The following is a 115,343-nucleotide window of genomic DNA, read 5'->3' as shown; positions in this document are numbered from 1 at the left end:
CGTTTTAGGTTCTTTGTTTTCATATTCCGTTTTTACTTTTGCAAAAGCTACTGAAAGTTCATCAAAATCTACAGGAGTAATTAAAGAATTAACAAGAAATACAGCCATAGGATTAATATCTATACTAATGGCTTTTCTATTATTCATTAAAGCTTCAATAGCTGTCACTCCACTACCACCAAAAGGATCAAGAATTAAATCTCCAGGTTGACTAAAGTTTTTAATATATTCAGCGACTACATTCCAGGCTTGTTTAGTAAAATATCCATGAACTCCAAAATGTCTTCTTGCTGCTCTTTTTTTAACTAAAATTTCTTCCAATAAAGGACGAGAATTATAATCGAAACTAACTTGAGGTTTAGCTGTAGCTATGGTAGTTTCATAATTAAAGTTTTTACCAGATTGAAAACTATTAGGTGATAAATATTGAGTTAATTTTTCCCAATGATATTCAATTTCATCCAGGCTAAAAAATAAAATAGGTATATTAGTTGCGGTGGTTTTAAATATAGAAAACTCTACACCATTACAAAGAGCAAAATAATTACTCCTAATTTCCGGGTGGGTAGCATAACTATAAACCTGTTCTATATGATCACCCTCTTTAATATTCTCATTTGGTGCTTTTGCGTCAAGTACCCAAGCAAAATTATTTTCTACCTTCAAAACATAATCAGGAACAAGATTTATAGGGCGTTTTTTACTACCTATTTTCAAAAAAGGATGTTGTAATGTTTTACTACGAATTATATTGATTTCTGTATACCCAAGTGCTTTTAAAATAGGCAGAATAATTACTTCTCTAACGCTATCTTCTTTGAAATCTGGATTTTGTTTTAGTGTCTGCAAGTTTAAATTTCCAAAAAGATTTTTCATTTTTACCCCTGATCAAATTTTTAGATTAGATGATTTTTTCAGGCTATCTTTGAAGTTTATTATGGTAGATTCCCCTATTATAACACTTTAATCAAATAAAACCAAATCATACATAAAACTTAATTATTCAACAATTAAATTCAAATAAATTCAAAGTCTGACACTAATTTTTGAACAACAAAATCCCCGACTTTTAAAAATTAAATAAAAATCAAATAAAAATCAAATAGGAGTTTTATATATAGGTTAAAAGTTTTGATAAGAGAGACATCTTCATAAACATCAGTAAGTAGGGTAACGCAAAAAAACCGACATAAGTAACGAAAAGTAAAGTTGCCCAAAACCTGTTCCCTGTTCCCTTGTCATAACGACAATTTTTAACGCCAACCTACTTAATAGTTTAATTGTAATTGCTGTTATTTTTTAGGTGTTGCTTCACCAAATTTAATGACAAGGGAAATTGATATACTCACTATCAAAATCAATGTCATACTTAAAGCTGAACCAAAACCCCAATTTTGAGTAGCACCAAGAAACTGATTATAAACTAATCTGGCCGCTGTCATGCTGGAAGCACCTCCTAATAATTCGGGGTCAATAAAATCCCCTAATGCAGTAATAAAAACTAGCAATGAACCAGCCGCAATACCGGGTAAAACTTGAGGTACAGTCACTTTCAAAAAAGTTTGGATGGAATTTGCACCTAAATCAGCAGCAGCTTCTAATAGTCTTTTATCTAATTTTTCTAAGGAAGCATACAAAATTAATACCATGTAGGGTAATAGGCTGTAACTCATACCAATTAATACAGCTAAATTACTATTGAGAATATCTAAAATTGGTAAACCAATACTGGTTAACAAACTATTTAATAATCCGCTGGGACGCAAAATAGTAATCCATGCGTAAGAACGTAATAAAGAAGAAGTCCATAAAGGTAATACAAAGGCTAATACTAACAAATTTTGCCAGCGATGTGGTACTATTACAGCAATCCAATAAGCAACGGGAAAACCTAACATTAAGGTGATAATAGTAGTACCAAAGGCAAAAAAAAGTGAGTTGAATATCACTTTTAAATAAATCGTTGCAAAAATGTGAATATAGTTACTAAAACCACTGGGATTTACTAAATCACCAGGACGAATATCTGGGACTAAGCTTAACTCAAAAATGATTAATGTTGGCAAAAGTAATAATATTAATAACCAAATACCAGATGGTGCTAGTAATGTCAAGGGAGGTAGCCAATTTTTCCAGGCTGTTTGTAAGTCTGTTTTTTTCAGGTTGTTAGTAGATTCCATTTGAGTATTAGGGTTTGGTGATTTTGGATAGGGTTATATATTTAATATTTAATATTTAAAATTGCCATTTTTCTGTATTTTGGTTTTGTGTTTTAACTGACGGATAAATCTAACCACAGAGGCACAGAGAACACGGAGGTAAGAGGTAAGGAGGTGATGTTTGACTGGATCATTAATGTTTTTAAGTAGGTGAGCGGAAAAAAACCGACATAAGTAACGAAAAGTAAAGTTGCCCAAAACCTGTTCCCTGTTAAGAGTTCCCTGTTCCCTTGTCATAACGACAATTTTTAACGCCAACCTACTTATGTTAGTAATTGAGTCCAATATCTGTCATAGATTTCTTCAAATTTTCCCAAGGGGGTAATCCGTTCACATTTTGCTAAAATTGATTCGGGAGGAAATAAATTGCTGTTCTGTTGAATTTTCTGTGGTAATTGCTCAAATGCTGCTCTATTAGGGGTAGAAATATATAGTCTTTGGGCAATTTTGGCGGCTATGTCTGGTTGTAAAATTAAGTTGATCCAAGCATAAGCACCAGCTAAATTAGGGTTGGATTTAGGAATGACAATGGTATCTGTCCATAATGAAGAACCACTACGCGGAATGACAAATTTTAGTTTGGGGTTTTCTCTAGAAATTCTCACCGCGTCCGCAGAATAACACATGGAAATTAATAGGTCTCCTGCTAGGATTTTATTTTGCCAAGCATCTGTATCAAAAGCAGCAATCGCAGGTTTGAGTAATTTTAATTTTTGATATGCTTGTTTTATTTCATTTTCATCTTGTGAATTATAGGAGTATCCTAGCATTCTCAAGGTTGCACCTATCACTTCCCGGACATCGTTGAGTAAGGTAATCCGTTTATTTAATTTATCTCGATTTTGCCACAGATATTCCCAATCTTCGGGAGGATTTGAGAGTTTTTCTGAGTTGTATAATAACCCTGTTGTTCCCCAATTGAAGGGAATACTATAACGGTTTTTGGGGTCATAAGTGGGATTATTAAATTGTGGAAATAAGTTATCTAGTCCGATTAATCGGTTATGATCTATTTCTGCTAATAATCCTTTTTCTGCCATTTTCTGTACCATAAAATCTGATGGATAGATAATACTATAAGTACCACTTCCCCCAGCTTGCAATTTCGCTAACATGACATCATTGGATTCATATACATCTGCTATTACTTTCATCCCTGTTTGTCTGGTAAAGGTTGTTAGTAATTCTTTATCTGTATATTGTGTCCAGGTGTAAATATATAGTTTATCACTTTGATTAGGGTTAATATCTTTTGAGCCTACATTGGCTAGTCTCCAACCACAACTACCTAAAGATAAGGTGGAAAAAACTGCAATTTTTTTGAGAAGTTTACGTCTGTTAATCATTGGGGGAAATTAAGTGTTGATAATTGATTCATAAGATATTATGCTAGGAATAATTGACCGCAAATCAATTAAAGTTTGTTATTTTCACTAATAGCTAAACAGTCGGCTTTTTCCCACCAAGTATAAATGGTTGTATTTCTTTCTAGTAAGTTAGTGAATGTATTCGGTTGTAAAACATTAATTTTCATACCGTTGATTAATTCAACGGTATAATTAACATGAGTACCTGAATACATGATATTAATTAACCTTCCAGCAAAGCAGTTTATGGGTATATTGGGTGGATATAGGGAAAGTTGGATTTTTTCGGGACGGACGCTAACTACTACATTTTGGGATTTTTCTAGGGGTGTTTGTTCGCAGCGATTAACAATCATCGTTAATCCGGTTTTTGTTTCAATTTTCACACATTCTGCGTCTATTTCGGCAATTTTACCACTAAATAAATTAGTATTACCGATGAAATCAGCTACAAAAACTGTTTGGGGACCTTCGTAAATTTGACTGGGAGTACCAATTTGTTCTATTCTGCCTTGATTCATCACAGCAATGCGGTTAGATAGAGATAGCGCCTCTTCTTGATCATGTGTCACCATGATAAAGGTTAATCCTAACTCTTGGTGAAGATTGGATAGTTCAACCTGCATCTGTTTACGAAGTTTTAAGTCTAATGCTCCCAAGGGTTCATCTAATAGGACCACTGCGGGACGATTAACTAAAGCCCTTGCTAATGCTACCCGTTGTTGTTGACCTCCTGAGAGTTGATGAGGAACACGCGATCGCAAGTTTTCCATTTTTACAAGTTTTAAAGCTTCAGTGACGCGACTAGTAATTTCTGATTTGGATACTTTTTTTAATCGCAGTCCAAAAGCAATATTTTCCCACACATTTAAATGATTAAATAAAGCATAACTTTGAAATACAGTATTAACAGGTCGTTGATAAGGAGGAATATCGGTCATTAATTGACCTTGAATCAATAGTTTACCAGCATCAATTCTTTCAAATCCAGCAATTAAGCGCAGTGTGGTAGTCTTTCCACAACCAGATGGACCTAAAATACTAAAAAACTCTCCTTTTTTAACATTCAAGTCTACACCCTGTACTGCGGGTTCTTGGTTAAAAAACTTAAATACGTTGCATAATTCAACATCAAGTGTCTGTGAGGATTTTAAATCCCTTTGATTTTTGATCGCAGTTTCAGCCATAATATCCAGTCCAATGTCCTCATTTCATATTTAATATTGTCAATTGTTAATTTTTCCCTATTTAACCCCAAATTTCTTTGAGTCCTATGGCTATTTTACCACCATTGCTTAGTAGTCAAAAAAATACGCGCACAGTTGGACGTGGTGTCCAATCTACATTTGTAATTTTATTCACATTATTAATGTTATCTGGTATTGGCGCTCGATTGGTCTATTTACAAATTGTACAAGGAGAGAAACATCGTCAACGCGCAGAATCTAACCGGGTGCGAATTATTCCTAAACAACCAGAAAGAGGTAATATTTTTGACAGAAATGGCAAATTATTAGCCAGCACTCGTTATCCTCGGTCTGTATATTTATGGCCTATGGCACATAGAAAATCCTCCTGGTCTGTCGTCGGTCCACGTCTAGCGCAAATTCTGGAAATTCCCCAAGCAGAGATTGAAAAAACCCTTCAAGAATCTGCTGTTAATCCTTCTTCACTGATTCGTATTGCTCGCAACTTAAATGAAGCCCAAGTTACAGCATTAAGAGAGTATGAAAATGAACTCCCAGGTGTGGAAATAAATACGGAAGCTGTTCGTTATTATCCCTATGGTAAAGAGTTAGCCCATATACTTGGATACACCAGGGAAATTACGGCTGAACAGTTGGAAAAGAAGAAAGCCCAAGGCTACCGATTAGGCGATGTCATGGGTCAAATGGGTATAGAAAAGGCTTATGAAAAATCGTTAAGAGGGGAGTGGGGAGGTCAGCAAATAGAAGTAGATGGTAGCGGTAGACCCCTCCGAGTATTGGGAACTAAACAAGCAAAATCTGGTAATGATCTACATTTAACCATAGATTTAGAGACGCAAATAGCCGCAGAAAAGGCTTTAGGTAATCGAAATGGAGCAATAGTAGCCATTGACCCTAAAAATGGTGCTATATTAGCAATGGTGTCTCATCCCAGTTTTGACCCCAACATCTTTTCTAAACAAAAACTGTCCCAAAAAGATTGGGAAAGTCTCCAAGGTTCGGAACATCCTTTAGTTAATCGTGCTATTAGCGTCTTTCCTCCCGCTAGTACCTTTAAAATTGTCACCACCACAGCGGCGCTAGAATCGGGACAATTTTCTCCAGATACAGTATTACAAACCTATGGTTCTTTAACTATTGGTGGGACTAGATTTGGTGAATGGAATCATGCTGGTTTTGGACCATTGGGTTTTGTGGGAGCGCTACAGTGGAGTAGTGATACCTTCTTTTATCAAGTTGGGAAGCGGGTTGGCGGACCAACATTGATTTCATGGACTCGTAAATATGGATTTGGTCAAAAAACTGGTTTTGAATTTACTACAGAGGAAGCTAAAGGTTTAGTTCCCGATGAAAATTGGAAACAGAAAGTATGGAAAAGAGATTGGACTGTGGGTGATACTATAAATATGTCCATTGGCCAAGGGGCTTTACAAACTACACCTTTACAAGTCGCTGTCATGTTTGCTGTACCTGCTAACGGTGGTTATCGTGTCCAACCCCATTTACTCAAGGATAATGAAGAAGCTAAAAGTTGGAGAGAATCATTAAATCTCAAACCTACAACCGTCAACGTTTTGCGTGTGGGATTAAGGAAGGTAGTTAGCGAAGGCACAGGTAAGGTATTAAATACCCCTACTCTTCCCCCGGTAGCGGGTAAAAGTGGGACTGCGGAAGCTTGGAGACGAGGAGTTAAAGAAAATCACGCTTGGTTTGGCGCTTATGCACCCGCTGATAAACCAGAAATTTTAGTGGTGGCTTTTGCTGAACATTCCGGTGGTGGTGGTGGTAGTGTAGCAGCACCTATGATTTTAGCAGTAATGGAAAAACATTTTGCTCGCAAGTCAAATAGGTAAACCACCTTGACGTTGAAAACCATAGTTTTTGGGAATTACAGCAGTTTTCGAGTCAAAGTAAGCTGTTAAGCAGCTAAATTAGACAATTCTAATATAGCTAAATCTTGTGGTGCGGGCATCTTGCCTGCCACTTGTCCAATATAATTATAGAAATTAAATGCAGTGCATCTGACTACAAAAATAATCTATGGTATGCTGATACCAAGCTGTAATTAATCTCCGTTTATCTGCGTTCATCTGCGGTTAATTATTCAGAGAAAATATGTTCTATCAGGAAATTAAAATTTACCCTCTGTGCCAGCGTGTTCCTTCTTTGCTATCTATTAAGGTAACACCTTTTCTTAATAGTTGATCACGAATTTGATCAGATTCTGCGAAATTTTTGGCTTTCCGTGCTACCTGTCTTTTTTGAATTAAATCCTCAATATCAACATCACTTATACCATGATTAACGAGATTTTCTACTTCTGGTTGGGCATTTAAACCTAAAACATCTGCTAATCTAATTAGAGTTTGCCATTTTTGCAGTAATTCATTGGCTGGTGTTTCTGTTTTTCCTTGATGTATAATAATATTTCCTTCTCGATTTAGTTCTTTGGCTAATTCAAAAATTATTGCTAAACCACCAGGGAAATTAAAATCATCATTCACTGCTGTTTTAAATCTCTCAACCTCCGCATTTTGGATTTGAGATTTGAGATTTTGGATTTGGTTAGATTCATCCCACTTTAATTTTCTACCATGTTCATAACCGAAAAGTAAACCTTCTTTGAGCGTATGCCAGCCATTGGTTGCTGCTAATATGCCATCATCAGTAAAATCTATGGGTTTGCGGTATTGTGCCATTAAGACAAATAATCTTACCGCCATTGGGTCTATGCCACGATCTAATAATTGGCGAATTGTGATAAAATTACCCAAGGATTTGGACATTTTTTCACCGTCTACCTTAACCATACCATTGTGTAACCAATAATTGGCTAAAGGTTTGCCAGTTACCGCTTCTGATTGAGCAATTTCGTTTTCATGATGGGGGAAAATTAAGTCAGCACCACCAGCATGAATATCTATTGTATCACCCAAGCGATCGCGCACCATGGCAGAACACTCTATATGCCATCCTGGGCGGCCTTTTCCCCAGGGAGACTCCCACGCAGGTTCACCGGGTTTTGCAGCCTTCCACAGAGCAAAATCAAAGGGGTATTTCTTCTTTTGATATTCCGCGTCTTCGATATTTACCCGTTCACTCGCACCGGCTTGCATATCCTCTAATTTGCGTCCTGAAAGTTTACCATATTCGTTAAAATTCTGTACCGCATAATAGACATCACCGTCAGCGGGATAAGCAAAACCTTTATGCTCTAAATCGTGAATTAATCGCTGAATTCCATTCATTGTATGTGTAGCGCGGGGATATTCGTCAGCTTCTTTAATTCCTAACCGTGACATATCCTCAAAATACGCCTGAATGTAGCGTTCTGCGACGATTTCCATGGAGGAATTTTCTTCTCTAGCCCGTTTGAGAATTTTATCATCAATATCCGTAAAATTCTGGATGTAATACACATCATAGCCAATAAACTTCAGGTATGAACGCACTATATCCCAGATAATAGACGTTCTAGCATGACCCAAATGGCAGTAATCATAAACTGTCACACCGCAGCAATACATTTTCACTTTTCCAGGTTCGACGGTGGTAAATTGCTCTTGACGACGGGTGAGAGTATTGTAAATAGATAGGGTCATAATAGAGGAATAAGGCAATCTGACGATTAATAATGATAACGCAATTTGATGACAATGGTGTCATCCCAGATTAAGATCAAGCTGCATGGAGTAAGTTTATGCCTGAATTTTGTTATAGTTGGAGGTCTTAGTAGCTAATAACTATTAACTATTATTAGTAATACTTGCTAATCTCGTCAACACCTGGAGGTAAAGTATGATTCAAGCATTACCCAAAACTAAATCAGTCACTTTTGAGGAATTTGTGGAATGGAAACCAGAGGGAAAGTATTATGAATTACATCATGGAGTAATTATTGAAATGGCACAACCATTAGGAGATCATGAAGATATTACTGGTTTTTTGGCTGAGAGAGCCACGGCTGAATATCTACGCTTAAATTTACCCTATCGTATTCTTAAAACTGTTTTAGTTAAACCCCCTGAAAATCAATCTGCTTACTCACCAGATGTGTTGATCATCAATCGTCCTAATTTAATCAATGAGCCATTATGGAAACAACAATCTACCCTGATCCAAGGTGCATCAATTCCCTTAGTAATTGAAGTTGTGAGTACAAATTGGCGTGTTGATTATTTAACAAAAGTCAAAGATTATGAAGAAATTGGTATTCCTGAATATTGGATTGTTGATTATTTAGCATTAGGAGGAACTCCCTATATCGGAAATCCTAAACAACCAACTATTTCTATTTATGATTTAATTAATGGGGAATATCAAGTGAGTCAATTTAGAGGAAATCAAACTATAGTTTCACGTACTTTCCCCGAATTAACCTTAACTGCTAACCAAATTTTTCAAGCTGGTATGTAAATATTAGGACTTACGCACAAGTCACGGAATAATGAACCACGTTCGCGGAGCGTCCCGTCAGGGATAGGAACGAAGAGAACGAAGAAAAGAGGGTTTGAGAGATATTTTGCGTAAGTCCTGAATATGTTACTCTCGTGGACAAAATTAAGATAAAATCTAAAATACACCAACAATTCACTTTCCACCATGCAAACAATAGTTAATTCCGACTCTCAGACCATGGAACTTACTAAAAAAGGTTTACCAGTAACTATTATTACCGGGTTTCTCGGTAGCGGTAAGACTACTTTACTCAACCATATTTTGACAAATCAGCAAGGTGTGAAAACTGCTGTTTTAGTGAATGAATTTGGAGAAATTGGTATTGATAACGAATTGATTGTTTCCACTGATCAAAACATGGTGGAATTAAGTAATGGCTGCATTTGTTGTACCATTAATAATGACTTAGTTGATGCTGTTTACAAAGTTTTAGCACGGGAAGAAAAGCTAGATTATCTAGTTGTTGAAACCACTGGTTTAGCTGATCCTTTACCAGTGGCCATGACATTTTTGGGTTCAGAATTACGAGATGTAACCCGATTAGATTCTATTATTACTGTAGTTGATGCCGCCAATTATAGCTTAGATTTATTCAATTCTGAAGCTGCTTTAAGTCAAATTACTTATGGTGATGTCATTCTCCTCAATAAGACAGATTTAGTTGACGAAACCACTTTACAGGAATTGGAGAAAAAAATCAATAATATTAAAGAAGGATCGCGGATTATTCGGACTACAAAATCTCAAGTTCCACTTCCTTTAATTCTGAGTGTTGGTTTGTTTGAATCTGATAAATACTTTGATTCCCAAGCAGAAGAACATGATGATCATTCCCATTGTGAACATGAACATGATGATCATTCCAGTTGTGAACATGAACATCACGAACATCATGAACATCATCATCATCATGATCATTCTAACCACTTAGAAAATGACGGTTTTACCTCTATTTCCTTCCAGAGTGATAAACCTTTTTCTATTAGAAGATTTCAATATTTTCTAGATAATCAATTACCTACAAATGTCTTCCGTGCTAAAGGAATTATGTGGTTTGAAGAAAGTCCTCAACGTCATATTTTTCATCTTTGCGGTAAACGCTTTACTATTGATGATGATCAATGGAAAAATGAAAACAAAAAGCAAAATCAGCTAGTGCTAATTGGTCAAAATCTAGATAGCGAAACCTTACTCCAGCAACTAGAAAATTGTATTTGTCTTCCTTCTGCCAGCAAAGGTAGGGGATTTGGAAAGTAATCATTAGGAAATATTTTATAGGTTGGGTTAAGCAGTAGAGTAACCCAACAAATCTAAAAAAACCCATACAGGGGTTTCCGCTCTTATGAGGTACTTCATTTGCCCCTTCCTCGCACCCCCCTCAATCCCACCGCTGCGGGGGGAAGAAAAGGATAAACTTTTGATATTGGAGGGGGTTGGGGGTGGGGTTCTTGTACCTCATAACATCGGGAAGTGCTGTAAATTATCATTGAAGCTAATGGCTATTTAATTTGCAGACTAGGGCGAGCAAGATTCTCATCCCACAAGGGTCTGATAAAATATCAATATGCAAATCATATTTGTTTGAGCTAAAGAATTCGGGGATATTCATAGATCATTTTTTATTCCAAGGTAAAGCGTAAGTCCAAGGGAGCTTTTTAATAGTAAAACGACAATTAATAATTGACACTGGAGGAACATTTATCCCCGGAGCAATACCGGCTCTCATTTCCGAAATCCGCAGCACAAGTTGTAATGAAAATTCCAAATCCTTTTTGCTATCTATAAAGTCTTTATATAACTTTTTATTCCCTTTAACACCCGCGACATTAATTAAAGGAGAAGCTGGTTTATAGATTCCTGATTCTTTATCTCTTTGAAAAACATCCTCTGCGGTGACATTTTCGGAAATTGTTTTCTTAGGAGCAATAATTGTCGGAACTTGGGGTATAGCTAAATCACGGGTTAAATCTGGAGATTTGCGAATTACCCGCCGCGACTCCTTGCTATGTTCAACCACAAAAGAACTATTATCCCAGTCAACATATATAGCAATACTGTCTGATTTATTTTCAATACTCATGGATAATTCTTTTAGATCATTTTGCACTTTATCTAAACCATAAGTACCTGTTTTAAAGGAAATACCCACTGTATCTTGAAGATTTTGTTCTTTCAATTGATCATCAACAGCACCTTTTTGAAAATCAACTTTTACTATATCGTCTATAGATTCAATCATGCGGTTGAATGTCCAATAGATAGTAAGTATATAAATCATCAAAATAATCAGATTTTGGTCGCCATTTTGCATTTTTATAACCCTGATTTTCTACCAATTGACAAATAGTAACATAGTCTTAACTATGATTTGCCTGATTTTTTTGATTTACAGCACTTCCTGATGTTATGAGGTACAAGAACCCCACCCCCAACCCCCTCCAATATCAAAAGTTTATCCTTTTCTTCCCCCCGCAGCGGGGGGATTGAGGGGGGTGCGAGGAGGGGGCTTAAGATGTACCTCATAAGAGCGGAAACCCCTGTATGTAATCAAGTTTTGTAATGTGATTGGATATAATTTTCGCAAGTGTGACTCTAAATCAAAGACTATGAAACATCCAATGATTTTAGAGTTGATTCAATGATTATAGGACTTACGCACGAGTCACGGAATAAGGAATAACGAACCACTCTAGGTGCAGAGGTAACAGAGAAATCAGGGTTTGAGAGATATTTTGCGTAAGTCCCGGATTACTATCTTAAATCATTATCATCACCAAAATCTACCCAAATTATAATTCAGACAGTTTAAAGGGTAATAAAACCACCTGATCAATTAACTCGCGTGTTCCCAGTCACTGAGTGATTCAGAGGGCTGATTTTTCCTTTTTGTTTTACGGACTGGTATTTGAGGGGTTCCAATATCAACAGAAGAAAAAGGCTGTTTCTTCTTAGCAGACTTGCGTTCTTTTGTATTATTCATAGCTATTTTCACTTTCTAAAAACTTTAAACTCTATTTAAGTTTTCAATGTTTATTTAGCCAATACCGGACAAAAATTGAGGTAATTCATCAATCTATAAAATTTTATCATTTAGTAGGATTTACTACAGAAAATCCTCGTTTTTGAGGTTGGATATTTGCTAACTTTACTTGAAAGTTTATTTGATCGTATATCTTACCAATTCTGGCTTCTAGCCGCCAATTACCAGGTTGTAAATACCAAAATATACCATTATTTGATTGTGTAGATAAATGTTGATTATTTAGCCACCATTCCACAGACTGATTTATTGTTCCACTAACTTTAAATTCTAGTTTTTGTTGTTCTTCTCCACCGGGATACAACAGAAATAAATCTCCATTATGAGGAGAGATAATTCGGAAATTATCAGAATTAAAATGCAATTGTGGCTGTTTTCCTAACCATTGATCATACACAGGTGATAAATGGAAATCCGTATATTTTTCATAAGCAATTTTATCTTTTAAAGAGAAATATTCCTGAACTATTGAAGTACAGCTAGGTGTAGGTTTTAACCCTGTTGTGGCACAAATGGGTAATTTTATCATGTCTGCTGGAGGTGGAAAATCAGCAGAGGTTTGATGTTCATGCAGATGTAACATGATTCTATTCCACAAAGGTGCAGCCCCTGTGACACCAGAAACCTGACGCATGGGTTCGCCGTTAAAATTACCCACCCAAGTAGCCACGGTATAATCACTACTAAAGCCAACTGTCCAGGTATCACGATAATTAGAGGAAGTGCCAGTTTTAACAGCGACAGGAAAGGGCAAATTTAACACTGAGTCTACACCAAAAGCCGTGGATCTGGCATAGCGATCGCTTAACATATCAATAATTAATTGCCAATAATTAGAAACTAAAGATTGAGAATTGGCAATTGGGGCAATATTTAATGAAGTTACCAATGGTGTGATTTTACCCATATTTGCCATAGTTAAATAGGCACTAGCTAGTTCCCACAAATTCACCTCACCACTGCCCAAAGTTAAACCTAAACCGTAATATTCAGCACTTTGATTTAGATGTGCAAATCCCAAATCATGCAACCGATTTAAGAAAGTTTCTACACCCACTTTTTCTAATACCTTTACCGCAGGTACATTTAAAGAATTGGCTAAAGCAACTCTGACTCTTACCTGACCCAAAAAGCTATTAGTATAATCTGTGGGACTATATAATTTTGCCCCTGGAATTGCATAATGAGTAGGCACATCTGGCAAAATACTATGAGGACTAATTACTCCCTTTTCTAAACCTAATTCATACACAAATGGCTTTAATGTAGAACCTGGTTGACGTAACGCTTGAACTCCATCGTTTTGCCCTAATTCCACTTCATTAAAATAATCAGGCGAACCGACATAACTTAAAACCTCCCCAGTGGAGTTGTCAATTATTACCACTGCTGCATCATGGACATTATTAGCCTTTAAAGAAGAAATTACTTGTTGTACTTGTGCTTCCACAAATTGCTGTAAAGGGCGATTTATGGTAGTGCGGATAGGTGATGATTCTGAGTTAGACGTATTGTTTTTTGTTGCTAACCAAAATAAAAAATGTGGTGCAGCAATAATTCCCTGTTGACGGGGTTTAAATACTAATTTTTCTTTAGATATAAGTTCTGCCTCTTCGTTAGAAATATATTTTTCTGCTACCATTCTATTTAAAACATATTTTTGTCTTTGTTGTAATCTTTCTCGATGTTGATAAGGATTAAAATAAGTAGGATTATTAGGAATTGCTGCTAAAATAGAAGCTTGGGCTAAGTTTAAATCACTAGCAGGAATAGAAAAGTAAATTCGCGCCGCAGCTTCAACACCATAAATATTTCCTCCCATGGGTAGACGATTAATATAAGCAGTAAGAATTTCATCTTTAGTCATTCCCGCAGCTAATCGCCAAGATAGCCAAATCTCTTTTAATTTTGCGGTAATAGTTCGGGGTGAATTATCCAACATTCTCGCCAATTGCATGGTAATTGTGGAAGCACCAGAAACGATTTTTTTATTTTCAATTGCTACTTTTATCGCCCGAAAAATTGCTTTTAAATCTAACGCCCCATGTTGATAAAAACTACCATCTTCAGCAGCTAAAATTGCTTTGATAAATTGGGGTGAAACTTGATTTAATTTGATAATTGATGTATGTTCTTGATCACTGGTTAAAACAGTTCCTAATGGTAAATTATTGCGATCTCTAAACTCTATAGCTAATCGATGCTGGGCAATGTCTATACTATGAATAGGTGCAAAATAAGGGCATAATCGAATTGTTAAACAGATGAAAATGAAGGTGAAAATAATCTTACTTAATTTGTAGTTGCGCTTTAGTTTCAATTTATATGATTTTATCTCACGCAAAGACGCAGAGGCGCGAAGAGTAAGAGTTTTTAGGATACGAGTTAGTAAATTCATAATAATGTTAAGAATTGTATACTTTTTGGGAAATTGTCACGTTACATTAGTTATCTATATATCATTCCTGTTTTTTAATCGAACCACAGAGACACAGAGAACACAGAGGAAGAGAGTTGTTTACATTTTATTTAATATGATGATTAGAAAAATCTTTAAGTTCCTGGTTATTTTCACTCTCGTATTCGGAATGACGAGTTGTAATTTTATGACCATTAAACCAGGTAAGGAAAAGTTACCACCTGTTGAGTCATTAATTACGCCAAAATTACCAGATTGGATAGAACAAATCAGTCCTTTGGGAGATGCAAAACCTACCAGTCAAATTCGGATTCGCTTTCAGGAAGCTTTAATTCCCGTTGAAAGTCTTGATAGTCCCCAACAGCAAAATTTATTAACTAAATTTGCCATTTGGCCACCTTTACCTGGACAATTTCGCTTTTTAACTCCGCGCATGGTTGGTTTTCAAGCTGATAAAGCTATACCGAAAGCGACGCGAGTTAAGGTTACTCTCAAAGCTGGTTTAGCAGATTTAAAAAATCATCGGTTAAATCAAGATTTGGCTTGGAATTTTAATACTGAATCTATTCAAATTACTAATTTACCAGGAGTTAACCCGATTGAAAAAGCCCCGGTTGAACCAATTGATTTACAACCAAAGTTACAATTTACTTCAAATTTAGAATTAGATTTAGATTCTGTACAAAAGCATTTACAGTTAATTCCTGAAGGTAAAACTCAAGGTGTAGGTTTTAAGGTGGAATTGGCCAAAGATGAAAAACCAGAAAATTTAGATCCTTTAGAGAAATTTGATCCTTCAAGCCGAAATTGGGTTTATAATCTTACTCCTGGGCGAAATTTAGAAAAAGCTACATCTTATCGTTTGACATTTTCTCGTGGTCTTCTTCCTGCTAATGGTAATTTACCCAGTGAAAAAGAATTTGTGAGTAAATTAGAGACTTATTCACCTTTGAAATTTCTGGGAATTAAACCCTATGGAGAACCAGATTCAAGTGGAACTTATGGCAGATTTATTAAAGGTAGTCCCCAGTTAGAATTTAATAACATTTTATTAGCAGATTCTGTTAAAGACAATATTAAAATTAAGCCAGTACCTAAGGATATTGATAGTGTACTGAAAATTTCCCAGGAAGATAGAATTGTCACGATTAATCCTTATACTTTAGAACCAGCTACTACTTACACGATTAATATTGAGAGAAATCTTAAAGATAAATTTGGGCAAACTTTGGGTAAACCAGTCACAATTAAATATAATACTGGTGATATAGCTGGGAATATTTCTGTACCCTCAGATTTGAATATTTTTCCTACAGATAAAGATCTACAAATTAATATTGATACAATTAATTTGCCAGAATCAAAATATCAAGCAGCTTATCGAATTGTTAAACCAACGGATTTAGTTTATACAAATAGTGCTAATGATTTATTACCCCAACCTTCTAAATGGCAATATTTTAAAATTAGAAGTCAGCAAAATCAATCATTAAATATCAATGTTCCCCTGAAAGAAAAATTAGGGAATAGTCAGGGAATGTTAGCTTATGGAGTGCAAGCACGAACTCATAAATATCAAGAGGACGGTAAACAATTGTGGAAAGAACCAACAACTTATGGCATGGTACAATTAACCAATTTAGGTGTATTTTCTCAATGGTTTCCACAGTCGGGTTTAATTCGAGTTCATCATTTGAGTGACGGTTCACCAGTAAAAGCTGCAAATATTGAAGTTTATCAATCAAAATTATCTGAAAAATCTCGTCCTCAACCTCTACCTTGTTTAACTGGGAAAACTGACAAAAAAGGAGTTTTGATAATTGAGAATAATCAGTTAAAACAATGTTATCCTCAATCAAATTCCAGTCTACCACAATTATTAGTAATTGCCAGTGAAAATCAAGATTGGGCGTTTACGAGAACGGAAGAATATAGTGGTGCTTATGGTTATGGAATTGATGCTGGTTGGGAAACTGATAAACCAGAATCAAGAGGTATAATCTTTTCTGATAGAAAGTTATATCAACCCGGAGAAAAAGCTGCTTTTACTGCTTTTGCAGATTATTTAGAAAAGGGTAAAATTCAAGAAGATAAAAATTCAGTTTATCAATTAACTTTAGTTAATCCTAATGGGAAAAATACAGATTTAGGAACAAAGACAACTAATGAATTTAGTACGTTTTCTTTAGAGTTACCAATTTCTAAAAATCAGCCTTTAGGGTTTTATAATATTCAAGCTAAAGATAAAAATGGAAAAGAAATTTCTGGAGAGTTTCGAGTAGCAGAATTTAAACCACCTAATTTTAAAGTTGATTTACAGCTAAATAAAAAATTTGCAGTAATTGATGATAAAATTGATGTCCAGGTGGGAAGTAATTATTTATTTGGTTCACCAGTAGAAGGGGGAGAAGCTAAATATTTTGTTACTCGTCAACAAACTAATTTTACCCCCAAAGGTTGGGAAGAATTTAATTTTGGGAAACAATGGTTTTGGCCGGAAGAAAGTCCAAATGTTCCTAATGATGTTTTACAAACTAATACCAAATTAGATACTAATGGTAAAAGTAGTCAAAATTTAACTGTAGCTAAAGATTTACCTTACCCTATGACTTATCGGGTAGATGTCGAAATTAGTGATATTTCTAATTTATCCGTTGCTAATTCTCAAACTTTTACCGCTTTACCTAGTAACCGAATTATTGGGTTAAAAAGTAATTTTGTAGCTGACGCTGGTAAGGATTTTCCTGTAGAATTTATTGTCACTGACCCCACTGGAAAAATATTAGAAAATCAACGGGTACATCTGGAATTACAACAGATGAAATATAGCAGCGTCACCAAAATTGTTGAAGGTAGTAAAACCCCACAAAATCAAGTTGAATATCAGACAGTTGCAAAAACAGATATTACATCTAGGGATATTCCCCAAACAGTCAATTTAAAGCCTACGCTATCAGGTTCATATCGAATTCGGGCTAATTTTAGTGATAGCAAAGATGACATTACAGCCACAGATTTACAAATTTGGGTAACAGGAGAAAATCAAGTATTTTGGGGTGGAGAAGAAAAAGACAAATTAGAAGTTAAATTAAACAAAAAGGAGTTTAAAATCGGGGAAACTGCTACAGCTTTAATTCAATCTCCTTACCCAGAAGGAGAATTATATTTTGCGGTAATTAAAGATAAACCTCTCTATCAACAAGTAATCAAAATTAAAGGAGGTGCGCCCCAAATTCAGTTTACAATTACTCCAGAAATGTTACCTAATGCAGCAGTAGAGGCGGTATTAGTCAGACAAGGTAAACCACTAAATCAAGTAGGATTAGGAAGTTTAGAAAATTTAGCTAAAATTGGTTTTACAGCTTTTAAAGTTGACTTAGCAGATAAATATTTAAAGGTACAAGTTAACCCAGTTGAAAAATCTTTAGAACCTGGAAAAGAAGCCACAGTGGAACTGGAATTAAAAGATAGTCAAGGAACTCCCACTAAAGGACAATTTACTGTCATAGTGGTGAACGAAGCCGTGTTACAATTAACTGGTTATCGTCCGCCAAATTTAGTAGATACTGTTTACGCAGAACAACCAATTTCTACCCGATTTAGTGATAATCGTCGTGATGTTAAATTAGCCCCATTACCGACAAGTTTACCCAAGGGTTGGGGTTATGGTGGTGGCTTATCGAATGCTTTAGCAAATACTCGTATTCGTGAAGATTTTCAAGCTTTAGCTTATTACAATGGTTCGGTAATTAGTGATGAAAATGGTAAGGCCAAAATCACCTTTAAATTACCCGATAATTTAACAACTTGGCGGATAATGGTAGTGGCTACAGATGGAAATTTGCGGTTTGGGAATGGTGACGCAACATTTATAACTACAAAACCATTAATAACTAATGCTATTTTACCACAATTTGCCCGCACAGGCGATCGCATTTTCGCAGGTTTATCCGTTACTAACAACACTGGAAACACTGGAAATTTGCATATTAATGGTGAACTTAGCGGTCCTCTCAACTTCACGGAAAATAATCCTAGAACCACAACATTACAACCAAAAGCCGAGTCAGCAACCCAAGCTTATCGTTTCCCAATCATAGCAGGTAATGTGGGCGAAGGTAAAGTTAAATTTACCACAGAATTAAATAATAATGTTGATGCTTTTACTGTCCCGTTGGAAATTAAACCCTTAGAAATTACCGAACAAGTTGTCGAAATTGGTGTTAGTGAAAGACAGGTAAAAATTCCCGTAAATATTGCTAAAAATACCTTCCGTGAAGCTGGAGGTTTAGATATTCAATTAGCTAGTACGTTAATTCCCGCAATTAAAGCCCCTGCAAAAAAAGTTTTAGAAAATAATGATTTACCATTTGCAGAACCAGTCGCAAGTCAATTATTAATTGCTGCAAATCTGCAAAATCTCACCCAAAAATATCATCAAACATTTGCCGAATTTAATCCTCAAGCACAAGCAAAAAAAGCAATTGACCAATTACAAACACTGCAAATAGTAGATGGTGGTTTTGCAGCATTTCCAGGACAACAAAAATCCGATCCTTGGGTTTCTAGTTATGCGGTAGAATCTTTAGTTAAAGCTGATCAAATTTTTCCTGATTTAGTTGATAGTAAAATCATCTCCAGTCTCAAAACTTATTTACAAAATGTTCTTGCTAACCCTGGACAATTCGACTTTTGTAAACAGAAACTTTGTAAATCTCAACTACAATTAAATTCTTTAATTGCCTTAGCACAATTAGGAGATAAACGCAATAGTTTCTTATCAGATATTTATCAACAACGTGATGATTTTGATCTACTTACTCAAATCAAATTAGCCAGATATTTATATCAATTTCCTGAATGGCAAAATCAAGCCCAAATCATGCGCTTGGAGTTGCAAAAGAATATCTATGAAACTGGACGTAACGCAGTTGTAAATTTGCCTCAAAATTGGAGTTGGATGAGTTCAAATACTCTCACCCAAGCCCAAGCTTTACGGTTATTTATTGACCAAAAAAACAACCCAGAAATCATTGATAAATTACTGCAAAGTCTCCTGAATTTACGCAGAAATGGCACATGGGAATCTAGTTATAATAACGCCCAAGCCCTCACAGCTTTAGTTGCATATAGCCAGCTACAACCCACACCACCTAATTTTATAACTACGGTAAAATTAGGAAATCAGAAATTAGGAGAAACCAGTTTTAATGGCTATCAAAATCCTAGCTTACAAATAAATATTCCTATGAATCAATTACCTCAAGGTAAAAGTGATTTATGGTTGCAAAAATCTGGAAGAGGTAAATTGCATTATTTAGTCGCTTACAAATATCGTTTACAAGGAAATCAACCAGGGAGATTTAACGGTTTACGAGTAACGCGAGAAATTAGTAAAGTTAATGAAGAGAAAACTATTCAAAAAACTGGAATGTATGCTTTTGATAAACCTTTAACCTTACAATCTGGACAAGTATTTGATATTGGTTTAGAAGTAATTACAGATCATCCTGTAGATCATGTAGTCATAAAAGACCCATTACCCGCAGGATTTGAAGCTGTAGATGATAGTTTTCAAACAGCGACACCAGCATTACAAGCAAAAGCCGATAATTGGCAATTAGGATATAAAACAATCTATAAAGATCGGATTATTTCCTATGCAGATCATCTCGAACCAGGAGTTTACAGTTTACATTATTTAGTTCGTTCCGTTACCCCAGGAACATTTATTTGGCCAGGTGCGGAAGTACATCTTCAATATGCACCAGAAGAGTTTGGACGCAGTGCAGACTCCACATTAAATATTTCAAGTAATTAATTCTCTTTCTTATGTGTCCTCTGTGCCTCTGTGGAATTTTGGGGAGAATGGACTCCAACTGCAACAAAATTTCTTTTGAACAAACTCCCACTAATGTGCTGTTGGTGTACTAATCTTCCTCCACTCCCAACTGGTGGTGTCATGAGATCGGATAATGCTTGAGGAATGGTTTCTTTAGATTCTGGAGGGTATTCTGTGTAGTTAAAGTTTGCCCATTGTTGATCTAGAGTGTCGGTTTTTAGTTGTTTGATGGTGCGACTCAGAAAGAATTCGTCTTCACCAAAGTATAAGTATGTTGGCATAGTAGTACGGTAATTATATTGCCGTATATGAGCGTTAGCTCTAAACACAATGCTGACCGATAACTAATATAGAAATTAAGTGACTATCTATACATTAAACGAAGTTAATAAATTTAATATACTTTTTGTACTATTTTGATACTAAAATAGTACAATCTTAAAACATTAACAGTACAAAATCACAATTCGCAAGCTAAGTAACTACAATGTAATGGAATCAAATCAGGTAGACATTGAGGGTATCATCAATGCTGGCAGTCCACCAGAAAAACAAGACGAACAGGATAGAAGTGCCAGAGAAGTGCGTTTTCAAATGGTGATACCACCAGAGATGTGTAAGCTTATTGACAATGCACGGAAGTTGACGAAGACAAGCCGTAGGGCATGGTTACTTCAAGCGGCACAAGAAAAATTAGAACGTCAAGGAAAACTTTGAGTAGTTTAATGGAAACAATTACCCCAAAATTTGAACTTTTTGATGTCAGAAGCATCCGGCTTCTGGTCTCTAGACTTCATAGTATCTTTCGTGATAATGATAGCCAAAGTAACATTATTAATCGCTTTGATGAAATTACAAAGTTGATTTTTACAAAAATTGTTGCAGATAAAGCTCAAAAAGATGGTTTTGTAACTCCTTTTCTAATAAGTGGTAATTCTGTTAATACTCAAGCTATTAGAGACTATTATTATGAACTGGCAATGCAATACAAGGATTTAATTCCTGTAGGTTTTAGTGAGTTATGTTGCTCAGATCAAGCAATTTATGAGTGTGTTTTAGCCCTTCAATCTTTTGACTTTTCATCAACTCACTTTGATTTCAAAGGTCTTGCTTATGAAGAAGTCATCCGTAATACATTTGATAAAGGAGATCATCAACAATTCTTTACACCACCGCACATTGTTGAATTTATAGTTTCCTTATGTAAACCATATATTAAAGGTGATGTTTGCGATCCTGCATCAGGAACAGGTGGTTTTCTTTCAAGTATTGCTCGTCACAAATTAAACTATTCGTCTCTCACGAGTATTGAAATTGATGAACGTCTTTCTTGGATATCTGGAATAAATATGCTTCTTCATGAAGCCAAAAATATTCACAAAATATTTCTTCCTGATGGAGGTACTCTTGGTGCAGATATTGAAAAATATTTTTCGAGTTTTGATACTATAATTACCAATCCTCCTTTCGGAAGTGACTTTACAGATTCAAAAGTTTTAAAAACTATGAAACTAGGATTAGGTAAGTCATCCCGTCGCAGAGGAATTTTATTTATTGAACGTTGTCATTCACTCTTACGTGAAAATGGCATATTAGCTATTGTTGTTGAAGAAGGAATTCTTAACCAGACTCTTACAGTTGATGTGAGACGTTTTATTACTGAAAATTTTGATATAAAAGTTGTAGTAACCCTTCCAGATACAGCTTTTATGCCCTATGCAACAGTGAATACTTCCATTATTGTACTATCGAAGAAGAAAATATCTAATCATAATACTCAAAAAATCTTTTTTGCAAAAGCAGAAACAGTCGGACGTAAACCAAATGGAGACGATGATATTCAATATAATCAAGATGGTACAAGTTATCTTAATAGTGATTTTCCTGAAATCCTCTCAGCTTGGCACAAGTATATTGAAGATGGTATAATTAATCCGAAAGAAAATATTTATGTGACTGATATTGATTTAATTAACACGAAAGAAGAAAACAGTTATCGCATTGATTTTCAGTATAATCATTCATCAAGAAAAGTCAGCAGCGAACTTATTTCTAGTTGTGCTTATCCTGTCAAATATTTAAAAGATATTTGCATCGAAAGGAATGTTTCTATAGTCCCATCAAAAAATTTAGGTGGAACTATTATTCGGTACACTGGCCTTGCTAATATTGAGCCTCATACAGGTTATGTAGAACAGATACTAACACCTGCTGATTCATTAAAAAGTTCTGTAAAAATATATAAGCCTGGAGATATAATTTTTGCTAAAATGCGTCCTAATTTAAGAAAAGTAGCATTGATGGATTTTTCTGAGTCAGGTTATGTATCTTCTGAATGCTCGGTTTTCTCTGTTCGTCAAAACTCTGATGGTACACCAATAATAGATCCTTTTCTTTTAAGTATCTTACTAAGATCAAATTTTGTTTATGGGCAAATTATGCACTTAGTAACAGGGATTGGTCGTCCACGTATTAACTCACGAGATATCAATCAAATTATAATTCCGATTCCTCCTAAAAAAAATCAACATAAAATTTATCAAAATTTACTTAATCAACGACAAAAAGCAGAAAAACTTAAATTAGAAGCAGAATCTTTGATAGAAATGTCCCAAAATATAATAAAATCTTCTGTTAAAGAACTTGTTACTTGTTTTATAGGTGATAACTATGAAATTTGATGCTCTTAGCTTACAAAAATTTTTAATGGGTGAATGTGAACCTCTTGAGACATTAGTTTGGTTATCTGACATTTTTTTTGCCAGAGATAGTTTCTCGTTTAAATACTAATGATGTAAGACAAAGATTAGGAATATACGCAGGTGAAAAGATTCCAGAGAATGAAAGGAATCTTACAGATGTACGTAATCGTGTAAGTTTAATTTTTGAGTATGAACTTGCTCGTATAGCAACTCGTATTCTTGAGGATAATGGAACACAAAACCTTTTTTGGTGCTATGTTGTAGCTAATCGCTTTCCTGATTTAGAAGTCCGTACAACATCAGGAGAAAGAGGTCTAAGAGTTGAGGTAAAGTGTCTTCAAAGTATTGCAGAAGAGAAGTCAGCTAACTTTGATACTCTAAAAAAAGATATTCATCCAAAAACAGATTTTGTAGTAGTGTTTCTTTGGGAGTGGAAATATGATTCTCAAGAAATAAAATGGAACAGATCACCTTTTGTTCATAAAGCCTTTGTTTTTCATGCTTCATCACTTGCATATTTAAGAGATTGGTACTGGTTAAATAAGCCACCTCAAGACCTTGGTGATGGTCTTCAAGGGTTTGATTTGAGATATGCAGTAAACTGTAAAAATGGGATCTATAATCAAGAAGAAGGTAATTATGGAAAGCTGTTACGGATATGGAAAAAAGATTTTGAGTATCAGCCTCCTAAATCAACTCTTCTCTATCATACTGTTACAGATTATCTTTCATTCAAGAAAATAGTAATTACTGAAGGATTTAAAAATTTAGCTTATTTACTTTTACCTAAAATTACAGGCAGTAATGAAATATATCCAATTCATTATAATGATAATAATGATCAGTATTTTATAGGATGGCAATCAAAAAATGTTTGTTTTATTCTTAATTCTTTTTTTTCAATGTTTTCTAAAGAAAGGAAAAATGACATTCTGGTACATATCTTTACAAATGGAGCAAACAAAATTTATACTTTTAATGACAAATATGATTCAACGGAATATGATTTAGATGGTTCTCAGATGATAAAAATAAAACAACATAAAAAACCAAAATATCTTATTCAGGGTCTAGTCGAAAATTAATTACTGATTGACAAAGATGAAAAGCTGTTTTGCTGAACTGTAATCCTGAACAATGGTTGATAAAATCTGTCAAGTCATTAACCGTTAAGGTGATGACTGATTTTTTTTCAAAATTGTATATTTCGCATAGAGTGATGTTTTTGTCTTTGGGTAGAATATGAAAGAAATAACCACCTCGATCAGGATGTCCTTCTTGACTTCTTACACAAATACTAATTCCCTCATCACGAGACTTTAAAATCTTTGTAACTTCATCTACCGAAAGCGGCTCATTTACATCTATTTTAACTAAAGGTGGAAAAGGTATATTTCCAATCTTGTTTTTTGCCATTTGATTTGATTGAATCCCTACAAGGATAATTGCTTCCATAGAATTAACTAACATTACGTTGATAATTAGTCAATAGTACATAAGCATTACTCAGAAATTTAAGGCAAATTTAACAAAGGGAAACTCTGATAGTTAGGTAGTAGTAATATATTCCTGCTACAACGGAAATTTTTTATTTACCTGTTGATTCTGTTCAGACTGTGCGATCGCCCCTCCATTACTATAGGCGATCGCTCTCATCATTAGTATAATCCCCCACTGGAAACATCAATTTTGGCAATCTGATTCCGGCAATATTCTTGCGTCGGTGTCACAGAAACAACTTCCACTTCTACAGGTTTTTCTGGAGTAGGGTTAATAATAAATTCACTTGGTCCTTGATGGGGTTTTTGAGGATTTCCCCAGTCATAAGTATAACCTAAACCAGACCAAGGATAATATTCTTTTTTGGCATTGCTGTAGGAATTGGTGTATATTGCCTTAACAACAGGACTACTATCAGGAACAGGTAAAGGTAAAAGATTACAAGCAGAATCGTTAATTTCTCCATCAATACATGGTCTCATTAAATCTTCTCCTTTTACCCACATTTCCACAAAATGGGTTTTGGTGGAATATTTATTTAAGATTAATCCTAAATACTGTTGTAATCTCAATGATAGTTCAACATTATCAGGAATAGTGCTATCAATTGCTTGATATTTTTGACAAAATTCTTTTACTTGTGGTACTGCGGTAAACCAAGTTTGATAAGGTAGTAATTTCTTTGCACCTATTGGCCAATCTGTATTTGGGTTACTTGTGTATTTCCAAGTTGACATCAAATATTCTACTTTGCCATTATTTGATCTCGATTTTACTTGGGGATTATTTGTAGATAAAGCCCACAGATCATTAACTACTTCATCTGCTAATGGTTGTTTCGCATCTTCAATACTATCTGCCAATGTTTTTGTTAGCAAATTATAAGTTTCTGGTTGATATTGCAATAGATAGTCATAGACATTTTGAGTTACTTCTAATTGGGCTAATTGGGTTTTTGATGCGGGTGTATTATAGCTATTCATTCCTTCAGCTAATACCCGATTTTGCCATCCAAAAACTAAGAATGCACAACAAAGTAAGCCTACAAATAATTTGTACTGCCAATTTTTCATGATTAATCATTCCCTACTTTGAATTTTATATAGGAATCCTAAATGATTTTTGCACAATATTCGGTAGTGTTTATAGAGCATTGCCCACCCTACTTCTATTGCAACAATCCAATCTTAGTCCTATATCAAACCTGATTCTATATGAAAATACTATTTTACTTCTAGTAAGAATTGTTAATAAATAATTAAAAATACTGAGGGCTTTATCCCTTGTCTGTTTCCTGACAACTAACCGATAAATAACCGACCGATAAATAAATATTGCTATTCTGAATCATTTCTTAATTAAAGTTCAAATTTCTTAACAAATCTGTCTGCAAGTCCTTTAATAACTAGAATTTTTTATTTGTAACAGTTAATTTATATTTGTTGTCAAATTCTTCTCTTGGTTAGATACTAGGAATACAACAAAGCAATTATTTTTATGAACGCTATTTCTAATCTGGAATTTAAACGCTCAACTTGGCAAATAGCCATTCTATTGACTTTAGGCTTTTGGCTGAGTGCTAGTCTGGTTTTAGATTGGGTAATTATGCCTAGTCTTTACTTTGCTGGCATGATGAACGAAGCTAGTTTTTCTGTAGCAGGTTATGTAGTTTTTTGGAATTTTAATCGCCTAGAATTATTAGCCGCTACTGTGGTTTTAACTTCTGTATTAGCTATCAGCAAAACTCAATCTAATTGGCGTTTGGGTAGTATTGCATTATCTGGAATATTGTTAACAGTCGCATTACTAGATACTTATTTCTTAACTCCCCAAATGTGCGCTGTAGGAGCTAATTTCAGCTTACTCCCTAGTGCTCCAGTTCCAGCAATCATGAACTTATTACACAGCGGCTACTTCCTGCTAGAGGCCTTTAAGGTCATAGCAGGAGGTATACTTTTAAATTGGTGTTGGCGGGAAATTTAAGCCTCATCAGTGTTAGGTAAGAGTAGACGGATAGCAAGAAGCGCAAATCCAATGGCAGCGATCGCTTTTAAAATGCGTGTAGGTAAAAATTCAGACACCGCACCACCCGCCAATGCTCCCAAAAGACTAGTTAAGACTAAAGCACCAGCTGTACCAAAAAATATAGCCTTTCGAGATTGTCCTTGTCCAGAAAGAGCGATCGCTGCTAACTGACTCTTATCACCTAATTCTGATAAAAACACTGTCACAAAGCTCAGTCCTAAAAGATTCCAGTCCATATTTTCCTCGGTTGACAATATTTGACAATATTACAAAAATTAACCTTGAATGACATCCCAGACCAACATGAGGGAAATTAGTAGTAACATGACACCGGCTGATTTTTCAACCGTTTTAGGGCTGAGTTTCGTAGAAATCCAACCACCTAATAATACTCCTAATAAACTAGTAGTAATTAATGCTACGCCAGAACCAAGAAAAACTACCCAAGGAGCATGAGATTCCGCACTCATTAACAGGGTGGAAAGTTGAGTTTTATCACCAATTTCCGCGAGAAAAATCGTGATAAAGGTTGTCCCAAAGACCATAAATACAGATGTTTTGCCCTTGGGATCATCCTTAACTATAGTCTGATGTGACTGGTTTTCGGTTGCAGATAATTTAGGAATGCTGAATGGTGCAGTATCAATTTTCACGGTCGTTAGTTTGGTCTTTCAGTTGTTTTCATATTCCTTTCATTTTCTCATATTGTTATCATAAATTGCAACAGGATTTTTTAATATATTTATATATAAACACTTCGATAGAGATAATAAAGTGCTACTGCGAGTAAATTGATACAGACTCAGTTGTTATATTATGCAAACTTAAAATAAGTATGAAAATATTACCTATTAATCTTGAAGATTTAATTCACGCTCGCTCGGTTGAGTCCGTGAGGAGAGAATTTAAAAAAACTTGGTCACAGCCAATTGCAGAAAGTGTATTGCATAGTATTTGTGCTTTTGCCAATGATTTTTTCAACTTAAATGGTGGGTATATAATTATTGGCATCGAAGATAAAAACGGTCAGCCTATTCTTCCTCCCCATGGACTAGAAGATCAAAATTTAGATGAAATTCAGAAATGGATTCGTGGTAATTGCAAGCGAATTGATCCAGAACATCAGCCAGTTATTTCTCCTGAAATATATCAAGATAAGCAGATATTAGTAATTTGGGTGTCAGGAGGGGATGTTCGTCCATATCAAGCTCCCAAAACATTAAGCGGCAGAGACAGAGCATACTATGTTCGACAAGGAAGTGAAACTGTTGAAGCTAGAGGTGATATATTAACTCAATTAATGCAAATGGCGGCAAAAGTTCCATTTGATGATCGTCGTAATTCGGCCGTGTCTATTGATGTCATTTCTCCAACTCTGGTCAGAAATTTCCTATCAGATATAAAGAGTGAATTAGTTGCACCAGGTAATGTAATTCCCGAATTAGACCTATATCGAAATATGCGAATTACTACACCAATTAATAGTCATGAAGTACCAAGAAATATTGCTTTATTATTCTTTGTTGATAATCCAGAGCAATATTTCCCTGGCGCAAGAATTGAGATTGTGCAATTTGGTGATGATGCCGGAGGAAATTTAATAGAAGAAAAAATATTTCGCGGACCATTACATCATCAACTTCGTCAAGCTTTAGATTATTTGAATAACTTTAGTACAACGATGGTTCGTAAAGTTCCAAATCAATCAACGGCTCAGAGAACTGTTGCTTTTCCTTATGAAGCTATGGAAGAAGCTTTAGTGAATGCGGTTTACCATCGTAGTTATGACGGGGTTCAAGAACCAGTAAAAGTTTATCTTTATCCTGATCGTTTAGAGATTATTAGCTATCCTGGACCAGTTCCAGGTATTGAAATGAAACATTTTCAACCAAAGGCAATGATTCCTCCTGTTCCTTATCGTAATCGGAGAATTGGTGATTTTTTAAAGGATTTAGATTTGGCAGAAGCTAGAGGAACTGGTATTCCTAAAATTCGCCGCAAGATGACAGAAAATGGTTCTCCAGATCCCAGCTTTGATTTTGATGAAACACGAACTTATTTTCGCGTAACATTACCAGCACATCCACAATATATAGTTATTCATGCACTAAGAGAAAGTTCTCATTTATGGGCTGTAGGTGAACGACAAAGAGCTATATTAAATTTGGAATCATCCCTGAGTCGAGTTCCCAAATCGGGAGCATTAATCGCTCAAATTATTGAATATAGAACATCATTAGGTGATTTTTCGATAGCAGAGAAACTGTTTAGGGATATTGAATCTGACTTGACTATTATGGATCGCCATTTGCCTTACACTGCTATGGCAAAAATTCTTTTAGATCAAAGAAAATTTAATGAAGCTTCAGTAATTTTAGAACAAGCTCCTCTACCCATACAAGTTGATGATACAGTAGAGTTAGCAATTCTATATAAACGTGCCAAGCGTTTTCAGGAAGCTCACAGAATTTTTGCCGATAATTATGAATTTATCAAAGATGATCCTAAATCTCTTCAGGAATATGCTCAAACTAAAATTAATCTCTCGAAAATAAACAGAGATATGCACACAAAAAGACGATTAAATCGGGAGGCTGTAGAATTGCTGCGTCGTGCCATTCAATTGTCCGATGATAAAGTCAGAAATGCTTGGTGTTGGTTTGATTTAGCAAAAACATTAAATTCATTACGGGCATCTGAAACTGAGATTCTTCAAGCTTATAGCAAAGCGATGGAACTATTGCCTGATGAACCTCGTTTTCGAGAATCTTATGAAGCACGCAGACGGAAAAAAGATGGATGATGGTTACTTGTATCTATTCTGAGATAGTCAAAAACCGACAGCTTGATCAAAACGGATTTGTTCTAAACTGCGATCGCCATAAACCTCTTTAATTTAGTAAAAAGCAGTTAATATCAATCGACTAGCATTATTCTATTTTTTTATTAAAATTTATTAAAATTGTTGACATACTCCTGTCAAAATCATGGATGAATGTGTGATGCTAGGAAAAAACAATGACTATTAACAATCTTCCTGATCCTATTGTTACTAATCCTATCTTAAACGTAGTTGTCAATATTAATGCACCAGATACTACCCTGAATTTAAGTAATTACTTTGATGATCCTTTGACAACAGGGAAAGTTGCTCGTTTTAACTTAGCCAATACATCAACGGGAACCATTGGCAACGGCATCATTAATGTTGTACTATTTGACCAAACTGGAACTGGCGCACCCTTGACTGTGCAAAATTTCCAAAGTTATGTTAATACTGGCAGTTATACTAACTCTTTTATTCACCGTTCTGTTCCTGGTTTTATCGTCCAAGGTGGCGGGTATACTTACAATAATTCCACATTAACAACGATTCCATCTAATGCGCCTGTACAGAATGAGTTTAGTACACAACGCTCAAATTTGCGGGGAACGATCGCTATGGCAAAATTAGGTAATAATCCTAATAGTGCCACAAATCAATGGTTTTTTAACCTAGCGGATAATTCCAGCAATCTCAACAATCAAAATGGTGGTTTCACAGTTTTTGGTCAAGCTCTTGGCGCTAGTGATTTAACCACAATAGATGCGATCGCTGCCGTTAGGACTTATAATGCTGGTGGGGCGTTTACTAATCTTCCCCTGACGCAAGCTGTAATTAGTGATGCAAATTTTATTCGTTTCAGTAGTATTACAGTTACTCAAGAGGATGAACTGAGATTTTCTATAGTTAACAACTCCAAACCTACCTTAGTCACTCCCAGTATTAGTAATAAACAACTGTTTCTGGATTATCTTCCTAACCAAACCGGTAGTTCACAGATTACAGTTAGGGCTACAAATCTATTTGGTGAGTTTATAGATTATCAGTTTACTGCCACAGTTTTACCAACAATTACCCTAGCTTTATCTCCCACTAGCGTCTCTGAAGACGGGACAAATAACCTTATTTACAGATTTAGTCGCAATGGTGACTTAAGTGCCGCCCTCACAGCCAATTATAGCGTTGCTGGTACAGCTACCTTCAATACAGATTATACCAGAATAGGTACAGGAAATTTTACTGCCACATCGGGAACTATTACCTTTGCGGCTGGTGCAAGTACGGCTACTTTAACTATTGACCCCACAGCCGATACAATCGTTGAAAGTAATGAAACTGTGGCTTTGACTTTAGCTACAGGAACAGGTTACACTATTGGCACAACCACAGCCGTCACGGGAACAATCGTTAATGATGATTTACCTGTGATTAACCTCAGTGCTAATCAAACCATTGTTGAAGGTAACACCAACCCTCAAAACGTCACTTACACTGTTACTCTCTCCAGATCCGATACCAGAGTTATTACAGTCAACTATGCCACTGCTAACGGTACAGCTACAGCGGGTTCAGACTATACCTCCAGAACAGGGACTTTGACTTTTAATAGCGGTGTTACCAGTCAATCAATTAACATACCCATTCTGAACGATTCTATCAATGAAGTAAATGAAACTTTTACCCTCACCCTTATATCTCCCACAAATGCCAACTTGGGGACTCAAACCAGCGTCACTACAACTATCAGCGATACTCTCACAGCCTCTGTCACCACTACCCTACCGACCAACGTTGAAAACCTCACCTTAACAGGAACAACGGCTATAAATGGTACGGGTAATGCAGGTAATAACATCCTCCAAGGTAATAGTGGCAATAACATCCTGTCAGGACTCAATGGTAATGATACCCTGACTGGAGGAGTTGGTAATGATACACTTTGGGGAGGAGATGGTAATGATACCCTGACTGGAGGAGTGGGTAATGATAAATATCTATTTCAAAGCAGTGGTGTCTTTAGTAGTGCTTTAGGTACTGACTATATTACCCAGTTTGAAGCCAGACAAGATAAGGTTGTATTAAGTAAAACCACATTTTCCGCCATTACTAATGCTGTGGGGCAAGCTTTCACTGACTTTGCCGTTGTCCCCAATAATGCCTCAGTAGATGCTAGTAATGCTCCTATTGTCTTTAGTCAAGAGACTCGAAGTATATTCTATAACCGAAATGGCAACCTGATTAGTTCAACAGAAGTGTTTAAGTTTGCTGATTTAGGTAATTCGGGGATCACCCTCAGTAGTAGCGATTTCATTTTGGTTAGCTAGTTTATAAATATGGCTTTAAACCTTATGCTTATGCAGCGGTAATTAATTAATAAATAAATTACCGCTACTTTGCTTAACTATTCTCTACCAGTATGTGAACCTAATTTGTGGTTGCTAGGAGTGGGAGAAGCTTCACCGTGGGCTGTTCTTAACTTGGGTTTAGGACTACCGCCACCGTTACTACGTCTTTCATCGTTACCTTTACCCTCTTTTGACCAAGAAGAACGGCCTCTACCGCCTCCAGAACCACGTAAGCCACCACCACGTTCGCTTTCCCGTTCTAAACCATCACCGGAATCACGGCGTTTGTTAATTCTGGGTTTGGGAGTTGGGCTTTCTTCTACAGGTAAATCCACACCTGAGAGCAACCAAGCGGGACGGGTTTGATCATAAGCGATTTGTAAAGCAGCCGCCGCGATCGCATGAGCATCGTATTCTGCAATCATTTCACTGATAATGGGCAAGAATGAAGCTAACCGTTCACCTGTTAGAGCTTCAGCTACTTGTCCTCTTAACTTCTGAATATGTTGAGCTTCAATCTGCGCTTTAGTAGGAATAGACAGAATTTGCCAAGTTTGGCGGTTATGGCGTTCAAAAGCCTGTTGTTTACGGCGTTCAAAAGCCTGAACCAAAGAAATGGCTGTTCCTTCTTTTCCAGCGCGACCGGTACGACCAATGCGGTGAACATAGGTTTCCACACTATCAGGTAAATCAAAGTTAATCACATGAGAAAGTTGATCAACATCTAAACCCCTAGCTGCAATATCAGTAGCTACTACCCAACGCACTTGACGGTTACGGAAGCGAATTAATAGACGTTCCCGCGCTTGTTGGGACAAATCACCATGATATTCATCGACACTATGACCAGCAGATTGCAACTGACTGGTTAATTCTGCGGCTGTGCGCCGGGTGCGAACAAAGATTAAAGCTGTTTCTGGGTCTTCCATTTCCAGAATTGGTTGTAAAGCCTTGGCTTTTGTCCAGTGACGGGGAATAATGTAAGCTACTTGATTAATCTTATTTGGTGCGGCCTTGGGTTGTTCAACGGTGACAGTTACCGGTGAGTTCAAAAATTTATTTACCAACATCCGAATTGATGGTGGCATTGTTGCAGAAAATAAGGCTGTTTGTCTTTCTTCTGGTGCTTGGGAAAGAATTCTTTCCACATCGTCAATGAAGCCCATGCTTAACATTTCATCAGCTTCATCTAACACAAACCACCGTACTTGATCTAACTTCAAGCTACCACGATCTAATAAATCTATCACCCGTCCTGGTGTACCGACAACGATTTGCGCCCCCCGTCTCAGTTGCATAATTTGCCGGTCAATTGATTGACCACCATAAATGGCTGCTGCTTTCAAATAACTATTACCAATAAATTGGGAAATAGCCGCATGAACTTGAATTGCTAACTCACGAGTTGGAGTTAAAACTATTGCTTGTACAGCTTTTTGATCAGGATCTAGTCGTTCTAAAATTGGTAAAGAAAAAGCTGCGGTTTTACCTGTTCCTGTTTGGGATTGACCGACTACATCCCGACCATTTAATAATTGAGGAATTGCTTGGGTTTGAATATTAGTAGGTGCAGAAAAACCCATGTTTTCTAACAGTTCAGCACGTTCTTGGGAAATGCCTAATTCTTGAAATGATAAGTTCATTAACTCTCCTAGATTTTATTGTGAATTTTTGATTTGTAAACCGATACTTATTTGTAAATTAAGTCTTATGCAACAGTAGATAGAGAACGAGATAATAATCTATCGCTATTGACAACTTGACCATAAAGGTCATAGGCATCGGCGCTTTGAATCGCTACTTTGACGATAGTTCCTAGCCTAGCCTCTCCTTTCACATAGACTTGACCATCAACTTCGGGAGAAAATCTACCAGAACGACCAATTAGTTCGCCCGTTTCAGGATTTTCTTGTTCAATGAGGACATCAACAATTTTGCCTACTTCCTGTTGATTTTTCTGCAAAGAAATTGGCTGTTGTAATGCCATTAGTTGATCACGGCGTGCTGCCATTATTTCTGCTGGAATTTGATGGGGTAGATTGTAGGCTGGAGTCCCTTCTTCTGGTGAAAAAGTAAAGACACCAACATGATCAAATTTATGTCGTTGTGTAAACTCTAATAAATGTTGAAAATGCTCCTGGGTTTCTCCCGGAAAACCAACTATAAATGTGGTTCTTAGCACTGCTGATGGTAGGGAAATTTTAATCCTTTCCATAATCTCATCATTGATCTGTCCTTGCCAAGGACGATTCATCGCCCGGAGAATTTCTGGGTGAGAATGTTGCAGGGGTAAATCTAAATATGGTAAACAGTTGGGGGTTTCTTGGATGGCTGCCATCACATCTGGTGTTAATCCGGTGGGATAGGCGTAGTGCATTCTCACCCAAGGTATATCTACTTTCCCTAAAGCCCGCAGCAATTCGGCTAATTTGGGTTTTCCGTAAATATCTAGTCCGTAATTGGTGGTGATTTGAGAAATGAGAATTATTTCTTTCACACCTTGATCTGCCAGTTGTTGGGCTTCGGCTACTATTGATTCAATGGTACGCGATCGCTGATTCCCTCGCAAATGGGGAATAATACAAAATGCACACCGATAATCACAGCCTTCGGCCACTCGCAGGTAAGCTACTCCTTCGGTTGTTGTCCGATAACGCGGTGTGGTTTCATCAGCGATATAATTCGGTTCGGCGGTAATTTCTTTAACTCTCTCCCCTTGTTCTACTCGCTCGATCACATCCACTATTTTGTGATAATCCCCTGTTCCCACTACCGCCACCGCTTCTGGCAATTCTTCCAATAATTGTTCTTGAAAGTGTTGGGCCATGCAGCCTGTAATGACGATTTTCTTATTAGCCTCCGCTAGTTCTACTAGGGTTCTTACTGATTCCTGTCGCGCTGCTTCAATAAAACTACAGGTGTTAACAATTACGTAATCTGCTAATTCTTCGTTGCTATCTACACTATAGCCTGCATTTACTAGCAGCCCTAACATATGTTCTGTATCAATGCGATTTTTCTCGCAGCCCAGGTGAGAAATGGCAACTGTTGGCTTTTCACCCATCATGTTCAATAAATGTTCCGTTTTTCCTTGCTAATTAACATTTAAATTGGGTCGGGATCTATAGATAAATAATTCCTACCCAACTACCCGTTACTAATTATCAGATTTCACCTGTATCATTAGCAACTTTAATTAGTAAACACAACCCCTCAACCTCTTCTATTTTACAGATGAGGCCATATCATGATCCTTCTACTAATTTGTTTCCCAGGGTAATCTTGAGCATCTTTGGGTAAGTCTGACACTCGTAATATTTTTTAACAATTCGCTTATTGGTATTTTAAATTACCGCAGCGTGGGCTTTGTTAATTTACCCATTGGGAAGCCGACCTAGAGGTCTGTTTTGAGAAGCCGCTACCCAACCGGGAAATCGCACTGGCGACCACGCCCATCAAGCAGTAATGCTACTCCGGCATTTACAATCAAATGACGGGAAGCTGCCTTGCATCTTGTGAGTGGCAAACTTCTCTTCTATCAGATTTTATCTTAACATATCTTAGGGAAGGTTGAAAGTTAATTTCCATCTTGAGGAGGAGGTTGCAACCTGACCATGAAAAAACCGCTTAGGACTTACATACTATAGCAGGGAACAGGGAACAGGGAACAGAAAAACCGACGTTGCATAATGTCGGTATGAATTATGTTTCGCGCTAAGGCGCAAAGAGTAAGAGTTTGAGAATGTGCGAAGTAAATTAAAAACGTGGACTTATATCAGTTATTTAAAACCCGAACCCCAATTATTGGCGTAGTGCATTTGCTACCCTTACCTACTTCAGCCCGTTGGGGAGGTAGTCTCAAAGCAGTGATTGACCGCGCTGAACAAGAAGCTACAGCCCTTGCTAGTGGAGGGGTTAATGGGATTATCGTTGAGAATTTTTTTGATGCCCCATTTACTAAAAATCAGGTTGACCCCGCTGTTGTCAGCGCTATGACTGTGGTTGTACAACGTATACAGAATTTGGTTACTGTGCCTGTGGGGTTAAATGTGTTACGCAATGATGGCAGAAGTGCGATCGCTGTTGCTAGTTGTGTTAATGCACAATTTGTTCGTATTAATGTACTTACAGGTATAATGGCAACGGATCAAGGACTAATTGAAGGGGAAGCTCATCAATTACTACGGTATCGTCGAGAATTAGGATCTGAGGTGAAAATTTTTGCTGATGTTTTAGTAAAACACGCCCGTCCGTTGAGTTCTCCTGATCTGACGGTTGCGGTAAAAGATACTATTGAAAGGGGTTTGGCTGATGCGGTAATTTTATCTGGTTGGGCTACAGGTAGTCCCCCTGATCAAAAAGATTTAGAACTAGCTAGTGCTGCGGCTGCTGGAACTCCCGTTTTTATTGGTAGTGGCGCAAGTTGGGAAAATGTTAGCACTCTCCTACAAGCAGCAGATGGGGTGATTGTTTCTAGTTCTCTCAAACGTCATGGTCAAATTCAGCAACCCATAGACCCCATTCGCGTCAGTCAATTTGTAGAAGCCGCCCGCAGACCTCTATTGTCTGAACTATGATGCTTTTGATTTACCTGATTTAGATGATGAGAAGATTTCTAAATTAATTACCAATTACCAATTACCAATCACTAATATTATGACTCGTCGTCGCTCTACTCCTAGTATTTATAAATGGTCGCGTCCAGCCATTGGAGCGATCTCCGGTTTTGGTATCCTGAATACAGGATATCTCACTTTTGAAAAGCTGACCGGCAGCACCCCGGTTTGTACTACACCAGAAAATGTTAAGAGTTGTGTAGATGTCCTTTCCAGTCCTTGGGCTACAGTTTTTGGTCAACCATTACCTGTATTTGGTTTATTGGCATACATTGGTATGTTCATATTCGCTTTAGCTCCTTTGGCATTGAACTCAGGGGAAAATCAAAAAAGTCAGAAACAACTAGAAAATGTGACTTGGTGGTTGCTGTTGATAGGAGCGATCGCTATGTCTGTTTTTAGTGGATACTTAATGTATGTACTAGCATTTGAACTGAAAGCTATTTGTCTTTACTGCATTGCCTCTGCCTTATTTGCATTAATCATGCTAGTATTAACCGTCATGGGTAGGGATTGGGAAGATAGCGGACAACTTTTATTTACCGCTTTAATTGTAACGATTGTGACGCTAATTGGGACTTTAGGAATTTATTCTCAAATCAGTCCATCAGGTAGTATTACTGAATCAACTGATGGAAAACCTACAGCAATCACCTTTACCCCAAAACAAGACCCAAATCCTGAATTTGGCTGGGAAATTACCACTAAATCTGGAGAAGCGGAAATAGCCCTAGCCCAACATCTGGTTAAATCTGGTGCTAAGGAATATGTAGCCTATTGGTGTCCCCACTGTCACGAACAAAAGCTACTTTTCGGGAAAGAAGCTTATCAAATTATTAATGACAATTCTAAGGTAGAGTGCGCCAACGATAGTCCCAATGGTAAACCGGAATTATGTAAAGCCGCAAAAATTGAAAGTTTCCCAACTTGGATTATTAATGGTAAAAGCTATAGTGGAGTACAAAATCTAGAAGAACTAGGAAAAATCACTGGTTATACAGGTCCGAAAAACTTTAAATATTTCCGCTAATGCAACTATTTGGCATTGAACAGTGGTAATTGTCTATGGGGAATAGGTAACAAGAAACAGTTAATTAATTTTCTGCTGCTTTTCCTGTTTCCCTTGCCTGTTACCTCAGAAAATAATGATATTCTTTAGTAGCGATCGCTTATTAAAATAGAAAGTAAAGGGTGAGGGATAGGGAGGTGCTGCTGCAAGCAGATTGCATAATACTAATCTGTTGTATATTAGAATATCAATCATCACTAAAATATAAAGAGGTTAGACTGTGCCTAAAAATAGTAGACCATCAAAAAAACCACTGAACCCATTAGAAAAATGGCTGGCTTTAGAGTGGAATAGGCCAGAAAGATCCTACAATCCAGATGTCCGAGATTTTTTGGCAGGATTGCTTGATTATCCTAAAGATTATGTTGTCACAGAGGATGCAGGTGGAGGAGGATATCCAGATATTAAGCTTTTAACCTCTGAAAAAATTGCTTGGGTTGTGGGTGATTTAAAAAAAGATGATAAAGAACTGACTACAGAACCCGGACGACAAAAGTTATGGAATCAAAAACGCAAATATGTTGAAGGTTTAACTCGTTATGTTGTATTTCTGACGGCTCACTATCTTTGGATTGTTATGCCAACAGGTGAGGCTGTTGAAGGATTAGAAAATCCAATTTTTTTATCTAATATTACTTTTGAAGAATTGAGAGAAACCCTCAAATTTATTGCTTATTCACAAGCATCTCACAATAATCAATGGCAAACTTTTATTGAGGGAAAACTACCTTATATTTATTTAAAACTTGATGAAAATGATACTTTAAATCAATTACGAAAAGATTTACAAATTAGTTTTACAGAATTAAACGCTGCCGCAGAAGATGTTATTGCAGAATTAAGTAAAAATTATGAATATTTTAAGCAGCAAGAAAAAGAAGCTGAGGGCAATTTAGCATCTGCGACAGAAGATAGTAAACGTCGAGCAATGATGCGCCTGAAACGTAAGTTTAATTTTGAAAGGCATTTATGTGAGGATATTTTACCTCAGTTTGAAGATCAATATGGTCGAGAAGTTAATGCAAAAGGTCAACAAGCGCAAGAAAGAATTAGGGAAGCATTTGCAGCTGATTCTGTAGCTGTATTGATTGCACGAGTTTTATTTTTACGATTGGTAGAAGATTTGGGATTAACCAATAGACGACGACTTTCTAATGGTGGTCCACAAGATTGGTCAGCGTTTGTTGATCAACTAATCGGAGATGCAAAGGCATTAGTACAACTGGTTGCTGAGGATTTGGGGCGGCTGTATCATGAGCCATTTGAACAAAATGTGTTTGATTGGATTTATGAAACAAATGGAGCATTAAATGAAGCCTTGCAACGTCTGATTCTTCGATTTAATGCTTATGATTTTTCGGGGTTGTCTGAAGAAATCTTAGGAGACATTTATCAAGCATTTTTACCTGCTGCAAAACGCAAACGCTTAGGAGAATTTTATACACCTCCTGCAATTGTTGATTGGTTATTAGAACAAACAGTTTTCAGTCACGAAGAAGGAAAATTACTAGATCCCTCCTGTGGCAGTGGTTCATTTCTCGTGCGCTATGTTCATCGCTGTTTAGAAGATGCAAAAGCGAGAGATTTAGATGTAGATTTTGTATTGCAAGAGCTACAAAAAAATGTTTGGGGGTTTGATCTGAATCCATTTGCTGCTTTTATCAGCCACTTTCAATTAATGTGGGCAATGATAAGATTTAAACCTTCTAGAAATCAAACAGATATTCCCAATATTTATGTTTATAACTTAAACAGTTTGCTGCGGGATGATGATTTGGTTTCGATTTTAGGAGAAGATTTTTTATCTCCTGGATCATTGGAACGCGATCGCAGTCAGTGGAAATACATTCTCGGAAATCCGCCTTACATTCGTGCAGAACGGGTAAAATATGGCGAGGAAATGAAAGGACTATGGCAACAAGTCTGGGGACAAAATGCCGATACAGGTTTAGTTTTTCTCTATCGTTCTTTGACAGAATGGCTAGAACCGGGTGGTTTTTTAGGCATGGTGGTAAGTGGTGGCTATGCTAATTCAGAAGCAGCCGCAAAGGTTTGGAAACTTCTTTATCCCAGACAAAATGCAGCATTAAGAAAAATAGTTTGGCTAGAATTTGCTGGAAAACAGTGGGATGCAAATGTAATTCCTATGTTGTTAGTAATTGAAAAAACATCAGCCCAAGAAGATGATGAAATTGAAGTTTATGTACCGTCAAAATGGCCAAGTAATGAAAAATCGGTGAAAATTAAATACAAGGATTTTTTTGATGCCAAAATTAGTCCAAGAATTACTGCTATTGATCCAAGTAATCCCACAGAAGGTTTGTGGGGAGATTATTTGTTGCCATTATTGCATCCTAATGATGTTCCAATACTCAAAAAACTTTATCCAAACGGTAATGGTGCAAACGTTGTTGAATTAAAAGAAGCAGTTGCAAAACAAATCAGCCGAAATAACCGCCCATTTTGGTTTACCTATGGCATTCAAAGAGGTGGAACAGAAGTTACCCCAGAATCTACAGGAGCAAGTGCCGTTCAGGTCATTGCTGGACGCAGTATATCAATGGGTTGGGCTGGGGAGTTTACCGGTTGGGTTGATCTTGAAGCTGTTAAGAACAGACCCTACGGAAAACTTAGTCTTTGGGCTGATCAAGCTTATGATAATTTTCTTGCAGTTGCTAAGTTTACTCTTGCTCCAACTTCTGCAATAGTATCCAGCAACAGCAATGAGCAGATTTTAGCAGCAATTGATACAGTTATCGTTGCCTTGCCTAAACCCGACGGACCATTAATAGAGGCAGTTGCAGCGTATCTGAATAGTAAACTTGTTCGTTTCTATTGGGCTATAAGATTACGTTCAGGAGTGTTAGAAGGATCTTCACGAACAACTTTTTATCCTCGAACTCTTGAAACTTTACCCTGGGTGAGAAATTTAGAACCTGATATAGAACAGCAATTAGTAGATGGGTATAATAATCTAGCTCGTTTAGCTAGTATTGCCAGAAAAAATCCCAAGGAGTGGTTGTTATCCAAAGTGGAAACACAAATTCTCACCAGTCGGTACAGGTTGAGCGATCGCCGTTTGGGTTTAAACTTTTCTAACTGGAGTAAAGAAGACGTATTAGCAGAAGAATTAATCTTGGATAATAACTGTATTCGCACAGGTTTGTTTTCCATAGAACTGGTCAATGCTGATTTAGCCGAGTTGGTTTATTTACTCTTAACTAATAGCACTGATGAATCTATTTCTAGAGCCACCATTCAAAAATTGAATGTGCCTCAAGATTATATCACTTTGATGCAAACCTATCGCCGGCGATTTGCTGATTTTCAAGAAGTTGAATCCGATTTTTTCAATGCTCTTAACCAAATTGATGCAACTGTTTACACCATGTTTAACATCACTGATGAAGAAAAAAATCATATTGAAAATCGTCTTGGTAGTTTCCCGTTAAACAAGTTACAACCTCGATATCCCTGGCAAACAGTTAGACCCCGATCTATCAACGCATATACTGAAGACAGATTTGAATAGACGTATTGATTTGAGTGCATCCATATAACCCATCTTCCGTCCGCTATATCAGCTATTACCCATTACCCATTCCTGATTTTTCACCAGAGTATGCACTTGCCAATTAGGATCAGTTTGTGGATAATCTAAACGATAATGTCCACCACGGCTTTCAGTTCTAAAAACAGCACTTTTGAGAATTAATTCGGCCACATCTAATAAATTACGAGTTTCTGCCCAAAGCCGCAATTCCTTTTCAATTTTCGGTTGTTGAAAATTAACTGATTGTCCAGGCTGTAAACTTAATAATAATTGACTTAAAGGTAAAGCTGCAAAGTCTTTTTGCCAAGATTTGATTTGCAAAATGGCATTTTCTAAACTTGATTTTTCTCGACAAATACCCGCACTTTTCCAGACTAGACGGGGTAAATTTTGGCGAATTTCTGTTAATTGTCTTTGTTGATTTTCCCAATCAATTGCAGACGGGTTAACTGCAAAATTTCCATTTTTAATAAAGTTAACAGATTTCTGTTTTTGAATTATCAATTTTTCATGATCAAGATTAGCCATTTGCGCCCCAAAGACAATACATTCTAAAAGAGAATTACTGGCTAAACGATTTGCACCATGTACCCCCGTACTAGCGGTTTCTCCAACAGCGTATAAACCGGGAATATTGGTCGAATTAGTCACATCTGTGAGAATACCACCCATCCAATAATGGGCAGCGGGAGAAACGGGAATGGGTTGATTAAAGACATCAATACCCCAACGTTGACAAACGGCGATGATATTGGGGAAACGATGACGAATTTTCTCAGGGGGAATAGGGCGCAGATCTAACCAAACATGGGCTGTAGCCGGGTCAGAGGCGGTATTTTGTAAATGACTAAAAATTGCTCGACTCACCACATCTCGCGGTGCTAATTCCCCGGCTGGGTGGTAATCAAAAGCAAAACGTCGCCCGGTATCATCTACAAGGTGCGCCCCTTCACCGCGTACGGCTTCACTAATGAGAAAACGTCCCGGTTTACTCAAGGCTGTAGGATGAAACTGGACAAATTCTAAATCCCGAAGAATCGCCCCCGCCCGCCAAGCAATGGCCACACCATCACCTGTACTTACCTCTGGGTTAGTAGTTTGGGCAAATACTTGACCACCGCCACCAGTAGCTAAAATTACTGCTCCGGCTCTAATCCAGGTAATTTTACCGTGATAAAATAGGCTAATTCCCAAACATTGACCGGTTTGAGATTCTATCCACAAACTCAAAGCCAAAGCTTGCTGAATTACTGTGATATTCTGACGACGTAGAACTTGATTTTTCAGGGTAGTTGTAACTTCCCTACCAGTGGTATCAGCCGCATGGAGAACACGAGGACGAGAATGGGCTGCTTCTAAGGTTAAGGCTAAGTTACTGTCATGACGATCAAAAGCGACCCCTAAATTAACCAGGGATTGAATACAACTGGGAGCTTGTTCAGCTAAAAATTTTACAGCATCCAGATCACATAAACCCGCCCCGGCTTTTAAGGTGTCTTCAATATGCAGTTTGGGCGAATCTTCCGGGGACACGGCTGCGGCTATACCACCTTGCGCCCAATCACTAGCGGATAGGGAAACTGTTTCTTTAGTAATTAAGCCGACTTGTAAGGATGCTGGTAAACATAGGGCTGTATATAGTCCTGCTGCACCAGCACCGACTACTAAAACATCAAATTGGTTAGGAATATCTATATCAGACAAGGTGAGGTAATAGGTAATAGGTAATAGGTAATGGGTAATGGGTAATAGGTAATTGGTCATGGGTCATGGGTAATGGGGAAATCTATGAAACTTCTTGCCGCTTACCTCTACCAATCACCAATTACCAATTACCAACTAGGGTTATCTGTAGATACCGTTGTTAATGCGATCATCACCTTCGTTGAAGTTAGGCTCAAATTCTGTCACGGTGAAATTATCCAAGTTGGCTTGCAAAAGTACTTTTTGTCTATCGCTCAATTCTGGGATATTTAATACATCCTCTACTTTTTTGTAGGGAGCATTTTTGATAATTGTACTGCCCAAGGTGGGATATAGTCCTGGATACTTTTGGAAAGCAGCGATATTGGTATTATTCAAATCAATTTTTTTACCAAAGTCCGTTCCCAGTTTCTGATCTGCTTTGTTTTGGCGGGCAACTGCTAAAACAGGAACTTGATTACCCACAAAGCTATTGAAACTAAAAGCTTGGGCTGTTTGGGTAGTTCCCAATATTCCCCAACAACCTAGCAACAATGTAAATACAGTGAATAAACGCACCAATCCTTTCACGATTTTTTACCTCTTTCTATCAAACAGCAATTAAATTGTTGATTATTTGCAGCCACAAGCCATAAACCGTAGGGCATAAGCCTGAATTTTCAGGTTGTTAGAGCAGTTTCTATTCTAACTTAATCCTGGTTTTGTCATGGTTTAGCTTCTTCGTTTTAGCTTGGGAGCTTGCACAACAGTCATCAAGAACTAATATACAGCGTATCAATATCCACAATATTCACTACTATTTGGTTTACTTTGACTTTTGCCAAAAATTCTTCCTCATAGCACTTACGCGCCTATTTTTGGGTGTTTTCCCCAGTGATGGGAATTTCACGCTAGAACCGCTGCTATTAAGAATAGACTGTCTACTAGAATTGTACTCAAAATTGCCCCTCCAAAGGCATACCAATGGCATTGTTTATTCAGTAAAGAGACTGTTCCCACTGTCATCAGTATCAGGGCAAGAATAACCGCCCAGCCTTCTCCCCAGGGTGTTTCGACTTGTTCTAAGGCATTTTGTAAGATTTGTGAAGCTCCTGCCGGGGATGTTCTCATAATTTGTCGCCAATAGGGCATCAAATCTACTAAATAAAAATAAATATCGGTTAAAACTGTCCCCAGCAAAGAACCTAAATAGAACCAATTGCCGATTTTACCCCAATTTTTGCGTAAACACCACAAAGCAAAGGGTAATCCTAGTGATTCTATGGGTATATGCCAGATTGGTTCATATCTTAACCAACCCCAATAAATTGCCCCTGTCAACCAAGTCCAGCTAAACCCAAAGAGTAAATCTCCCCATAAATAGGTTCGTGAACTTGACATTAATCTCATACTGATCCAGAGTAAAGAGCCTGTTAAAAATACACTTAGCGCAGGAAATGATCTTACTAATGGTGCTTCCACAAACACTGGTACTGATACTAAAAATACTGATGCTGCAAATACTAACCAATTTTGTCGGGAAGATATCAAGTTTACTAAAGAGGTATTTTTAACACCATCACCAATATCTAAGGTCGGGTTAGTAGCCGTATATAAAGAGAATGTATGATTAATCAAAGTTTTTAATATTTGTTACTAAACTTTACTTATCTCACAATATCACAAAAGCAAATCCCCCCAGGGGGCATCTCAATTGTATATTAACTTTTTTATAAAAAGAGAGGTTATATTTTTTCTCCACCAAATTGTGATGGATGCGTTTAAAATTAATCTTCAATATTCCCAGGACTTACGCAACTGGCACATTGGTAAGGTGCATGACTACCGCAAAAATCAGGCAAATAAGTGGATTTTTGATATCTGATGCACCCTACAATAGATTTTTGGTGTGACACTCCAAGGGCGGGATTACCCCACCCTGACAATTTCCTTAACTAGCTAACAGAGTCTTTTCCAGAGGTTTCCAGCGGAAGGTACGATCTCCACCTCTCTCAATTACTACTTTCACCCTTGGTTCTAATTTGGGTAAATCCATTAAATACTCAACTTCCTGATCAGACAAAATATGTCCCTCAATTATCCACAATACCAACCCCTTAGACTTAGGAGGTAATTGTGCTAAATGAGAATCGAGTATTGGTGGTAAATAATATACATCACCCACCGCAGCACCACTACCAGTGCTTTTTTTACCCAAATGCGGCGGTCTCACACCATGAACCTGAGTCAAATACGCAGCCACGTCACCTAATCCTCTAGCAGTAATATGGAGGCCAACATAGCCAGCAGCCCGCAAACGGCGCAAATAGCGACCTTCATAGCCTCCTTCTAGGGGAACATAAACACCCAACGCACCAAACTTCTCCAAATTGCGGATGAAACCGTTACCAGTGGTAATTAAGGCCATAGATTTTTTTCCTATCCCATCTCAGATATCTCTATTATTCACTCTCTGCTAGTAGATTAAGTTAAATGAAGCTGCATATTTTCATCAACCTTGAGAATCTCAAGCTAAAATCTAGGCAAAATCACCCCCCTATCAGCATCCCATAATATATCTAGAAAAATAGTAGACAAAAAATAATGAATGGTTTATAATGTTAGATTGTGACCGAATAGTAAATTAGATAGCCATCTTATTTTAGAGTTACCAGCCAGTCCCGCCATCTGATATTCTAGTTAGTTCCTTCAGAAGAATAAATTAGCTTATCCAGACAAGGGACTGCTAAACTAAAAAAGCTAGGACACAAACCGAGAGCCAAAATTATATTTAAGCTCCCACAGCAAATCACTCCCGTAAATCCTAAAAAATTAGGCCAGACCTCAAACAATAGTTTAAACTATTAAGAGAAGTAGTTCCTGAACAATAATGTTGGTTTTATGGCATTATGTTGATGGTCAGGAAACGGATACTGAGGGTCAATGACCACTTAAGTCCCACTACAACGGTAGAGTGCCAGAGCAACTGCTTGGACGAAAGCATTGCTGCACACAGCGCAAAGCAATCAAACCTCGCATTAGGTAGAAGTAACACCTTCTCAATAGGGTAGGAAACTATTCCTGTGATGGTGATTAGATTAGGTAAGTGAAAATAAACAAATTCACTAAAACAGAAAGGGCAAGAATTGTTGCGGTGCCAAAAATTTGCACTGATTAACACCAGTTCAAATTTCTGAAGGTATAGTTTACCCTCAAGCAACCGTGACAAAACTTCCAATTCGATTTCCATTAGTCAAATTAGGAAGGAGAACCAGTAACTGTGTCTGTAGGTATTCTCGGCACCAAGCTGGGCATGACCCAAATCTTTGATGAAGAAGGAGTATCTATTCCTGTCACCGTCATCCAAGCAGGTCCATGCACCGTTACACAAGTTAAAACAAAACAGACCGACGGTTATGCAGCCATTCAAGTTGGTTATGGTGAAGTTAAACCCAAGGCACTGAACAGGCCATTGTTGGGACATTTGGCTAAATCATCTGCCCCGGCTGTCCGTCATTTGAATGAATATCGCACTGATAGCGCTGGTGATTATGCTTTAGGTCAAGAAATTAAAGCAGACATTTTTAGTGCTGGTGAAATTGTAGATGTAGTTGGCACAAGTATCGGTCGCGGTTTTGCCGGCAACCAGAAGCGTAACAACTTCGGTCGTGGACCTATGTCCCACGGTTCTAAAAACCACAGAGCGCCAGGTTCTATTGGGGCTGGTACAACTCCAGGCCGTGTTTATCCTGGTAAAAGGATGGCAGGACGTTTAGGTGGTACTCGGGTCACAATTCGCAAACTGACAGTAGTAAGAGTAGATACAGAACGCAACTTAATCATCATTAAGGGAGCTATTCCTGGTAAACCAGGAGCTTTAGTGAACGTTCTCCCAGCAAAGAAAGTTGGTAAAAAATAGTCATGGGTCATTAGTCATGGGTCATTGGCAAAAAAAGACAACTGACAACTGACAACTGACAAAGGGCAACTGACAAAGGACACAAAGATGGTAGAGAGTGTAATTAAAAATTGGCAAGGAGAGCAAGTTGGCGAAACCAGCTTTGACTTACGAGTTGCCAAAGAAACAACAGCGGCGCATATAGTACACCGCGCCCTAGTCAGACAAATGACCAATTCTCGCCAGGGAACTGCCAGCACTAAAACTCGTGCCGAAGTTCGTGGTGGTGGTCGTAAACCCTGGCGGCAAAAAGGCACAGGTCGCGCCCGTGCAGGTTCTATCCGTTCACCATTATGGCGTGGTGGTGGTGTAATCTTTGGACCCAAGCCCAGAGACTTTAACCTACAAATGAACCGCAAAGAACGCCGTTTGGCATTGCGGACAGCCTTTATTAGTCGTGCTGAAGACTTAATAATTGTTGAGGAATTTAGCAACGAGTTACAACGTCCTAAAACAAAGGAACTTGTGGCCGCATTAGCTAGATGGGGCGCTGCACCAGAACAAAAAACACTGTTGATTTTGTCGGAAATTGCAGAAAACGTGCTTTTATCAGCCCGGAACATTGAAAACTTAAAACTGATTCCTGCTAACCAGTTAAACGTTTACGACCTGCTCCATGCTGACAAAATTGTTGTCACATCATCAACTATAGAGAAGATTCAGGAGGTCTACAGTGTCTAAACTAGTTGCCACCCGTGACCTACCCGATTTAGTGCGTCGCCCCATTCTCACCGAAAAAGCGACCATGCTCATGGAGCAAAACAAATATACATTTGAAGTAACTCCTAAAGCCACTAAACCACAAATCAGAGCCGCGATTGAAGACCTATTTGCAGTTAAGGTCGTCAAAATCAATACCGCTAACCCACCACGGAAACAAAAACGTGTAGGTAGATTTATTGGTTATAAGCCCCAATATAAGCGAGCTATTGTCACCGTTGCTCCTGGGGACGAAGAAAAAATTAGAAAAGTTCTCTTCCCAGAAGTCTAGAAATTTTAGATGAGAGATTTGAGATCAGAAACAATCTAAAATCTAAAATCTAAAATCCAAAATTGATTAATCCAAAATTCAAAATTCAACTATGGGTACTCGTTCTTATCGCCCTTATACCCCCAGTACTCGCCAAGTTACAATCTCCGACTTTGCTGAAATTACCAAAACTGAGCCAGAAAAATCATTAACTGAATCAGTTCATCGTCCCAAAGGTCGGAACAATCAAGGGCGGATAACCAGCCGTCGTCGGGGTGGCGGACACAAACAACTTTACCGCATTATTGACTTTAAGCGAGATAAGCGGAATATACCTGCGACAGTTACGGCCATTGAATACGATCCTAACCGGAATGCGCGGATCGCTTTGTTATTGTACGAAGACGGCGAAAAACGTTACATTTTGCAACCCAATGGCATGACTGTAGGCACAAAAGTGATTGCAGGACCTGATTCTCCCATTGAAGATGGTAATGCTTTGCCACTGTCAAATATCCCCCTGGGTAGTAATGTTCACAACGTGGAAATGACTCCAGGTAAAGGCGGTCAAATCGTCCGTGCTGCTGGTGCAACAGCCCAAGTTGTCGCTAAAGAAGGTAACTATGTAACTTTGAAATTACCTTCAGGTGAAGTCCGCTTAATTCGCCGTGACTGCTACGCCACCATTGGCCAAGTCGGTAATACAGACGCGAGAAACCTGAGTGCTGGTAAAGCCGGACGGAATCGCTGGAAAGGCCGTCGTCCCAAGGTTAGAGGTAGCGTTATGAACCCTGTGGATCACCCCCATGGTGGTGGTGAGGGCAGAGCGCCTATCGGTAGATCCGGTCCTGTAACACCTTGGGGTAAACCTACATTAGGTGCTAAGACCCGTAAGCGCAAAAAAGCCAGCACTAAGCTAATTATCCGTCGTCGCCGCAAATCCTCTAAACGTGGACGTGGTGGTCGTCAGTCCTAGAATTTTAGATTTTAAATTTTGGATTTTAGATTGGGTCTATTTTTAAGCTTTCAAAGTTTTTGAAGCCTAATATGGGACAGCTTAGTTATCCAAAATCCAAAATTCAGAAATTGAAAATCCAAAATCCAAAATCCAAAATTGCACTATGGGTCGTTCTTTAAAAAAAGGTCCTTTTATTGCTGATCATCTCCTCAAAAAAATTGAGAAGTTGAATGCAAAAAATGAAAAACAAGTGGTTAAAACCTGGTCGAGAGCTTCGACAATTTTACCCTTGATGGTAGGTCATACTATCGCCGTTCACAATGGACGGCAGCACGTTCCTGTATTTGTCAATGAACAAATGGTAGGTCATAAATTGGGAGAATTTGCTCCTACTCGTACCTACAGAGGTCATGGCAAAAGTGACAAAAAATCAGGGAGATAATCGCATAAATTATGGCAACTGATACTACTGAAGTGAAAGCGATCGCCCGTTATATACGCATTTCTCCCTATAAAGTGCGCCGTGTACTTGATCAAATTCGCGGGCGTTCCTACCGAGAAGCACTAATCATTCTCGAATTTATGCCCTATGGTGCTTGTGAACCAATATTAAAGGTTCTCAGAAGTGCCGCAGCTAATGCCGAGCATAATGCTGGACTAGACCGGGGTAACTTGGTAATTAGTCAAGCCTACGCTGATCAAGGTCCAGTGCTAAAACGGTTTCAACCCAGAGCGCAAGGTCGAGCTTACCAAATTCGCAAGCCAACGTGTCATATAACTGTTGCGGTTTCCGCCGGCGCTACTGCTGACTAAACAGCCATATAGGCATAAGAAAATTGCGTACAGTCAGAAATTTTAGAGGAAGCATTTGTGGGACAGAAAATTCATCCAGTCGGTTTTCGACTGGGTATAACACAAGAACACCAATCCCGTTGGTTTGCAGAACCTGACCGTTATCCAGAACTTCTACAAGAAGACTACAAACTCCGTCAATACATTGAACAAAAACTAGGTAGATACGCGCAAAATAACGCCGGTATTTCCGAAGTGAGAATCGAGCGCAAAGCCGACCAAATTGACCTAGAAGTGCGGACAGCCAGACCAGGTGTGGTTGTAGGTCGTGGTGGTCAAGGTATTGAATCATTACGGTTGGGACTGCAAGGGGCATTGGGTGGTAATCGCCAAATTCGCATTAACGTAGTCGAAATCCAACGAGTTGATGCTGATGCCTATCTAATTGCTGAGTACATTGCCCAACAATTAGAACGTCGCGTTTCCTTCCGTCGAGTTGTCCGTCAAGCAATTCAACGGGCGCAAAGAGCAGGAGTACAAGGAATTAAAATCCAAATCGGTGGTCGCCTCAACGGAGCAGAAATTGCCCGGACAGAGTGGACACGTGAAGGCAGAGTTCCTCTTCATACCTTGCGTGCTGATATTGACTACTCTGGCTGCACAGCTAAGACAATTTACGGGATTCTCGGTATTAAGGTTTGGGTATTTAAAGGAGAAATTATTCCTGGTCAAGAACAGGCTCCCGTCCAACCAGCTAGAGAACGTGACCGTGACCGTGACCGTGGAGACCGTGAACGCGAACCCCGTCGTCGGCAACAACAACGTCGCCGTCAACAGTTTGAAGACCGCTCTAATGAAGCCTAGTAATGGTCAAGAGGCAAGAGGCAAGAGGCAAGAGAAAAATCAATATCTCCCTATTACCTATTACCTGACAACTGACAACCGACAACTGACAAATCATGTTAAGTCCTAGAAGAACTAAATTCCGCAAACAACAACGCGGACGCATGGAAGGTCTGGCCAGCCGTGGCAGTACCCTCAACTTTGGGGACTTTGGACTCCAAGCCCAAGAACCATCTTGGATTACCTCACGGCAAATCGAGGCCTCACGTCGAGCAATGACTCGTTATATTCGCCGGGGTGGTAAAATCTGGATTCGGATTTTCCCAGACAAACCAATCACCATGCGTCCTGCTGAAACCCGGATGGGTTCTGGTAAAGGTAATCCAGAATTTTGGGTAGCCGTAGTCAAACCAGGCCGGATTATGTTTGAAATCGCTGGCGTTGCTGAAGAAATTGCCCGCGAAGCTATGCGCTTGGCTGACGCTAAGTTACCAATTAAGACCAAATTTATTGTACGCTCTCAACCACAGGAGCAGGAGTAGGTTATGCCTCTTCCCAAAATTGCGGAAGCTAGAGAACTAAATGACGAACGACTGGCTGAGGAAATTGTTGCCGTTAAAAAGCAACTATTCCAGTTGCGCTTGCAAAAGGCCACCAGACAACTAGAAAAGCCTCACCAGTTCAAACACGCACGCCACCGACTCTCCCAATTGCTGACAGTAGAAGGAGAACGGAAACGGGCAGCAAGTCTTTCAGACCAAGAGCAAAAGTAGAAGATTATGGCAGTCAAAGAACGAGTTGGCTTGGTAGTGAGCGATAAAATGCAGAAAACTGTGGTAGTAGCCATAGAAAACCGCGCTCCTCACCCCAAGTACGGCAAAATCGTAGTTAAAACCCGTCGCTATAAAGTTCACGACGAAGAAAATACGTGCAAAATAGGCGACCGGGTGCGGATTCAAGAAACTAGACCCCTGAGCAAAACTAAGCGTTGGCAAGTTACGGAAATCCTAAACACCAAAGCTACAGCGTAAACAGTTGTATCATAAAGTACAACAACCCCAAAAGAGAGACCAGTTGTGATTCAACCCCAATCTTATCTGAATGTCGCAGATAATAGCGGTGCTAAAAAACTAATGTGCATCCGCGTATTAGGTGCAGGTAACCGCCGTTATGGTGGCGTAGGTGATAGAATTATCGCCGTTGTCAAAGAGTCTTCACCCAACATGGCTGTCAAAAAGTCTGATGTTGTAGAAGCAGTAATTGTACGTACACGCAAGGCTATTAGTCGTGACAGTGGCATGACCATCCGTTTCGACGATAACGCGGCAGTGATTATCAACAAAGAAGGTAATCCTAGAGGTACACGGGTATTTGGTCCGGTAGCTCGAGAACTGCGCGATAAAAACTTTACTAAAATTGTTTCTCTGGCTCCGGAGGTGCTGTAATGGCAAAGCAGCCACAACCCAAAGTTTTTTATAAAATGCACGTCAAAACTGGTGACACTGTGCAAGTCATCGCCGGCAAAGACAAAGGTAAAGTTGGTGAAGTGATTAAAGCACTACCACAACTGAGCAAAGTTCTTGTCAAAGGTGTCAACATAAAAACTAAGCACGTGAAACCCCAGCAAGAAGGGGAATCAGGGCAAATAGTCACGACTGAGTACCCCATTCATAGCTCTAATGTGATGCTCTATTCTACCAAACAAAACGTTGCCAGTCGCGTCTGCTACACTTTCACCGCCGAGGGTAAGAAAGTGAGAATGCTCAAAAAAACAGGTGAGATTTTAGATAAATAAACTGGTGAATGAGGATGAGATTTTAGATTTTTCACCAAAATCCAAAATCCAAAATCCAAAATCCAAAATCTAAAATTCCCTGACCAAGCCCAGGGAATATAAGGACAAACACTATGGCAACCACAAGACTCAAAACCGTATATCAAGAGACAATTACTCCCAAGTTGATTAGTCAGTTTCAATACACCAATGTACATCAAGTGCCAAAGGTGACTAAGATAACTGTAAATAGAGGTTTGGGAGAAGCTGCTCAAAACGCTAAATCACTAGAGGCATCCCTCAGCGAAATTGCCCTGATTACTGGACAAAAACCCGTAGTAACACGGGCAAAGAAAGCGATCGCCGGCTTTAAAATTCGTCAAGGTATGCCCGTGGGGATTATGGTGACACTCAGAGGCGAACGGATGTACGCCTTCTTAGATCGTCTGATTAACCTCACACTACCTAGAATTAGAGACTTTCGCGGTGTCAGCCCCAAAAGCTTTGACGGCCGTGGTAACTACACTCTAGGTGTGCGCGAACAGCTAATTTTTCCAGAAGTGGAATACGACAAAATTGACCAAGTCCGAGGTTTAGATATTTCTATTATCACCACGGCAAAAACCGACGAAGAGGGCCGCGCCTTATTAAAGGAAATGGGAATGCCCTTTCGTGATCAATAAGTTCATCTAAAGAGGGAACGATGGCGGCTAACGACACAATTGCAGATATGCTAACGCGCATCCGCAATGCCAATATGGCAAAACATCAAACTACGCAAGTACCAGCTACAAAGATGACTCGGAGTATTGCCAAGGTATTGCGGGAAGAAGGCTTTATTGCGGAAGTTGAAGAAGCAGGAGAAGGGGTAAAGCGTAACCTAGTTATTTCCCTGAAATACAAAGGTAAAAATCGCCAACCATTAATTACTGCCCTCAAGCGAGTCAGTAAACCCGGTTTACGAGTTTACTCCAACAAAAAAGAATTACCAAGAGTGCTAGGCGGTATCGGTATTGCCATTATTTCTACATCCAGTGGGATTATGACTGACCGCGAAGCACGCCGCCAAAATCTAGGCGGTGAAGTGCTTTGCCACGTTTGGTAATCGTCATTGGTCATTGGTCATTGGTCAGTGGCAAAACAACGAACAACTGACAAGTGACAACTAACAACTGACAATAGACAAAGAACAAAAAATCATGTCTCGTATTGGTAAACGTCCAATTACCGTCCCCGCCAAAGTTCAAGTGGCGATTGATGGTGTCAAAGTAGTGGTAAAGGGTCCTAAAGGTGAACTTTCCCGACAACTACCTAACAATGTCATCGTCTCCCAAGAAGGAGAAACATTGCTAGTTACCCGTCGTGATGAAACCCGGACTTCTAGACAAATGCACGGTTTGAGCCGCACCCTAGTGGCCAACATGGTAGAGGGAGTATCCCAAGGTTTTCAACGTCGCTTGGAAATCCAAGGGGTCGGTTATCGCGCTCAAATTCAAGGGCGTAACCTAGTTTTAAACATGGGTTATAGCCATCAAGTGCAAATTGAACCACCAGAGGGAATTCAATTTGCTGTAGAAGGTACTACTAATGTCATAGTCAGTGGCTATGACAAGGAAATTGTCGGCAACACAGCCGCGAAAATTCGCGCCGTTCGTCCACCTGAACCCTATAAAGGCAAAGGTATTCGCTATGCCGGTGAAGTGGTCAGACGCAAAGCTGGTAAGACTGGTAAGGGTGGTAAGAAGTAAATATGAAACTTACACGCAAGGAATCAAAGGAGCGTCGTCATCGGCGCGTTCGTGGTAAGGTTAACGGTTCAGCCGAACGTCCCCGTCTGGCTATATTCCGATCTAATGAGCATATTTACGCTCAAGTGATTGATGATACCAAACAGGAAACTATAGTAGCAGCATCAACCGTAGAACCAGAATTAAAATCCAATATCGCTTCTGGTGCTAATTGTGAAGCATCAGTGCAAGTTGGTAAATTAGTAGCCGTACGCGCCCTAGAGAAAGGCATCACTAAGGTCGTTTTTGACCGGGGTGGCAACCTCTATCATGGTCGCATTAAAGCCCTAGCCGAGGCGGCACGCGAGGCTGGTTTAGATTTCTAAGTCCGTCAGTAGTCAGTAGCAACTGACAACTGACAACTGACAACTGACAACTAAAAGAGAACATTGATTATGGTAACCGGTCGTCGTAAAGCAAGCCGTGCGAAAAAAGAAGAAACCAACTGGCAAGAGCGAGTTATCCAAATCCGCCGGGTGAGTAAAGTCGTCAAAGGTGGTAAAAAACTTAGCTTCCGCGCCATTGTCGTCGTCGGTAATGAACGTGGGCAAGTTGGAGTCGGAGTTGGCAAGGCCTCAGATGTAATTGGTGCAGTTAAAAAAGGTGTTGCTGATGGTAAAAAACATCTAATTGACATCCCTATCACTAAATCCAATTCTATTCCTCACCCCATTGATGGTATTGGTGGTGGAGCTAAGGTCATGATGCGTCCAGCAGCACCAGGTACAGGCGTAATTGCTGGGGGTGCTGTACGGACTGTATTAGAGTTAGCAGGAATACGTAATATTCTGGCTAAACAATTAGGTTCAAACAATCCTTTAAACAACGCTAGAGCAGCAGTTAATGCTCTATCTACCCTGCGGACATTAAGTGAAGTTGCTGAAGATCGCGGTATCGCCATTGAGAAACTCTATATTTAGTCGCCCTTTGTATCAGATTCTCAATCTCAAATCCAAAATCTAAAATCTAAAATCCCCAATCAAAATGAGACTCAACGATGTTAAGCCTCAAAAAGGCTCGAAAAAACGCCGTAAGCGCGTAGGTAGAGGTATTTCTGCTGGACAAGGCGCTAGTGCTGGTCTAGGGATGCGTGGTCAAAAATCCCGTTCTGGTAGTGGGACAAGACCAGGTTTTGAAGGTGGTCAACAGCCATTGTACCGCCGGATACCTAAACTCAAGGGATTCCCTCTCGTTAATCGGAAAATTTACACGATCATTAATGTAGAGAAGTTAAATGATTTACCTGCTAACTCAGAAGTAACTCTGGAATCTTTAAAGGAGGCTGGTATTTTAACCGCTGCTAAGGGGCCATTGAAAATTTTGGGAAATGGGGAATTAAATGTTCCTCTCCGGGTCAAGGCCGCTGCTTTCACGGGTCAAGCTCGTATCAAAATTGAGGCTGCTGGTGGGAGTTGTGATAGCGTAGCGCGGCCTACAGCCACAGCTGCATAAAAGATGAAGGATGCGGGATGAAGGATAAAAGATCAAGCACTGGAAACTTCACACCTCATACTTCACACCTCATACTTAAAAGGTAAAACTCTATGATCAGTCGAGACAAAGCCCCAACGGCTCAAGAAACTTTTATGCAGATGGCGCAAGCAGCCGGACTGAGAGGTAGGCTGCTTGTTACCGTAGGTATTTTAATTTTAGTTCGTTTGGGCATCTTTTTACCTGTACCAGGAATTGATAGACCTAAGTTTGCTGAAGCTATATCGGGCAATAATTCCATCTTTGGCTTGTTGGATATATTCTCTGGACGAGGACTCTCTACTTTGGGGATCTTTGCTTTGGGGATTTTGCCCTTTATTAATGCTTCCATTATCATCCAATTGCTCACCGCCGCTGTGCCTTCTTTAGAAAATTTACAGAAAAATGAAGGGGAAGCAGGTCGGCGGAAAATATCACAAATTACCCGCTATGTGACTGTAGGTTGGGCAATTATTCAAAGTGTGGCTTTTTCGGCATTATTCCTCCAACAATTCGCCCTCAACCCAGGTCCGATATTTGTGGCAGAAACGGCAATTGCTCTCACTGCTGGTTCAATGTTCGTGATGTGGGCATCAGAACTAATTACGGAACGGGGTATTGGTAATGGTGCATCTTTGCTGATTTTTGTCAACATTGTTGCTTCTTTACCCAAGGCTCTCGGTGATACCATTGACTTGGTACAGGTGGGTGGACGGGAAATTGTCGGCCGTGTCATTGTTCTTGTACTAGTTTTTATGCTCACTATCGTGGGTATTGTGTTCGTACAAGAGGGTATGCGCCGCATCCCTATTATTTCTGCCCGTCGTCAAGTGGGTAGAAAGGTTTTAGCAGAACAGCGCAGTTATTTACCCCTACGTCTTAATTCTGGGGGGGTAATGCCGATTATTTTCGCGGCGGCTATCCTGAGTTTACCGCTTTTAGTCGCCAATTTTACTAAAAATCCCGAATTAGCAAACATTGTTAATACTTACCTGAGTCCTGGTGGTTCTGCACCTTGGGTATATGCCCTCGTTTACTTAATTTCCATTGTTTTCTTTAGTTACTTCTATTCTTCGTTGATTCTCAACCCTGTAGATGTGGCTCAGAATTTGAAAAAAATGGGTTCTAGTATTCCGGGTATTCGTCCCGGTAAGGCTACTAGTGAGTATATTGAACGGGTGACGAATCGCCTCACTTTTTTAGGTGCTATCTTTTTGGGTTTGGTGGCAATTATTCCTACCGCAGTTGAAAGTGCTTTGAAAGTGCCAACTTTTAAGGGGCTTGGTGCAACATCTTTGTTAATCTTGGTTGGTGTGGCAATTGATACGGCTAAACAAATCCAAACTTATGTTATATCTCAGCGATATGAAGGAATGGTGAAACAATAGTGACGCGATTAATCTTCTTGGGACCACCGGGAGCAGGTAAAGGAACTCAAGCTAAAATATTGGCTGAATTTTTACAGATTCCCCATATTTCTACAGGTGACATTCTACGCCAGGCTATTCAGGAGAAAACAGATTTGGGTATCCAAGCCCAAGCTTATATGGATAAAGGCGAATTAGTCCCCGATAAATTAGTAGAGGATATGGTTGAGGAACGTCTGAAAAAATCAGATGCTAAATCAGGTTGGATTTTAGACGGCTTTCCCCGTAAAGTTACACAGGCAGAGTTTTTGGCAAAATTACTCGAAAATTTAGGACAGGGTGGTGAAAAGGTAGTCAATCTGGATGCGCCAGATGAAACTGTTGTTAGTCGCTTACTCGGACGCGGACGCAAAGATGATACTCAGGAGGTGATTCGTCGCCGCTTGGAGGTTTATCGTGATGATACTGCACCCTTGATTAGTTATTACAGCCAGCGCGAAAAACTCCTCACAGTCAACGGTAATCAGTCCCAAGAAGAAGTTTTTACTGCTTTGCAAAATATCATAGCTGCTTAAAAGAAATAGGGACAGTATTCTATGTAGGTAGAAGGAAAAAACTGATTTCATGATGGCCTATTACCTGTACCCTACTTTCTCGCCCAGGCACAAGTCAATTTTAGCTAAGATATATTCATAAACTGTTGAGATATTTCTCTAATTGTGTTCTTTATGCATGACAAGTGTACAAGAATAATAGGAGATTGTTGAGTTGAGGAAAAAACTTGTCTAAGCAAGATCTAATTGAAATGGAAGGGACTGTCACCGAATCTTTGCCTAATGCAATGTTTCGTGTTGACTTAGATAACGGCTTTAATGTCCTAGCACACATCTCTGGGAAAATTCGCCGTAATTACATTAAGATCTTACCTGGCGATCGCGTCAAAGTTGAATTAACGCCCTACGACTTAACCAAAGGTAGAATCACCTATCGTCTACGGAAGAAATAAATCTATGTCGAGAATTCTACCATAAATCAATTGGTCTTTTTCTAGTTACATAACTGAAATATTTCTTCTAGAAATGCTATAATCTACTATTTGGAGTCAAATTTAAAAGGCATGAAAGTCAGAGCCTCAGTTAAGAAGATTTGTGAGAAATGTAGCGTGATCAAGCGTCGTGGTCGCGTTATGGTGATTTGTGAAAATCCCAAACACAAACAACGTCAGGGATAGATTCAAATCTATCAAAGTTAAGAACGGGACTAAAGGCTTGAGGCCAGATCACGTTTTACTAACTGCAATTACGAAAACAATAGGGAGAAATTCATTGTGGCACGGATTGCCGGAGTAGACCTTCCCCGCGATAAGCGCGTTGAAATCGGTCTAACATACATTTACGGAATTGGTTTAACTAGATCACATCAAATTCTCGCGGCTACTGGTGTAAATCCAGATACCCGCGTCAAAGACCTAAGTGATGCTGATGTCACAGCCCTCAGAGGCGAAATCGAAAGCAACTATCAAGTTGAAGGGGATTTACGTCGTTTAGAAGGGCTAAATATTAAGCGTCTAGTTGATATTGGCTGTTACAGAGGTCGTAGACACCGCATGGGCCTACCTGTGCGGGGACAAAGAACTCGTACCAACGCCAGAACCAGACGTGGTAGAAGACAGACAGTTGCTGGGAAGAAAAAAGCTCCTGGTAAATAATTTTTCTGAACTTGCGGCTATGGGCAAGTTGTACCTTAAATTTACTCAACAAATATGGCCAGACAACCAACCAAAAAAACCGGGAGCAAAAAACAGAAACGGAACGTTCCCAACGGCATTGCCTACATTCAATCTACTTTCAACAATAGCATTGTCACGATTACCGATCAAAAAGGAGATGTCATCTCCTGGGCAAGTGCTGGTTCTAGTGGATTTAAAGGGGCAAAAAAAGGAACTCCCTTTGCGGCACAAACTGCCGCTGAAAGCGCGGCTAGACGAGCCACAGACCAAGGAATGCGGCAAATCGAAGTCATGGTTAGTGGCCCTGGTGCGGGCAGAGAAACTGCTATTCGGGCGCTCCAAGGTGCTGGACTGGAAATTACACTCATTCGGGATATTACCCCAATTCCCCACAACGGTTGCCGTCCACCCAAGCGCCGTCGAGTTTAAACAAAACTATTTTGGCACCCAAGCCTGTAGGTTGAAGCTCGGGAAAATAATCAGCAATGCCCTGTATGGCTGGTAATTTTGAACTATTTTCCCCAAGGGAGTACCTATCCAATTTAGACCCATGGGGTAAATAAGTTCGCGTCACAAAGCGATAATCAGCTTTCCCCCAGGTTGATCAACTTTGTGGAAACCAAAAACAATACCTGTAGGCTAAATTAAGATATCAAATTTAGGCGATAATTGCCAACTGTCAATTGTCAACTGGAAAATGAGGCAATTAATTTACCCTTATAGCAGCACCTTAAAAAGGGAGGCTACTCCATGGCGCAGTTTCAAATTGAATGTGTAGAGTCTAATGCCGAGGAAAGTCGGAGCTATTACAGCAAGTTTGTTCTCGAACCTCTAGAGCGAGGACAAGGAACAACTGTTGGTAATGCGTTGCGGCGGGTGTTACTTTCTAATTTAGAAGGAACATCAGTAACAGCAGTGAGAATTGCTGGTGTTAGTCATGAGTTTGCAACAGTTCCGGGTGTGCGGGAAGATGTATTGGAAATCCTCATGCGAATGAAGGATGTCATTCTCAAGAGTTATTCTGCTCAACCCCAAATTGGTCGCTTAGTCGTGAATGGACCTGCTACGGTAACGGTGGCACATTTCGACCTACCCAGCGAAGTAGAAGTGATTGACCCAACTCAGTATATCGCCACCGTCGCTGAAGGTGGAAAACTGGAAATGGAATTTCGCATTGAGAGAGGCAAAGGTTACCGCACTGTAGAACGAGGCAGAGAAGAAGCCACATCTTTGGATTTTCTGCAAATTGACTCAGTGTTTATGCCTGTACGGAAAGTTAACTATAGTGTGGAAGAAGCTCGTGGCGATGGTTCTTTGAAAGACCGACTCCTGTTGGAGGTATGGACTAATGGTAGCATCTCTCCCCAAGAGGCACTATCATCAGCCGCTGGAATTTTGGTAGATTTATTCAACCCTTTGAAAGATATCTCCCTAGAACTAACGGATATAGGTTCAGACTACCCAGATGACCCCACAGCCCAAATCCCAATTGAAGAGTTACAGTTGTCTGTAAGAGCTTATAACTGTCTCAAACGCGCCCAAGTCAACTCTGTAGCGGACTTATTGGATTATACCCAAGAAGACCTTTTAGAAATCAAAAACTTTGGTCAAAAGTCAGCGGAAGAGGTAGTGGAAGCTTTACAGCGGCGCTTGGGTATTACCTTGGCTCCAGAAAGAAGCTCCAAAAGCAGCTAAAGCAAAACCTAATAAATAAAACTTCATTAGTGCATTGTTATGCGTCATCGTTGCCGAGTCAAACAACTTAGTAAACCAGCAGACCAACGTCGCGCTCTCCTCAGAGCTTTGACAACAGAGTTGGTACGTCATGGTCGAATTACTACAACTTTAATCAGAGCGAAAGTTGTCCGCAGTAAAGTAGATAAAATGATTACTCTAGCAAAGGATGGCTCTCTAGCAGCCCGTCGTGAAGCTTTAGGTTATATCTACGACAAAACCCTAGTTCATGCACTATTTGAGCAAGCTCCTACTCGGTATGCTAACCGTCAAGGGGGCTATACTCGGATTCTCCATACCGTACCCCGTCGCGGTGATCATGCTCAAATGGCGATTATTGAACTAGTTTAAAGTTATTGGTTATTGTCATGGGTCATTGGTCATTAGTCAGTAGTCAAGAAAAACCACTGACAACTGACAATTGACAACTGACAACTGACAACTGACAAACAACTATGTTAGAAAGCCGCCAGCATTATCCCACTCAGCGAGTAGCCTTAGTTATTCAGTATCTAGGTACTCATTTTCACGGCTGGCAAAGACAAAAGGGACAGCGCACCGTCCAAGAGGAGATAGAAACAGCTATAGCCACGGTTTTGGGGTATCATGTAGCACTCCACGGCGCAGGTAGAACTGATTCTGGAGTCCATGCTGCCGCTCAAGTCGCTCATTTTCAGGCTACAGGTTTAATTCCTGCACATAAGTGGGCAAAAGTTCTCAACAGCTATTTGCCCCCAGATGTATTGATCAGGGCATCAGCGGGTGTAAGTGAAAGTTGGCACGCTCGTTTTAGCGCAGTTTACCGACGATATCGTTACACGATATACACCGAAGAATTACCGAATTTATTCGTAAAACCCTTCAGTTGGCATTATTATTATGCAGCCTTAGATGAATCCTTAATTACATCTGCCCTCAACCCACTGCTGGGAAAACACCATTTATCTGCCTTTGAGCGGGCTGGGTCGGTGCGATCGCATTCCTGGGTAGAAATACAAGCAGTAGAATGTCGTCGCAGCGGAGCTTTTATCCATATTGAAATTCAAGCTAATGGATTTTTATATGGCATGGTAAGGCTGTTAATAGGCATGATAGTAGAAGTGGGTTCTAGACAGCGGACAGTAGAGAATTTCACTGAAATTTGGCAACAAGAACGGCGAGAAGAAGTGAAATATTCTGCACCTGCTCACGGACTATGCTTATTGAGAGTCGGTTATCCCGATTTTCCCTTTCCACCAAAAATATGGTATGACACCCAACCATACTTAGTCATGAATAATGACAACTGACAACTGACAAAGGACAAAGGACAAAGGACAAAAAATGAGTAGTAAAACCTACCTTCCCCCTCAAGCATCTCTTGAGCGTGATTGGTACTTAGTAGACGCTACAGATAAGCGTCTGGGAAGACTGGCCAGCGAAGTCGCTATGATTCTCAGAGGGAAGAGAAAAGCCGAATATACTCCCCATTTAGATACAGGGGATTTTGTGATTATTATCAATGCTGAGAAAGTAGCAGTTACAGGTAAAAAGCGCACTCAGAAAATTTATCGTCGGCATTCTGGCCGTCCAGGTGGCATGAAAACAGAAACCTTCGCTAAGTTGCAACAGCGCTTACCAGAAAGAATCCTCGAACACGCCATTAAGGGTATGTTACCTAAAAACAGTTTGGGTAAACAATTATTTACCAAACTAAAAGTCTATGCAGGACCTACCCACCCTCATGCAGCACAACAACCTAAAGAAATCACCATTAGTACAATTCCTGGAGAAAATTAATGCAGGTAGCAGAAATTAATAGCGGTCGTGCCGTTTACTGGGGTACTGGTCGTCGTAAATGCTCAGTGGCCAGAGTTCGCCTAGTTCCTGGTGCGGGTAAAATGACTGTTAACGGTAAAGATGGAGAATTGTATTTCCAATTCAATCCCAACTATTTAGGAGCTATTAAAGCACCTTTAGAAACATTGGGTTTGGAAAACGAATACGACATTGTTGTGAAAGCTGAAGGTGGTGGCTTAACTGGACAAGCTGATTCTATCCGTCTAGGAGTAGCCCGCGCTTTATGTGAGCTTGACCCGGATAACCGTTCACCTTTGAAAACAGAAGGGTATTTAACTCGTGACCCACGAGCTAAAGAACGGAAGAAATACGGTTTACATAAAGCCCGGAAAGCACCTCAATACTCCAAACGTTAATCACTTTTGGATTTTGGATTTGGGGTTTTTCTCCACCAGCGCGGCAATATGTATTGTCTCTGAGAGACGATAGAGATATATAATAGCAAAGCATGGCCTAAGCCATAGAGATTTATCTCAAAATCTAAAATCTAAAGTGTCAAAATTTATATAGATTCACAACACAAAAAACAATGGCTAAACCTGATATTCACCCTAAATGGTATCCAGACGCTAAGGTCTACTGTAATGGTCAAGTAGTGATGACCATTGGCGCTACTAAGCCCGAACTCCACGTAGATGTTTGGTCTGGAAATCACCCCTTTTACACTGGTACTCAGAAAATGATTGATACTGAAGGCCGTGTAGAACGCTTTCTCCGTAAATATGGTATGTCCAGCGCTCAAACTGCTGACGATAATCAAAAGTAGCGGGTTGGCTATAGCTATTTAAGCGAGTGCATGGCGGAAGCCATAGACGACCCCGCACTGCGCTGGGTCGCTTCTCATTTTATGCTTGAGCCAACTTGTTATTTTTTAGGAGCATTTATAGTCATCATGGCAGAATTATACTTACGGTCGAAACTTAAATCCGTTGAACAAACCTTTAATGAATTAACACGCCGTTTAGCTGATCCTGATACCGCTAGTAATCCTGATGAGTATCAAAAAATTGCTAAGTCTCGTTCTTCTTTGGAAGAGGTAGTTAATACCTATGAAACTTGGAAAACAGCCCAGGATGAATTGGTAGGGGCCCGTCAAATACTCAAAGAGTCTAATAGCGACCTAGAGTTGCATGAGATGGCCGCATTGGAAGTTAGCGAACTAGAAGAAAAGCTAGAATATTTAGAAAGTCGCTTAAAGGTATTGCTGTTACCCCGTGACCCCAACGATGATAAAAACATTATGTTGGAAATCCGCGCTGGTACGGGTGGTGATGAAGCAAGTATCTGGGCAGGAGATTTACTGCGAATGTATTCCCGGTATGCTGATAACCAAGGTTGGAAGGTGAAGTTAGTCAGCGAGTCCCCTGGGGAAATGGGCGGTTTTAAAGAGGTAATTCTAGAAATTCAAGGTGATAGTGTTTATAGTAAACTCAAGTTTGAATCTGGTGTACATCGTGTACAGCGCGTACCAGCAACGGAATCTGGGGGAAGGGTTCACACTTCTACCGCTACTATAGCGATTATGCCGGAAGTGGATGAAGTGGAAGTCCATATTGATCCGAAAGATATTGAAATGAGTACAGCCCGTTCCGGTGGTGCGGGTGGACAAAACGTGAATAAGGTGGAAACAGCAGCTGACTTATTTCACAAACCTACAGGTATTCGGATTTTCTGTACAGAAGAACGTAGTCAGTTACAGAATAAAGAACGGGCGATGCAAATTCTCCGGGCTAAATTGTATGAATTAAAACTGCGAGAACAACAGGATGCTGTAACTTCCATGCGGAGATCCCAAGTTGGTACAGGTTCTCGTTCGGAAAAGATTCGTACCTACAATTATAAAGATAACCGGGTGACTGACCACCGTTTAGGTCAAAATTTTGGCCTTAATCCTGTCTTGGAGGGTGATATAGAAACCGTGATACAGTCTTGTATATCTCAAGACCAACAAGAACGGTTAGCAGAATTAGCCGCCTCCGGTTCTAGTAGCTAATTATCACAGGAAACAGGAAAAATAGATAGTTAACTGTTCTCAGGTTTAAGGACTAAATACCTTAAACCACTTATTTAAAACTGTATTAATTGTTTGTTTAATTTGATGGTTGCGATTCCATCTTTGAAAAGCGATTTCGTAATCTTCCCCTTTAGTTTGAAAAGTATTCCAAATATCTAAAGATATGGCTAATGCAGAAGCGACTAAGATATAAAGTGACCAAGAAATACCGCCACTTAGGGAATCCATGGCTAGGAAAAAAATGTTAATAATTGCGTAATTTCCGAGACGTTTTTTAAATTTACTGCGACGATAAAGATTAAAAGCTTGACGCTGTTCGACTTCGCTTTGTTTAACCAACCAATCTCGTTCCGCTTGTTGGAGATTATCAGGTGATATTTGTAACTCTTTAGCAATTTCCAATATCTGTTGATAGGAAAATTCTTGATTATTGTCATTGACTTGACGAGAAATTGCTAATTGTAGGATTTGCTGTACATCCTCTTGAGTATAGGAACGCAGGGTATGAGAATTAAATTCTGTCATAATTCTTGCTCAAATAAACGTTTTGATAGAGAACCACACTACTATCAGCAATATTGGTACTACTTCCAGGTTAGCAAATTTAAATCTATTCTGGTTTAGTTCTTTCCTGTGTGTTCTAGAGTGGTATCTGTGCTTAGATGAAGATTTGAAGAATAATTAACCGCAGATTAACGCAGATTAACACAGATGAAGACTGATGAATTTATTTTGAGATATTTTTATTGGGAAATCTCTAACAGCAATACCCAGTTAAATTACCAAGAATTTAAAAAATTCCATCCTTCTTTTTCTCCTGTTTCGGGTATTTCTTCTGTTACTGGTGTGTTGATATTTTCATCTTGAATTAAACGATTATATGCTCCCGAATCAACCCATTTTAATAATTCACCAGTTCGCATGACTAACCAAGAAAGATGAGATTCTGAATAACTTAATATTTTCGTAACTTGATCTAGATTATCAACACTATTAGCAGTAAATTCGCGGGATTGAATTAGGAAATCTTCGATGACATTAGGGGTTAAATACTCTTCTGGTAAACCCGCAAGTTTCATTAATGCGGTAGTTGCAACATCAATATTTTGACAAGCTAATAAACCTGCACGGTCTGCTGTAAATTTTGCCATCATTACCCAATTATATAACGCTAATTCTACACCACTAGCGATTAATCCTCCTAATCCTAATGTGGTACTACTTAACCATATTTTTAATGCCGGCATGACAATTGATATTTGATGATAAATCATATGTTGACTTTTAATTCTAGCAATTTCGTATCCAAAAATAAATAGTAATTCATCATAGTTTAACCATTCCATTGCTTCAATATTAATCCCAATAATAGGTTTTTCTACGCCAATGATATAGGTTTTAATATGTCCTGTGCCTCGAAACAAATACAATTCAGGAATAGTTGTTACATCCAGAATTTGACAAGCTTCTAGCAAAGGTTGATACAATTGAGGAAAATTCCGGGGAGTAACTCTGATTTCACTAGCAATACTTTGTAATCTCAGTAAACGATCAATACCATATTCATTGACTTTTTTCAGTAAAGGAGAAATACCAGGCATATTTTGTAAAGAAGCCAAAGCTTTTCGATCAAAAGGGTGTTCGTAAGCTGTTGAACTGATTCCAGTTAATATTTTTTTTGTCATGGGTAAGTAGGTTGGCGTTAAAAATTGTCGTTATGACAAGGGAACAGGGAAGAGGTTTTGGGCAACTTTACTTTTCGTTACTTATGTCGGTTTTTTTTTGCGTTCTCCTACTTAGTGGGTTAATTTGGTAATATTATTAATATAATTAAATTATATAGCTAATGACACCCTCCGCAAACGTAAAAAAATCCCGTTCAAAACTCAAATATATTCGTAGGTTGAGTTGAGGAACAAAACCCAATATTTTCGAGTTTTCATCTAAATGTTTTGTCGCTTATGTATATTTTATACTATACTTTTAAAAACCTTTAGCCAGAATTTACTCTATTCTAACTTGACTTTGTCATTTTACCAGAGCGATCGCTTCTAGAAGATGTTTGCTATTGCAAAGAACTTTGAGGAACTAAGCCAGATATTCTATCCTATTTACAAAGTTTCGGCGCATTTGTTGGGTTTCACTTCGTTCAACCGAACCTACAAACAATGGTCAAGTTATTGTTTACAAACCCATATTTTTATTCACCAATTCTAATACAGGTTTTGGTTTAAATTGTTCCATAACGTACTCCATAACTACAGGTTGCAAAGTATATTTACCTGCTTTTTCCTGAATTAAAGAGCGTAAATTTAGCCTTTCTATTGCTTGCCAAAAATGGGATCTAGAAATATCAGGTAATATATTTGCTAAATCAGTAATTGTTGTTAATTGCGAATTAGTTGCCAAATAATAGATGATTTGCTTTTCTAGCTCACAGAGACAATTTAACTGTTGTTCTAGCAACCTGTGAAGATGATAACTGACTAATAGGGTATTCTGTGCTAGAAATTTGCTAATATCACCATTAAATAATTTGATGATCGCATTAACAGCTATTTGAATTTTTAAAGGATTATTACCATATAAATCGCATAATTCATATTTTTGTTGTTCTGTCCCCAATAGTGGTTTTGATTGTATCAAGGAAAACGCTGTTTTAAAAGAACCAAACAATCTCAAAGAACGCACTGAGGATGACCAATTTTCCAGTAAACTAATTTGGTCAGGTTGATTTCGACAGGTGAAAATTAGACAGCTTTGATGATTGGTTTTCGCAATTACTTGGATAATATGATTATATTTGCTATCAAACGCATCTAAATCTGTTTCGATGTCATCCAAGATAATCAGACAACGATAGGCACGCAAATAATGGATAATTCGATGAATATTGGGTTTACTTTCCTTGTAATTGGACATCAAGGATAGCATATCAGTGATCATCTCATCAAAAGACAAGACAGTAGGCACAGAACGCCAAAAAACGTAATCAAATTGATCTTGAATTTGTTTTGCTAGTTGGGTGGCTAAAGTTGTTTTTCCAACTCCAACCATACCGAATAATCCCAGTACACGACAACCATCTTGTAAAATCCATGACTGTAATTGTGTCAGTTCTTGGCTATATCCGTAAAATTCTGAAATATCAATTGCAGTTCCCCAGTCTAGAAATTGATTTGCATTTGGTTTTTTTTTGCGTATTTGTGCGTATGCGGGGGGTAGATATTACTTGAACACTGGTAGTAATTTCTTGCCAATCTAGATTTAATTTACGACACAGTTCTTCAAAGCTTGTATAACTAACAGGTTTACCAGTCAGGAAATTACTAATTGTAGCTAAGGACAATCCAGTATCATAAGCTAAAGCTCTTTGGCTGGGGTAGCCATTAAGTCCAAGTGCCATATTAACCTGTTGAATACGGTCATTGCTTACCTTAATTGACTTTGACATAATGTTAAATAATTTACATCAAGACGGCAATAATTCACTCTTTCAAACAGATTTGACTAAATTCCAGATGTTATGAGTGATATCTTCTCATAATCAATCCGTCATGTAAATCTATCTTTAGATAGATGACATGATTGTTTTGTTTTTTGGTGTCAAAATTAGCTCTCAAGTCAGATGAAGTCAGATGAAGTCAGTGTTTCTTAGTACGGAAGTCAGTTAGCAGTGGAATAGTCTATTTAACTAGAAGGATTTTTCCTATAGATAGAGGGTTATCTTCATGGCAAGATTTACAGTCACCAACAATAACGACAGTGGCGCAGGTTCTTTGCGTCAAGCCATCATTGATGCGGGTAATGCAGTTGGAGTAGATATCATTGATCTCACCAGCGTCAGCGGCACAATTAATCTCAACAGTTCTCTCGGCAATCTGAATACAGGTAACGATATCAATTTTGTTGATGATGGTAACACCACCATTAGTGGTCAAAATGCCTATCAAATTCTTGCGGTAAATGGTGCTAGTGTTACTTTCTCCAGACTGACCTTTGCTAATGGTTTAGCCAGAGGAGGCGATGGTAACGGTGGTGGTGGCGGTGGTTTAGGCGCTGGGGGGGCGCTGTTTATTAATGCAGGGAATGTCACCCTGAATAATATCACTTTTACCGGTAACAGGGCTGTTGGTGGTAATGCCAACAGCAATGCAGGTAGAGGTGGTCATGGAGGAGAATATTACGGTAGAAATCGTAATGGTGATAATGGTCAAGCCGGAGGCGGAGGTGGAGGATTAAATGGTGGTTCTGCTTCATCAGGTGGTGTTGGCGGGAATACAGTAGAGGGTGGTGCTGGTGGTGCTGGTGCTGCTGGTGCTGCGGGTAGTTTTGGAGTAGGCGGTGGCGGCGGCGGCGGTGGTGCCGGTGGCGACCATAATGGTGGTGCTTGGAGTTGGAATGGTGGTGTTGGTGGTGCTGGTGGTGCTGGTGGTTTTGGTGCTGGCGGTGGCGGTGGCGGTGGCGGTGGTGGTGCTGGTGGTAAATGGTCGGATAAATATCAGGGATCTGGCGGCAGTGCTGGTACTGCTGGTCAATTTGGTGGCAATGGTGCTGGTGGTGCTGGTGGTAAACGAGGTGAATGGTATGGTGATACAAGTGGTGTCGCAGGAGCTAATGGTGGTCAAGGTGGCGGTGGTGCTGGTTTAGGAGGTGCGATCTTCGTTAACTCTGGTGCAAATTTAACCCTACTAAATAGCGTTTTTACTGGCAACTTAGCCACAGGTGGTACTGGTGCAAATAATGGTCAAGCTCTTGGTGCGAACATTTTTGTCAATGGAGGTACAGTCCAATCCATTGGCACAACCGCAACCATTGCCAGAGACTATACCAACGTTAACTATACCAACAACGGTACAATCAACGCTGTCTCCTTCCCCACTAATCCCAATCTCTATGAGTATAACGGGTCTATTTATCGCCACACTACCGCTGGAACATGGCAACAAGCTCAAGCACAGGCACAGAGTTTAGGAGGAAATCTTGTCACCGTCAACAATCAAGCCGAGCAGGATTGGTTAGTCAATACTTTTGGTCCTACGGAACGGCTATGGATTGGCTTGACAGATGAGGAGACAGCAGGCCAATACAAGTGGGCGAGTGGTGAAACATCTATCTACCTTAACTGGGCTGGAAATGAACCATCTGATAGTGCAGGCCATGTTCAAGATTATGTGTATATTAATTATCTTTCTCCGGGACAGTGGGATGATTTAGGTACAGGTCAACTCAGAGGCATTATTGAAAACAAGTTTTACGAGTATAACGGCAGTAAGTATCTCTTAACAGGTCCTGGAACATGGAAACAAGCTCAAGATCAGGCACAGAGTTTAGGGGGAAATCTTGTCACCGTCAACAATCAAGCCGAGCAGGATTGGTTAGTCAGTACCTTTGGTGGTAGTGAATTACTGTGGATTGGGTTGACAGATGAGGTGACAGAAGACCAGTTCAGGTGGGCTAGCGGTGAAACCTATACTTATACTAATACTAACTGGAATTGGAATACTGGTGAACCAAATAATCTCGGGAATGAAGATTATGCGGGGATGAATTGGGGTGGGGCTGGTAAATGGAATGATTACCCCAGTACCTGGTCTCAAAGAGGCATCATTGAAATCAATCACTATGGTGCAGTGGGGGGTAATCCTCAATCTCAGTTTTTCAGTTTAGCTAAACCCGAAAAACTTACCATTAGTGTTATCGGCGGTTTTGGTCCTGATATTTTCCAACTCAGATCCTACGACGGCTTAACTACATCTCAACAGGTTTCCGGTGGGCAAGGCGGTGATATATTTAATATCTCTCTTGAAGGCTCATCTGGGATAGTTGGGCTAGATTTCAATGCAGGTAAACTCAAAGATCTAGCCACAACGATAGTAACACCCAACTGGGATATTAAGAATGAACGTAGAATTGCGAATATGGCTCATGCCTCCATTCAAGCAGGTATAGATATTGCTTCGGGAGTGGCACAAGGAATTAATATTACAGGCATAGGGAATGGTTTGATTAGTGCTGCTGCTGCTGCTGCTAAGGGAGCTAATACTATAGCGAATATAGCAGCAAACTACTTTTTAGACATCAAAGAAACTAATGCCAAGTTAAATCAACTCGGTAACTTCTTTGATGGTCAAGGAGCAAATGGCTGGGGAACCGTTAACATCACCCAAAGCCGTTCTTTGGTGGAGATTCTGGATTTTGAACCAGGGATAGACACCATAACCTTACCCAAGCTAACTGGCAATCAGAACTACACTTTTACTTTAGCGGCGGGTAGTCAAAATGCGGTATTAGTTGCACTTTACGACGGAACCAATGCGTCTATACCTTTTTTGAAAATTAACATTGCTTCAAATCTTCAGGGACTTGTAAATGGTCAGAATATTGGTTTAGCGCAATTTATCCAAAGCTTGTTAGTTAGCAAGTCAGAGTCAGCCAATAGTGTTATCGGTAAGACCCTTAGTGTTATCGGTAAGACCCTTAATGATTCTAGTGAAGTAGCAGTTAGTGGTGCAATCTACACTGGAACTATTGCCGGGGATTATATCTATGTTGATAAAAATAACCCCACTGTCGGCTCTGTCAAAATATACGGTAATGCTGGTGATGATATTCTGGCGGGAGGTGGTAATAATGGCAGTAACGAAATATATGGTGGTGATGGGGATGATTTCATTGTACCCGGTGGAGTGAATGACACTATTGATGGTGGTACAGGATATGACCAGGTTAATTATTCACTGAATGCGGTAGGAATTTCTATCACCAGTAGTAATAGTACCAACTTCAAAACCGTTGAATCAGTTACAGGTACTGTCTACAACGATACTATCAATTACAGTGACTTACAAGTTGCCCCAGATGACGGATTACCCATAAATTTAGAGGGTAGGGCAGGAAATGACAACCTTATAGGTAGTCAATATCAGGATGTCATTGATGGCGAAGATGGCAATGATACCTTAATTGGTGGTGCGGGTAGCGATATCCTTAAAGGTGGTGCGGGTGATGATATTCTTAACCCAGGTTATAGCCAATACTCCACTGATACAGTTGATGGCGGCGATGGTAATGACCTACTGCAAGTAGATTACAGTAACAAGACTAGTGCTAGTGTAGGTATTCATTTAGGATTTCAAAACAATAATGTCATCTACCATCGTTCTGGAACTAATGATAATTATGAGTTAGTTAAGTTTTCCAACATTGAACGTTTTGATATCATTGGCACACAATATGATGATGCTTTTGAGGGACGTTCAGGTAATGATACCTTCAATGGTGGTGCTGGTAATGACTTCCTTGATGGTGGTGATGGTAATGACATCCTTGATGGTGGTGCAGGTACAGATACTCAAATTGGTGGTTTAGGCAACGATATTTACGTTGTAGATAGCACCACTGACATCATTACCGAAAATGCCAATGAAGGTACAGATACTATACAATCTAGTGTCACCTTGACTCTTGCTACCAACGTCGAAAATCTGACACTGACAGGAACAGCAGCAATTAACGGTACAGGTAACGCGGGTAATAACGTCATCACAGGTAACAGTGCTAATAACATCCTTGATGGTGGTGCTGGTAATGACACCCTCAATGGTGAAGATGGTAATGATCTGCTATATGGCGATGTCGCATCTTACGGCGGATCTACCTTATTTAACTACAACGGCAACACATATCTGTTAACCACTGCTGGAACATGGCAACAAACTCAAGCTCAGGCACAGAGTTTAGGCGGAAATCTTGTCACTGTCAATAATCAAGCCGAGCAGGATTGGTTAGTCAGTACCTTTGGTGGTAGTGAATTACTGTGGATTGGGTTTACAGATGAGGTGACAGAAGGCCAGTTCAGGTGGGTAAGCGGTGAAACCTCTACTTATACTAACTGGTCTCCTGGTGAACCAAATGATGCCAATGGGGGAGAAGATTATGTGGGGATGAATTGGGGTGGGGCTGGTAAATGGAATGATTTCGGTAGCGCTTCTTTTAGAAGCATCATTGAAATCGTAGGTGCTAATGACATCCTCAACGGTGGTGCTGGTAATGACACCCTCAATGGTGGTGCTGGTACAGATACCCTAATTGGTGGTTTGGGTGATGATATCTACATTGTTGATAGCACCACTGAAATCATTACCGAAAATGCCAATGAGGGTACAGATACTATTCAATCTAGTGTCACCTTAACTCTTGCTACCAACGTTGAAAACCTAACTCTGACAGGAACAGCAGTAATTAACGGTACTGGTAACGCAGGTAATAACGTCATCACAGGTAACAGTGCTAATAACATCCTTGATGGTGGTGCTGGTAATGACACCCTCAATGGTGAAGATGGTAATGATCTGCTATATGGCGATGTCGCATCTTACGGCGGATCTACCTTATTTAACTACAACGGCAACACATATCTGTTAACCACTGCTGGAACATGGCAACAAACTCAAGCTCAGGCACAGAGTTTAGGCGGAAATCTTGTCACTGTCAATAGTCAAGCCGAGCAGGATTGGTTAGTCAGTACCTTTGGTGGTAGTGAATTACTGTGGATTGGGTTTACAGATGAGGTGACAGAAGGCCAGTTCAGGTGGGCCAGCGGTGAAACCTCTACTTATACTAACTGGTCTCCTGGTGAACCAAATGATGCCAATGGGGTAGAAGATTATGTGCATATGTACAGTAATGGTAAATGGAATGATTCTGGTAGTACCGCAATTCTAAGAGGCATTGTTGAAATCGTAAATGCTAATGACATCCTCAATGGTGGTGCGGGTAATGATACCCTTGATGGTGGTGCTGGTATAGATACCCTAATTGGTGGTTTAGGCAACGATATTTACGTTGTAGATAGCACCACTGACACCATTACCGAAAATGTCAACGAGGGTACAGATACTATTCAATCTAGTGTCACCTTAACTCTTGCTACCAACGTCGAAAATCTGACCCTAACGGGAACAGCAGCCATTAACGGTACTGGTAACGAACTCAATAACGTCATTACTGGTAACACTGCTAATAACATCCTTGATGGTGGTGCTGGCAATGATACCCTAATTGGTGGTTTAGGCAACGATATTTACGTTGTAGATAGCACCACTGATACCATTACCGAAAATGCTAACGCAGGTATAGACACCATTCAATCTAGTGTTACTTACACTATTTTAGCCGCTAACGTAGAAAACCTGACCCTGACAGGAACAGCAGCAATTAACGGTACAGGTAACGCGGGTAATAACGTCATCACTGGTAACAGTGCTAATAACATCCTTGATGGTGGTGCTGGCAATGATACCCTAATTGGTGGTTTAGGCAACGATATTTACGTTGTAGATAGCACCACTGACACCATTACCGAAAATGCCAACGAAGGTACGGATACCATTCAATCCAGTGTTACTTACAGTATTTTGGCTGCTAACGTTGAAAACCTGACCCTGACAGGAACAGCAGTAATTAACGGTACAGGTAACGAACTCAATAACGTCATTACAGGTAACGCTGCTAATAACATCCTTGATGGTGGTGCAGGTAACGACACTCTTAATGGTGGTAGTAGGGATTCTTTACTGTCTTTAGATGGTGTCAATGACTATGTGAATCTCAACAATCCATCTCACCTGAATTTCACAGGAGAGATTACCATAGAAGCTTGGGTGAAAGTAAAAGCTACAGATGGACTGCGGGATATTGTCGCTCACGATGATAGTTATAATCCTTTTAGTGCAGTATTTCTGAGGCTATGGAATGGTCAATATCAAATTGGCTCTTGGAATGGTACAGATTACATGGCTACCTTTGTTATACCCAGCGCAGATATTGGCAATTGGGTTCATCTGGCTGGAGTATATGATAGTCAGGCTCAGGCATGGAACCTCTACCGCAACGGTGTACTCGTTAATTCTACTGCCTCCAGCGTAGGAGCATTGCAGGTTAATGAGAATTGGACAATTGGTGCGAAGGGAAATGGAGCAGAACGATTCTTCAACGGCGACATTGACGAAGTTCGTATTTGGAATAAAGCCAGGACTCAGCAAGAAATTCAGGCAAACCTGAACCAAACTCTGACTGGAAATGAAGCTAACTTAGCTGGTTACTGGAATTTTGACAACGTTGCTGGCTCGACAATTACCGACTTAGCCAAAGGCAATAATGGTACTTTGACTAATGGAGCATCTATTATTGTAGCCAGTGACATCCTCATAGGCGGTACAGGGGATGATACTTACATCGTAGATAGCACCACTGACACCATTACCGAAAATGCCAACGAGGGTACAGATACTATTCAATCTAGTGTCACCTTAACTCTTGCTACCAACGTGGAAAACCTGACACTGACAGGAACAGCAGCCATTAACGGTACTGGTAACGAACTCAATAACGTCATCACTGGTAACAGTGCTAATAACATCCTTGATGGTGGTGCTGGTACAGATACCTTAATTGGTGGTTTAGGCAACGATATTTACGTTGTAGATAGCACCACTGACATCATTACCGAAAATGCCAACGAGGGTACAGATACTATTCAATCTAGTGTCACCTTAACTCTTGCTACTAACGTGGAAAACCTGACACTGACAGGAACAGCAGCCATTAACGGTACTGGTAACGAACTCAATAACGTCATTACTGGTAACACTGCTAATAACATCCTTGATGGTGGTGCTGGCAATGATACCTTAATTGGTGGTTTAGGCAACGATATTTACGTTGTAGATAGCACCACTGACACCATTACCGAAAATGCCAGCGGTGGTACAGACACCATTCAATCTAGTGTTACTTACACGATTGCGACTCTTGCTCTTGCTAACGTGGAAAACCTGACACTGACAGGAACAGCAGCCATTAACGGTACTGGTAACGCAGGTAATAACGTCATCACTGGTAACGGTGCTAATAACACCCTTAATGGTGGTGCTGGTACAGATACCCTAATTGGTGGTTTAGGCAACGATATTTACGTTGTAGATAGCACCACTGACACCATTACCGAAAATGCCAGCGGTGGTACAGACACCATTCAATCTAGTGTTACTTACACGATTGCGACTCTTGCTAACGTTGAAAACCTGACTTTAACAGGAACAGCAGCAATTAACGGTACTGGTAACGCGGGTAATAACGTCATTACTGGTAACGGTGCTAATAACATCCTCAACGGTGGTGCAGGTACAGATACCTTAATTGGTGGTTTAGGCAATGATATTTACGTTGTAGATAGCACCACTGACACCATTACCGAAAATGCCAGTGGTGGTACAGATACCATTCAATCTAGTGTTACTTACACTATTGCTACCGTAACCAATGTTGAAAATCTGACTTTAACAGGAACAGCAGCAGCCAACGGTACAGGTAACGCTGGTAATAACGTCATTACTGGTAACGGTGCTAATAACATCCTCAACGGTGGTGCTGGTAATGACATCCTCACTGGAGGATTTGGAAAAGATACCTTAACTGGAGGGCTGGGAGCAGACCGTTTTGACTACCGCACTTTAGCTGATTCTGTTTTCAGTAACTTTGATGTCATTACCGACTTCAATGCTAATACTGGCAATGATTTATTCCTTGTTTCCACGGCCCGCAGCGTGTTCAATAATGTTACCACACCTGTGGCAACACTTGATGCAACCGGAATTGCAGCTAGGTTAACTAATGCTACTTTTACAGCTAACTCTGCGGCTCAATTCACCTTTGGTACTCGTACTTTTGTCGCTATTAATGATGCTACCGCAGGATTTAGTGCCACTACGGATGCCATTATTGAGGTGACAGGTTTAACTGGTACTTTAGGAATCAGTAACTTTACTACTACCTTAGTGTAGTTTCTGGTATTCTTGAGGTAAACCACTTTGTAGAGATGTTTCATAAAACGTCTCTACATTATTCTTGTTATTGATGGGATATGTAAGGGTTTAGCAGTGATTATTGGTGTCAACTTAACGTAAAACCCATAACCCAACTGGGAATTAATTCCCAGTCTCATAGCAGAAGTTGTCTTTTGATGACTAAAAGAATTAGAAAGGTTAGATATCACTTTTTTGTCAAGTCAATAGGGAATTTTGGCGATCGCTCAAATTAGATCATTTCTGAGTAAATTTATGGCTAAAATTGTTGAAGGAATAGCTATTAATTTTGTAAAGTTTTGTATCAGCCGGGGAAATTACAGCGATTTTCATGTAGTTAAGCCAGAAAATGAGGTAAACTAGAATAAATATATTGTTAAATTATATGCCAACACCTTATTCAATAGATTTGCGTAGTCGCGTGATTATGGCCTGGGTTGCTAAAGAAGGGTCTCAACGCCAGTTAGCAGAAAGATTTAAGGTCAGTTTATCATTTATAAGAGACTTACTGCGTCGTTATCGTGAAACTGGACAAATTGAACCAAAGCAATGTGGAGGATACGAAAAGCCTATAATTGAAGATGAATATCTGAACATGATTAAGTCTTGGCTCGATGAAAAAAATGATTTACTACTTTCAGAATTATGCGCTCGCTTTAGGGAAAGCACAGGAATTAATGTCAGTATCCCGACCATGCATCGTGCTTTAAAAAAGTTGGGATTACGTCATAAAAAAAGTCTAAAAGAAGAGTGAGCAAGATACGCCACGGGTACAAGAATTAAGGCATGATTATCGTCGTTGGCTAGATACAATTGATATTAGAAACTTAGTATTTGTAGATGAATCTGGGATAAATTTAGGAATGTCAAGGTTGTTTGCTAGTGCTATTTTACCAAAACATGATGAGTCAGCTTGGTTTCCCGATGCTAGTTTTAAAAATATTGGTATGTCTCCATCTCCTGAACATATCATTTCTATGATGAACTGTTTTAAATCTGGTCTGTGGTCACGGGAATAACCATAAGTGATGGTTATTTCTTTTGGTGATTTTACTGCTATTTCTTCTAATTCTTGGTTATTGACTACTTTTTGACTCTCAAATATTACTTCTGGTAAGCTAGTGTTATACTGTCAATGTACGTGCATTGATGATGAGTCTAGATGTGATGTTGATAGTGATACTCCAAATTTTTGTGCTGCTTTTAAAGCAATGATAAAAAATATTGTATCTAATCCTTTGATAAATAGTTTATCCATGACTCTCCCCAGTTTATCGTCGTTGAGATATTCTGGTTTTACTCTTCTATTAGATGTTCACAAGCGATTGTTTCAAAATATTTAGGAAACATATATAACGGTTTAGAGACAAATCCTAACCCGTTTATTATCATGGCTTTTACTACTTGACCTGCATTTACTTTTTCGTCTTTTTCGACTCCTATTAATTCATTTATTATTTCTACTATTCCGATTGAATCTATGATTCCTGCTACTATCCCTAGATGGTCTATGTTCTGAATTTCTATTTCTTGGGGTTTTAATTTCATAACAGTTTTCTCCACTTGTCTATTATGATTCTCTCATTTGTTGCTTTCTGAATAATAAATTTTTTAATCATCTTGAATTTTCTTTTTCTTTCGGCATCTTTAGGAAACTTTACTTTCTCACACCACCCTCCTTTTAATGCTACTTCTTCTCATTAAGACTCTTTCTGTTTAATTTATTTTTAGTTTTTATGTACTACTTTAAGGGCTTTTTTGATCTGTGCCAGTTCAGGGTGCAGAATGTGGGTTAAATTGATTTATTGAGTCATGACCAATAGTAAGCACACAGCTAGGTTGTCAAGAAAGACACCTAGCCTCTTGTGAGAAGATTTATTTGAATATAATTAAGAACATTATAAGCCCCTAAAACACCCAAAAAAAGCATAAATCCATAAGAGAGTTGACCTGTAAACTTCTCTCCAGGTAGGTTGGGTATTTAGTTCACCTAGATGTACTAACGCGAAGCTTTACATCACAGGTGTAGGGTAAGCCAAAGTTTACTAACCATTGTTTTCAACTTGACTTGGGGGACTATAGCCTGTGTAAATTCTAAGCTTTGGTTTCTACAGTGTCAAGCTTGATTCACTACTTAATATTTCTTAATATAAATATCTTGACTGAATTGACATAGATTGACATATAATCACAAAAGAGACAACTAAAAAAAACTAACCAATAAGCTAAAAAGCTTAGTGAGCTAGGGTTTCGGGGTTATAGCGCAGTTGGTAGCGCACCTCAATGGCATTGAGGGGGTCAGCGGTTCGAATCCGCTTAGCTCCATTCAATTATACTATGGTTGGCTAAAGGTATCAACGATGCCGGCCGGGGACAGTTCATAGCCATACTTTCCAATCAAGCTGAAAATGCTGGTTGGAAAGTAATCGTTGTCAACCCAAGTGGCACGAGCCAAGAATGTTCTAGTAGTCTGTCAAAAAGTTAAAAAGCCTCTATTCCAAAGAAAACGCAATTGTCCAATATGTCATGGAAACTTGTGTAGAGATTTGAATGAGGCTATTAATAGACCTCTTGCAAAATTAATTTTATGTTATGATCGGGGTTTGTGTTAATTTTAGATAAAAGTTAGAGTTACACGGCTATGGTTGAATTTGCGTTCGCAAAGAACACCAAAAATACATAAAACCTAAAACCCCGTATCTTACCACGGAAACAATTGTGCAAGAGGTCTAATATCAACAATCCTGGGGTGCTGGATCTTAAAGCTCACCTGAGACGAAAATAATTTGACCCCTCTCCAAACCTCTCCCCGCAACAGGAGAGGCTTAAAACTCTGATTTTATGCTGCTAAAAACAAACCAATATGCCCCTCTCCGATGCGGAGCGGGTTTGTGTTGAGGTTCATCGAATTCACGTAAAGCTCAGTTAATGTCCTCTATTAGGATTCACTGAGAAACGCACACTCACCTAAACTGCTCAATAATTCCCCCACCTAATACCTTGTCTTCGTCGTACCAAACCGCAGCTTGTCCGGGTGTGATGCTAAACTGTGCTTCATCAAATACTAAGCGCGTGCGGGAATCTGCCAAAGGAATTACTGTCACAGGTACCGGTTGAGAACGATAACGAATTTGTACTTCTGCTCGAATGGGGGTGACTGGTTCAGCAATAGAAACCCAATTTACTTGATTTACTGTACATTCTGACTGAGTTCCTTTAGTGCGATCGCCTACAACTACCCTGTTATTAACAGCATCTAAGGAAATCACATACAAGGGTTCAGCCGCAGCGATGCCTAAGCCTTTTCGCTGACCAATGGTGTAATGATGAATACCGTCATGTTGTCCCAAAATTTTGCCAGTAGTATCAACAATATCACCTGATTTGGGAGCTAAATATTTATCTAAAAATGCCCGCATAGAACCATTACTTTCTACCAAGCATAGATCTTGACTTTCCGGTTTATCAGCGGTTTTTAAATTGTATTCTGTGGCAATTCTACGGGTATCTGTTTTATTCAAGTCACCCAGGGGAAAAATTACGGACCCTAATAAATCTTGGGATAAATCATAGAGAAAATAAGACTGATCTTTATTGCGGTCAACGGCTCGTAACAATTGGTAACGATTAGTAGCGTCATCGTAACGAATTTTGGCATAATGACCTGTAGCGATGCGATCACATTCTAATTTTTCTCTTGCATATTCCACCATTGGACTAAATTTCACCGTTTTGTTACATTGAGAACAAGGTAATGGCGTAATTCCCGCACTATAACCTGTCACCAAAAAATCAACAATTGACCTTTGAAAAACATCCCGAATATCAACAACTTCATGGGGAACACCCAATTGTTGACAAATATCAGCCGCGTCGATCATTCCTTCGGAGCAACATTGCCCCTTGCCTTTCATCAGCCAGAGGGTTAAACCAATTACATCATAGCCCTGATTGTGGAGCATAGCGGCGGCTACGGAACTATCAACGCCACCCGAAAGACCAACGACAACTTTTTTCATAATTTACACTTTTCACAGTGCTTGCAGCTTATTTTCGTAAGGAAGGAGTTTTTTATTTTCCCACAAAGTGCGGGACTGTCCGATTATAGCACACACAAGGAATTTTCCTGTTGAGGTAGTTCATATATCCGTAATACAATAATATCAATATTCTAGTAGAAAACTTCCACAAAAGCTGGTAACAAATATGCCAACTCTAACAGTCAGTCACTTTACTCCTTTTTTATCCATATTTTCTTTACTTGTGGGTGGGTATTGGGCGTTAATGTTTGATTATAGTCCAGTTCAGGCTCAAATCCCCATAAATAGCCAATTTTTATCACAAGGGACGCAGCCATTAGTGAAGTCACCACCAGTGCAAGCAGGAGAATTGAACCAGTATAACCAAAATTTTGACCGATATTTTGTTTATGTTGATAGCAGTGATTTCCAAATTTTGCAAAGAGTTCGCCAAATTGAGAGGAGTGCCTATATCCGCAATTATAATGGACGTAATGTTATTCAAGCTGGCGTTTTTAATGGAGAATCTAATGCCCAAAGCCGGGTAAAAGAATTGGAATTAAATGCTATTCCTGGTGCTAGAATTGTTAATTATGCAAACATAGAAATAACACCTAATTATTCTGGTCAACAGGAAGAAAGAAAATACTACTATGTAGTGATTCCCGGTCATCCTAATAATTTAACTTCCTTTGGCAGAGAAATTCGACAGAAAATAAGTGCAAATATTAGTGTATCTATGAGAAATCAACCACGAGGAGCGCATATAGCTGTCGGACCATTTAGGGATAAATCTGAAGCAGAAATATGGAATAGCTATTTCCAAAATTCAGGTTATGGTAATGCTAGAGTTTATTATGGAAAATAGGGTAATGGGTAATGGGTAATGGGTAATTGGTAATGGGTAATTGGTAATGGGTAATGGGTAATTGACAACTGACAACTGACAAATGACAAATGACAAAAGAACAATTTGTAGTTACCGCAGCGCAAATGCGAGATATTGAAACCAGAATATTTACTGCGGGAATGCCTGTAGCTGCTTTAATGGAAAAGGTAGGGGGATTAATTTTCCAACGCTTACAAACTATTATTTCTCCAGATAAATGTGTGGGCATTTTAGCAGGTCCAGGTCATAATGGAGGAGATGCTTTAGTAGTAGCGCGTGAATTGTATTTTCACGGTTATAAAGTTTGGATTTATCAACCTTTTTCTAAATTAAAAGAATTAACTTCACAACATTTTCAATATATTCAAAGTTTGAAAATTCCCTGTTATCAACAAATTAACGAATTACCAAATTGTGATTTCTTAATTGATGGTTTATTTGGTTTTGGTTTAGAAAGAGAAATTACCGACTCTATAGCTGCTGCAATTAATCATTTTAATCAAAGAAATCAGCCTATTATTAGTATTGATATACCTTCCGGTTTACACACAGACACAGGGGAGGTTTTAGGAACAGCTATTCAAGCAAGTTATACATTTTGTTTGGGTTTATGGAAACAGGGTTTATTACAAGAACAAGCATTACCTTATATTGGTAAAGCTGAATTAATTGATTTTCATATTCCCTTAACAGATATTCATGCGGTTTTAGATAATGTTCCCCAAATCAAACGCATTACTAAAACAACAGCATTATCTACCTTACCCTTATCCCGTCCCCTGATTACTCACAAATATAAACAAGGAAATTTACTATTAATTTGTGGTTCTCGACGTTACGCAGGTGGAGCAATTTTAACAGGTTTGGGTGCGCGAGCTTCTGGTGTAGGAATGTTATCAATTGCTGTGCCAGAATCTCTAAAAATGTTGTTAGTTTCCCATTTACCAGAAGCGTTAATTATCGGTTGTCCTGAAACAGAAAAAGGAGCAATTGCTAATTTACCATTAGTAGGGTGTGTTAGCGATAGCGTAACGCACCTGATAGACTTAAATTCATTTACTACAATTGCTTGCGGACCGGGTTTAACTACAGATAATATTTCTATTCTTCCCGAAATAATAGAATGTGAATGTCCTCTAATTCTCGATGCTGATGCTTTAAATATTCTCGCACAATTAGGAACTATTCCCCTATTAAAATCACGAAAATCAGCCACTGTAATTACACCCCACACGGGAGAATTTAAGCGTTTATTTCCCCATATTGATTACACAAATAGAGTCAAATCAGTACAAGCAGCAGCCCACGAAAGTGGGGCGATAGTCCTGCTCAAAGGGGCAAGAACGGCTATATCTAATCCTCAAGGTAGTGTTTGGATAAATCCCGAAAGCACCCCGGCCTTAGCCCGTGGAGGCAGCGGTGATGTATTAACTGGCCTGTTAGGTGGACTATTAGCACAAACTCCTCCCCCAGAACTTACCATGGAGGATGTAGTCGCAAGTGCGACTTGGTGGCATTCTCAAGCAGGAATTTTAGCAGCACAAGCAAGAACAGAGTTAGGAGTTGATGCTTTTACACTGACACAACATTTATTACCAGTCTTGAAGCGACAATACAGCGAGCGGTACGCACTTAAATAAAATACATCGTATCCCCCTCCTCGCTTGCGGGGAGGGGGTTGGGGGTGGGGTTATTGTATTTTACCCAACCGAGAACCGCTATAACGTAAGTTAGTAATTAGGAAAAAAGGTGAAAAGCAAAAGGTAATAATTACCAATTACCTTTTACCAGATAACAACTACTTAATTACTACCTTACCACCAGCTTCTTCAATCCGCTTCTTGATATCCTCAGCAGCGTCCTTAGCTACACCTTCCTTAACAGCTTTAGGAGCAGCTTCTACCAGTTCTTTAGCTTCTTTCAGACCTAAACCTGTGATTTCACGGACAATCTTCAAGACAGCAATCTTCTTATCAGCAGGTACAGAATCCAAAATTGCATCAAACTCGGTCTTTTCTACTACTTCTTCAGCAGGAGCAGCAGCACCAGGGGCCATCATCATCATGCCACCAGTAGCAGCAGCGCTAACACCAAAGGCTTCTTCGATTTGCTTGACTAATTCAGAAGCTTCTAATAAGGTGAGGGCTTTCAATTGTTCTAAAATTTGTTCGGTTGCAGCAGACATGGATATAACTCCTAAATAATTTTTGATTTGTTTTGATTTGTCAGTTGTCATTTGTTAGTGGTTAAGCACACCACCATTAATTAGTGCGTTATGTATTTGCTAATACACACTAAGAAGCACTTTCGGAACTATCACCATTTTCTTTTTCAGCGATAGCTTGCAAAGCGCGAGCCAAGGAACTGGGAACTTCGTTGATACCAACAGCCAGCTTGGTAGCCACAGCGTTGATAGCACCGGCGATTTGACCCATGAGTTGTTCTTTAGATGGTAAGTCTCCTAGAGCCTTAACATCAGCTTCACTCAGGACACGACCTTCCATGACACCACCGCGAATTTCTGTTTTCTTGGTGGCTTTTTGGAATGCTTGATAAGCTTTAATCGCGGATAAATCTTCTTTAACTAGCAGAAATGCAGAAGAGCCTTTCAGCAATTCCGACATTGGCTCCCATTCTTTCTGATCCTTAATGGCAATGCCCATGAAGGTGTTTTTTGTCACCTTACATATAGCACCACTAGGACGGAGTTGCTGACGCAAATTGGTGATTTCGGCAACTGTTAGCCCCTGATAATCAATTACCAGTGCTAAAGTTGACTTACTCAAGGTTTCCTTGAGATCAGCTACTATCTCTTTTTTGTTTTCTAACGTTCTTCCCATACTTATCTCACTTCCAATGTCAGTTGTCATTGGTCAGTTGTTAGTTGTCAGTTGTCAGTTGTCAGTTGTCAGTTGTTAGTTTTGACTCTATTTCCTGTCACCTGTCACTTATCACCCATTACCTTTTTGCTGACCTGCCGAAAACAGTTAACCCTAGCTAACTTAGCCAGGGTTTCAAAGTGGTATTTTTAATACTGTTGTTGTCACAGTTTGACTGTTTAAACTTCAGATAGTTAAAATTACAACCTCGGCAGGATATTAAGCTATTAGCACCTGCTGTCTCCGGCTTTATCTATTTAATTTTGGTTATTAGGATTAGTTATTGGTCATTAGTCATTGCTGATTATACTCATCTATCACCAATTACCAATTACCCATTACCAATTACCTATTACCAAATTATGCAGCTTCAGTGAGTTTTAATTCCCGTAAGGCGCTGATATCAATGGCAATTGATGGCCCCATAGTCGAGGACACATACAATGACCGCCAATAACGACCTTTAGCACCTGAAGGACGGTTACGGTCAATGGACTCTTGTAATGCCTTCAGGTTGATTAATAAATCTTCAGGTGCAAAACCAGCCTTACCAAACATAACATGAACAATCCCAGTCCGATCAGCCCGATATTCTAATTTACCAGCTTTAAATTCGGCGATCGCACTACCAATATCAAAGGTTACTGTACCACCCTTGGGTGACGGCATCAAACCACGCGGACCTAGCAATTTACCCAGCTTTGCTACCTGTGGCATTACATCTGGTGTCGCAATCAGCTTATCAAAGTCCATGAAGCCCTTCTGAATCTGCTCAATCAGTTCTTCTGAACCAGCTATATCAGCACCAGCGTTAGTCGCTTCTGTGACTTTTTCCCCTCTAGCGATCACTGCTACCCGGATTATTTGTCCCGTTCCTTTAGGTAATGCTACTGTTGTCCGTAACTGCTGGTCTGTATACTTAGGATCAATTCCTAAACGGATATGAGCCTCAGCAGCTTCGGCAAATTTAGCGGTTGCTGTTTCTTTTAACAGAGCTAATCCTTCTAAGGGCGTATAATCCCTATCTTCTACTTTTTCTAGTAACGCCCGCAAGCGGCGTGATACTTTTTTTGCCATTTTTTTCTCCTGGGGTAATCTCGAAGTTATGCTTCTCCCCCGATATGATTTTAGATTTTGGATTTTCGATTTGGCTATTAGTTATTCACTCAAAAGCACAAACTCAAAATTTATCACTTAATCACTTAATTAATCTGTGATAGTTACGCCCATGTTTTTCGCAGTTCCTGCCACGATTTTCATGGCTGCGTCAATATCGTTAGCGTTGAGGTCGGGAAGTTTGGTTTGAGCAATTTCCCGTAATTGATTTCTACTAATGCTACCAACTTTCTTTTTGTTGGGTTGCTCTGAGCCTCTTTCAATTTTCGCCGCTTTCCGAATCAATACTGATGCTGGAGGAGTTTTGAGTACAAATGTAAAACTTCTGTCTTCATAAACAGAAATTTCTACTGGTATCACCATTCCCGCTTGGTCTGCTGTTTTAGCGTTGTACTCTTTGCAGAACATCATGATATTAACACCATGTTGACCCAGTGCAGGACCAACTGGCGGTGCTGGGTTGGCTTTCCCAGCATTCAGGGCCAATTTAATGACCGCTACTAATTTCTTCGCCATTTGTATTTAGCTCTGTTTTTTAACCTGATTAAATTCTAATTCTACTGGTGTATCTCGTCCAAAGATTGAGAGTAGAGCTTTTAGTTTACTCCGTTCTGGGGAAACTTCAATTACCTCGCCTTCAAAATCCTTAAATGGACCAGAAAGCACCACTATCTTATCACCTGTAGCCATATCAATTTTGACTACTGGTTCTTGTTCCGTGGCTTGTTTGAATATGCGTTCAACTTCCGCAGGATTTAAGGGAACTGGCTTCACGTGGCCACGACCTCTACCGCTACCACGTTTCTGCTCTGCGCCCACAAAGTTAATGACGTGGGTGGTATTTCTTACCACTTGCCATGTATCATCATTCATTACCATGCGTACTAACACATATCCAGGAAAAACCTTTTCTTCTGAGGGCTGACGTTTACCATCTTTACGGATTTTCACCGTTGGTGTGTGGGGAATTTCCACTTGGATGATTCTATCAGCTACATCAAAAGTTTGGATACGTTGCTCTAAGTTTGTCTTTACTCTTTTCTCACAACCGGAAGCTACTTGCACTGCATACCAGCGTAACTCTTTAGACGCTGTTCCCAGTGCTTCCTCCGACTGCAATTCTAAATTACGTGGTTCGTCTGTTGCAGAAGTCATCAGAACACCTGTTTTGCTGCCCAACTGAACAATCCATCGACCAAGTATATCAAGGAGGCGGAGAGTGTAACCATTAATAGTACAGCTGCTGATTCACTCACCAACTGTTTCCGACTGGGCCAAACTACTTTTTCAAGTTCTTCCTTTGTTCCTTGGAAAAAATTGTTTAAGCTAAACCCATTTTCGGTTGCTGGTATTTCTGCTTCGTTTTTTTTGGCCACAGTCGTTATACCCTCGTTTCTTGAATAGCTTCACCTTGTGATTTTTTCAAGGTTTACAGTTTCTACCTCAATTGACTGGCAATAGGAAAGCTATATTTTAAAAAAATTATACCCGAAATAATTGACGCTTTCTGCTGTTTTGGCAGTGACGTTATTGCTTCGGGCAATATTTTTCTTTTTGAGCGCGCCCTGGAGGACTTGAACCCCCGACATCAGGTTTTGGAGACCTGCGTTCTACCAACTGAACTAAGAGCGCACAAGCTTTTCTCTTTCCGGTCATTGTGATTAACTTTTTTTAGTTTAGCACAATTCGACTCTAATTGTCATCTAAATTGTCACTTATTTTTTTATTTTTGGCAAGTTAGCGGCGAATGCCGCTCACAGCTTGGGTTTTGTCTGTTAATTCCCCATTTTGAATTAGAGGGCGCGGTCGAATCTTTGTTTAATGCGGGTTGCTTTACCGACCAAGGCGCGTAAATAGTAAAGTTTAGCACGTCTAACTTTACCACGACGTAATACCTTAATGCTCTCAATGCGGGGAGAATGGAGTAAAAATACCCGTTCTACACCCACACCTTGGAAAACCTTACGAACTGTAATGGTTTCGTTAATACCACCATTCCGCATGGCTATAACTACACCTTCGTAGGGTTGGACGCGGTATTTAGTACCTTCTTTGATTTTGACTCCGACTTTTACTGTGTCACCGACATAGATATCAGGTAAATCAGATTTCAATTGTTCCGCTTCAATTGAGCGAATAATCTCTTGGGCGTTCATTACTTTTCTGTTTTCTGAAAAAACTCACAATCACTAATTATAAATCTATAATCGCCCCATAGTCCAGCTATTTATTGAAAGACTCACTGAGTTAGGAGTTAGAAGGAAAGAAGGAAGAATAAAATTAACTAATGACCACTGACCACTGACAACTAACCACTGTCAACTATCAACTGTCACCTATCCACTATCCACTAACAACTATTAACTATTAACTATCACCTGTCAAACATCACCTATTACCTATTACCTATTACCTATTACCTATTACCTATCACCTGTCAACTAACCAATTTCTGTTGTAAAATAGACAGTATCAGGATTCAGGGGGAACCAGGTAACTGGTCTTAAACGCCTATAGAGACTATTTTTGGTAATATTCAAGGTTTAAAGTCCAGCCAGCTAAAACAACTCCAGCGGCTGTACCATCAGCGGATATCAGGGGATTGTATTACTACATCTGAGTTTGCACAACGTCTTGCAGCAGTTAGTACGGAAATTAATCAACCTGTTTGTACTTATATCAACCGTCGCGGACAAGTGATTCGGGTTGGTGTGGGTACTCCGCGTCAAACTCAAATCCCGCCCATGGAAATACCTCGCTACGGTGCTGAACGTCTGAGCGGAATTCGCTGTTTATCTACTAATCTCAAGTCAGAACCGCCAAATGAGTCAGCATTGACGGCTATGGCTTTACAAAGATTGGATGCTTTAGTAGTTTTAAATATTACTGGAGGCGGATTTACTAAGCGTGGTGGTGGTGCAACTGGATACGTGAAAGAAGCTTATTTAGCCCACCTTGTGGCTAATAATAGACAGTTAGTGACTACTAAATCTTCTGATATTAGTATGGCTGATCCTGGTATATATTCCCACATATCACCGCCTCTAAGTTTAGATGCTTTGGCTGACCAGGATTTTCTCGAATTGGTAGAAAATCTAGAAGCGGAATTTAGTCGGGAATATGTAGCTCAGGAAGTGGACGGTGATCATGATCGGGTGGTCATTGTAGGAGTATTAACGGATAATACTAGCCCGCAACAATTCGAGGATATTATAGCAGAATTGGCACGGTTGGTAGATACGGCAGGGGGTGATGTATTACAGACTTTACAACAAAAGCGATCGCGTATTCATCCCCAAACAGTCATCGGTGAAGGTAAGGTCCAAGAAGTTGCTCTCACGGTGCAAACTCTCGGTGCTAATTTGGTAGTATTTGACCGTGATCTTTCACCTTCCCAAGTCCGCAATTTAGAGTCCCAAATTGGGGTCAGAGTAGTTGACCGTACGGAATTAATTTTAGATATTTTTGCCCAACGCGCTCAATCTGGTGCTGGTAAATTACAGGTAGAATTAGCGCAGTTAGAGTATATGATGCCACGACTCGCTGGCAGGGGTCAAGCCATGTCCAGATTGGGAGGTGGTATTGGAACTAGGGGACCTGGTGAAACCAAGCTAGAAACGGAACGTCGGGCTATTCAAAAACGCATTTCTCGACTACAACAGGAAGTTAATCAATTACAAGCACATCGTTGTAGATTACGTCAACGGCGACAACACCGAGAAGTTCCCTCTGTGGCTTTAGTTGGTTATACCAATGCTGGTAAATCTACTTTACTTAATGCTCTCACTAATTCAGAAGTATACACGGCTGACCAATTATTTGCTACCCTTGACCCCACCACACGGCGGTTAATGCTTCCCCACGCTGAAACCGGCGCACCCCAGGAAACTTTAATGACGGATACTGTAGGGTTTATTCATGAATTACCCGCGTCTTTAATGGATGCCTTTCGCGCTACTTTGGAGGAAGTAACAGAGGCAGATGCTTTATTGCATTTAGTAGATTTATCTCATCCTGCTTGGTTAAGTCATATTCGCTCAGTTCGGGACATACTCGCGCAAATGCCCATTACACCGGGTCCAGCGTTAGTGGCTTTTAATAAAATTGATCAGGTGAGTAGTGAAACCCTGGCTTTAGCGCGGGAAGAGTTTCCCCTAGCGGTTTTCATTTCTGCTAGTCAGCGTTTAGGAATGGAAACTTTACGTCAACGTCTATCACTGCTTATTCAGTACGCTGTTGATGGTGGTTGATGATTTTCAGATTTCCGACTTCTCAAAGAAGTCGGAAATTTAACCCATCTTTTCAAATACTTTGAACATCGGCAGATACATAGCCAGCAAAATTGTTCCCACCATTCCCCCTAGTATAACGATCATCACTGGTTCTATGATGCTTGTGAGTGATTTAACGGAATGTTCTACTTCATCCTCGTAGAAATCGGCAACTTTCGCCAACATTGTATCTAGTTTACCTGTTTCCTCACCAATACTCATCATTTGAATTGCCATAGGTGGAAAAACATTTTCTTTGGCTAAGGCGGCACTAATTATACCACCTTGTTGCACCTCTTCATAAGCCGCGTCAATAGCGTTAGCAACAACTTGGTTTCCAGATATATCCCGCACAATTTCTAAACAACTTAAAATTGGTACTCCAGAGCGAGTCAATGAACCAAAAGTCCTACTGAACCGAGCAATAGCAGCTTTTTGAATCAAATCACCAAACAAAGGCAGTTTTAGAGCTATGCTATCAATATTTAACTTACCAGTAGGGGTTTTATAATACTGCTGACAGGCAAAGGATAATGCGAATAAAATTGCAATAATTAATATAGACCAGTAACTTCGTAATATTTCACTACAAGCCATTAAAAATTGCGTCAGTGGAGGTAATTCTACACCTATACCTTTGAAAATATTTGCAAAAATTGGAATTAGAAAAATTGTCATCCCGAGAAAAATAGCAGTTGCCAAAAAACCTACTACTATTGGATAAGATAGAGCCGATTTAATTTGGTTCTGCAATCGTGCCATATCTTCTAATAATTTAGCTAGACGATTCAAGACCTCATCTAATACACCCCCCATTTCTCCAGCTTCCACCATACCGATATACAAACCATCAAAACATTCAGGATGTTTACGCATAGCAGATGAGAGATCAACTCCAGTTTGAACATCAGCACTAATTTCCATCAGCGCGGCTTTAAGTTTAGGATTACTACACTCTTCAGACAGTATACCCAAGCCTCTAACTATAGCCACACCTGAATTTATTAAAGCAGCAAATTGCCGGGAAAAAACTGCTTTATCTTTTACAGAAACCTTAACAAAGTAATTCTGAATTTTATTAATATCCCAGGGAGAAGCCAATTCTTGATATTCTTTTATATCTTGAATAACAAAACCTTGGTTTCTAAGATTAGTTCGGGCATTAGGGAGGGAATTAGCTGTCAATTTTTCGGTTCTTGATTTTCCTTGGGAGTCACGAATACGAGCAAGGTAGGTAGGCATAATAGGCATAATATAGAACTCGTATTTGATTTTTGAAAAAAATTAGGTATTGTAGGGTGCTTTACTACTGCATAAATTCTATCAATAAACAGATTTGTAATATCTGACGCACCAACCGTATCTTTTCATAAATCAAATATTATTCCTATATTAATTTACTTTAGCTCCCGCCGGAAATGTTGGGCCAATCAGACGTTGTAATTCATCTATTCTAGATGTTTTAGACATGGCTGCTTCCAAAGAAATAACTTCAGCTTTGTATAAATCGGCTAAAACTTTCTCTAAAGTTTGCATTCCCAATTTGGCACCAGTCTGAATAGCCGAGTAAATTTGTGCTGTTTTTCCTTCTCGAATTAAGTTAGAAATAGCCGGATTAAGAATCATAACTTCTTGGGCCATTACTCGTCCATATTCACCTGATTTAGGATTTTTCTTAGGTATTAAAGTTTGACTAAAAACTGCTAGTAAAGAGTTGGACAACTGTACCCGCACCTGAGTTTGTTTTTCTGCTGGGAAAACGTCAATAATCCGGTCAACGGTTTGTGATGCCGAACTGGTATGTAGTGTGCCAAATACTAAGTGACCTGTTTCTGCCGCGCTAATTGCTAAAGCAATGGTTTCTAAATCCCGCATTTCCCCAACCAGAATAATATCAGGATCTTCCCGTAAAGCTGCTTTTAAAGCATTAGCAAAACTTTTAGTGTCTTCTCCTAATTGGCGTTGATGAATCAGACTTTTAATTGGTTTATAAACAAATTCAATGGGGTCTTCAATTGTTAAAATATGTTCTGCCCTAGTGCGGTTAATTAAGTCAATCATGGCCGCTAGGGTAGTAGTTTTTCCCGAACCTGTAGGACCAGTAACAAGAATTAGTCCTCTCGGTTTTTTCGACATTTCTCTGACGATAGCTGGTAAACCCAATGTATCAAAGGTAGGAATTTTAGCACTTAATGCTCGTAAACAAGCAGCATAAGCACCACGTTCTCTATAGACATTCACTCGGAAACGAGCCAATCCCTTGACACCGTAAGAACAATCTAATTCCCATGTCTGTTCTAAGGTTTTGCGCTGATTGTTATTAAGCATACTGAAAATTAGCCTTTGACACTCATCCGCTGTGAGACTGTGGTCGCCAATGGGTGTAAGATGTCCACTGATGCGGAAATAGGGGGGTAAATCAGCGGATAAGTGTAAATCTGAACCACCCATATCAATAAGTTTTTCCATCAATTCTTCAATCATCATTTCCATGTTATTGCTTTGCTCCATTTAAAAATTCAAGACCCAAACTTGTTGGCTTAACCCGTAAATCGAGGTGTCATACAATAGGGACAATCTAACCATTCTGGTTGTAATTCCGCGCTACAAGTACGACAAGTTAGACCACTTTTGCGTTTAGCTTTTAATTCAGCCTCTAAACCAGTATCTGTAAATGTTACTCGTTCTACTTCTTCTAAAGTGGTAGTACCTTGACGGACTAAGTCCAAACTGTAAGCTAGTAAGGTTTTCATACCCTCTTCAACAGCCAATTCTTTAATCCGTTCTGTGGGTGCTGCTTTGTTGATGAGAGTTTGTAAGTTTTCAGTAATTCGCATCACCTCATAAACACCACAACGCCCTTTATAACCAATACCATGACATTTTGGGCAAATATTGGAGCTATGGCTGGGTATTTCTTCAGGTGGTATGGTATTAGCTTTATAGAAAGTCACAGAAGTCTCTTGAGAAGCTGATAAACCATAGCGAGCTAATTCTTGGCTAGTGGGAGTATAGGGAATCCGACATTCAGAACAAACACGACGGACTAGACGTTGTGCTAAAACACCAATCAGAGAACTGGAAATCATGAACGGTTCAATGCCCATTTCTCCTAAGCGAGCGATCGCCCCTGGTGCATCATTAGTGTGTAAAGTAGTTAATACCAAGTGACCTGTTAATGCGGCTTCAATTGCCGTTTTAGCTGTTTCCTTATCTCGTGTTTCCCCTACCAGTAACACATCTGGATCTTGACGCAAGAAAGCCCGCAATGCTGTAGAAAAATCTAATCCTTTTTCCCGAATTACCTGTACTTGAGTGATCCCTGGTAAACTATACTCAATCGGATCTTCTACGGTACTTATATTAATACCAGGATAATTCTTTTCTGATAGTGCCGAATACAATGAAGTGGTTTTACCAGAACCTGTGGGTCCTGTCACCAGAATCAACCCGAATGGCTTACTAACCATATCTTTGACCATATTTAAGGTTTCTGGATCAGAAATTAACTTATCCAAACCCAATTGGGTGGAAGAGTTATCTAAAATCCGTAAGACTACCTTTTCCCCGTACCGACTTGGTAGGGTATTTACCCGGAAATCCACCTTCCGTCCTTCAAATAACCGCCTAATACGTCCATCTTGAGGTAAACGTCTCTCAGCAATATCTAAGTTAGAGATAATTTTAAATCGGGCTGTTACTGCTGGGATGATTTTTTGAGGCATATTTTCAAAGGCCTCACGTAATACCCCATCTTTGCGGAAACGAACGCGAAGATATTCTTCTTGAGGTTCGATGTGAATATCGGAAACACCTTCATTTAGAGCTTTCAACAAGATACGATTGACAAGTTTAATGATTGGTGCATCTTCAGCACCCCTTACCGATGAAATCAGATCAACACCATCGTCAGAACTTTTATCTAATTCTAGAGTGCCTAAATTTTCTAAATCGGACTGAATATCATAGGTTTTTTGTTGATCTAATGTCTTTTGCTTTCGAGATTTTTCATCTAAGTATTGGTTAATGATTTGTTGGTAATCTGCCTGGGTAATTACCATACGCCGCCAGGACAAGCCTTGAAAACGAAATATTCGGTTTAGATCATCATAAGCTTCTAGGTGATCGGGATCAACCATCGCCACTACAACGTACGGCGGGTTTTGCTGATCATTTCTCGTCCAGGGGACTAACTGATACCGACGACAGATATCCACAGGAATAAGGGTTTCAATTAAACTTCCCACCTGTATTATGTTAATCTGCTGGACTTCTAGATCCAAAGCCTCAACGCCGTATAAAATTTTTAGTTCAAATAAATGTTGTTTTTTGTATGCTCTGACAAATTCCGGTGATAATTTTCGCCCAGTGATGGACTCTAATATTTCTGTCAGTTGTCGTCCCGATTTGCGGCTTTCGATCAGAGCCTGCTTCATCTGCTCATGATTGAGATAGCCAGATTGTATTAGTTTATTACCGAAAGGCGAAAACCCAGTCCTTGTAGTCAGTGCTGTACTATTTCCTTGTGGTGAAGAGTAAGTCATAAACAATTAGGTTAAGTAGCTAAATCTCGGATTTTAGTCACTATTTATCACATCATGATAATAGTGATAACCATAACATAATACAGCATAAGCAGCCACCTATCTAGGTTTTTAAAACTTTCTAGTCTATAGGGGTGGGTTGGTTTGAACCTGAAAATTATACAATTTTAATTGGCGACAGCTTATAATTTCGGTAGTTAAATTAGTGCTGTTAAAAGTATTTGGTATTGGGTTTGATGGGTAGAGTAGATAATAGTAAACGAAAATAAACAGGTAAACTATATAAGACTAAGTTTCCCTCCTACCATATTTTCTCATGAAAAGTGACTCCCCATCGGAAATTAACTCCAACCAATCTGACAGCAAGGTTACTGAGCAGGTCGTAAACCAAATGAATCAACATGAAGATACTCTTCTCACTGAAGATAGCGGCGACGCTGGTTCACAGCCCATTGAGATCAACACTGCGGCTTTCTCAGATTTGAACCAGCAAATTGAATCCCTTAAAGTTCAATTAGAAGAGCGCAGCACTCAATATATGCGGATCGCAGCGGATTTTGAGAATTACCGCAAGCGTACTAGCAAGGAAAAAGAGGAAATAGATTTACAGGTAAAGCGAAACACAATTACAGAATTATTACCTGTAGTTGACAATTTTGAGAGAGCGCGATCGCACCTCAAACCCCAAAGCGAAGGTGAAATGACAATTCATAAAAGTTATCAAGGGGTTTATAAACAATTAGTAGATTGTCTAAAACGTTTAGGTGTAGCGCCCATGCGTCCTGAAGGTCAACAATTTGACCCGAATTTACATGAAGCCGTGATGCGAGAAGCCACAAATGAACATCCAGAAGGAACAGTTTTAGAAGAGTTAGTTCGCGGCTATTATTTTGGCGATCGCGTACTCCGTCATGCAATGGTGAAAGTAGCTGCTCCCAAGGAAGATGTATCGTCTTCCCCAGAAGATCAGTCCACCGAAAATAACGGTTAGGTTGTAACACTCCATTCTATAAAACTTACCCCGGCTAAAAGCCGGAGGTTAATTAACAGTGGTCTAGAAGCTAACGATTACTACCAAGTATTGAGTTTTATTCATATCTAATGTTGGATCACCAGCTTGATATGTTCTTCTCATCGTTTTGAGATTTTGGTGCAAAATTTCATCAAGATTTGGGATGCTATGAAAGGTTGAGAACGGGAAAAAGTATCAATGGCAAAAGTTATTGGAATTGATTTAGGTACCACTAACAGTTGTGTGGCTGTTTTAGAAGCTGGCAAACCAATAGTAATCGCCAACTGTGAAGGTGGACGCACTACTGCCAGTATTGTTGCTTTTACTAAAAATAGAGATCGTCTAATCGGACAATCAGCAAAGCGACAATCCGTCACTAACTCAGAAAACACAATCTACAGCATTAAAAGATTCATTGGCCGCCGTTGGGAAGAAACAGAATTAGAGCGCGGTCGTGTTTCTTATAACTGTGTCCAAGGTAGAGATAATACCGTAGATGTGCAAATTCGCGGACAGAACTACACAGCCCAAGAAATATCAGCGATGATATTACAAAAGATCAAGGAAGATGCGGAAAACTTCCTAAACGACAAGGTAGAAAAAGCAGTAATTACCGTACCAGCATATTTTACAGATGCCCAAAGACAGGCCACAAAAGATGCCGGTACTATAGCAGGGTTAGAAGTATTAAGAATTATCAACGAACCCACCGCCGCCGCCCTAGCTTTTGGTTTAGACAAACAAGATCAAGAGCAGTTAATTTTAGTATTTGATCTGGGAGGAGGAACATTTGACGTATCCATACTCCAACTTGGGAGTGGAGTATTTGAAGTCAAAGCCACATCTGGTAATAATCACTTAGGAGGAGATGACTTTGATAATGCTATAGTCAGTTGGCTAGTGGAACAATTCCAGGTAGAAGAGAAAATAGATCTTACCCAAGACAAGATAGCAATGCAACGACTGCGAGAAGCAGCAGAAAAAGCTAAAGTTGAACTATCCAACATGATTAGCACCTCTATCAACCTACCATTTATTGCTGCTGATGCCACAGAACCAAAGCACCTGGAACTGGAACTCAGTCGCGCTCAATTTGAAGAACTGACCAAGCACCTAGTTAAGGATACTATTGAACCAATTCTCCAAGCCCTCAAAAGTGCCGACCTCAGCCCAGAAAGTATAGATAGAATTATTTTAGTAGGTGGTTCTACTCGTATTCCCGCTGTGCAAAAGGCATTAATTAAGTTTTTCAATGGTAAAGCCCTAGATCGTTCCGTTAACCCAGATGAAGCAGTAGCAATAGGTGCAGCTATCCAAGCAGGAGTTTTGGCGGGAGAAATAACTAGTCTGCTGCTTTTAGATGTTACACCGCTATCTTTAGGAATTGAAACACTAGGAGGAATATTCACAAAAATTATTGAAAGTAATACTACCATTCCCACAAGCAAATCCCGAGTATTTTCTACAGTTATTGATGGACAAAACTCCGTAGAAATTCATGTGCTGCAAGGAGAACGGGCAATGGTAAAAGATAATAAAACTCTGGGGAAGTTTTTTCTCAGTGGAATTCCTCCTGCTCCTCGTGGTATACCACAAATTGAAGTAGTTTTTGAAATTGATGTGAATGGCATCCTCAATGTTACAGCACAAGATAAAGGTACAGGGAAAAAACAAAGTATACGGATTGCTAATACAGGTGCCTTGAGTAGCAGCGAAGTTGAGCAAATGCGGAAACAAGCGGAGTTGTTTACTCAAGAAGACCAAAGACATAAAGAATTAGTGGACATCAAAAATCAAGCTGATAACTTGTTATTTAATCATACTACAATACTGTGGGATAACCGCAATTTACTTAATCAGGAACTGATAAACTTGCTCAATGAGAAAGCTGGTGAACTACAAATGGCAATGGACAACCCCCTTATTTCCATAATTCAGTTGAAAACACTTGTAGAAGATTTTAAAAAAACTCTCCTTTCTGTTGGTGCAGATATTTACGAACAGATTAGGTAGGTTGGCGTGAAAAATTGTCGTTATGGCGAGGGAACAGGGAACTCTTAACTGCGAACAGAAAAGAGGCTTCGGGCAACTTTACTTTTCGTTACATATTTCGGTTTTTTTCCGTTCACCTACTTAATAAAGGTGAATAGTGTCAGTAATTCAACTCCATTGGGAACACACATAGCACAAATGTAAATAAAAGTATAGGTTGGGTTTTCCACATCTCATGGTACGGCTAGTTCCCATGATCCGTGGGTGGGTTTTTCCACACCTGAGTAGCACAATGATAAAAGGTTAATCAAAATTAGCAGCAATAGTTAATAATTAATCATTAATTGAGTGCTATAATTTGATCAAAAATGGAAATTTGGCTGACATTGTCTGATAGACAAAATAGGTCAAAAACCAAAACCAAACCTAATCAAAAAAATAGGAAGTGCTTATAACCATCTTTGTTTACCTTCTTTCGTGTTGCTTTAAAAATCTAGATTTATGTACTTATGAGCAAACTTTAGCCAAAAAATACCAATAAGATTAATTATTAACAAAAATTAAAGTGTTACCTTAAACCTATTAGCTGCTATCCACGGCTTAAGCTACGCTATCGGTACTTTTGCTTCCTTATAACTTTTAACCCTGCTATATGGCCCGAGACTATTATGAAACCCTGGGTGTCTCTCGTGACGCCGACAAAGAAGAGATTAAACAGGCTTACCGCCGCCTAGCCCGAAAATATCACCCAGACGTTAACAAAGAATCTGGGGCTGAGGAGCGGTTTAAGGAAATCAACCGCGCCTATGAAGTACTGTCAGAACCAGAAGTTCGCGCTCGTTATGACCGCTTTGGTGAAGCTGGTGTTTCTGGGGCTGCTGGTGCTGGTTCTCCAGATGACATCAGTGGTTTTGCTGATATTTTTGAAAGCATTTTCAGCGGCTTTGGTGGCGCTCCAGGTGGACAAACTCAACAAAGACGGCGTAGCGGACCGGTGAGAGGTGATGATCTGCGCCTAGACCTGAAATTAGATTTTCGGGAAGCGATATTTGGCGGGGAAAAAGAAATCCGCATTTCCCACTTAGAAACCTGTGAAGTTTGTAATGGTTCGGGCGCTAAACCAGGAACTCGTCCCCGCACTTGTGGAACTTGTAGTGGTTCAGGTCAAGTTAGACGAGTCACAAGAACTCCATTTGGTAGTTTTACCCAAGTATCAACTTGTCCCACCTGTGATGGTACAGGAACAGTAGTTGAGGATAAATGTGATGCTTGTGGTGGTAAAGGCGCGAATCAGGTGACAAAGAAACTAAAAATCAATGTTCCCGCTGGGGTAGATAATGGCACGCGTTTAAGGATTTCCCAAGAAGGAGATGCGGGTCAACGGGGTGGACCACCTGGTGATTTATATGTCTACTTATTTGTCAATGAAGATCAAGAATTTCATCGGGATGGAATTAATATTATCTCGGAAATTAAAATTAGCTACCTACAAGCAATTTTAGGTTGTCGTTTAGAGGTAAGTACGGTAGATGGTCCAGTGGAGTTGGTAATTCCCCCAGGAACTCAACCAAATACGGTGATGAAATTAGAAAATCGTGGTGTCCCCCGTTTGGGTAATCCTGTGAGTCGTGGTGATCAAATGTTGACGGTGTTAATTGATATTCCCACGAAGATCCTCCCAGATGAACGGGAACTCCTGGAAAAACTGGCTAAAATTAAGGGGGATAGAACAGGTAAAGGTGGTTTAGAAGGATTCTTGGGAGGCTTGTTTAAGTCATGAGTGGGTCTTCTATATTAACCCCTGACGCTCAACTCGATTTACGTGGTACTCCTTGTCCCATTAATTTTGTGCGGACAAAACTGTATTTGGAAAAAATGCCCCCTGGTGGTTTACTGGAGGTCTGGTTAGATGCTGGTGAACCTATAGAACAAGTTCCTGATAGTCTGACTATGGCTGGTTATTTTGTAGAACAAATTACCGACTGTTCAGGCTATTTTTCTCTGGTTATTCGTCGTCCGGTTGTTACGGAATGACAAGGGAAATTGTTACTACTGGAAAGTTATTCGGTACGGTGTTGGCTGTACAGGCGAATTTTTACCGCGTACAAATGGATGAGTCAGTAATAGGATCTGATCCTTTGATTCTTCTCTGTACGCGGAGAACACGCCTGAAAAAAATTGGTCAACAGGTAATGGTGGGAGATCGTGTTATTGTTGAAGAACCAGATTGGGTTGGGGGACGAGGGGCTGTGGCTGAGGTTTTACCGCGTCATAGTCAATTAAATCGCCCAGCGATCGCTAATGTCAATCAAATTCTGCTGGTGTTTGCAGTTGCTGATCCTCCCTTAGAACCTGTACAATTAAGTAGATTTTTAATCAAAGCTGAGTCTACTGGTGTTGATGTACTACTATGTTTAAATAAGTGTGATCTAATTTCTTCCCTGGAAAAACAACAAATTAATGATCGTCTCCTGGCTTGGGGCTATCAACCTTTATTTATTAGCGTTCAGAATCACATTAATATCAATCAAATAGCCACATATTTGCAGGATAAAATTACTGTGATTGCAGGTCCTTCTGGTGTGGGAAAGTCCAGCTTGATTAATAGTTTGATTCCCGACGCTAACCTGCGGGTAGGGGAAGTTTCCGGTAAATTAGCTCGTGGTCGTCATACCACCCGTCATGTAGAATTATTTGAAATGCCGAAAGGTGGTTTATTAGCAGATACCCCCGGTTTTAATCAACCTGATTTAGATTGTAGTCCTGAAGAACTAATTCACTATTTCCCAGAAGCTAGAAAACGTCTGGCTGTTGCCCATTGCCGCTTTAGCAATTGTATACATAAAGATGAGCCTGATTGTGCTGTTAGTGGAGAATGGGAAAGATATCAGCATTATTTAGAATTTTTAGATGATGCGATCGCGCATCAAAACCAGATTAATCAACAATCTGACCCCGAATCTAGTTTAAAATTAATATCTAAAGGTAAAGGTCAGAGTCAGTACGAACCAAAACTAGAAAGTAAAAAATATCGTCGAGTTTCCCGGAAAACCCAATTACAAGATTTACAGGAATTATATCGAGAAAGTGAGGATTAATACTAATTGACACTCTCAGGGCTAAAGTCCATTTCTTGCTTTGTTGGGTTAAGCGACAGCACAACCCAACATAAGCGTTGGGTTTCATGCTTCAACCCAACCTACAAATCAAGGCTTTTTCTAATTTGGACAAGGTATTGCTTGAATGAACCGAATTTACTAACTATCCTGTAAATCCTTAAATCCTGGAAATCCTGATTCAGACAAAATGAAAAATCTGTGCTATAGTGAATCAAGACACCAAAACCAGATTTTTGTAGAAAAATATTTTCCGCCTAACGGCGGTGGGTTAAGAAGGGAAAAGAAAAAAAGAGAAGAGGGCAAAAGAGCAAGAGTGTAAAGGGCTACTAAGTCCTCGCCGCACCACTACATACAACCCGAAAACCAACATCGAGGCTGCTGAGGCCGAGGTTGTAGTAGCTGCGATAAGCAGAACGGCAATAAGCAGGAGTGTCGTACCACGAACCACCGCGCAGCAGCTTTGCGCTCCGGCTTGGACTTGTCAAAGCACTGCCATCTGTAGGCGCGTTTATATAATCATTTTTATAGTCATCTTGACACCATTCCCACACATTACCGTGCATATCGTACAAACCAAAAGAGTTAGGGGGAAAAGTTCCTACATCTGTGGTCTGCCGACGATATTTTCCTTTTGGTGCAGAAGCATAGGTATGATTACCATCATAATTTACCAAATCTGGAGTAATACTTTCACCAAAATAAAATGGTGTAGTAGTTCCGGCACGACAAGCATACTCCCATTCAGCCTCGCTGGGTAATCTGTAGTTTTTTCCTGTTTTTTGACTTAACTTTTTACAGAACTCAACCGCATTATTCCAACTAACTCCTTCAACAGGGCGGTTATCGCCTTTGAAGTTGGAAGGGTTTCTTCCCATGAAGTTGAAAGGGTTTCTTCGCATGATAGCTTGATATTGTGCCTGTGTCAATTCATATTTTCCCATGTAGAAACTGGGAACTGTAACTTGGTGTTGGGGACTTTCACTTGAGGATCTATTTTCTTCGCTTGTCGGTGAACCCATGATAAATGTTCCCCCTGGTATTTCCACCATGTCCAACGTCACACCATTTCCTAAGTCTTCTGTAAAGTATTTCGCGCTTGCGTTGCGTCGGTTGGTGATATTTCCCCGTGCGTCTGTGGTGACAACTTCAAAACTAAAGGTTTTAAGGTTATTGGAAGGTATTGGTGCTTGGGGTTTTGGTCGTTGGGGTTTTAAAGCTTTTTCTATTGCTGCTATTCTTTGCAAAATCACCTGAGTATTTTGAGGACGATCTTTATATAAACGCTGCATCATATCATCTAATAAATCTGCCAACATAGATGATATTTGTGGTGCATGATTCCGCCAATTTAATCTTTCATTATAGGAATCATACATGATTGGGTCAAGTGGTTCTTTACCCGTGAGTAAATAAACAAATGTCCGTCCTAAAGCAAAAAAATCAGATTGAGGTACAGCATTATGATTAATTTGTTCCGACGGTGTGTAACCTGCGGAAATTATTCCTGTGACACCACCTTGTTGTTTAAATACTGTAGATGTTACCTTCCTCACAGTCCCAAAATCAATTAATACCAATTCGGCTTTTTCAGACCGCAACATAATATTAGATGGTTTAATATCTCGATGAAAGAAGTCTTTATTATGTACCTGTTCTAAAATAATGATTAGATCTTTTAGCCATTCTATAGCTGTAGTTTGGTTAATAGGACGCAAACCACGTTTTTGCATATATTTTTCTAAATCTTCTCCCACAACTTTTTCCATTACCAAACAATGAATTGGATTTTGGCTATTGTAGGGATAATATTCAAAATAAGCGTCTAATTCTACATGAGGAATACCGGAATGATGGAGTTGACTTAAAACATCAGCTTCTTGTTTAAATAATTCTACAGCTTTAGGGTCGTTATTAATCAAGACTTTGAGAACTTTAGCCTGATTGGTTCTGACTTCGTTAATCTCATAAGTCACACCAAAGCCACCCCGTCCTAACTGACATTGTACCCGATAACGTTGTTGTAGCAAAACTTCCGAGCTACAGGCTTGACAAAAGATGGTATCATCTGGATTTTGTGGCTTTGGGCAGTTAGAATTGATGCACAGGCTCATAATCTTGGTAGTTAGCACGTTTATTCGATATTTTACCTTGATTTAAGGATTTGAGGTTTTGCCTGTGTAGACGCGGTTTATAACCGCCCGTTTAACTTCCGCGCAGCGGTGCTAGGCCAAAATATTTTTCTAATAACTATTAACTTAGCATTCATGACCAATGACCTATATAGTCTTAAAATATTCTTAATTTCCCCACACAGACTTTTTGTCTGTAACCTCCAAGTACCACACAGAAAAATATTATGGCTATAGGCTACGTCGCGCTTGTACTTCATGCACATCTACCCTTCGTTCGTCATCCGGGAAGTGACTACGTGCTAGAAGAGGAATGGCTTTATGAAGCGATTACAGAAACTTACATTCCCTTATTAAAAGTATTTGAAGGCTTAAAGCGAGATGGTGTTGATTTTAAACTCACCATGAGCATGACACCTCCCTTAGTGTCCATGCTTCGTGATCCTCTATTGCAAGAACGCTATGATGCTCATCTAGCCCAACTAGAAGAGCTTGTAGAATTAGAAGCCGAACGCAATATCCATAATGGTCATGTTCGTTATTTAGCGGAACATTATGCAACTGAGTTTAATGAAGCGCGGGAGTTATGGGAACGTTATCAAGGTGATTTAGTTACAGCATTTAAACAGTTCCAAGATAGTAATAACTTAGACATTATTACCTGTGGTGCTACCCATGGCTACTTACCACTAATGAAAATGTACCCCCAGGCTGTATGGGCGCAAATTCAGGTAGCTTGTGAACATTACGCGGAAACCTTCGGCCAAGCCCCCAAAGGGATTTGGTTGCCAGAATGTGCTTATTATGAGGGTGTAGAACGAATGCTGGCTGATGCTGGTTTACGTTATTTCCTCACAGATGGACATGGTATTTTATACGCTCGTCCCCGCCCACGTTTTGGTAGTTATGCCCCAATTTTTACAGAGACTGGTGTAGCAGCTTTTGGTCGAGATCATGAGTCTTCTCAGCAAGTATGGTCTTCTGAGGTGGGTTATCCTGGTGCAGCAGAATACCGGGAATTTTATAAAGATTTGGGTTGGGAAGCTGAATATGAATATATTAAGCCCTATATTATGCCCAATGGACAGCGGAAAAATACAGGTATTAAGTATCATAAAATCACTGGTCGAGGCTTGGGTCTTGCGGATAAAGCCCTCTATGATCCTTACTGGGCAAAGGAAAAGGCCGCAGAACACGCCGCTAATTTCATGTATAATCGTGAGCAGCAAGCTAAGAGTTTACACGGTATGATGGGTCGGCCACCAATTATCGTTTCTCCCTATGACGCGGAGTTATTTGGTCACTGGTGGTATGAGGGTCCTTGGTTTATTGATTATCTGTTCCGTAAGTCGTGGTATGATCAAAAAACTTATCAAATGACCCATTTGTCTGATTACTTACGTGCTAATCCTCAGCAGCAAGTATGTCGTCCTTCCCAGTCGAGTTGGGGCTTTAAGGGATTTCATGAATATTGGTTGAATGATACTAATGCTTGGGTTTACCCGCATTTACATAAAGCTGCGGAAAGGATGATTGAAATTTCCCAAATGGAAGCAGAAGATGAGTTACAATTAAAGGCGCTTAACCAAGCTGCGCGAGAATTGTTATTAGCACAATCTTCCGACTGGGCTTTTATCATGCGGACCGGAACAATGGTTCCCTATGCGGTGAGAAGAACTAGATCACATTTAATGCGTTTTAATAAATTGTATGCAGATGTGAAAGTGGGTAAAGTTGATAGTGGTTGGCTAGAAAAAGTCGAGTCCATAGATAATATTTTCCCCAATATTAACTATCGCGTTTATCGTCCTGTATTTTAATGGAGTCGTAGATCCTCGACTTTTTCTTCATGTCAGGTCTATGCCTAGAAAAGCAAAACCCCCAGTTATAATCCTGGGGGTTATTTTTATACACATCTTGTCAAGCTGCCATTAAATACTATTGAGGTAAATTACGGCTGTTGTAAGCATCTATGGCATAGGCTGGAGTGCGTTGGCTATAGTCTGTATCTAAGCCAGTAATAGATTTAGCTAAAGCTTCAAACTTATCAGAAGCCCAATTACGTTCGTGAATGGGCTTGCTTTGTTCACCCATGAAGTATGCTAAAGAACCAATAACAGAAGCTGCTACCCAACCAACAACCAATAGAGAGATTAAAATAGTCATTTGAGAACCTCGGTTTTTACTTTTTGTAACCTTATGTGAATAAATATAACAGATTATTAAGAAAGCTTGCAAATTGTTTTTTGGTGTGTATACCCGGCAAAGAGGTGAGGGAATCACTACTGTAATTATTTCGTAACAAAACACACTGATATAAAATTAGGAAGCCCTATTTAAGTTCTTGAATTTATAAATAGGTTGGCGTTAAAAATTGTCGTTATGGCGAGGGAACAGGGGATAGAAAAGAGGTTTTGGGCAACTTTACTTTTCGTTACATATTTACATATTTCGGTTTTTTTCCATTCACAATAGTATCGGGAATTAGATCAGCAACGATGTTACAATAACCCCGTTTGGTGCAAATGCCTTTTTGGAGTTGATTATGAATTTAGCAATCAAAAACCCATCCAAGCCATTAACAGATACAGAATTAAAGAGAATTAATGCTTACTGGCGTGCTGCCAACTATCTTTCGGTAGGACAAATATACCTGCTAGATAATCCATTACTGAGAGAACCACTTAAACAAGAACACGTTAAGCCCCGACTATTAGGACATTGGGGAACTACCCCAGGGCTAAATTTGATTTATGCCCACTTAAACCGAGTTATAAACAAATACGATATCAATGCAATTTACATAGCTGGACCCGGACATGGTGGACCGGGAATTGTCGCTAATACATACTTGGAAGGGACATATAGCGAATATTATCCCAATATCTCCCAAGACGAGGGAGGAATGCAAAAACTATTTAAGCAATTTTCCTTTCCTGGAGGTATTCCCAGTCACGTCGCTCCAGAAACCCCCGGTTCTATCCATGAAGGGGGAGAATTAGGATATGCTTTAGTTCATGCTTATGGGGCGGTATTTGATAACCCTGATTTGATAGTTGCGGCGGTTGTGGGTGACGGAGAAGCGGAAACCGGACCCTTAGCCACTAGTTGGCATTCTAACAAATTTATTAACCCTGTTACTGATGGTGCGGTTTTACCAATTTTGCACTTAAATGGTTATAAAATTGCCAACCCGACAGTATTAGCACGGATACCCCATGCAGAGCTAGAAAGCTTATTTATCGGCTATGGTTATAAACCATACTTTGTCGAAGGTGCAGATCCTGCGGAAGTTCACCAACAAATGGCAGCAGTATTAGATACAATTATTCCTGAGATCCAGGGTATTCAACGAGAAGCGCGGGTACATGGGTTTCAAAAAAGACCGCAATGGCCGATGATTGTTTTACGCACTCCTAAAGGTTGGACAGGTCCCAAGGAGGTAGACGGGAAGAAAACAGAAGATTATTGGCGATCGCACCAAGTGCCTTTTAGTGATATAGCTGGTAAACCGGAACATCTGCGACTATTAGAAGATTGGCTAAAAAGTTACAAACCTGAAGAACTTTTCGACACCAACGGTCAACTCATTCCCGAACTCGCAGAACTAGCACCCAAAGGTCAGCGTCGCATGGGAGACAACCCCCACGCTAACGGCGGAATTTTGCTGCGTGATTTGAAAATGCCTGATTTTAGCACCTATGCTGTAGAAGTAGCCAAACCAGGAACAATTAACGCTGAAGCTACTAAAGTTACGGGTAAGTTTCTGCGCGACGTAATGAAATTAAATGGAGATAGCCGCAATTTTCGCGTTTTTGGTCCTGACGAAACCGCATCGAATCGTTTAGATCCTTTATTTGAAGTGACAAACCGCACTTGGAATGCGGAAACTATCCCCGAAGATGACCATTTATCTCCCGACGGTCGAGTTATGGAAATCCTCAGCGAAACCAATTGTCAAGGATGGTTAGAAGGATATTTATTAACAGGTCGTCATGGTTTCTTCTCCTGTTACGAAGCTTTTATTCACATCGTTGATTCGATGTTCAACCAACACGCTAAATGGTTGAAAACAACTCGTCATATTACCTGGAGAAGACCAATTGCTTCTTTAAATTATCTTCTCACTTCTCATGTTTGGCGACAAGATCATAATGGTTTTTCTCACCAAGATCCTGGTTTTATTGATCATGTAGTTAACAAAAAATCAGAAATCATTCGCGTTTATCTTCCCCCAGATGCTAACACCTTATTATCAGTAACCGACCATTGTTTAAAAAGTCGTAATTATGTCAATGTGATTGTAGCAGGTAAACAACCCGCATTACAATATTTAGATATAGATTCAGCTATTAAACACACTACTAAAGGTTTAGGAATTTGGGAATGGGCGAGTAATGATCAAGATGGTGAACCAGATGTAGTTATGGCTTGTGCTGGGGATATTCCCACCTTGGAAACCTTAGCAGCAGTAGATATTTTAAGACAAAATTTCCCAGATTTAAAAGTGCGGGTTGTCAATGTTGTTGATTTAATGACTCTACAGCCACAAAGTGAACATCCTCACGGTTTAAGTAATAAAGACTTTGATACAATTTTCACAACTGACAAACCAGTTATCTTTGCATTCCATGGTTATCCTTGGTTAATTCATCGTCTCACCTATCGGCATACAAATCATCAGAATATTCATGTGCGTGGTTATAAAGAAGAGGGAACAACAAGCACACCTTTTGATATGGTGGTGATGAATGATTTAGATAGATTCCACTTGGTTATAGATATTATAGACCGTTTACCAAAATTAGGTTCTCAAGCAGCTTATGTAAAGCAAAAATTACAAGATAAGCTAATAGAACATAAACATTATATCAGGAAACACGGCGAAGATATGCCAGAAATCCGCGATTGGACTTGGCCGTATTAGAACGGAAAAAACTTTTTTCTTTGCTAATTAAGCCAAACTGATTTTATTACAGTCGATCGCTCCTTGTGCTAAAATGTGAGCGATCGCATATACAGAAGGTGCTAAGATATTACTGAACTTATAAAGCTATCTCAAGTACATCATTCCGAAAGAGTTTAAAAGAGAATGGCTACACCAAGTTATTATATATAAGGTATTGGTCAATTAATTGTGTATTCTTGTATTCTGTTTCGTTTACATTATTTTCCGTGGCTAGAACTCGTGAACCCTTGATTAGTTTAGCACTGTATCACGCCTTTAAGTGGTCGGTAGTTAGCCCCCTGTTACACGCATACTTTCGGGGCAAGATTTATGGGGCGGAAAATGTCCCCCAAACTGGTGCGGTTATCGTTGTCAGTAATCATGCTAGTTATTTTGACCCACCCATAATTTCAAATTGTGTTCGTCGTCCAATCGCTTACATGGCCAAAGAAGAATTATTTAAGGTTCCTGTTTTAGCACAATTAATTAAATTATACGGTGCTTATCCCGTAAGTCGTGGTAGTGCTGACCGGAATGCTATTCGTTCCGCCCTGGAATATTTAGAGAATGCTTGGGCTGTGGGTGTGTTTTTAGAAGGTACACGCACTCCCGATGGTCGCATAATTGACCCAAAAAGAGGTGCGGCACTCCTCGCCGCTAAGGCCAAAGCTCCTTTTTTGCCAGTAAGTTTATGGGGAAGTGAGCAGATTTTACAACCGGGTTCTTCCTTCCCCCGTCCCGTACCTTTGACTATTAGAATTGGTCAATTAATTGACGCTCCCAGTTCTACTAATAAGGAAGAATTGGAAAGAGTGACTCAAAAATGTGCTGCGGTAATCAATGAAATGCACGATTTGGGAAGATAAAGTCTAAAAAGAAGATGCACTTTTGGAGGTGATCCAGGATTGTAAAAAACTTCTTAAATTCTCCTTCTGATTCCTGTAAAGGCGGGTTTACCTCGCCCCTTCATTTCACCAAGGTAGTTGTTTTCAGTAGTCGGGAATTATTACAATACCTACATATTCAATTCAAAATTCTGAAAGCTAATGGGTGAGGAGGGAATCGAACCCGCAACCAATTGATTAAGAGTCAACTGCTCTACCGTTGAGCTACTCACCCGCTGATAAAGCTATAATATCAGACTTTTGACTTTTTCGCTAGTGTTCCAGTGAAAAAACTGGCTGGCTGGAATTTAACCTATCTTCCGCACCCTCAACTGTCACAATCGTTTTTTACTGCTTTTTATGATGATATGAGGCTGTATCATATACCGAGCATCAAGCAATTAACGGATACAGGATACCGGAAAGGCGTAATTTGTATCTAAAAACCAACAAAAAATTAAGTGATAATACTATGTAACACGCCAGGGCGCAGAATGTGAGCTAAAATAGTCAAGGATAGTCAGTGAAAATTGGGATTGAAGGGGTGAATTATATCCCATTCCTGATCAATTAGAGGGCTGTGGCTGATTTGGCGTTTTTTTCCAACTAATACCGGCAGCACCAATTGTAAGCAATATAATTCCCATAATTTGCAAAATATCTAGGGATTCTTGCAGCATTAAACCGGCGAAAATTACCGTAAAAATAGGTACTGTAGCTCCAAGTAAAGAAGAAAGAGGAGCGCCTAGTTTACGAATGCCAAAATTATTGAATAAGTAACCACACAAAGTCAAAACACCTAATATAAAAGCACTTAAAATCAGTTCGAGTACATTAGATGAGTTAATTGCTAAACCTAAATTAGTTGGTAAAGATATGATTAAGCAGATAAAACTTAATAACAACATGGTAGTAAAGTTAATTAGTGTCAAAGATACGGGATGTAGTTTGAGTTTAGTGGAGCATATTCTAGTAACAATGACGTAAATCGCAAATACTATCCCGGATAGAATGGCTGTAGCGCTTCCTAATGAGGTATTATTCACCCCTACAGACTGACTACCTAAAATTAACAATTCACCAGCGAAAATTGCCGCTATTGCACCAGTAATCAGTAAATTAGGACGCTCCTGAAACAAAAACCACGACAGAAAAACACTCATAACCGGATAGATAAAGAAAAGAGCGATCGCCATTCCCGTTGTCACTTCGCCAATAGCCAGATAAATAAGTACCTGCGATAAAAATAATAAGCAACCGCTAATTACTGATAAAAATAAAGCCTGTTTAGTTGTCTTTTGTCCGGCAATTGTTTTCCCCCGTAATGAAACAAATAAATTTTCTAGGTCTTGCCAAATAGGGGGATGTAATATAGGCGACAGCAATAACATTAATGGCACAACCACTAATAAACGTAGCATTAAAATTAAGAAAATATTACCTAATGTCGGTAAGATTAACTGCTGTGTTTGCAATCCTCCCAAGGAATTAGGACTTGTAAAGAAAATCGCTTTAATAGCCACGTTGTAAAGAGATGAAACCACTGTAGACAAAGAAATTAAGAAGAAACCCGTCTGTAACTGTGACCAGTTGGGAGATGTTCGGGATCTTAGTTGTTTTGGAGTTGTTTGTTGCTTAGGCGTTATTTCCCGTCTTAATTTTGGTGCGGGAGGTCTTCCTGTTGATAATTTATGAGTTAAGGTTGAATTAAGTTCGGTTGGGGTATCTGCTAGCGATGGTGCTGTTAATACCTTAGAAGTCAAGATAGCACCAAGTATGGCTTCACCACGCAGGTTATCAGAAGTTTTATCTTCGGGTGAAGTTGTTGATAAATCTGGATTTACAAAAGAATCGGGTTCAGGAGTTTTAGTTTCTGGCGACGTTGTTGATAAATCTGGATTTACAAAAGAATCGGGTTCAGGAGTTTTAGTTTCGGGTGGAGATAATATAGCGATTGTTGCTACTGATGTAGAATCACTCTCTGGTAATTCATGAGGAATCAAAGCAAGTGGTTCAATAATAATTTTTTTTGAGGATTTGTCCCCACTACCATTTTGATGAGTTATGGCTTCGTCACGCAGACTATCAGCCAATTGTAAAACTGTTGGTGCGCCTCCCGTTGCTATATTTGCTATATTAAGAGAGTTTGTGTCTCTATTTTTTTCTAGTTCATTTCGTAGTCTGTTAACAAACTCTGCTAATATCGTTTCTCCTTGCTGCTGTTGACTATACATCCGCGCCAACTGTTGAGAAAGATCACTTTGATAGTTTTTGAGCTCTTGTGATAGTGAACTAAAGGCATTAGTGACAGTATGATCAAGACTGTCTATCATGGTACTAACATTCTCTCCGATTTCATTAACTGCATTATTATTTAGTTGATCATTTTTAAGCGCAACCTGGCTAGAGAAGTCATGCTCTACGGCTTGGGTAGCTAAAGTTTTCAATGAGGATTGTAATTGGGAAGAGATGTGTTTAGCTAAAACCTCTGCTAACTGACGAATTAACACCTGCTGTTCAGTAATTTGTCGTGATTGCTGTAACTGTTCTTTTTCCGCAATTAATTTTTGAATATCGTGAGATAATCGGTTTTTTTCCCCTTCTAGCCGTTTTACATCTTCCTGTAACGTCCTCAAGAGATTTTGTTGAAGATTTTCTAAATCCTCAACTACATCCCACAGAGCATTTTCTGCGGCTCTGGATAGCTCACCTCTAATGCGTGGGTTTTCTGGTCGCTTCTCAAATCGCCCCATCAGTTTCTAGCCTCTAACACCTTGATGATTAAGTCGCTGCTCCGAATAACGAATCAACACTTATATTAAGTTTCCTTCATAAAATAGAGGAAACTGAACAATTTCACTGGATTTATAAATTTACTTAACCTATACAAGATTAGTACCTATCTTATGATTAGGGAATTATAGTTATGAACGCGCCAGCATCTGCTAGCTAAGAGAACATCTGAGAAGTTAAATTTATGTCTCTTTCTTCTTAATTATAGTGATTAATGGCCAGAAATTGTGCAAAAATCTTCTCTCTTTTCCAGAGGGTGTGGCAAAATTCAAGAATTTACAGGTGGGGGCTGAGGTCGAGGAGGAGGAATTTTCCTATTTATTACCCATTACCCATTACCTATTACCGACAGTGAAGATAATAGCGCTCAGGGCGGCGCTGATGGGGACTGTAATTAACCAGGCGGTGGCGATATTTTGGATAGTGGAAAGTTTGATAGCTTGAAGATTTTGTACCAGTCCAATACCCACAACTCCACCGACAAGGGCGTGGGAAGTGGAAACGGGTAAACCTAAACGGGAAGCTAGTAAAATTGTCATTGCTGTGGCCAGTTCGGCGCAAAATCCACTGCTAGGTTCTAAGGAAATAATATTTTCGCCAATGGTGGTGATAACTTTTTCACCCCAAACTGCTAAACCTGCCACAATTCCTACAGCACCTAAAAGCAGAATCCAAAGGGGAATAGTGAGTTGATGACTAGGGATTTTACCTTCTTGATTGATGTAGTAAATTACTGCTAGGGGAGCGATCGCATTACCAACATCGTTAGAACCGTGAGCAAACGCGACAAAGCAAGCACTGATAACTTGAAATTTGGCAAATAAACTTTGAATTTGATTGTCAATTTCAGTATTTACTAATTGTCGCCAACTGATCAAAGTCAGAGCTATTACAGCTATTCCAGTGATGAATAGGGTAATGTCCTGAGGGGGAATATTCAATTTTCCCTCTGTGAGTAAAAACTGGCTCAAAGGTTGCGTGATTGTGGGGATAACAATAATACCAAATACACTCAATAGCAATGCACTTAACCAGGGAATCCATTCCTGTAACTGGGACAGGGGATGAAGTTGGTTAAAAATCCAGTGTTGAATTAGACTATATAAACCAGCGGAGATTGTACCACTAATTATGGGTGTTAAAATCCAGCCAATGGTAATTAAACCGATAGACGACCAATCTATCGCCCCTATTCCTAATGATACCCAAATAAAGCCAGCGATCGCCCCGACAATGGCATGAGACGACGATATAGGTAAACCCCTGGATGTGGCAACTTGTAGCCATATTCCACTGCTGAGGAGTACCGACATCATTCCCATGACTAAAGTTTGTGGTGTAGTAGCAAACAAGGCTGGATTAGCAATTTTTGTTCCCAGGGTAGATGTTACCTCTTGTCCAAATAAGACAGCACCAAGAAACTCTAACGCTCCAGCCATAATGATTGCCTGTTTGAGTGTAATCGCCTTAGAACCGACAGAAGTTCCCATGGCATTAGCGACATCATTTGCACCCAAATTCCAGGCGACGTAGAAGGTTAAGAGGGTGACTATCACAAGTATTGCCATAAAATAAACCATTCGCACCTGCTAACAGGTAAAGAAAGATTGTGATGAATGATTTATATTTTCCATGTTTTTGGCTGTAAAAATTCGGGCGAGTTGGTAGGCTAGGCAAAATGGTTCACAAAATAGCTTGAAAACTGATTAACGCCCAAATATTGAACCATGACTACGTCACCCTATCAGAAATGTTTGAGTAATTACCGGATGTTTTGATAGGATATTGAACAATTTTCGAGGGATGAAGTGCTCTAACCGTCTATGTTTTTAGCAGAGGAATTGAAATACTCATAGCTTGCGTAGTGACCCAGCAGCCATGGGACTGATAAAAGATATAGTGCATATAGTGCTTGTAACTATCTATATCTGATGCCAGTGAAAGGAAAACCTTGAACAATAGAATTCAATAAGTGTAGTGCTGTAACTGTCTATGTCATCTCAATACAAGAAGTAGCAGGTAGAAATTGAAATATCCGATTGAATTCCTGGCAACAGTGCTTCGCTATCGTTGGCAGTTATTAAGCTCCAACTAACTGTTAAATAACAAAACTGACAATACCTAAAGTTACCCTTCTAAGCCTCTGCGACCACTACCTCGATGAGGATTGGGCGTTTCTGGTTGATTGGGGCTAGGTTTAGAGTTATCAGCCAGATTGAACTTGGTTTCACCAAGGGTGAAACTCTGGTAATCAGACTTGAGCCTAGACAGAACGGAAAAATCAGTCTGTACTGCTTCGCAGTTAAAAGCTAAGGAGCCAAATACCAGACTCGATACTAAAAGTGAAATGGCAGCACGCATAGTAGATGTCTATTTTAGAACTCTCTACTTCACTAATGCTTAATATTTATATGTCTGTCCGGAAAATTTGAGAAAAAGTATTGTATTTTACTGAATAAAAGTTAATTTTATACTTCTTCAAGATGCTCAACGAGCAACCAATTCCCGGACGAATTTGGCCGTCCCCAGACTTTGAGTATTTTTTCTGATGGAAAAGCTTGTAATTGCTGGTCTATATGCGATCGCAATGCCACAAGTTGCCAATTTGTTGTAGTTAAATTGGTTTCTCTTGTAATATTAAATTGGTAGTTTTGCTGATCCAGCCGTTGAAATTTCCCTGTAAAGCAATTGAGGTTTAATTTGTTATCAGTCTGGTCAAAAATACAAGGACAGTTACCATCGGTAGGATAAGCTTCTGGATTGTGCAAATAATAAGTTTGCCAGTGCAACCAATCAGGATGATTAGTGGATAAGTTAAACAAGGGAACAATGATTCCGGGTGCATAGTTATCTGTCAATAATGCAGCCTGTAAACTCTTCACGGGTAAATCTCTGGGCTGACAGCCTAGCACAACACTCATAGCAGCAGCCATACCCGCTGCTTGACCAATACCCATGACCACAGGTTGGAGTCTAGTGGCCCCATTAGCAATATGGGAAACGGAAATGTTTTTTTCGCAAACCAGAAAACCATCTGTAGCGGCGGGAATGAGCGCGGAATAGGGGATAGTAAAGGGTGTTCCTGTCCATCTTCCACCCCAACGAATAGATTTAGGTTGCAGTGAAAACTCAACATTAGGATAATGATGATCATTGGCATAGTTACCGACAGCAATCGCATCATGAAATGGCTTGGCGGTTTGACCGTTCGCTAAGGGCAAAATATCTTGTTCACAAACGGTTGTTAAACCTACTAAGCGACGACTTTCCCGATAATAGGGATGGAGGGCAAAAGCGGAGTTAGGATGAGGAAAAAGTTTTACAGCTAATCCGTAACGCCTACCAACCTGAGTTTGAATGAAGTGAGCGAAATTCTGACTGTGCCAAAAACATTCTCGCATAAATTCGCGCTTTTTTAGCGCCGCATCTAGCAAGCGATTGGCATTTTGGCAGTAGTCGTTGCCCGCAATAGGCCAATTAATCATAAATCTATCTGCCGGCAAGCGTCCATAGTTCAAAAATTTTTCTGAACCATAGTCATCCCAAGCCCCTGTAAACTGGGATGGATCATAGTTAGGGGCTGGAAGAATTTCTGGGGAGGTATTTTCTCCAAAATCTTGCATTACCACTACCCAAGTGGGTGCTTGCACTGGATAGGTTTGGGTCAGGGAGTTAAAATTTGCTGGTGCGCTGGGTTCTCCCCATTGTGATTGTAATTCCCAACCCCAACGATAAGGTATTTCTGCTAAAGCTAATAAATCTCCTAATTCTGTAGCGTCCAGAATTATTTTGGCGTTAACGGTCAAGTCTGCAAAGCGTACACCTGTGATACAGTCTTTTGTTCGCAAAACCTCTAAAGGCACTTTTCCCGAAATCCATTGGAGATTAGGTAATTCTCGCACCCAGTCGGCAAATATTTCTGCTCCTATACGCGGATCATAACTAAAAAAGCTGACCCAACTATGATCTAATCCTCCTGGTTGTCTACGTTGCAATTCTTGTAAAAAAGCACCCCATAAACCTGTTTGAAAGGCTTCTAATTCGTTTCCGTCAGGTGCTGATACACCCGCAGAGGTAAGCATTCCTCCTAACCAGGGAAATTCACTCACTAGGATAGTTTTTACACCTTTTCGTGCTGCTTGGATAGCGGCCGCAGTTCCACCGGTTCCACCACCAACTACTAAAACATCGGTTGTATAAATTTGATTCATAACAAATACATGGATTGTTGATATCTGATGCACCCTAAATTAGTACAAAATACAACATCAATATCAATCATGGATAAAAATCCGAAAAAACCGATTGTGAGGGGGCGCGGAATGTGGGTTATATACTAACGTAAGTTGTTAGTTAGGGAAAATGTCTGGGTCATGATGTCCAGGATTAAAGGATTTACAGGATTAAAACGGAAAATTCCTCACCAATGACCCATTAACCATTACTAGCCTCAACCAGATAACCAGCAACTTGAGTTACTATTAAATAGTGATTGCTTCCCTATCTCTCGGCGATAGCTGCGCTCGTCGAAGGCATCCCTTGTGCTAGTTGCATAAGTTCTGGGAAATTAAAGCTATGATTCTAGAATTTACTGTAGAGGCTAATTAACAGTAACTCAAAAGCTAACAATTAATAACAATTAACTACTTATGCTTCCTATGCAAAGTCACACCTCTATGGTAACAATATTGGAATTTTGTTGTAAAATATCTTCATGCTACTAGGATTCAAGACAGAACTCAAGGTAAACAAGCAACAAAAACTACTACTGGCACA

The 115,343-nt window shown here is 39.5% G+C and carries 96 protein-coding genes, 3 tRNA genes, 3 pseudogenes and 1 other annotated feature (1 of these 103 running past the window's edge); of the genes and pseudogenes, 60 read left to right on the top strand and 42 right to left on the bottom strand.

Annotated elements, in window-relative coordinates; genetic code table 11:
* The 4 genes from H6G25_RS02680 to H6G25_RS02665 form a co-directional block, all read right to left on the bottom strand.
* A protein-coding gene (locus H6G25_RS02680; RefSeq protein WP_190391148.1) for a DNA methyltransferase crosses the window boundary here: on the bottom strand, positions 1 to 876 show its 5' end (the start). 1,365 nt of this gene lie to the left of the window's left edge; only the first 876 of its 2,241 coding nucleotides appear in the window; the start codon lies at positions 874 to 876; the stop codon falls past the left edge of the window.
* Positions 877 to 1,292: 416 nt separating this feature from the next.
* Complete coding sequence (locus H6G25_RS02675) at positions 1,293 to 2,180, bottom strand: ABC transporter permease (protein WP_190391147.1); 888 nt, start codon at positions 2,178 to 2,180, stop codon at positions 1,293 to 1,295.
* Positions 2,181 to 2,482: 302 nt separating this feature from the next.
* On the bottom strand, positions 2,483 to 3,565 hold the full coding sequence (locus H6G25_RS02670; protein ID WP_190391146.1) for a spermidine/putrescine ABC transporter substrate-binding protein: 1,083 nt from the start codon (positions 3,563 to 3,565) through the stop codon (positions 2,483 to 2,485).
* A gap of 68 nt (positions 3,566 to 3,633) precedes the next feature.
* Complete coding sequence (locus H6G25_RS02665) at positions 3,634 to 4,773, bottom strand: ABC transporter ATP-binding protein (protein WP_190391145.1); 1,140 nt, start codon at positions 4,771 to 4,773, stop codon at positions 3,634 to 3,636.
* 86 nt (positions 4,774 to 4,859) lie between these two features.
* Between H6G25_RS02665 and mrdA the strand changes: the two genes are divergently transcribed.
* Positions 4,860 to 6,647, top strand: coding sequence for a penicillin-binding protein 2 (gene mrdA, locus H6G25_RS02660; protein WP_190391144.1), 1,788 nt, complete (start codon positions 4,860 to 4,862; stop codon positions 6,645 to 6,647).
* Between the two features lie 285 nt (positions 6,648 to 6,932).
* Here mrdA and cysS read toward each other — a convergent pair whose 3' ends face one another.
* Positions 6,933 to 8,396 (bottom strand): cysteine--tRNA ligase, encoded by a 1,464-nt coding sequence (gene cysS, locus H6G25_RS02655; RefSeq protein WP_190391143.1) that lies wholly within the window; start codon positions 8,394 to 8,396, stop codon positions 6,933 to 6,935.
* Positions 8,397 to 8,592: 196 nt separating this feature from the next.
* Between cysS and H6G25_RS02650 the strand changes: the two genes are divergently transcribed.
* Together H6G25_RS02650 and H6G25_RS02645 are read left to right on the top strand one after the other, a co-directional pair.
* Positions 8,593 to 9,210, top strand: a complete 618-nt coding sequence (locus H6G25_RS02650) for a Uma2 family endonuclease (RefSeq protein WP_190391142.1) — start codon at positions 8,593 to 8,595, stop codon at positions 9,208 to 9,210.
* A 186-nt stretch (positions 9,211 to 9,396) separates the two neighbouring features.
* Positions 9,397 to 10,509, top strand: a complete 1,113-nt coding sequence (locus H6G25_RS02645) for a GTP-binding protein (RefSeq protein ID WP_190391141.1) — start codon at positions 9,397 to 9,399, stop codon at positions 10,507 to 10,509.
* Positions 10,510 to 10,864: 355 nt separating this feature from the next.
* Here H6G25_RS02645 and H6G25_RS02640 read toward each other — a convergent pair whose 3' ends face one another.
* Complete coding sequence (locus H6G25_RS02640) at positions 10,865 to 11,563, bottom strand: hypothetical protein (RefSeq protein ID WP_190391140.1); 699 nt, start codon at positions 11,561 to 11,563, stop codon at positions 10,865 to 10,867.
* A gap of 775 nt (positions 11,564 to 12,338) precedes the next feature.
* The gene (gene pbpC / locus H6G25_RS02635) at positions 12,339 to 14,690 is read right to left on the bottom strand and encodes a penicillin-binding protein 1C (RefSeq protein ID WP_190391139.1); all 2,352 of its coding nucleotides are present in this window, start codon (positions 14,688 to 14,690) and stop codon (positions 12,339 to 12,341) included.
* Positions 14,691 to 14,826: 136 nt separating this feature from the next.
* On the opposite strand from pbpC, the gene H6G25_RS02630 reads away from it, so the two are divergent.
* Positions 14,827 to 20,532 carry an alpha-2-macroglobulin gene (locus tag H6G25_RS02630; protein WP_190391138.1) on the top strand — a complete coding sequence of 1,902 codons (5,706 nt, stop codon included), beginning with the start codon at positions 14,827 to 14,829 and terminating at the stop codon, positions 20,530 to 20,532.
* On the opposite strand, the gene H6G25_RS02625 is transcribed toward H6G25_RS02630, so the two are convergent.
* The gene (locus H6G25_RS02625) at positions 20,529 to 20,834 is read right to left on the bottom strand and encodes a hypothetical protein (protein ID WP_242034865.1); all 306 of its coding nucleotides are present in this window, start codon (positions 20,832 to 20,834) and stop codon (positions 20,529 to 20,531) included. The two genes, H6G25_RS02630 and H6G25_RS02625, sit on opposite strands and share 4 nt — an antisense overlap.
* 211 nt (positions 20,835 to 21,045) lie before the next feature.
* On the opposite strand from H6G25_RS02625, the gene H6G25_RS02620 reads away from it, so the two are divergent.
* The 3 genes from H6G25_RS02620 to H6G25_RS02610 all read left to right on the top strand — a co-directional run bounded on the left by H6G25_RS02620 (position 21,046) and on the right by H6G25_RS02610 (position 24,340).
* Complete coding sequence (locus H6G25_RS02620) at positions 21,046 to 21,270, top strand: hypothetical protein (protein WP_190391137.1); 225 nt, start codon at positions 21,046 to 21,048, stop codon at positions 21,268 to 21,270.
* 8 nt (positions 21,271 to 21,278) lie between these two features.
* On the top strand, positions 21,279 to 23,234 hold the full coding sequence (locus tag H6G25_RS02615) for an N-6 DNA methylase (protein WP_190391136.1): 1,956 nt from the start codon (positions 21,279 to 21,281) through the stop codon (positions 23,232 to 23,234).
* 77 nt (positions 23,235 to 23,311) lie between these two features.
* Positions 23,312 to 24,340 carry a hypothetical protein gene (locus H6G25_RS02610; RefSeq protein WP_190391135.1) on the top strand — a complete coding sequence of 343 codons (1,029 nt, stop codon included), beginning with the start codon at positions 23,312 to 23,314 and terminating at the stop codon, positions 24,338 to 24,340.
* On the opposite strand, the gene H6G25_RS02605 is transcribed toward H6G25_RS02610, so the two are convergent.
* Together H6G25_RS02605 and H6G25_RS02600 are read right to left on the bottom strand one after the other, a co-directional pair.
* Complete coding sequence (locus H6G25_RS02605; protein WP_190391134.1) at positions 24,315 to 24,725, bottom strand: hypothetical protein; 411 nt, start codon at positions 24,723 to 24,725, stop codon at positions 24,315 to 24,317. The genes H6G25_RS02610 and H6G25_RS02605 overlap by 26 nt on opposite strands.
* A 188-nt stretch (positions 24,726 to 24,913) precedes the next feature.
* Positions 24,914 to 25,828 (bottom strand): hypothetical protein, encoded by a 915-nt coding sequence (locus tag H6G25_RS02600; protein WP_190391133.1) that lies wholly within the window; start codon positions 25,826 to 25,828, stop codon positions 24,914 to 24,916.
* 424 nt (positions 25,829 to 26,252) lie between these two features.
* Here H6G25_RS02600 and H6G25_RS02595 point away from each other — a divergent pair, with 424 nt between their 5' ends.
* Positions 26,253 to 26,738, top strand: coding sequence for a DUF4149 domain-containing protein (locus H6G25_RS02595; RefSeq protein ID WP_190391132.1), 486 nt, complete (start codon positions 26,253 to 26,255; stop codon positions 26,736 to 26,738).
* Here H6G25_RS02595 and H6G25_RS02590 read toward each other — a convergent pair.
* Positions 26,735 to 27,016, bottom strand: coding sequence for a TMEM165/GDT1 family protein (locus tag H6G25_RS02590; protein ID WP_028090900.1), 282 nt, complete (start codon positions 27,014 to 27,016; stop codon positions 26,735 to 26,737). The genes H6G25_RS02595 and H6G25_RS02590 overlap by 4 nt on opposite strands.
* A 39-nt stretch (positions 27,017 to 27,055) precedes the next feature.
* The gene (locus H6G25_RS02585) at positions 27,056 to 27,433 is read right to left on the bottom strand and encodes a TMEM165/GDT1 family protein (protein ID WP_190391131.1); all 378 of its coding nucleotides are present in this window, start codon (positions 27,431 to 27,433) and stop codon (positions 27,056 to 27,058) included.
* Positions 27,434 to 27,615: 182 nt separating this feature from the next.
* Here H6G25_RS02585 and H6G25_RS02580 point away from each other — a divergent pair, with 182 nt between their 5' ends.
* Both H6G25_RS02580 and H6G25_RS02575 read left to right on the top strand, forming a co-directional pair.
* Positions 27,616 to 29,583: an RNA-binding domain-containing protein gene (locus H6G25_RS02580; protein WP_190391130.1), complete on the top strand. Its 1,968-nt coding sequence runs from the start codon at positions 27,616 to 27,618 to the stop codon at positions 29,581 to 29,583.
* Positions 29,584 to 29,798: 215 nt separating this feature from the next.
* Positions 29,799 to 31,928, top strand: coding sequence for a peptidylprolyl isomerase (locus tag H6G25_RS02575; RefSeq protein ID WP_190391129.1), 2,130 nt, complete (start codon positions 29,799 to 29,801; stop codon positions 31,926 to 31,928).
* 77 nt (positions 31,929 to 32,005) lie between these two features.
* Here the strand turns inward: H6G25_RS02575 and H6G25_RS02570 are convergent, their stop codons facing one another.
* Positions 32,006 to 33,592, bottom strand: a complete 1,587-nt coding sequence (locus H6G25_RS02570) for a DEAD/DEAH box helicase (RefSeq protein WP_190391128.1) — start codon at positions 33,590 to 33,592, stop codon at positions 32,006 to 32,008.
* A gap of 65 nt (positions 33,593 to 33,657) precedes the next feature.
* Complete coding sequence (gene rimO, locus H6G25_RS02565; RefSeq protein WP_190391237.1) at positions 33,658 to 35,013, bottom strand: 30S ribosomal protein S12 methylthiotransferase RimO; 1,356 nt, start codon at positions 35,011 to 35,013, stop codon at positions 33,658 to 33,660.
* Between the two features lie 700 nt (positions 35,014 to 35,713).
* Here rimO and btpA point away from each other — a divergent pair.
* The 3 genes from btpA (at position 35,714) to H6G25_RS02550 (ending at position 41,166) form a co-directional block, all read left to right on the top strand.
* A complete protein-coding gene (btpA, locus tag H6G25_RS02560) occupies positions 35,714 to 36,526 on the top strand; it encodes a photosystem I biogenesis protein BtpA (protein WP_190391127.1) in 813 nt (270 codons plus the stop codon).
* A 79-nt stretch (positions 36,527 to 36,605) separates the two neighbouring features.
* Positions 36,606 to 37,595, top strand: a complete 990-nt coding sequence (locus H6G25_RS02555; protein ID WP_190391126.1) for a vitamin K epoxide reductase family protein — start codon at positions 36,606 to 36,608, stop codon at positions 37,593 to 37,595.
* A gap of 259 nt (positions 37,596 to 37,854) precedes the next feature.
* Positions 37,855 to 41,166 carry an N-6 DNA methylase gene (locus H6G25_RS02550; RefSeq protein WP_190391125.1) on the top strand — a complete coding sequence of 1,104 codons (3,312 nt, stop codon included), beginning with the start codon at positions 37,855 to 37,857 and terminating at the stop codon, positions 41,164 to 41,166.
* Between the two features lie 48 nt (positions 41,167 to 41,214).
* Here the strand turns inward: H6G25_RS02550 and nadB are convergent, their stop codons facing one another.
* The 4 genes from nadB to H6G25_RS02530 all read right to left on the bottom strand — a co-directional run bounded on the left by nadB (position 41,215) and on the right by H6G25_RS02530 (position 45,298).
* Entirely contained in the window at positions 41,215 to 42,891 is a 1,677-nt protein-coding gene (gene nadB, locus H6G25_RS02545; RefSeq protein WP_190391236.1) for an L-aspartate oxidase, read from the bottom strand.
* A gap of 141 nt (positions 42,892 to 43,032) precedes the next feature.
* The gene (gene psbU, locus H6G25_RS02540) at positions 43,033 to 43,461 is read right to left on the bottom strand and encodes a photosystem II complex extrinsic protein PsbU (RefSeq protein WP_190391124.1); all 429 of its coding nucleotides are present in this window, start codon (positions 43,459 to 43,461) and stop codon (positions 43,033 to 43,035) included.
* 315 nt (positions 43,462 to 43,776) lie between these two features.
* On the bottom strand, positions 43,777 to 44,508 hold the full coding sequence (locus tag H6G25_RS02535; protein ID WP_190391123.1) for a DUF3120 domain-containing protein: 732 nt from the start codon (positions 44,506 to 44,508) through the stop codon (positions 43,777 to 43,779).
* Positions 44,509 to 44,821: 313 nt separating this feature from the next.
* Positions 44,822 to 45,298, bottom strand: a complete 477-nt coding sequence (locus H6G25_RS02530; RefSeq protein WP_028085262.1) for an NAD(P)H-quinone oxidoreductase subunit N — start codon at positions 45,296 to 45,298, stop codon at positions 44,822 to 44,824.
* Between the two features lie 852 nt (positions 45,299 to 46,150).
* Here H6G25_RS02530 and rplC point away from each other — a divergent pair.
* From rplC to prfA, 31 genes are all read left to right on the top strand, one after another.
* Positions 46,151 to 46,789 carry a 50S ribosomal protein L3 gene (gene rplC, locus H6G25_RS02525; protein ID WP_028085261.1) on the top strand — a complete coding sequence of 213 codons (639 nt, stop codon included), beginning with the start codon at positions 46,151 to 46,153 and terminating at the stop codon, positions 46,787 to 46,789.
* 87 nt (positions 46,790 to 46,876) lie between these two features.
* A complete protein-coding gene (gene rplD / locus H6G25_RS02520) occupies positions 46,877 to 47,509 on the top strand; it encodes a 50S ribosomal protein L4 (RefSeq protein WP_137906403.1) in 633 nt (210 codons plus the stop codon).
* Positions 47,502 to 47,819, top strand: a complete 318-nt coding sequence (locus tag H6G25_RS02515) for a 50S ribosomal protein L23 (protein WP_137906402.1) — start codon at positions 47,502 to 47,504, stop codon at positions 47,817 to 47,819. Before rplD ends, H6G25_RS02515 begins: the two co-directional genes overlap by 8 nt.
* Before the next feature lie 91 nt (positions 47,820 to 47,910).
* Positions 47,911 to 48,774 (top strand): 50S ribosomal protein L2, encoded by an 864-nt coding sequence (gene rplB / locus H6G25_RS02510; protein ID WP_028085258.1) that lies wholly within the window; start codon positions 47,911 to 47,913, stop codon positions 48,772 to 48,774.
* 145 nt (positions 48,775 to 48,919) lie between these two features.
* Entirely contained in the window at positions 48,920 to 49,198 is a 279-nt protein-coding gene (gene rpsS, locus H6G25_RS02505; protein WP_028085257.1) for a 30S ribosomal protein S19, read from the top strand.
* An 11-nt stretch (positions 49,199 to 49,209) separates the two neighbouring features.
* Positions 49,210 to 49,569, top strand: coding sequence for a 50S ribosomal protein L22 (gene rplV, locus H6G25_RS02500; protein ID WP_190391122.1), 360 nt, complete (start codon positions 49,210 to 49,212; stop codon positions 49,567 to 49,569).
* Positions 49,570 to 49,626: 57 nt separating this feature from the next.
* A complete protein-coding gene (gene rpsC / locus H6G25_RS02495) occupies positions 49,627 to 50,412 on the top strand; it encodes a 30S ribosomal protein S3 (RefSeq protein WP_190391121.1) in 786 nt (261 codons plus the stop codon).
* A gap of 95 nt (positions 50,413 to 50,507) precedes the next feature.
* The gene (gene rplP, locus H6G25_RS02490) at positions 50,508 to 50,933 is read left to right on the top strand and encodes a 50S ribosomal protein L16 (protein WP_028085254.1); all 426 of its coding nucleotides are present in this window, start codon (positions 50,508 to 50,510) and stop codon (positions 50,931 to 50,933) included.
* Positions 50,934 to 50,936: 3 nt separating this feature from the next.
* The gene (gene rpmC / locus H6G25_RS02485; RefSeq protein ID WP_190391120.1) at positions 50,937 to 51,164 is read left to right on the top strand and encodes a 50S ribosomal protein L29; all 228 of its coding nucleotides are present in this window, start codon (positions 50,937 to 50,939) and stop codon (positions 51,162 to 51,164) included.
* 6 nt (positions 51,165 to 51,170) lie between these two features.
* Entirely contained in the window at positions 51,171 to 51,422 is a 252-nt protein-coding gene (gene rpsQ, locus H6G25_RS02480) for a 30S ribosomal protein S17 (RefSeq protein WP_137906397.1), read from the top strand.
* 45 nt (positions 51,423 to 51,467) lie between these two features.
* Positions 51,468 to 51,836 carry a 50S ribosomal protein L14 gene (gene rplN / locus H6G25_RS02475; RefSeq protein ID WP_137906396.1) on the top strand — a complete coding sequence of 123 codons (369 nt, stop codon included), beginning with the start codon at positions 51,468 to 51,470 and terminating at the stop codon, positions 51,834 to 51,836.
* Positions 51,836 to 52,186, top strand: coding sequence for a 50S ribosomal protein L24 (gene rplX, locus H6G25_RS02470; protein ID WP_028089026.1), 351 nt, complete (start codon positions 51,836 to 51,838; stop codon positions 52,184 to 52,186). The genes rplN and rplX overlap by 1 nt, the downstream gene beginning before the upstream one ends.
* A gap of 113 nt (positions 52,187 to 52,299) precedes the next feature.
* Complete coding sequence (gene rplE, locus H6G25_RS02465) at positions 52,300 to 52,848, top strand: 50S ribosomal protein L5 (protein ID WP_028085249.1); 549 nt, start codon at positions 52,300 to 52,302, stop codon at positions 52,846 to 52,848.
* Positions 52,849 to 52,868: 20 nt separating this feature from the next.
* Positions 52,869 to 53,270 (top strand): 30S ribosomal protein S8, encoded by a 402-nt coding sequence (gene rpsH, locus H6G25_RS02460; protein ID WP_028085248.1) that lies wholly within the window; start codon positions 52,869 to 52,871, stop codon positions 53,268 to 53,270.
* Between the two features lie 94 nt (positions 53,271 to 53,364).
* Positions 53,365 to 53,913: a 50S ribosomal protein L6 gene (gene rplF / locus H6G25_RS02455; RefSeq protein ID WP_028085247.1), complete on the top strand. Its 549-nt coding sequence runs from the start codon at positions 53,365 to 53,367 to the stop codon at positions 53,911 to 53,913.
* Positions 53,914 to 53,915: 2 nt separating this feature from the next.
* The gene (gene rplR / locus H6G25_RS02450) at positions 53,916 to 54,278 is read left to right on the top strand and encodes a 50S ribosomal protein L18 (protein WP_190391119.1); all 363 of its coding nucleotides are present in this window, start codon (positions 53,916 to 53,918) and stop codon (positions 54,276 to 54,278) included.
* Positions 54,279 to 54,347: 69 nt separating this feature from the next.
* On the top strand, positions 54,348 to 54,872 hold the full coding sequence (gene rpsE / locus H6G25_RS02445; RefSeq protein ID WP_028089024.1) for a 30S ribosomal protein S5: 525 nt from the start codon (positions 54,348 to 54,350) through the stop codon (positions 54,870 to 54,872).
* 64 nt (positions 54,873 to 54,936) lie between these two features.
* Positions 54,937 to 55,404 carry a 50S ribosomal protein L15 gene (rplO, locus tag H6G25_RS02440; RefSeq protein WP_137906392.1) on the top strand — a complete coding sequence of 156 codons (468 nt, stop codon included), beginning with the start codon at positions 54,937 to 54,939 and terminating at the stop codon, positions 55,402 to 55,404.
* 92 nt (positions 55,405 to 55,496) lie between these two features.
* Positions 55,497 to 56,810 (top strand): preprotein translocase subunit SecY, encoded by a 1,314-nt coding sequence (gene secY / locus H6G25_RS02435; RefSeq protein WP_190391118.1) that lies wholly within the window; start codon positions 55,497 to 55,499, stop codon positions 56,808 to 56,810.
* Positions 56,810 to 57,364 carry an adenylate kinase gene (locus H6G25_RS02430; protein ID WP_137906390.1) on the top strand — a complete coding sequence of 185 codons (555 nt, stop codon included), beginning with the start codon at positions 56,810 to 56,812 and terminating at the stop codon, positions 57,362 to 57,364. The genes secY and H6G25_RS02430 overlap by 1 nt, the downstream gene beginning before the upstream one ends.
* Before the next feature lie 206 nt (positions 57,365 to 57,570).
* Positions 57,571 to 57,795: a translation initiation factor IF-1 gene (gene infA, locus H6G25_RS02425; RefSeq protein ID WP_006276978.1), complete on the top strand. Its 225-nt coding sequence runs from the start codon at positions 57,571 to 57,573 to the stop codon at positions 57,793 to 57,795.
* 111 nt (positions 57,796 to 57,906) lie between these two features.
* Positions 57,907 to 58,020: a 50S ribosomal protein L36 gene (gene rpmJ, locus H6G25_RS02420; RefSeq protein WP_015079193.1), complete on the top strand. Its 114-nt coding sequence runs from the start codon at positions 57,907 to 57,909 to the stop codon at positions 58,018 to 58,020.
* 96 nt (positions 58,021 to 58,116) lie between these two features.
* Positions 58,117 to 58,497, top strand: coding sequence for a 30S ribosomal protein S13 (rpsM, locus tag H6G25_RS02415; RefSeq protein WP_028089020.1), 381 nt, complete (start codon positions 58,117 to 58,119; stop codon positions 58,495 to 58,497).
* A gap of 54 nt (positions 58,498 to 58,551) precedes the next feature.
* Positions 58,552 to 58,947: a 30S ribosomal protein S11 gene (rpsK, locus tag H6G25_RS02410; protein WP_028089019.1), complete on the top strand. Its 396-nt coding sequence runs from the start codon at positions 58,552 to 58,554 to the stop codon at positions 58,945 to 58,947.
* 321 nt (positions 58,948 to 59,268) lie between these two features.
* Positions 59,269 to 60,213, top strand: a complete 945-nt coding sequence (locus tag H6G25_RS02405) for a DNA-directed RNA polymerase subunit alpha (RefSeq protein ID WP_137906389.1) — start codon at positions 59,269 to 59,271, stop codon at positions 60,211 to 60,213.
* A 39-nt stretch (positions 60,214 to 60,252) separates the two neighbouring features.
* Positions 60,253 to 60,603 carry a 50S ribosomal protein L17 gene (gene rplQ / locus H6G25_RS02400; protein ID WP_028085239.1) on the top strand — a complete coding sequence of 117 codons (351 nt, stop codon included), beginning with the start codon at positions 60,253 to 60,255 and terminating at the stop codon, positions 60,601 to 60,603.
* Between the two features lie 104 nt (positions 60,604 to 60,707).
* On the top strand, positions 60,708 to 61,541 hold the full coding sequence (gene truA / locus H6G25_RS02395) for a tRNA pseudouridine(38-40) synthase TruA (protein ID WP_190391117.1): 834 nt from the start codon (positions 60,708 to 60,710) through the stop codon (positions 61,539 to 61,541).
* Positions 61,542 to 61,575: 34 nt separating this feature from the next.
* Positions 61,576 to 62,031, top strand: a complete 456-nt coding sequence (rplM, locus tag H6G25_RS02390) for a 50S ribosomal protein L13 (RefSeq protein WP_028085237.1) — start codon at positions 61,576 to 61,578, stop codon at positions 62,029 to 62,031.
* Positions 62,031 to 62,447, top strand: coding sequence for a 30S ribosomal protein S9 (rpsI, locus tag H6G25_RS02385; RefSeq protein WP_028085236.1), 417 nt, complete (start codon positions 62,031 to 62,033; stop codon positions 62,445 to 62,447). The genes rplM and rpsI overlap by 1 nt, the downstream gene beginning before the upstream one ends.
* 173 nt (positions 62,448 to 62,620) lie before the next feature.
* Positions 62,621 to 62,857 carry a 50S ribosomal protein L31 gene (gene rpmE, locus H6G25_RS02380; protein WP_137906387.1) on the top strand — a complete coding sequence of 79 codons (237 nt, stop codon included), beginning with the start codon at positions 62,621 to 62,623 and terminating at the stop codon, positions 62,855 to 62,857.
* A 126-nt stretch (positions 62,858 to 62,983) separates the two neighbouring features.
* Entirely contained in the window at positions 62,984 to 64,084 is a 1,101-nt protein-coding gene (gene prfA, locus H6G25_RS02375; protein WP_190391234.1) for a peptide chain release factor 1, read from the top strand.
* Positions 64,085 to 64,129: 45 nt separating this feature from the next.
* Here prfA and H6G25_RS02370 read toward each other — a convergent pair whose 3' ends face one another.
* The 4 genes from H6G25_RS02370 to H6G25_RS02355 all read right to left on the bottom strand — a co-directional run bounded on the left by H6G25_RS02370 (position 64,130) and on the right by H6G25_RS02355 (position 67,559).
* Positions 64,130 to 64,630 carry a 2TM domain-containing protein gene (locus tag H6G25_RS02370; RefSeq protein ID WP_190371053.1) on the bottom strand — a complete coding sequence of 167 codons (501 nt, stop codon included), beginning with the start codon at positions 64,628 to 64,630 and terminating at the stop codon, positions 64,130 to 64,132.
* Between the two features lie 254 nt (positions 64,631 to 64,884).
* Complete coding sequence (locus tag H6G25_RS02365) at positions 64,885 to 65,790, bottom strand: M48 family metallopeptidase (RefSeq protein WP_190391116.1); 906 nt, start codon at positions 65,788 to 65,790, stop codon at positions 64,885 to 64,887.
* A 499-nt stretch (positions 65,791 to 66,289) separates the two neighbouring features.
* Positions 66,290 to 67,222: an NB-ARC domain-containing protein gene (locus tag H6G25_RS02360; protein WP_199319638.1), complete on the bottom strand. Its 933-nt coding sequence runs from the start codon at positions 67,220 to 67,222 to the stop codon at positions 66,290 to 66,292.
* Between the two features lie 31 nt (positions 67,223 to 67,253).
* Positions 67,254 to 67,559, bottom strand: a complete 306-nt coding sequence (locus H6G25_RS02355) for a helix-turn-helix transcriptional regulator (protein ID WP_190391115.1) — start codon at positions 67,557 to 67,559, stop codon at positions 67,254 to 67,256.
* Between the two features lie 277 nt (positions 67,560 to 67,836).
* Between H6G25_RS02355 and H6G25_RS20995 the strand changes: the two genes are divergently transcribed.
* The 3 genes from H6G25_RS20995 (at position 67,837) to H6G25_RS20990 (ending at position 76,991) form a co-directional block, all read left to right on the top strand.
* Positions 67,837 to 75,951, top strand: a complete 8,115-nt coding sequence (locus tag H6G25_RS20995; protein ID WP_190391114.1) for a lectin-like protein — start codon at positions 67,837 to 67,839, stop codon at positions 75,949 to 75,951.
* 406 nt (positions 75,952 to 76,357) lie between these two features.
* Positions 76,358 to 76,726 carry a helix-turn-helix domain-containing protein gene (locus H6G25_RS02345; RefSeq protein WP_190391113.1) on the top strand — a complete coding sequence of 123 codons (369 nt, stop codon included), beginning with the start codon at positions 76,358 to 76,360 and terminating at the stop codon, positions 76,724 to 76,726.
* Positions 76,727 to 76,835: 109 nt separating this feature from the next.
* Positions 76,836 to 76,991: a hypothetical protein gene (locus H6G25_RS20990; RefSeq protein ID WP_242034863.1), complete on the top strand. Its 156-nt coding sequence runs from the start codon at positions 76,836 to 76,838 to the stop codon at positions 76,989 to 76,991.
* A 113-nt stretch (positions 76,992 to 77,104) separates the two neighbouring features.
* Here the strand turns inward: H6G25_RS20990 and H6G25_RS20985 are convergent.
* A pseudogene (locus H6G25_RS20985) lies at positions 77,105 to 77,520 on the bottom strand (DUF4277 domain-containing protein).
* A gap of 704 nt (positions 77,521 to 78,224) precedes the next feature.
* Here H6G25_RS20985 and H6G25_RS02335 point away from each other — a divergent pair.
* Positions 78,225 to 78,297 (top strand) — tRNA-Ala (locus tag H6G25_RS02335).
* A gap of 16 nt (positions 78,298 to 78,313) precedes the next feature.
* Positions 78,314 to 78,584 (top strand): annotated as a pseudogene (locus H6G25_RS02330) (zinc ribbon domain-containing protein); the annotation flags it as partial.
* A 351-nt stretch (positions 78,585 to 78,935) separates the two neighbouring features.
* Here the strand turns inward: H6G25_RS02330 and mnmA are convergent.
* Entirely contained in the window at positions 78,936 to 79,991 is a 1,056-nt protein-coding gene (gene mnmA, locus H6G25_RS02325; protein ID WP_190391112.1) for a tRNA 2-thiouridine(34) synthase MnmA, read from the bottom strand.
* 187 nt (positions 79,992 to 80,178) lie between these two features.
* Here mnmA and H6G25_RS02320 point away from each other — a divergent pair, with 187 nt between their 5' ends.
* Positions 80,179 to 80,859 (top strand): hypothetical protein, encoded by a 681-nt coding sequence (locus H6G25_RS02320; protein ID WP_190391111.1) that lies wholly within the window; start codon positions 80,179 to 80,181, stop codon positions 80,857 to 80,859.
* An 89-nt stretch (positions 80,860 to 80,948) separates the two neighbouring features.
* A complete protein-coding gene (locus H6G25_RS02315) occupies positions 80,949 to 82,520 on the top strand; it encodes an NAD(P)H-hydrate dehydratase (RefSeq protein ID WP_190391110.1) in 1,572 nt (523 codons plus the stop codon).
* Between the two features lie 158 nt (positions 82,521 to 82,678).
* Here H6G25_RS02315 and rplL read toward each other — a convergent pair whose 3' ends face one another.
* The 8 genes from rplL to rplS form a co-directional block, all read right to left on the bottom strand.
* Positions 82,679 to 83,065 (bottom strand): 50S ribosomal protein L7/L12, encoded by a 387-nt coding sequence (gene rplL / locus H6G25_RS02310; protein ID WP_137908052.1) that lies wholly within the window; start codon positions 83,063 to 83,065, stop codon positions 82,679 to 82,681.
* A 109-nt stretch (positions 83,066 to 83,174) separates the two neighbouring features.
* Complete coding sequence (gene rplJ, locus H6G25_RS02305) at positions 83,175 to 83,720, bottom strand: 50S ribosomal protein L10 (protein WP_028091732.1); 546 nt, start codon at positions 83,718 to 83,720, stop codon at positions 83,175 to 83,177.
* A 136-nt stretch (positions 83,721 to 83,856) separates the two neighbouring features.
* Positions 83,857 to 84,024, bottom strand: a sequence feature (ribosomal protein L10 leader region).
* A 95-nt stretch (positions 84,025 to 84,119) separates the two neighbouring features.
* Entirely contained in the window at positions 84,120 to 84,836 is a 717-nt protein-coding gene (gene rplA / locus H6G25_RS02300) for a 50S ribosomal protein L1 (protein ID WP_190391109.1), read from the bottom strand.
* Positions 84,837 to 84,965: 129 nt separating this feature from the next.
* Positions 84,966 to 85,391: a 50S ribosomal protein L11 gene (gene rplK, locus H6G25_RS02295; protein ID WP_028091730.1), complete on the bottom strand. Its 426-nt coding sequence runs from the start codon at positions 85,389 to 85,391 to the stop codon at positions 84,966 to 84,968.
* 6 nt (positions 85,392 to 85,397) lie between these two features.
* Complete coding sequence (nusG, locus tag H6G25_RS02290; RefSeq protein ID WP_190391108.1) at positions 85,398 to 86,030, bottom strand: transcription termination/antitermination protein NusG; 633 nt, start codon at positions 86,028 to 86,030, stop codon at positions 85,398 to 85,400.
* Positions 86,030 to 86,251 (bottom strand): preprotein translocase subunit SecE, encoded by a 222-nt coding sequence (gene secE / locus H6G25_RS02285; protein WP_028091729.1) that lies wholly within the window; start codon positions 86,249 to 86,251, stop codon positions 86,030 to 86,032. Before secE ends, nusG begins: the two co-directional genes overlap by 1 nt.
* Before the next feature lie 183 nt (positions 86,252 to 86,434).
* Positions 86,435 to 86,507: transfer RNA gene (locus H6G25_RS02280), tRNA-Trp, on the bottom strand.
* Positions 86,508 to 86,668: 161 nt separating this feature from the next.
* Positions 86,669 to 87,031: a 50S ribosomal protein L19 gene (gene rplS, locus H6G25_RS02275; protein ID WP_028084803.1), complete on the bottom strand. Its 363-nt coding sequence runs from the start codon at positions 87,029 to 87,031 to the stop codon at positions 86,669 to 86,671.
* 357 nt (positions 87,032 to 87,388) lie between these two features.
* Here rplS and hflX point away from each other — a divergent pair, with 357 nt between their 5' ends.
* A complete protein-coding gene (hflX, locus tag H6G25_RS02270) occupies positions 87,389 to 89,125 on the top strand; it encodes a GTPase HflX (protein WP_190391232.1) in 1,737 nt (578 codons plus the stop codon).
* 39 nt (positions 89,126 to 89,164) lie between these two features.
* Here the strand turns inward: hflX and H6G25_RS02265 are convergent, their stop codons facing one another.
* The 3 genes from H6G25_RS02265 to H6G25_RS02255 all read right to left on the bottom strand — a co-directional run bounded on the left by H6G25_RS02265 (position 89,165) and on the right by H6G25_RS02255 (position 93,690).
* On the bottom strand, positions 89,165 to 90,388 hold the full coding sequence (locus tag H6G25_RS02265; RefSeq protein WP_190391231.1) for a type II secretion system F family protein: 1,224 nt from the start codon (positions 90,386 to 90,388) through the stop codon (positions 89,165 to 89,167).
* Between the two features lie 150 nt (positions 90,389 to 90,538).
* The gene (locus H6G25_RS02260; protein WP_190391230.1) at positions 90,539 to 91,639 is read right to left on the bottom strand and encodes a type IV pilus twitching motility protein PilT; all 1,101 of its coding nucleotides are present in this window, start codon (positions 91,637 to 91,639) and stop codon (positions 90,539 to 90,541) included.
* Between the two features lie 47 nt (positions 91,640 to 91,686).
* A complete protein-coding gene (locus H6G25_RS02255) occupies positions 91,687 to 93,690 on the bottom strand; it encodes a GspE/PulE family protein (protein ID WP_190391107.1) in 2,004 nt (667 codons plus the stop codon).
* Between the two features lie 316 nt (positions 93,691 to 94,006).
* Here H6G25_RS02255 and grpE point away from each other — a divergent pair, with 316 nt between their 5' ends.
* From grpE to rsgA, 5 genes and pseudogenes are all read left to right on the top strand, one after another.
* A complete protein-coding gene (gene grpE / locus H6G25_RS02250) occupies positions 94,007 to 94,681 on the top strand; it encodes a nucleotide exchange factor GrpE (RefSeq protein ID WP_190391106.1) in 675 nt (224 codons plus the stop codon).
* Between the two features lie 219 nt (positions 94,682 to 94,900).
* Positions 94,901 to 96,706, top strand: a pseudogene (dnaK, locus tag H6G25_RS02245) (molecular chaperone DnaK); the annotation flags it as partial.
* A gap of 640 nt (positions 96,707 to 97,346) precedes the next feature.
* Positions 97,347 to 98,474 carry a molecular chaperone DnaJ gene (gene dnaJ, locus H6G25_RS02240; RefSeq protein ID WP_190391104.1) on the top strand — a complete coding sequence of 376 codons (1,128 nt, stop codon included), beginning with the start codon at positions 97,347 to 97,349 and terminating at the stop codon, positions 98,472 to 98,474.
* Positions 98,471 to 98,728, top strand: coding sequence for a sulfurtransferase TusA family protein (locus H6G25_RS02235; RefSeq protein ID WP_028091637.1), 258 nt, complete (start codon positions 98,471 to 98,473; stop codon positions 98,726 to 98,728). The genes dnaJ and H6G25_RS02235 overlap by 4 nt, the downstream gene beginning before the upstream one ends.
* On the top strand, positions 98,725 to 99,792 hold the full coding sequence (rsgA, locus tag H6G25_RS02230; RefSeq protein ID WP_190391103.1) for a small ribosomal subunit biogenesis GTPase RsgA: 1,068 nt from the start codon (positions 98,725 to 98,727) through the stop codon (positions 99,790 to 99,792). Before H6G25_RS02235 ends, rsgA begins: the two co-directional genes overlap by 4 nt.
* A 347-nt stretch (positions 99,793 to 100,139) precedes the next feature.
* Here the strand turns inward: rsgA and H6G25_RS02225 are convergent, their stop codons facing one another.
* Complete coding sequence (locus H6G25_RS02225) at positions 100,140 to 101,924, bottom strand: bifunctional serine/threonine-protein kinase/formylglycine-generating enzyme family protein (protein ID WP_190391102.1); 1,785 nt, start codon at positions 101,922 to 101,924, stop codon at positions 100,140 to 100,142.
* A gap of 245 nt (positions 101,925 to 102,169) precedes the next feature.
* Between H6G25_RS02225 and H6G25_RS02220 the strand changes: the two genes are divergently transcribed.
* A complete protein-coding gene (locus H6G25_RS02220) occupies positions 102,170 to 103,762 on the top strand; it encodes a glycoside hydrolase family 57 protein (protein ID WP_190391101.1) in 1,593 nt (530 codons plus the stop codon).
* A gap of 118 nt (positions 103,763 to 103,880) precedes the next feature.
* Here the strand turns inward: H6G25_RS02220 and H6G25_RS02215 are convergent, their stop codons facing one another.
* Positions 103,881 to 104,108: a hypothetical protein gene (locus H6G25_RS02215; protein ID WP_028089513.1), complete on the bottom strand. Its 228-nt coding sequence runs from the start codon at positions 104,106 to 104,108 to the stop codon at positions 103,881 to 103,883.
* 379 nt (positions 104,109 to 104,487) lie between these two features.
* Here H6G25_RS02215 and H6G25_RS02210 point away from each other — a divergent pair, with 379 nt between their 5' ends.
* Together H6G25_RS02210 and H6G25_RS02205 are read left to right on the top strand one after the other, a co-directional pair.
* On the top strand, positions 104,488 to 106,869 hold the full coding sequence (locus H6G25_RS02210) for a phosphoketolase family protein (RefSeq protein WP_190391100.1): 2,382 nt from the start codon (positions 104,488 to 104,490) through the stop codon (positions 106,867 to 106,869).
* 248 nt (positions 106,870 to 107,117) lie between these two features.
* Positions 107,118 to 107,756 (top strand): 1-acylglycerol-3-phosphate O-acyltransferase, encoded by a 639-nt coding sequence (locus tag H6G25_RS02205; protein ID WP_190391099.1) that lies wholly within the window; start codon positions 107,118 to 107,120, stop codon positions 107,754 to 107,756.
* A gap of 181 nt (positions 107,757 to 107,937) precedes the next feature.
* On the opposite strand, the gene H6G25_RS02200 is transcribed toward H6G25_RS02205, so the two are convergent.
* The 5 genes from H6G25_RS02200 to H6G25_RS02180 form a co-directional block, all read right to left on the bottom strand.
* Positions 107,938 to 108,009: transfer RNA gene (locus tag H6G25_RS02200), tRNA-Lys, on the bottom strand.
* Between the two features lie 331 nt (positions 108,010 to 108,340).
* Positions 108,341 to 110,527, bottom strand: a complete 2,187-nt coding sequence (locus H6G25_RS02195; protein ID WP_190391098.1) for a DMT family transporter — start codon at positions 110,525 to 110,527, stop codon at positions 108,341 to 108,343.
* A gap of 375 nt (positions 110,528 to 110,902) precedes the next feature.
* Positions 110,903 to 112,135 carry an inorganic phosphate transporter gene (locus H6G25_RS02190; RefSeq protein ID WP_190391097.1) on the bottom strand — a complete coding sequence of 411 codons (1,233 nt, stop codon included), beginning with the start codon at positions 112,133 to 112,135 and terminating at the stop codon, positions 110,903 to 110,905.
* Positions 112,136 to 112,694: 559 nt separating this feature from the next.
* On the bottom strand, positions 112,695 to 112,928 hold the full coding sequence (locus H6G25_RS02185) for a hypothetical protein (protein WP_190391096.1): 234 nt from the start codon (positions 112,926 to 112,928) through the stop codon (positions 112,695 to 112,697).
* Positions 112,929 to 113,035: 107 nt separating this feature from the next.
* Positions 113,036 to 114,778, bottom strand: a complete 1,743-nt coding sequence (locus tag H6G25_RS02180; protein ID WP_190391095.1) for an FAD-dependent oxidoreductase — start codon at positions 114,776 to 114,778, stop codon at positions 113,036 to 113,038.
* Positions 114,779 to 115,343 lie beyond the last annotated feature (565 nt).

It is taken from the genome of Dolichospermum sp. FACHB-1091, from assembly GCF_014697585.1.
Lineage (GTDB): Bacteria > Cyanobacteriota > Cyanobacteriia > Cyanobacteriales > Nostocaceae > Dolichospermum.
The sequence above is the reverse complement of the archived record's forward strand: the minus strand, read 5'-3'. Positions and strand labels throughout refer to the sequence as shown.

Excerpts from the sequence above, each read along its gene's own strand:
- H6G25_RS02675 (WP_190391147.1), bottom strand. The coding sequence starts at position 2,180 with ATGGAATCTACTAACAACCTGAAAAAAACAGACTTACAAACAGCCTGG.
- H6G25_RS02670 (WP_190391146.1), bottom strand. The coding sequence starts at position 3,565 with ATGATTAACAGACGTAAACTTCTCAAAAAAATTGCAGTTTTTTCCACC.
- H6G25_RS02665 (WP_190391145.1), bottom strand. The coding sequence starts at position 4,773 with ATGGCTGAAACTGCGATCAAAAATCAAAGGGATTTAAAATCCTCACAG.
- mrdA (WP_190391144.1), top strand. The coding sequence starts at position 4,860 with ATGGCTATTTTACCACCATTGCTTAGTAGTCAAAAAAATACGCGCACA.
- cysS (WP_190391143.1), bottom strand. The coding sequence starts at position 8,396 with ATGACCCTATCTATTTACAATACTCTCACCCGTCGTCAAGAGCAATTT.
- H6G25_RS02650 (WP_190391142.1), top strand. The coding sequence starts at position 8,593 with ATGATTCAAGCATTACCCAAAACTAAATCAGTCACTTTTGAGGAATTT.
- H6G25_RS02645 (WP_190391141.1), top strand. The coding sequence starts at position 9,397 with ATGCAAACAATAGTTAATTCCGACTCTCAGACCATGGAACTTACTAAA.
- H6G25_RS02640 (WP_190391140.1), bottom strand. The coding sequence starts at position 11,563 with ATGCAAAATGGCGACCAAAATCTGATTATTTTGATGATTTATATACTT.
- pbpC (WP_190391139.1), bottom strand. The coding sequence starts at position 14,690 with ATGAATTTACTAACTCGTATCCTAAAAACTCTTACTCTTCGCGCCTCT.
- H6G25_RS02630 (WP_190391138.1), top strand. The coding sequence starts at position 14,827 with ATGATGATTAGAAAAATCTTTAAGTTCCTGGTTATTTTCACTCTCGTA.
- H6G25_RS02625 (WP_242034865.1), bottom strand. The coding sequence starts at position 20,834 with ATGCCAACATACTTATACTTTGGTGAAGACGAATTCTTTCTGAGTCGC.
- H6G25_RS02620 (WP_190391137.1), top strand. The coding sequence starts at position 21,046 with ATGGAATCAAATCAGGTAGACATTGAGGGTATCATCAATGCTGGCAGT.
- H6G25_RS02615 (WP_190391136.1), top strand. The coding sequence starts at position 21,279 with ATGGAAACAATTACCCCAAAATTTGAACTTTTTGATGTCAGAAGCATC.
- H6G25_RS02605 (WP_190391134.1), bottom strand. The coding sequence starts at position 24,725 with ATGTTAGTTAATTCTATGGAAGCAATTATCCTTGTAGGGATTCAATCA.
- H6G25_RS02600 (WP_190391133.1), bottom strand. The coding sequence starts at position 25,828 with ATGAAAAATTGGCAGTACAAATTATTTGTAGGCTTACTTTGTTGTGCA.
- H6G25_RS02595 (WP_190391132.1), top strand. The coding sequence starts at position 26,253 with ATGAACGCTATTTCTAATCTGGAATTTAAACGCTCAACTTGGCAAATA.
- H6G25_RS02590 (WP_028090900.1), bottom strand. The coding sequence starts at position 27,016 with ATGGACTGGAATCTTTTAGGACTGAGCTTTGTGACAGTGTTTTTATCA.
- H6G25_RS02580 (WP_190391130.1), top strand. The coding sequence starts at position 27,616 with ATGAAAATATTACCTATTAATCTTGAAGATTTAATTCACGCTCGCTCG.
- H6G25_RS02575 (WP_190391129.1), top strand. The coding sequence starts at position 29,799 with ATGACTATTAACAATCTTCCTGATCCTATTGTTACTAATCCTATCTTA.
- H6G25_RS02570 (WP_190391128.1), bottom strand. The coding sequence starts at position 33,592 with ATGAACTTATCATTTCAAGAATTAGGCATTTCCCAAGAACGTGCTGAA.
- rimO (WP_190391237.1), bottom strand. The coding sequence starts at position 35,013 with ATGGGTGAAAAGCCAACAGTTGCCATTTCTCACCTGGGCTGCGAGAAA.
- H6G25_RS02555 (WP_190391126.1), top strand. The coding sequence starts at position 36,606 with ATGACTCGTCGTCGCTCTACTCCTAGTATTTATAAATGGTCGCGTCCA.
- H6G25_RS02530 (WP_028085262.1), bottom strand. The coding sequence starts at position 45,298 with ATGGCCTTAATTACCACTGGTAACGGTTTCATCCGCAATTTGGAGAAG.
- rplD (WP_137906403.1), top strand. The coding sequence starts at position 46,877 with ATGGTAGAGAGTGTAATTAAAAATTGGCAAGGAGAGCAAGTTGGCGAA.
- rplB (WP_028085258.1), top strand. The coding sequence starts at position 47,911 with ATGGGTACTCGTTCTTATCGCCCTTATACCCCCAGTACTCGCCAAGTT.
- rpsS (WP_028085257.1), top strand. The coding sequence starts at position 48,920 with ATGGGTCGTTCTTTAAAAAAAGGTCCTTTTATTGCTGATCATCTCCTC.
- rplV (WP_190391122.1), top strand. The coding sequence starts at position 49,210 with ATGGCAACTGATACTACTGAAGTGAAAGCGATCGCCCGTTATATACGC.
- rplP (WP_028085254.1), top strand. The coding sequence starts at position 50,508 with ATGTTAAGTCCTAGAAGAACTAAATTCCGCAAACAACAACGCGGACGC.
- rpmC (WP_190391120.1), top strand. The coding sequence starts at position 50,937 with ATGCCTCTTCCCAAAATTGCGGAAGCTAGAGAACTAAATGACGAACGA.
- rpsQ (WP_137906397.1), top strand. The coding sequence starts at position 51,171 with ATGGCAGTCAAAGAACGAGTTGGCTTGGTAGTGAGCGATAAAATGCAG.
- rplX (WP_028089026.1), top strand. The coding sequence starts at position 51,836 with ATGGCAAAGCAGCCACAACCCAAAGTTTTTTATAAAATGCACGTCAAA.
- rplE (WP_028085249.1), top strand. The coding sequence starts at position 52,300 with ATGGCAACCACAAGACTCAAAACCGTATATCAAGAGACAATTACTCCC.
- rpsH (WP_028085248.1), top strand. The coding sequence starts at position 52,869 with ATGGCGGCTAACGACACAATTGCAGATATGCTAACGCGCATCCGCAAT.
- rplF (WP_028085247.1), top strand. The coding sequence starts at position 53,365 with ATGTCTCGTATTGGTAAACGTCCAATTACCGTCCCCGCCAAAGTTCAA.
- rplR (WP_190391119.1), top strand. The coding sequence starts at position 53,916 with ATGAAACTTACACGCAAGGAATCAAAGGAGCGTCGTCATCGGCGCGTT.
- rpsE (WP_028089024.1), top strand. The coding sequence starts at position 54,348 with ATGGTAACCGGTCGTCGTAAAGCAAGCCGTGCGAAAAAAGAAGAAACC.
- rplO (WP_137906392.1), top strand. The coding sequence starts at position 54,937 with ATGAGACTCAACGATGTTAAGCCTCAAAAAGGCTCGAAAAAACGCCGT.
- secY (WP_190391118.1), top strand. The coding sequence starts at position 55,497 with ATGATCAGTCGAGACAAAGCCCCAACGGCTCAAGAAACTTTTATGCAG.
- rpmJ (WP_015079193.1), top strand. The coding sequence starts at position 57,907 with ATGAAAGTCAGAGCCTCAGTTAAGAAGATTTGTGAGAAATGTAGCGTG.
- rpsK (WP_028089019.1), top strand. The coding sequence starts at position 58,552 with ATGGCCAGACAACCAACCAAAAAAACCGGGAGCAAAAAACAGAAACGG.
- H6G25_RS02405 (WP_137906389.1), top strand. The coding sequence starts at position 59,269 with ATGGCGCAGTTTCAAATTGAATGTGTAGAGTCTAATGCCGAGGAAAGT.
- rplQ (WP_028085239.1), top strand. The coding sequence starts at position 60,253 with ATGCGTCATCGTTGCCGAGTCAAACAACTTAGTAAACCAGCAGACCAA.
- truA (WP_190391117.1), top strand. The coding sequence starts at position 60,708 with ATGTTAGAAAGCCGCCAGCATTATCCCACTCAGCGAGTAGCCTTAGTT.
- rplM (WP_028085237.1), top strand. The coding sequence starts at position 61,576 with ATGAGTAGTAAAACCTACCTTCCCCCTCAAGCATCTCTTGAGCGTGAT.
- rpsI (WP_028085236.1), top strand. The coding sequence starts at position 62,031 with ATGCAGGTAGCAGAAATTAATAGCGGTCGTGCCGTTTACTGGGGTACT.
- rpmE (WP_137906387.1), top strand. The coding sequence starts at position 62,621 with ATGGCTAAACCTGATATTCACCCTAAATGGTATCCAGACGCTAAGGTC.
- prfA (WP_190391234.1), top strand. The coding sequence starts at position 62,984 with ATGGCAGAATTATACTTACGGTCGAAACTTAAATCCGTTGAACAAACC.
- H6G25_RS02370 (WP_190371053.1), bottom strand. The coding sequence starts at position 64,630 with ATGACAGAATTTAATTCTCATACCCTGCGTTCCTATACTCAAGAGGAT.
- H6G25_RS02365 (WP_190391116.1), bottom strand. The coding sequence starts at position 65,790 with ATGACAAAAAAAATATTAACTGGAATCAGTTCAACAGCTTACGAACAC.
- H6G25_RS02355 (WP_190391115.1), bottom strand. The coding sequence starts at position 67,559 with ATGTCAAAGTCAATTAAGGTAAGCAATGACCGTATTCAACAGGTTAAT.
- H6G25_RS20995 (WP_190391114.1), top strand. The coding sequence starts at position 67,837 with ATGGCAAGATTTACAGTCACCAACAATAACGACAGTGGCGCAGGTTCT.
- H6G25_RS02345 (WP_190391113.1), top strand. The coding sequence starts at position 76,358 with ATGCCAACACCTTATTCAATAGATTTGCGTAGTCGCGTGATTATGGCC.
- H6G25_RS20990 (WP_242034863.1), top strand. The coding sequence starts at position 76,836 with ATGTCAAGGTTGTTTGCTAGTGCTATTTTACCAAAACATGATGAGTCA.
- mnmA (WP_190391112.1), bottom strand. The coding sequence starts at position 79,991 with ATGAAAAAAGTTGTCGTTGGTCTTTCGGGTGGCGTTGATAGTTCCGTA.
- H6G25_RS02320 (WP_190391111.1), top strand. The coding sequence starts at position 80,179 with ATGCCAACTCTAACAGTCAGTCACTTTACTCCTTTTTTATCCATATTT.
- H6G25_RS02315 (WP_190391110.1), top strand. The coding sequence starts at position 80,949 with ATGACAAAAGAACAATTTGTAGTTACCGCAGCGCAAATGCGAGATATT.
- rplL (WP_137908052.1), bottom strand. The coding sequence starts at position 83,065 with ATGTCTGCTGCAACCGAACAAATTTTAGAACAATTGAAAGCCCTCACC.
- rplJ (WP_028091732.1), bottom strand. The coding sequence starts at position 83,720 with ATGGGAAGAACGTTAGAAAACAAAAAAGAGATAGTAGCTGATCTCAAG.
- rplA (WP_190391109.1), bottom strand. The coding sequence starts at position 84,836 with ATGGCAAAAAAAGTATCACGCCGCTTGCGGGCGTTACTAGAAAAAGTA.
- rplK (WP_028091730.1), bottom strand. The coding sequence starts at position 85,391 with ATGGCGAAGAAATTAGTAGCGGTCATTAAATTGGCCCTGAATGCTGGG.
- nusG (WP_190391108.1), bottom strand. The coding sequence starts at position 86,030 with ATGACTTCTGCAACAGACGAACCACGTAATTTAGAATTGCAGTCGGAG.
- rplS (WP_028084803.1), bottom strand. The coding sequence starts at position 87,031 with ATGAACGCCCAAGAGATTATTCGCTCAATTGAAGCGGAACAATTGAAA.
- H6G25_RS02265 (WP_190391231.1), bottom strand. The coding sequence starts at position 90,388 with ATGCCTACCTACCTTGCTCGTATTCGTGACTCCCAAGGAAAATCAAGA.
- H6G25_RS02260 (WP_190391230.1), bottom strand. The coding sequence starts at position 91,639 with ATGGAAATGATGATTGAAGAATTGATGGAAAAACTTATTGATATGGGT.
- H6G25_RS02255 (WP_190391107.1), bottom strand. The coding sequence starts at position 93,690 with ATGACTTACTCTTCACCACAAGGAAATAGTACAGCACTGACTACAAGG.
- grpE (WP_190391106.1), top strand. The coding sequence starts at position 94,007 with ATGAAAAGTGACTCCCCATCGGAAATTAACTCCAACCAATCTGACAGC.
- dnaJ (WP_190391104.1), top strand. The coding sequence starts at position 97,347 with ATGGCCCGAGACTATTATGAAACCCTGGGTGTCTCTCGTGACGCCGAC.
- H6G25_RS02235 (WP_028091637.1), top strand. The coding sequence starts at position 98,471 with ATGAGTGGGTCTTCTATATTAACCCCTGACGCTCAACTCGATTTACGT.
- rsgA (WP_190391103.1), top strand. The coding sequence starts at position 98,725 with ATGACAAGGGAAATTGTTACTACTGGAAAGTTATTCGGTACGGTGTTG.
- H6G25_RS02225 (WP_190391102.1), bottom strand. The coding sequence starts at position 101,924 with ATGAGCCTGTGCATCAATTCTAACTGCCCAAAGCCACAAAATCCAGAT.
- H6G25_RS02220 (WP_190391101.1), top strand. The coding sequence starts at position 102,170 with ATGGCTATAGGCTACGTCGCGCTTGTACTTCATGCACATCTACCCTTC.
- H6G25_RS02215 (WP_028089513.1), bottom strand. The coding sequence starts at position 104,108 with ATGACTATTTTAATCTCTCTATTGGTTGTTGGTTGGGTAGCAGCTTCT.
- H6G25_RS02210 (WP_190391100.1), top strand. The coding sequence starts at position 104,488 with ATGAATTTAGCAATCAAAAACCCATCCAAGCCATTAACAGATACAGAA.
- H6G25_RS02195 (WP_190391098.1), bottom strand. The coding sequence starts at position 110,527 with ATGGGGCGATTTGAGAAGCGACCAGAAAACCCACGCATTAGAGGTGAG.
- H6G25_RS02190 (WP_190391097.1), bottom strand. The coding sequence starts at position 112,135 with ATGGCAATACTTGTGATAGTCACCCTCTTAACCTTCTACGTCGCCTGG.
- H6G25_RS02185 (WP_190391096.1), bottom strand. The coding sequence starts at position 112,928 with ATGCGTGCTGCCATTTCACTTTTAGTATCGAGTCTGGTATTTGGCTCC.
- H6G25_RS02180 (WP_190391095.1), bottom strand. The coding sequence starts at position 114,778 with ATGAATCAAATTTATACAACCGATGTTTTAGTAGTTGGTGGTGGAACC.